This window comes from Nocardioides sp. Soil774 (assembly GCF_001428125.1).
Lineage (GTDB): Bacteria > Actinomycetota > Actinomycetes > Propionibacteriales > Nocardioidaceae > Nocardioides.
Map to the genome: position 1 here is coordinate 1 of NZ_LMSM01000011.1, position 111,642 is coordinate 111,642.

The window sequence follows — 111,642 nt, forward strand, 5'->3', positions numbered from 1 at the left end:
GGTGCACACGGCGGGGAGAAGTGTCACCACCAAGGACACCGAAAGTGTCACCGATGTCCTGGTACAGGTTCGTCACCGATGTCCTGCGACATAACACAACGGGCCTCGCCCGACGCCGCCACGCGGGCGGCGCCGGGCGGGGGGCAGCTAGGCGACGTGCTTGAGTGCCTTGACCTCTTCGCGGGCCGCGACGACGGCGGCCTGCTGGCGTACGACGACGTCGCGGAAGCCCGCGCTGAGGTCCATCTTCAGGGCGTCCTCGTACTCCGAGACCGCGTGGTCCTCCCCGGTCTCGACCGCCTTGAGCACGGCCTCGGCGTCGTCGCCGGTGAGGGCGTCCTTCAGCGAGATCCAGCCGCGGTGCACGGCCGCGGCGACTGAGCCGCTCTCGTCGACGTCATCGCCGTACTCGTGGCCGAGGTCGACGATCTCGCGCCAGAACCCTGCGCGCTGCTGGGACAGCCTCTGGAAGGCCGTGGCCCACTCGGGGTGCTCACCGTCGCGGAGCTTCTCGGCCGCGTCGGCGAACCCCCGCTCGCCGTCCTTCAGCGTCTCGACCAGTTCCTTGGCCGCCTTGGCGTCATCAGACATGCTGCGCTCCTTCGTGTGGTGTGTCGTCCCACCCTCGCTGACTCATCACCTCGACGGATCACCCGTGGGGATGCCCGCGCTGCGAGCGCCGGCTCAGGGAAGCGTCGCCGTGCGCGGCCACGTCCAGGCCGACCGGATGATGAAGCCGAGGAGGACGATTTCCACGAGGGCGCCGAGGCCGTAGAAGTACCACCACGACTCACCGGCGAGGTTGAACGCCGAGACAGGGACGTAGAGCAGTGCCACCACGAGGTTGAGCATGCGGCTGGCGCGAGCGGGCAGCGCGGCGGAGAGCAGGATCATCAGGCCGGGGACCCCGACGAGCGCGAGGGACACGACGACGAAGGTCTGGCTGATGTCGAACTCGAAGACGACGCCGGACAGGATGTCGTCGACGGCGCCCGGCTTGTAGAGGTGCAGGTAGTCGACGTAGATGTAGAAGAACATGAAGCTCGCCCAAGCGGCGGCCAGCTTCGCCCTGACGGGCAGGGGCGGGTCGTGCAGGGCTGGCGTGGTGCTGGTCGTGGGCTGCGTGGGCTGGGTCGTGGTGGTCATGGACACCACGGTGCCCGGATCTCCGCCCGGTGCCATCGGTCGGCCGGCACACCGTCGTCGGCCACCGGGAGGGTCCGTCCTCGGCCGTTCGGCCGATGCCACGCATCCGGGTGCCACACTGACGGGCATGGAGGTCTACCGCACCCCGGACGCCGCCTTCGACCACCTGCCCGACTTCGGCTGGGAGCCGGCGTACGCCGAGGTGGCCGACCCCGACGGCGGCGCCCTGCGGATGGCGTACGTCGACGCCGGACCGGCCGACGGGCCGGTGGCACTGCTGCTCCACGGCGAGCCGACGTGGTCGTTCCTCTACCGGCACGTGATCCGGGTCCTCGTCGACAGCGGCATCCGCTGCGTGGCGCCCGACCTGATCGGCTTCGGTCGCTCCGACAAGCCGGTCCACCGGGCCGACTACTCCTACGCCCGGCTGGTCGAGTGGACCCGCGAGCTGGTCCTCGATCACCTCGATCTCCGCGACATCACCCTCGTCGGTCAGGACTGGGGTGGATTGATCGGGCTCCGACTGGTCGCCGAGCACCAGGACCGCTTCGCCGGTGTCGTCGCGGCCAACACCGGCCTCCCGACGGGGGACTTCGACATGCCCGAGGTGTGGTGGCAGTTCCGCCGCGCTGTCGAGGCCGCCGATGTGCTCGACGTCGCCCGGCTGGTCGCCGCCGGCTGCGCGCGGCCGCTCGCCGACGACGTACGTGCGGCCTACGCGGCACCCTTCCCCGAGGAGCGCGCCAAGGCGGGCGCCCGGGCCATGCCCGGGCTGGTGCCCACCCGTCCCGACGACCCGGCCAGCGAGGCCAACCGCGCCGCGTGGGAGGTGCTGGCGGCCAGCGAGCTGCCGTTCCTGGTCGCCTTCAGCGACGGCGACCCGATCACCGGCGCGATGGCACCGGTCCTGCGCAAGCTCGTCCCCGGCACCCGGGGCCTCACCCACCCGACCATCCGGGGGGCCGGCCACTTCCTCCAGGAGGACGCGGGGGATGAGCTCGGACGGGTGATCGCGGACTTCATGGGCTGATTCCCGGTCCGCACGGTGTGACTCCTCACGCGGCCACGCCCTTGTCGCGGTCACCCCCGCGCGTACGTTCGGAGGTGGGGGACGCACGCGCGTCCCTCGATCCCGTTCGAGAGGAGTCACGATGAGCGACTACCAGGTCGTCAACCCGTCCACAGGCGAGGTCGAGAAGGAGTTCCCGACGGCCACCGACGCCGAGGTGCAGGACGCGCTGGCGCGCAGCCACGCGGCGTACGGCGAGTGGCGCACCACGAGCAAGGACGCGCGCTCGACGATCCTGCGACGCGTCGCCGACCTCTACGACGAGCGGGCCGACGAGCTCGCCGCGATCATCGCCCGCGAGATGGGCAAGCCGGTGCGCGAGGGCAAGGGCGAGCTGAAGCTGGTGTCCTCGATCTACCGCTACTACGCCGACCAGGGTGCTGCGCTGCTCGCGGACACGCCGCTCGACCCGGCCATGGGTGGCAGCGCGCTCGTGCGCAAGGAGGCGATCGGCCCGCTGCTCGGGATCATGCCGTGGAACTTCCCCTACTACCAGGTGGCCCGCTTCGCCGCGCCCAACCTGATGGTGGGCAACACGATCCTGCTCAAGCACGCTCCCCAGTGCCCCGAGTCGGCCCTGGCGATCGACGCGATCTTCGCCGACGCCGGCCTGCCCGCCGACGCCTACATCAACCTCTTCGCCACCAACGAGCAGTCGGCCGACATCATCGCCGACCCGCGCGTGGTCGGCGTCTCGGTGACCGGCTCGGAGCGGGCCGGATCCGCCGTCGCCGAGGTGGCGGGGCGTCACCTCAAGAAGGTCGTCCTCGAGCTGGGCGGCTCCGATCCCTTCATCCTGCTCGACGCCGACGACCTCGGCGCCGCGGTGAAGTCCGCGGTGCGAGGCCGCATGGGCAACGCCGGCCAGGCGTGCAACGGCGCGAAGCGGATGATCGTGGTCGACGAGCTCTACGACGCCTTCGTCGAGCAGTTCACCGCGGCGATGGCCGCGCTCACCCCGGGCGACCCCTTCGACCAGTCCAGCGGCTTCGGTCCGCTCTCCTCGGAGGCCGCGGCGGACAACCTGCTCGAGCAGGTCGAGGACGCGGTGGCCAAGGGTGCGACGCTCCGCACCGGCGGCAAGCGGCTCGACCGGCCGGGAGCCTTCGTCGGGGCGACCGTGCTGACCGACGTCACTCCCGACATGCGCGCCTACCGCGAGGAGCTCTTCGGCCCCGCGGCCGTGGTCTACCGCGTCGCGGACGCGGCGGAGGCCGTCGCGCTGGCCAACGACTCGTCCTTCGGCCTGGGCGGCGTCGTGTGGAGCTCCGACGTCGAGCAGGCCCAGCAGGTCGCCGACCAGCTCGACACCGGCATGGTGTGGATCAACAGCGCCCAGGGCTCTGCCGCCGACCTCCCCTTCGGCGGCACTAAGCGCTCGGGCGTCGGTCGCGAGCTCGGTCCCTACGGCATCGACGAGTTCGTCAACAAGAAGCTGATCTACACCCCCGCGGCCCGCTGAGGACCCGCCGTCAGCACTGACACCAGGGCGCGTCGTCCCCGGTGCGCCCTGGTGTCGGGACATGGCTGACTTCACCTGGCTCCCCGCCAACCGCGCCACGCTCGAGGACGTGGAGGCGAACTGACTCGGCACCTCACCGCCAGAGTGACGTCCGTCACCCTGGCCGCCTCCTGTGCGCGGGGGACCGCCGTGCCCGATTCGACACTCGCGCGCGTCCGTGTTCTCGTGGAGGCACCGCAGCCGCCCCTCGACGACGAGGCGCCTCCCATCGCGAGGTGAGTGCAGCCCGCGGTCCAGGCGCCGCCCGACGGTGCCGCGTCCGAGCGCCCCGGAGGCGTGCCCCCCAACCTTGTGAGGTCAGAAGCACGTGCGTGCCACCACCACACCCGCCCTGTTCAGCCGTCCCCGCAGCGCCGCCGCAGCGGCCGCAGCAGCAGCGCTGGCGCTGACCCTCCTGCCGGGCAGCGCGCCCGCGCAGGCCAGCTCCGGCCCGGTCGACGTACGCCTCAAGGTCGCGGACGCGGCTCCCGTCGAGGTTGCCACCGCCCCCCGGGTGTGGCCCGCCCAGCTGCTCGAGGCCTACGGCGTCGCTGCCGACGGCAACGACCTGGTCGACGTCGTGCGCGACGGCCACGAGGTCTCCGGCGACCGCAAGCGCCTGCGCGAGGGCGACGTCGTCAAGCTCACCGACGTGGTCAAGGAGCGGCGCACCAAGGAGGTGCGCGTGCGGCGCGGCACGGTCGAGGTCTTCACGACGAAGCTGAAGCCCGGCGTCCGCAAGGTCGTGCGCGAGGGTCGTCCCGGCGTCCGCAAGGTCGTCGCGGTCAAGACGCTGCACAACGGCGAGCCCGTGAAGTACCACGTCGTCAAGAAGAAGATGGTCCGCGACCCGCGGCCGCGCCGCGTGCTGGTCGGTCGCAAGGCGTACGCCGTCGCGGGCGCAGACGGGCTCAACTGGGGCGCGCTCGCCAACTGCGAGTCCGGCGGCAACCCGCGTGCGGTCAACCCGGCGGGCTACTACGGGCTCTACCAGTTCGACCTCGGCACGTGGCGCAGCGTGGGCGGCTCCGGCCTGCCCACCGCCGCTTCGGCGGGCGAGCAGACCTACCGCGCCAAGCTGCTCTACAAGCAGCGCGGCCGCTCCCCGTGGCCCGTGTGCGGCCGACTGCTCTGATACGGCTCCGCTGAGACGACTCCGCCAGGGACGGCTCAGAGCAGGCCGATCCCGCGCGCGTGGCGGCGTACGGCGTCGGTGTCGGCGGCCAGCACGAACGGCACGTCGGAGCCCCACGCGTCCGACACCGCCTCGACCCGGCCGTCGCCCGGGTCGAGGCGCACCTCGCGGATGTAGACCGCGAGGATCCGTCCGGCGTGCTCGCGGACGATGTCGGCGTAGATCTCCGGGTCGTGCTCCCCGGAGTCGCCGACGAGCACGAACGACAGGTCGGGGTGCAGCTCGAGGACCTCCCGGATGCGGTCGTGCTTCTGCTCGCGCCCGGCCCAGGTGCCGAGCAGGTCGCGCAGCAGGACGGGGCCGAGCGGGAAGTGGTGGTGGCGCAGGAAGGCCACGAGGAACGCGTGCAGGTTCCACGGGCTCGACGAGACGTAGAAGACCGGGTTCACCCCGGCCGCCAGGTCGCGGTAGAGCTCGGCCGCACCGGGGAACGGCGTACGGGTGAGCGAGGAGCCGGTGAAGGTCTGCACGAGCATCCGCCCCACGCGCTGCACCCCGGTCTGCAGGATGGTGTCGTCGACGTCGGAGACGATGCCGAAGCGGGCCCCTGGCGCGGGCACGCGGATCTCGACCGGTTCCGTCCGGGGGCGGGTGACGCCGCGGTAGTCCTCGCGCAGCTCGATGCTGCCCCTGGTCCACGGCGCGCTGAGGTCGCCCGGCGTCGTGGGGACCCGCACCAGGAAGTAGCCGTCGGCGTCGGTCTCGGTGTCCACGGATGCATCGCCGACGCTGACCGTCAGCGGCACCGAGCGCAGCTCGCGGGTCAGGAAGTGCCGGAGCGTACGCCGCACTGCCGCCCCGACGCCCTCGCCGTCGACGGCCTCGCTCGCGATCGGGTTGTCCAGGACGCGACCCCGTACGACGGCTCCCGCGGGGCCGCCGTGACCGAGGTAGGGCTCGATCCGGAAGTGCTCAGGGGTGCGCGACCGCTCGCGACGCACCCGTGCCTCGTCCCACGCGCGCTCCAGCGCGACGACCACCCGGCGAACCTCCACCGGGCCACCGTATGTGCACCGCCGCTACCGCGAGCCCGCCTCGCCCAGCCTGCGCGCGATCGGCTCGAGCAGGGCGACCAGCTCGTCGAGCTCCGCCGGCTCGAGCGCGGCGTACGGCGCCTCGGCGAGCGTGTCGGTCATCGCCTCGATGTCGCTCCTGACCTCCCGGCCTGCGTCGGTCAGGTGCCCGGTCGCGTCGACGATGCCTCGCTCGCGGAGTCGTGCCATCACCGCCGCGAGGTAGGGCTGCGGCAGGTGATGGATCCGGCCGAAGGTCTCGGCCGGGTGGATGCCCTGCCCGAGGGCGAACAGCACGTGGCACTCGGTCCGGTCGATCCCCGCTGCCATGAGCGCGACGACGTGTCCGTCCCCGCGGTGCTCGCGGAGCATGTTGGCCGCGTGCCACAGCCGCTCGACCGGGGCCTCGGGGACCGGGAGCGCCCGCAGGGCGGCGTACATGACGCGTCCTTCGAGCGACGCGCCCGACGCCGCGCGGGCGAGCAGGTCGGCGGCCCGCGCCAGGTCGGGTGTGGTGGCGAGGTCGGCGAGGATTCGGACGAGGGCGGCCCCGCACCCGCGCTGTCGGGCAGCGTGGGCCGCGTCGGGCGTGACGGTGGCCCACACCTGCGGGACGTGCCGGGCGACCTCTCCGGGGGCGAAGCTGTAGAAGGCCGCGTCGACGACCTCGGGAGGGACCGCGCCGAGTGGCGCGGCACGCCCGGCGAAGTAGCCGTCCCAGTAGGTCCGCAGGCCCAGCGCTGCCATCGCGTCGTTCGGCTCGTCGGCGAAGAAGCTGGCGAGCGAGATCGGCTCGGTGAGCTCGAACATCAGCCGGGCCACAGGGCCCTCGGTGTCGCTGGTCGTCATGGCCCCATCCTCGCCCGAGCGCTAGCTGGCGCCGGGGAACCCCTGCTGGCGCCACGCCTCGTAGGTCACCACGGCGGCCGAGTTCGACAGGTTGAGCGAGCGGCGCCCCGCCACCATCGGGATCCGCAGGCGGTCGGTGACCCGGTCGTGGCCCAGCACCTCGTCCGGCAAGCCGGTCGGCTCGGGGCCGAACAGCAGCACGTCACCTGCGTGGAACTCCACGTCGGTGTGCCAGCGCGTCGCGTGGGCGGTGAACGCGAAGACCCTCGAGGCGGCGAGCGCGGGGCTGCCGAGTGCCGTGCCGAGGTCGGAGTGCACCACCACCGATGCCAGGTCGTGGTAGTCCAGGCCGGCGCGCTTGAGATTCGGCTCGGACAGGTCGAAGCCGAGCGGCTCGACCAGGTGCAGGGTCGCCCCGGTCGCGGCCACCATCCGGATCGCGTTGCCCGTGTTGGGCGGGATGCGCGGCTCGAGGAACATCACGTGGAACACGGCGCCAACCTAGCTGCCGGCGACCCGGTGGACGGCCTCCCGGGGGAGTGGTCCACACTGGTCACCTGCCGCGCTCGCAAGGGCCGGCCCTGCGGACGTGGTGTAGTTGCAGCACGGCTCCCTTCCAGGGAGATGGTCGAGGTTCAAATCCTCGCGTCCGCTCCACTTCTTCCCTCGCGGCTGCGCACCATCCGCAGCACCTCCTCGGACCGCTCGGTGAGCGAGCCGACCACCACGGGGGCGGCCTCGGCGGCCGCGACCTCCCGGGCGCGCCCGATCCACTCCTCGTCGACCGTGTAGACGGGGAAGAGACGCGAGGAGAGGGCCAGGCCGGGGATCATCCCGCCGTCGTGCAGGGTCGGCAGCGCCTCGAGGTAGCGCGCGGCGTACGGCGCGAGGACGGCGTCCTGGCCGGGCCGCCAGAAGGCCGCGGAGACCGCGCGGGTGGTCTGGATCGGGACCTTGCGGCCGACCATCGCGGTCCACGCCTCCTCCTTGCCCTCGGCCGAGGGCGCGCTGGCCCGCACGCACAGCGCGCGGATCCAGGCGTCGGGGTCGGGGTCACGTTCCTGCAGGGCACGCACGGCGTCATCGTCCACCTCGCCGAGCTCGGCGCGGCGCTGGAGGACGTACCACTGGAGGTCGACGTCGTCGCCGGCCTCGGCCGCCACGGCGGCGAGGTCGTCCTCGCCGGTGGCGACCTGCGACAGCGTCCGCAGCGCCGCCTGCCGGACCACGCCTGCCTCGAGCAGCCCGCGCGCCGCCTCGGCGACCGCGGCCTCGAGAGCAGGCCGCTCGCTCGCGGGGGCCCACCGCTGGGCGGCGGTGAGGGCGAGCTCCAGGCACGGCTCGGCGACGGTCTCCACGGTCTCCACCCGCAGCACGTCGACGAGCGCGCCCACTGCCTCGGCGCCGGTCGCCTCGCCGTTGGCGAGCATGTCCCACACGGTCGCCATCGCCACGGCGCGCGCGAGGGTCGTGGGCAGCGCCGAGGGTCGGCCGACCAGCACCTCGCGCCCGGCGCCGTCCGGGCGGGTCGTGGCGAAGGTCGTGTCGTCGTGGTTGACGAGGTAGAGGTCGGCCTCGGGCAGGCCCTCGACCGGCGTGCGCTCGCCGTCGACTGCGACGTGGACCGCTCCCACCTCGGCCAGCGCCTCGCCCTCGCGGCGGTAGGCGGCCACGCCGACCACCTGCGGGTGCGGGGCGCCGTGGGCACCGACCGCCGTCAGCACGAGGCCGTCGTCCGTGCGCTCGATGCCGAGCCTGTCGACGCCCGCGGTCTCCAGCCAGGCCGTACGCCACGGCTGCAGGTCGCGGCCGCTGGCCTGCTCGAGGGCCCCGACGAGGTCGTCGAGGGTGGTGTTGCCCCAGGCGTGCTCGGCGAAGTAGGCGCTCATGCCCGCGCAGAAGGTGTCCTCGCCGACGAAGTGCATGAGCTGCTTCAGCGTCGCGGCGCCCTTGGGATAGGTGATCGAGTCGAAGATCGACTCGGCGTCGGCGACCGACGGCACGGGCTGGCGGATGGGGTGCGAGGCGGGGCCCTGGTCGGCGAGGTAGGCGCGGAGCTTGTCGCCCACCAGGTTGTTGGCCGCCGTGTCGCCGTAGGCCGTGGCGCGCTCGGCCGCCCACATGCAGGCGAACTCGGCGAAGGCCTCGTTGAGCCAGAGGTCGTCCCACCAGCGCATGGTCACGATGTTGCCGAACCACATGTGCGCCATCTCGTGCAGCAGCACGGTGGCGAAGACTTGCCACTCCGCCGTCGTCGGCTCGTGGCGGCGCAGGATGTCGTCGGTCCACGTCACGCAGCCGTAGTTCTCCATCGCGCCGCCGAACTCGGGGAGGAAGACCTGGTCATAGCTGCGCTGCGGGAACGCCATCCCGAAGCGCTCGCCGAAGAAGGCCAGGCCCTGCCCGGTCAGCTCGAAGAGCTGTGCCGCGTCACGCTGCAGCGCCGGCGCCAGCGTCTGGCGCGCGTAGAGGCCGAGGTCGAAGCCGTCGACCTCCTGCCGCAGCTCGACGAAGGGACCCGCCACCACGACAGGGTTGTAGGTCGACAGCGGCGGGGTGGGCTCGAACGTCCAGCGACGCCCCTCCTGGACGTCCTCGACCACGGGGTCGCCGGAGTTGCTCACCACTGTCCAGTCGGCGGGCGCGGTCACGGTGAAGGCGTGCGGCGCCTTGAGGTCGGGCTGGTCGAAGCAGGCCCACGCGTAGCGCGCCTCGTCGGGCTCGAAGGTGGTCCACAGGTAGACGTTGTCGTCGCCCGGGTCCACCGCGCGGTGCACACCACGGCCGTACGTCGTGTCGCTCTGGACGGACGCCACCACCAGCTCGTTGTCCTCAGCCAGCACGGGCAGGACGATCCGTCCCTCCTCGGCGGGCGGCAGGGCCTCCCCGTTGAGGGTCGCGGACTCCACCTCCGCGCAGCAGTCGACGAACGTCGACGCCCCGGCGGTGGCGGTGAAGCGAACCGTGCTCACGGCGCGGAAGGCGGGACCTTCGACCAGGCCGGTGAGGTCGACGTCAATGTCGTAGGAGGTCACCGACAGCAGGGCCGCACGCTCGACGGCCTCCTCCTGTCGCAGGCTGCGGACGGGCACGTGTGTGGTCCTCACTGGGGTCGGGTGCGGCGGACGACGCCCGAGACGAGCGACCTTCGCAGCCTAGGTGCTACTGCCCGATCCGCGTGCGCACCTCGTAGAGCTCGGGGAAGAACGTGAGGCTGAGCGCACGGCGCAGGAAGTCGACGCCGGACGACCCGCCGGTGCCGACCTTGTGGCCGATGACGCGCTGCACGACCTGGAGGTGACGGAAGCGCCACTGCTGGAAGGCGTCCTCGATGTCGACGAGCTCCTCGCACGTCTCGTAGACGCCCCAGTGCTCTCCGGGAGAGGCGTAGACCGAGGCGAAGACGTCGACGAGCTCGGGGTCGCTGGTGTGTGGCTGGGTCCAGTCGCGCTCGAGCAGCCGCTGGGGGACGGCGTACCCCTGACGCGCGAGGTGGGCGAGGAACTCGTCGTAGAGCGACGGCTCGTGCAGCAGCTCGTCGAGCGCCGCGCGGGCGCTCTCGTCGTGGGAGAAGACCTTCACCATGTCGACGTTCTTGTTGCCGAGGAGGAACTCCACCTCGCGGTACTGCGCGGACTGGAAGCCCGAGCTGGTCGCCAGGAACGGACGGATCTCGGCGTACTCGCTCGGCGTCAGCGTCGCGAGCACCGACCACTGGTCGGTGAGGGTGTGCTGGATGTGCTTGATGCGCGCCATCCGCTTGAGTGCGGGGGAGAGGTCGTCGGTGCGCAGCAGGGCGCGCGCCGAACGCAGCTCGTGGATCATCAGCTTGAGCCACAGCTCGCTGGTCTGGTGCTGCACGATGAAGAGCAGCTCGTCGTGCTGCGGCGGGTCGGACAGCGGCTGCTGCGCGGCGAGGAGCACGTCGAGGCGCAGGTAGTCGCCGTAGGACATCGAGCGGGAGAAGTCCTGCTGGATGCCCTCCTCGAGGTCACGCCTGTTGCCGGTCTGGTCCGGAGTCTCACCCATGGCTGCAACCTATCCGTCCGCCCGGTCGGTGGGCTCGTCTACCGTCGGGTCCATGGCCCCCTCCACCGACGGCCGCACCCGCGCCTGGGTGCCCGGCTGGCCGTGCGCGCCCGCGCAGGTGCTGCGCCCGCAGCGGCGGGGGGCGGGCGACCCGACGCAGCGGCACGAGGACTCGGGGCGCATCTGGCGCGCCATGCGTACGCCGCTGGGGCCGGCGACGCTGTGCGTCGAGCCGCGTCCCTCGGCGGGCGAGGTCCTCGGGCGCGCCTGGGGGCCCGGCGCGGAGTGGGCGCTGGACAGGATGCCGGCGCTGCTCGGCGCCGACGACGACCCGAGCGGCTTCGAGGCCCACCACCACCCCGAGGTCGCCGAGGGGTGGCGCACCCACCAGCACTGGCGCATCGGCGCGACCGGGCTGGTCATGGAGTCGTTGGTGCCGTCGATCCTGGAGCAGAAGGTGACCGGCAAGCAGGCGTTCGGGTCGTTCCGCGAGCTCGTGCGGCGCCACGGCGAGCCGGCGCCCGGGCCGGTCGCCGCGCTGCGGCTGATGGTGCAGCCCACGCCCGCCACGATCGCCGCGATCCCGTCGTGGGAGTGGCTGCGCCTCGGCGTGCAGCCCGCGCAGTCCAGGACCGTGGTCACCGCGTGCCGGCTCGCCGCCTCGCTGGAGCGGGTCACCGAGGTGTCCGCCGAGGAGGCCGACCGGCGGCTCCGCTCGGTCCGCGGGATCGGCGTGTGGACCAGCGCCGAGGTGCGGCAGCGCGCGCTGGGCGACCCCGACGCCGTCAGCTTCGGCGACTACCACCTCGCCAACTGGGTCGGGTGGGCGCTCGTGGGGCACGACATCAGCGACGACGAGATGGCCGAGCTGCTCGAGCCCTACCGTCCCCACCGCGGGCGGGCCGCGGCCATGGCGATGGCCGGCGGGCAGCAACGGCCGCGGCGAGGTCCGCGGATGAGCATCCCCACCCACCTGCCCACCCGCTGAGCGGGGCTCACATCGTCTCGGGCGTCTCGATCCCGAGCAGGTGCAGGCCCTCGGCCAGGACGTCGCGGGTCAGGCCCGTCAGGGCCAGGCGCGACGCGAGGACGGGCGGCTCGGCGGTGAGGATCGGGCACTGCTCGTAGAACACCGAGAACGTCTGCGCCAGCTCGAAGAGGTAGGTGCAGAGCCGGTGCGGCTCGAGCGCGTCGCCGACCTCGGCCAGCACGTCACCGAAGTCGAGGAGGGCCAGCGCGAGGGCACGCTCCTCGGGCTCGGTGATCGCGACGGCGGGGTCCGCGGCGTCGCCGGCGTCGCCCGCCTTGCGGAAGATCGACCGCGTGCGGGCGACGGCGTACTGCAGGTAGCGGCTGGTGTTGCCGTGCAGCGAGACCATCCGCTCGAGGTCGAAGACGTACTCGCTGTCGTGGGCGACGGAGAGGTCGGCGTACTTCACCGCGCCGATGCCCACCTGGGGCGCGAGGGCCGCGCGCTCCTCCTCCGACAGGCCCGGCCGGTCCTCGTCGATCGCGGCGCGTGCCGCGGCGACGGCCTCGTCGAGCAGCGCCATGAGCCGCAGGGGAGCACCCGAGCGGGTCTTGAGGATCTTGCGGTCGGCGCCGAGGACGTTGCCGATCACCACGTGCACGGGCTCGATGTCGTCCGGCAGCCAGCCGGCCCGGCGGGCGGTCGCCCACACCATCTGCAGGTGCAGCGACTGCGTGACGCCGATGACGTAGAGCATGCGGTCCGCACGGAGGTCGCGCACGCGACGACGTACGGTCGCGAGGTCGGTGGTGCCGTAGCCGTAGCCACCGTCGGACTTGCGGATGATCAGCGGGAGCGGCTTGCCCTCGCGCCCGGTGAACCCGTCGAGGAAGACGCAGAGCGCGCCGTCGCTGACGGTCGCGATGCCGGCCTCGGTGAGCTCGTCGCACACCCGCGCGAGGTCGTCGTTGTAGGTCGACTCGCCCGCGAGGTCGTCGTCGGTGAGGCTCACGCCGAGGCGGGAGTAGATGCCGTTGAAGTAGTGCTTGGACAGCTCGACCAGCTCGCCCCACAGTCGCAGCGTGTCGCCGTCGCCGCCCTGCAGCGCGACCACCCGCGCCCGGGCGCGCATCGCGAAGGCGGGGTCGGCGTCGAACTTCGCGCGCGCCGCCTGGTAGAAGGAGTTCGGGTCGGTCTCGACCAGCCTCGCCTCCTCGGAGCCCTCGCCGACGTCGAGGAGGTGCTCGATCAGCATGCCGAACGGCGTGCCCCAGTCGCCGATGTGGTTCTGCCGTACGACGGTGTGGCCGAGGTGCTCGAGCACCCGCGCCAGCGCGTCGCCCACCACCGTCGTGCGCAGGTGCCCGACGTGCATCTCCTTGGCCACGTTGGGCGCGGAGTAGTCGATGACCACGCGCTGCGGGGCCTGCTGCGCGACGCCGTGGCGCGGATCGGCGGCGGTGGCGCTCACCGCCGAGCCGAGCCAGCCGTCGGCCAGGGTCAGGTTGATGAAGCCGGGGCCGCTGATCTCCACCGACGCGCACACCCCGTCGTCGAGCAGCGCCTGCACCGACGGGGCCGCGACGATGCGCTGCGCGACCTCTCGCGGCGCCATCTGGAGCTGCTTGGCGAGGGGGAGGGCTGCGTTGGCCTGGAAGTCCGCGTGCTGGCTGGGGCGCAGCACCGGGTCGGCGTCGCGGAGCTCCGGCCCGAACGCCTCCTCGATCGCGGCGGAGACGACGGGGGCGAGCGCGGCAGCGGCGGACGGCATGGGGCGAAGGCTACGACGTCCTGGTGGACCGCCCGCAGTCAGAGCAGGGGACGCAGCGGGGCCAGGAAGCTCTCGGTGAACTTCCGGTTGAGGTCGCGGGCCTCCCACTCGTGGAGCGTGAGCTCGAGGCAGTTGCCCTCGTCGGTCAGGAAGACCCGCTCCATCACCGCGGCGAAGTCGGTGTCGATGACCTCGATGTTGATCTCGTAGTTGCCCTGGAGGCTGAGCCGGTCGATGTTGGCAGTGCCGATCGTGGCCCAGCTGCCGTCGATGGTCGCGGTCTTGGCGTGCACCATGGCGTCCTTGAAGCGCAGGATGCGCACACCGGCGGCGAGCAGCTGGCCGTAGTAGCCGCGCGAGATCCAGTCGGCGACGATGTGGTTGGACTTCAGCGGCAGCAGGATCCGTACGTCGACCCCGCGGCGCGCCGCGTCGGCCAGCGCGTCGACGAAGTCCTGGTCGGGCAGGAAGTAGGCCGTGGTGAGCCAGATGTTGTGGCTGGCGCGGTTGATCGCCTCGAGGTACATGCTGCGGATCGGGAAGTTCCACTGCCGCGGGATGTTGCGGTGGATCCGGATCTGCGGGTCCCAGTGCGACGCGGTCTCGACCAGCAGCGGGCGCTCGCTGCGGCGCAGGCGGTGGCGGCGGTGGAGGTTCCAGAAGTCGGCGAAGGCGCGCTTGAGGTCCCACACGCCGGGGCCGGTGATGCGCACGTGGGTGTCACGCCACTCGGTGGCGTAGGCCGAGCCGATGTTGTAGCCGCCGAGGAAGGCGACCTCCTCGTCGACGACGAGCAGCTTGCGGTGGTCGCGTCCGTAGTGGCGCAGGTCCCAGAAGCGCAGGCCCGCGGTCCAGATCGGGTAGCGCAGCACCTTGAGCGACGGCGGGAACCGCTTGAAGGCGGGGGAGACCACCGCGTTGGCGAAGCCGTCGTAGATGCAGTGGACGTCGACGCCCCGCTCGGCCGCGGCGGTGAGGGCGGTCTTGAACTTCCACCCGATCTCGTCGCCCTTCCAGATGTAGGTCTCGAAGAGGATCTGCTTCCTGGCGCCGTCGATCGCGGCCAGCATGTCGTCGTAGAGGTCGCGCCCGAAGGTGTACGTCGTGATCAGGCCGTCGCCGACCGGCACGGTCTCGGGGCCGGTGACTGGGAACGGCTTCGGCTTCTTGCCCCGCCGCCGGTAGGAGTCGACGAGCGACAGCGCGACCGCGAGTCCGATCTGCAGCCCGAGCAGCGCCAGCAGGCTGCGCCGCACGGTCGTCAGCAGTCGGGCGGCGGTCACGCGCACAATCTAGCCACGGGGTCCACCACCGCGGCGGCACGACCCGTCGCACCGCGCGTGCCGGTGCATCACGCGAGCCCGAGCGCGGCGTAGCGCGGCACCTCGCAGGGCTGGTCGGACAGGATGCGGAAGAGCGCGGCGCGCAGCATCGCCTGCCGCTCGGTGCCGGTGCGCCACCCGTCGAGGGCGTCCTGGTCGGTGCCCAGCCAGAGGACGGCGTCGAGCACGCAGACCGCCTCGGCCCACAGCGGCGAGCGCCACGAGGGCGAGAAGTCGATGACGAACGGCACCCCCGCCGCGTCGAGCAGGACGTTGCCGGACAGGTCGGCGTGCACGAGCTGCTCGCGCCCGAGGTCGGTGGCGTCGAGCCCGGCCACCAGCGTGCCCGCCAGGTCGGCGAGACCCGGCTCGGCGCGGTCGGCCGCAGCCCGCAGTGCGACCTCCGGGTCGTACGCCGCCCGCTCGGCCTCGGCCCACTGGTCGGTGCGCGCGTCCAGGCCCTCGGGCCGCTCGGGCACCGCGCTCGCCAGGTGGGCGTGGAGCAGGTGGGCGGTCGCCCGGAGGGTCGCGAGGTCGTGGCACTGCGTCGTACCCGGCTCGAAGCGGGTCGCGGCCCATCCGTCGACCGTCAGGCTGCCGTCGCGGGCCGGCACGGGCAGCGCGAGGCGCACGGACCGGGGGACCACCTCGTCGAGCCGCACCGCGAGCCGGGCCTGGACCTGTGCCAGCCACGCCTCGGACTCCCCGCAGCCGGACTTCAGCACCAGGTCGCCCGCTCGCCAGCTCGTGCCCTGCCCGCCCGGCAGCGGCTCCACCACGCCCTCCGCGGCGAAGAGGTCCAGCACGTGGTCCGGTGGCCGGCTCGGATCTGGCATGACGGCGAGCGTAGGGCGGGCGTCGGACGGGGCAAAGTCGCTGTCGGTGGCTCCCCGTAGGCTCGCCGCATGCGTCCAGTCACCGATCTCCAGCGCCGGGTGGCCCCCTTCAAGGTGGTCTCCGACTACGAGCCCTCCGGCGACCAGCCGGCGGCGATCAAGGAGATCGTCGAGCGGATCAACGGCGGCGAGCAGGACGTCGTGCTGCTCGGCGCGACCGGCACCGGCAAGACCGCGACGGTCGCCTGGGTGGCCGAGCAGGTGCAGCGTCCGGTGCTGGTGCTGCAGCCCAACAAGACGCTCGCGGCCCAGTTCGCCAACGAGCTGCGCCAGCTGTTCCCCGACAACGCCGTCGAATACTTCGTCTCCTACTACGACTACTACCAGCCCGAGGCCTACGTCCCCCAGACCGACACCTACATCGAGAAGGACTCCTCGATCAACGAGGAGGTCGAGCGGCTGCGCCACAGCGCGACCAACAGCCTGCTCACGCGTCGCGACACGATCGTGGTGTCCACGGTGTCCTGCATCTACGGCCTCGGCACCCCGCAGGAGTACGTCGACCGCATGCTGCGGCTCAAGGTCGGCGAGGAGCACGACCGCGACTCTGTGCTGCGGCGCCTCGTGGAGATCCAGTACACCCGCAACGACATGTCCTTCACCCGCGGCACCTTCCGGGTCCGCGGCGACACCCTCGAGATCTTCCCGGTCTACGAGGAGCTGGCCGTGCGCGTGGAGTTCTTCGGCGACGAGATCGAGCGGCTGATGACGCTGCACCCGATCAGCGGCGAGGTGATCTCGGAGGACACCGAGCTGCACGTCTTCCCCGCCACCCACTACGTCGCCGGGCCCGAGCGGATGGAGAAGGCGATCACGGGCATCGAGCTCGAGCTCGCCGACCAGCTCGCGGTCTTCGAGAAGCAGGGCAAGCTGCTCGAGGCGCAGCGGCTGCGCATGCGCACGACCTACGACGTCGAGATGATGCGCCAGGTCGGCTCGTGCTCCGGCATCGAGAACTACTCGATGCACATGGACGGCCGCAAGCCCGGCTCCGCGCCCAACACGCTCCTCGACTACTTCCCGGAGGACTTCGTCCTGGTGGTCGACGAGTCCCACGTCGCGGTGCCGCAGATCGGCGGCATGTACGAGGGAGACATGTCGCGCAAGCGCAACCTCGTCGACCACGGCTTCCGGCTGCCCAGCGCCATGGACAACCGCCCGCTGCGCTGGGAGGAGTTCCTCGACCGCATCGGCCAGACGATCTACCTCTCCGCCACCCCCGGCAACTACGAGCTCGACAAGGTCGGCGGCATCGAGGGCACGGTCCAGCAGATCATCCGTCCGACCGGACTCATCGACCCCGAGGTCGTGGTCAAGCCGACCAAGGGCCAGATCGACGACCTGATCCACGAGATCCGCACGCGCGCCGACAAGAACGAGCGGGTCCTGGTCACGACGCTGACCAAGAAGATGTCCGAGGACCTCACCGACTACCTCCTCGACGCCGGCATCCGCACCCGATACCTCCACTCCGAGGTCGACACCCTGCGCCGCATCGAGCTGCTGCGCGAGCTGCGGATGGGTGAGTACGACGTCCTCGTCGGCATCAACCTGCTGCGTGAGGGCCTCGACCTGCCCGAGGTCTCCCTCGTGGCGATCCTCGACGCCGACAAGGAGGGCTTCCTGCGCTCCGACAAGTCGCTCATCCAGACGATCGGCCGCGCCGCGCGCAACGTCTCCGGTCAGGTCCACATGTACGCCGACAAGATCACACCCTCGATGGAGAACGCGATCGGGGAGACCAACCGTCGCCGCGCGATCCAGGTGGCCTACAACACCGAGCGCGGGATCGACCCGCAGCCCCTGCGCAAGAAGATCGCCGACATCACCGAGATGCTCGCCCGCGAGGACGAGAACACCGAGGAGCTGCTGCGCACCTGGGCCGACGTGGGCCAGAAGGGCCGCGCGGGCGGGGTCAAGGCCGGCAAGTCGCCGACCCCCGCGCTGTCGAAGATCCACGCCGAGGCCCCCGACACCGCCGGCATCCCGAGCAGCGACCTCGCCGTCCTCATCCAGGAGCTCACCGACCAGATGAGGACCGCCGCAGCCGAGCTGCAGTTCGAGGTCGCCGCGCGCCTGCGCGACGAGATCTCGGACCTCAAGAAGGAGCTGCGCCAGATGATGGAAGCGACGAAGTGAGGAGGGTGCGCGCGAGCCGAGGAACGAGGCTCGTGGTGCACCCGACGAGCGAGGAGCAGCGAGCGAGCGGAGCGAGCGCGCCGGCGACCAAGTAAGGAGCGGCGCGCGCTAGCCCTCGTCCGGTGCCCTGGGCGGCAGCTCGGTGGCCCGTCGCTGGATGAGCCGGCGCTCGTGGCGCTCGACGCTGTCCTGCTTCTGCAGCAGCGTGCGCACCACGACGACCGCCTGCGCGAGCATCGGGAAGAGGGGCCAGAGGAAGCCGCCCGGCATGACGACGGCCCAGATCGTCCAGCACACGAGCGACACCGTGATGAGGCCGGTCACGGCCTCGCGGCGGTCCTTGGCCCAGCGGTCCACGGCCTGCTGGTGCACCGGCAGGGCTGACGACCCGTTCCCACGGCCGACGAGGGCGCCGGCGTGGGGGATGAGGTCCTCGAGGTGTGCGGGCAGCTCGCCGAGGGTCTTCGCCACGGCCACCGCGCCCGCGCGGACGTCGTACTCCTCGCGCGTCAGGCGCCCGTCGGCGAACGCCTCGCCGAGGACCTCCAGGGCCACGTCCCGGTCGCGGTCGGAGGCGCGCAGCCCGGACGCGGAGGCTGGGCGCGGGTCGTGCTCGAAGCGGTCCCAGGAGCTCGGCGCCATGGGCCCAGCATAGGCAGCGGCCCGGTCGCTACGGTTGCGCCATGAGCACCTCCATCGACCTCGGTCGCCCGGTCTCCGGCGACGTCATCGACCTGATCCTCGACGACCACCGTCGCTTCGAGGCGTTGCTGCGCGACCTGCGCGACAGCACCTCCGACCGTGACGCGGTCCGCCAGGCCCTGGCCGCCCTGCACGTCGCGCACGCCGAGGCCGAGGAGAAGCACGTCTACCCCAAGCTCCAGCGCAAGGACGCCATCAGCGACCACGAGGCCGAGCACGGCGAGGAGGAGCACGCGGAGGGCCACGAGGCGATGCTCGCGGTGCTCGAGCTGAAGGGCACCGACACCCAGGCCTTCGACGACGCCGTCGAGGAGCTCGCCAAGGTGCTCAACCACCACCTGACCGAGGAGGAGCTCACCATCCTCAACCCCGCCCGCGAGGAGGTCGGCGAGCAGGTGCGCGCCGAGCTCGGCGTCGCCTTCGCCACTGAGCGCAACGCGCAGCTCGACGCCGGCTGCGGGAGCATCGACAACGTCCGTCGCATCGTGGAGGCTGCGGAGAAGGACGGCCTCCTCGACGACGACGAGGACGACGACGAGGACTGACGCCGGGGACAGACGCCGGGGGAGGGCGAGGCGGGTGGACGTGACGCAGGCGCACGAGCTGTGCGCCACCTTCCCGGGTGCCTGGCCCGACAACCCGTGGGACCACGAGCACCCGGTGTTCAAGGTGGGCCCGCCCGAGCGGGGCAAGATCTTCGCCTTCCTCGCCTCCGACTCGATCGGGGTCAAGGCCGGTGCGACGCGGGAGGTCGCCGACGAGTGGCTCGAGCGCTACCCCGACGACGCCCGGGTCATGGCCTACATCGGCCGCTCGGGCTGGAACGACCTCGCGCTGGCCGGATCGATCCCCGACGACGAGCTCGTCGAGGCGGTCGAGGAGTCCTACCGCTTGGTGGTCTCGAGACTGCCGAGGAAGGACCGTCCCGCAGGCTGGGAGCGCTGAGGCACGGTCAGCGCCGCCGCATCATGGTCATGCCGACCATCCGGGACACGACCATCGCGATGTAGAAGACCCCGACCATCATCTCCAGCATCACGACCGAGCGCGCGTGCGAGCCCACCGCCACGATGTCGGAGAGGCCCACGCTGGTGAGCGTGGAGAACGACAGGTAGAGCAGCTCGAACCATGCCTGGTCGGAGCCCGCGGGGCTGGAGAAGGAGTCCGGCCACACCACCTGCACCGCCGACAACGCGTAGGCGAACGCCCACGCCACGACGGTGAAGGCCGCGGCCGTCGCGATGTACTCGTCGGTGGTGACCTCGTCGTCGTGGAACAGGTAGCGCAGCATCGCGTAGGAGACGTAGAGGTAGAACGGCACGTGCAGCAGGCCGGAGGCCAGCACGATGGGGTCGGTGTCGGGGAAGACCGCCTCGAGCAGCGTCAGCACCATCGCCGGCGCGCCCAGCCAGAGCACCACGCGGCTCACGAGCGGCGTACGGCGCACCGCGAGCACCGCGGACCCGACAGCCAGCATCCCGATGACGCCGAGGAAGGTCCGGCCCACCACGGAGGGCTCGAGGAACGGCCAGGCCAGCACCTGGATCAGCTGCGCGGCCAGCAGCATCGCGGACGGGTGCGCGACCAGCTGGTCGAGACGTCGTTTCACCTCATGCAGTCTAGGGACGGCGATGTGCGCGACGGCGACGCCCGGCTGGGCTAGGTTCACCGCGTGGACGCGCGCGGCAGGTGGCTGGTCGGTGGCCTGGCCGTCGCGCTCGTCGCGCTGCTGGTCGCCATCGCAGTGGTCATCACCTCCCGCGGCAGCGGTGACGACGAGCTCGCCGCGACCCAGCGCGAGGTCGCCCGGGCCGCCCGCACCGAGGCGGTCGCCTTCCTCACCGTGGACCACGAGGACATGGACCCGCTGGTCGACGCGGTGCTGGCGGGCGCCACCGGCGACTTCGCCGAGCAGTACGCCGCCCAGCGCGACACACTCGTCAGCGAGGCCGTCCGCACGGAGGCCACCTCCACCGGCGAGGTCGTGGCGCTCGGGGTCGGCGACCTCGACGAGGACTCCGCGACCGTCCTGGTCGCCGCCAACAGCACCGTGACCAACACCCGGACCGGTCCGGACGGACAGGTGCGCTACTACCGGTTGCGGCTCGACCTGGTGCGCGAGGACGGGCGCTGGCTCACCAGCGGCGTGAGGTTCGTCCGGTGAGCGGCCTGCGACGCGCGGTCCTCGTGCTGGCGGTGCTCGTCGCGGGCGCAGCGGTGGCGCTCGTGTGGGTGCTGCGCGACGCCGACGTGCCGGGCGCGGCGGAGGTCACCTCCGCGGAGGCCGCGTCGGCGACCGTGGCCTCGGCCTCGGTCAAGGAGACGGTGCGCGAGGTCGCCACCGACGCCGCGACCCGGGCCTACAGCTATGCGTGGGACACCCTCGACGAGGACAGGTCCCGGGCGCGTGCCCTGATGACCGAGCCCATGCAGCGGCGCTACGACCGCACGATGGCCGGCGTCGGCACCTCGAGCCGACGCGACCACACCGTGGTCCTGGCCGACGTCGTCGAGACGGGCCTGGTCAGCGCCACCTCCTCGCAGGCCCGGGTGCTGGTCTTCGTCAACCAGCACACGTCCTCCGACTCACTCTCCGAGCCCCGCCTCGACCTCGACCGCGTGCTCGTCACGCTGGAGCGCGTCGACGGCGGGTGGAGGCTCGCCGACCTCGACTCGCTCTGAGGCTTGCGAGCGCGACACCCGACCGAAAGGATCGTCCCGTGGACGACGTCACGACCGACCTCCTGATCATCGGCGCGGGGCCCACCGGCCTGTTCTCCGCCTACTACGCGGGCTTCCGCGGACTGAAGGTCGCGGTGGTCGACTCCCTGCCCGAGCTGGGCGGGCAGATCACCGCGATGTATCCCGAGAAGGCGATCCTCGACGTCGCCGGCTTCCCCAGCGTCAAGGGTCGCGACCTCGTCGCCGGGCTCGTGGAGCAGGCCGCGACGGCCGACCCGACGTACCTGCTGGACCGCACGGCCACCATGCTGGAGCACCGCGACCACGACGTCGTCGTCACTCTCGACGACGGCACGTCGGTGACCGCCGGCGCGGTCCTCATCACCTCGGGGATCGGCAAGTTCAGCCCCCGACCGCTGCCGGCCGGCGAGGGCTGGATGGGCCGCGGCATGGAGTTCTTCGTGCCCAGCTTCGCGCCGTACGCCGGCAAGGACGTGGTCGTCGTCGGCGGCGGGGACAGCGCCTTCGACTGGGCGCAGCACCTCGAGCCGGTCGCCGCCTCGGTGACGCTCGTGCACCGCCGTGACGCCTTCCGCGCCCACGAGCGCACCGTGGCCGCGGTGAGGTCGTCCAGCGTCGAGATCATCACCAACGCGCAGGTCACCGCGCTGCGCGGCGACGCCCACCTCGAGGAGGTGGAGATCAGCGTCGACGGGCAGGAGCCGCAGGTGCGGCCGGTGCAGGCGCTGGTCGCGGCGCTCGGCTTCGTCGCTGACCTCGGCGCGATCCAGCAGTGGGGCCTGGTGACGGAGAAGCGTCACGTGGTCGTCGACTCCGCGATGCGCACCAACCTGCCGCGGGTGTTCGCGGCGGGTGACATCACCGACTACGCCGGCAAGGTGCGGCTGATCGCGGTCGGGTTCGGTGAGGCCGCCACCGCGGTCAACAACGCCGCGGTCGTCATCGACCCGTCCGCGCACGTCTTCCCGGGCCACTCGAGCGAGGGGTGAGGCGTCGGGTGCCTACCGGCCAGTAGGCATAATGGGGGTTTCACCGAGCGACGCGAAAGGCGGACCACGTGCGCATCGCCATGCTGTCCTACCGCAGCAAGCCGCACTGCGGCGGTCAGGGCGTCTACATCCGCCACCTCAGTCGTGAGCTCGTACGCCTCGGGCACGAGGTGGAGGTCTTCTCCGGCCAGCCCTACCCCGACCTCGACGAGGGCGTGCGGCTGACCAAGGTGCCGAGCCTCGACCTCTACCGCGAGCCCGACCCGTTCCGCGTGCCGAGGCTGCGCGAGTTCCGCGACCGCATCGACGTCGAGGAGTTCCTCACGATGTGCACGGCCGGGTTCCCCGAGCCGAAGACCTTCAGCTCGCGCATCGCGCGGCTGATGGAGGAGCGCGCCGCCGACTTCGACGTCGCCCACGACAACCAGGTGCTCGGCACCGGGATCCTGGAGCTCGAGTCCTACGGCCTGCCCGTGGTCGCGACCATCCACCACCCGATCACGATGGACCGCGCGATCGACCTGCAGACCGCGCCGACGCGGCGCAAGAGGCTCACCCTGCGCCGGTGGTACGGCTTCCTGCGCATGCAGACCCGGGTCGCCAAGCGCTACCGCAAGGTGCTCACGCCCTCGGAGTCCTCGCGTCGCGACGTCGCCCGCGACTTCGGCGTCGACCCCGACCGCATCCAGACCATCCTGCTCGGCGTCGACGACGTGTTCGCCCCGCCGACCGCACCCCGGGTGCCGGGACGCATCCTGGCCATGGCCAGCGCCGACGCCCCGATGAAGGGGATCGCGACGTTGCTCGAGGCCTTCGCCAAGCTCGCCGTCGAGCGCGACGTCTCCCTGGTGCTGGTCACCCGCCCCGAGCCGGGCGGGCGCACCGAGCAGCTCATCGACCAGCTCGGCATCGCCGACAAGGTCGACTTCGTCAGCGGCGTCAGCGACGAGGAGCTCGTCGCCGTCATGGGCTCGGCCGAGGTGGCGTGCGTGCCGTCGCTCTACGAGGGCTTCTCGCTGCCCACGGCCGAGCTGATGGCCTGCGCCACCCCCCTCGTGGTGTCGCGGGCGGGAGCCATCCCGGAGGTCGTCGGCCCCGACGGCGAGTGCGCCGACCTGGTGACCCCGGGCGACGTCGGCGAGCTCGAGCAGGCGATCGCCGCGCTGCTCGACGACCCGGAGCGGCGTACGACGATGGGTGCGCGCGGTCGCGCCCGCGTCGAGGAGCTGTTCAGCTGGCGCGCCGTGGCCGAGGCCACCGCAGCCGCCTACGAGGAGACCATCGCAGACTTCCGTGCGGAGAAGAACGAGAGGGAGACCGGCCGTGCTGACCGTTGACTTCGACCGGCTCGGGCTGCGCCCCGGCGACCGCGTGCTCGACATGGGCTGCGGCGCGGGACGCCACGCCTTCGAGATGTACAAGCGCGGTGCCGACGTCATCGCCTTCGACCAGGACGCCGACGAGCTGGCGACCGTGCGCGAGTGGTTCGCCGCGATGCGTGAGGCCGGCGAGGTGCCCGAGGGCGCCGAGGCCGACGTGAAGGAGGGCGACGCGCTCGCCCTGCCCTTCGCCGACGGCGAGTTCGACCGCATCGTCGCCTCCGAGGTGCTGGAGCACATCCACGCCGACGTCGACGCGATCAAGGAGCTCGTCCGGGTGCTGCGCCCCGGCGGCACCCTCGCCGTCACCGTGCCGCGCTGGTTGCCCGAGGTGATCAACTGGAAGCTCTCCGACGACTACCACAACGCCGAGGGCGGACACGTCCGGATCTACACGGCCGAGGAGCTCGTCGACAAGGTCACCAAGGCGGGCCGCTCCAACGACGGCACGCCCGGCGACGCGATGGTGTTCACCGGCAAGGACTACGCCCACGGGCTGCACACGCCCTACTGGTGGATCAAGTGCGCGGTGGGCGTCACCCACGACGAGCACCCGCTCGCCAAGGCCTACCACAAGCTCCTCGTCTGGGAGATCGTGGAGAACCCGAGGGCGCTGCAGCTGGCCGGCAAGGTCCTCGACCCGTTGATCGGCAAGAGCATGGTGCTCTACTTCCGCAAGCCGGCATGACCGAGGTGCTCACTCGCGCCCAGGTCGAGCAGACCGCCGCCACGATCGCGGCCATGCAGGAGCCCTCGGGCGCGATCCCGTGGACGCCGGGGGAGCACACCGACGTGTGGAACCACCTCGAGTCGGCGATGGCGCTGATGGTCGGCGGCCAGCGCGAGGCCGCGCACCGCGCGTTCGACTGGGTCCGCTCGACCCAGCGCGCCGACGGCTCGTGGCCGATGAAGGTCGTCGCCGGGGAGGTCGAGGACCACTCCGGCGAGACCAACATGTCGGCCTACGTCGCCGTCGCCCTGTGGCACCACTGGCTCGTCGCGCGCGACGAGGCGTTCATGCGCCGCATGTGGCCGACCGTGCGCCGCGCGCTCGACTTCGTCGTCTCCCTCCAGCTCCCCTTCGGTGGCGTCGCCTGGTCGCAGGAGTGGCACGACGGCGCGCCCGCGAAGGTCAACGCCGACGCCCTGCTGGCCGGCTCCTCCAGCATCTACCACTCGCTGCGCGCGGGGGTGGCCCTCGCCGAGCTGCTGGACGAGCCGCAGGTCGAGTGGGAGCTCGCGGGCGGCCGGCTCGGCCACGCCCTGCGCGAGCACCGCGACCTGTTCCTGGACAAGTCGAGCTTCTCGATGGACTGGTACTACCCGGTCCTCGGCGGCGCCGTGCGCGGCGACGCAGCGCGCCGGCTCCTCGCCGAGCGGTGGGACACCTTCGTCGAGCCCGGCCTCGGCATCCGCTGCGTGTCCACCAACCCGTGGGTGACCGGCGCCGAGACGTGCGAGCTGGTGCTGGCCCTCGACGCGATCGGCGACCGCGAGCGCGCGGTGCAGCTGTTCGCCGACATGCAGCACCTGCGCACCGACGAGGGGTCCTACTGGACCGGCTACGTGTTCCCCGACGAGGTCAACTGGCCCGCCGAGCAGACCACCTACACCGCCGCGGCTGTCGTCCTCGCCGCCGACGCCCTGACCCACTCCACGCCGGGAGCCGACATCATGCGCGGCACGACGCTGGCACCGGACTTCGCGGAGATCGGCCTCGAGTGCGGCTGCCGGCCTGCCGACGGCTCAGCCGACGAGCGCGTCGCCGGCGTCACCCGACGTACGACGTAGCACCCGCATCGAGCCCACCACGTCGACCTCGGTGAAGGCGCCGCTGGCGAGCGCCGGGAGGTAGATGTCCTCGTAGGGCGGCCTGCCGCCGTCGGCGGGGTCGGGGAAGACGTCGTGGATCACCAGCACGCCGCCGGCCACCACCCAGTGCGGCCACCCGCGGAAGTCCGCTCGCGCGGGCTCGACCCCGTGGCCGCCGTCGATGAACAGCAGCGACAGCGGCGTACGCCACCAGCGGCTCACCGCCTCCGACCGGCCGACGACCGCGACGACCTGCTCCTCGAGGCCGGCGGCGGCGATGGTGCGCCGGAAGGTGGGCAGGGTGTCCATGAGCCCCAGGTCGGGGTCGACGAGGCTGTCGTCGTGGTGCTCCCAGCCGGCCTGGTTCTCCTCGGAGCCGCGGTGGTGGTCGACGGTGAGGACGGTGCCGCCGACCTCGCGGGCCGCGGCGCCGAGCCAGACCGCGGACTTGCCGCAGTAGGTGCCGACCTCCAGCGCCGGTCCGTGCGGCAGCCGCTCGCGCGCCCACCGGTGCAGGAGCTCACCCTCGTCCTCGGGCATGAAGCCCTTGGCCGCGCGGGCGTGGGCGAGCAGGTCGGCGGGCATGCCGGACGGGCTCACGCGCCGAGGTCCTCGGGCTCGGCACCGCTGTCGGCCTCGAGCCCGTGGCGCCAGGTGTTCCAGTGCCACGACAGGTAGCGGTCGACCGCGCGCACGGCGTTGGCGCTGCGCAGGGAGTGGAAGACGTCGAAGGCGTGCTGGGCGCCCGGCAGCTCGGCGTAGACGACCGAGCGCCGCGACGTGCGCCGCAGCTCGGCGACGAAGAGCCGCGCCTGCTCCACGGCGACGAGCGAGTCGAGCTCGCCGTGGATGACGAAGAAGTCCGGGGCGTCGGGGGTCACCCGCAGGATCGGTGAGGCGGCCTCGTAGACGTCGGGGGTCGCGGCCCACGTGGTCTGCATGACGCGGGGGCCGAGGAAGGCGTCACGCATGCCGATCGCGTTGGCGAGCCCGGTGGAGCCGGCGAAGTCGTAGACGCCGTAGAACGGCACGGCCGCGCGCACGCTGGTGTCGGCGTCCTCGAAGCCCGGCTGGAAGGTCGGGTCGCCCGGGGTGAGCGCGGCGAGGGCGGTGAGGTGCCCGCCGGCCGAGCCCCCGGTGATCGCGAGGTAGTCGGGGTCCCCGCCGTAGTCGGCGATGTTGTCCTTGACCCAGGCGATGGCGCGCTTGACGTCGACGATGTGCGCCGGCCAGGCGTCGCGGGGCGAGAGCCGGTAGTTGATGGCCACGCAGACCCACCCGCGGGCGGCCATGTGGTTCATCAGCGGACGCCCCTGGTGCTCCTTGGCGCCGACCGTCCACGCACCGCCGTGCACCTGGAGCAGCACCGGGGCGTGGGTGATCGCGTCGTCGCCGGCGGGGAGGTAGATGTCGAGGTGCCCGCGGCGCCCGGCCTCGCTGTAGGGCACGTCGCTGATCACGCGCACGGCCTCGTCGTGGAAGTCGAACGGGCGCGCCAGCCGGCGCCACGTCGTGGCGAGGTCGGCCGGGTCGGGCACCGCGTCGAGCTGCTCGACGTAGTCGACGCCGAGTCCCTCGACGAGCGCCTCCTCGAAGCCGTCGGCCGACTGGCGGCTCTGGCGCACCATGCGGGCCAGGCCCAGCGCGCTGGCGCCGGCCAGGGCCAGACCCGCCTTCGACGCGACACCCTTGCGGCGCCCGGGGGTCAGGTGGGTGGCCACGTCGATCGCGGTCAGCGCCAGCACCTGCGGCGCGGTCTCGTTGAAGAGGAAGCCGGCGAAGAAGGACCCCAGGCCCGAACGACGCCCGCGACCGGGACGTGCGGCGTTGGCGGTCAGGGCGGCGACGACGCTCTGGCGCAGCAGGAAGCTCACGCGACCAATCTACTGGCCGGTAGTCAGTCGGCGTGCAGCCGCTCACCGAAGAAGTCCAGCACCGCGTCGACCGCGCGCTGGGAGCGCTGCTCGGTGACGGTGGAGTGGCCCCTGCCCTCGAGCTCGACGCGGATGAACGCGTCGCCGACGAGGTCGGTGAGGCTGTCGAAGCGTGAGCCCACGAGCGGGTCGGACGCGTAGCGGATGCCGAGGATCTCGCAGCCGGCCTCAGCCCGGCGGCGTACGACGTCGGCGTCGGCGGGGGAGAGGTTGAGGTCCGCCGCGCGGCCGGGCAGCCCGACGAAGGGCGCGCTCGGCTGGCAGAGCACGGGCGCGACGGTCGACTCGTCGACCATCATCGCGAGGGCGAAGCCGCCCGTGAAGCACATGCCCAGCGCGCCCACGCCGGGGCCACCCAGCTCGGCGTGGAGCTCGCGCGCCAGCGAGCGGAGCCAGCCGGCGACCGGGGTGGTCACGCCGGTGGCGAGCTTGGTGAACTCCCGGCTCACGCAGACCCTGGGCATGGTGCGGGCCACGTCGAGGTTGCTGAACGGCCGCGCGACGGGCCCGAAGAGGTGCGGCAGCAGCACGGTGTGACCGGCTGCGACGAGCTCCTCGGCGAAGGCGATGACACCGGTGGTCAGCCCGGGCATCTCGTGGACGACGACCACGCCCGGACCCGTCCCCTTCCGCCACACCGGGTGCGTGGTCGGTCGGCCCCGCACGTCGGCGGTGTGCTCGGAGCGGGTCCAGGTCTCGAGGGCGTCCACGCGCGGAAGGCTTGCAGGGAACGGGCCGTCGAGGAAGAGGCTGTCCATCTCGTGCGCGGGAGGGTCTGTCTTCTTCCTGCTCGCGCGGTTAGGTTCTAGGCCACATTTCGTCCCACGACAGACAAGGTGATTCTCGGATGCACACCTCTCGTTCCCTCCGCGGGCTCGTCGTGGCCGGCTCGATGGCGCTCGCCGCCACGACGCTGTCCGCGACCGCCGCCGTCCCCGCGACCGTACTGGGTTCCTCGCCCCAGGTCTCCGCCTGCAAGGACGGTGCCGCCGGCTCGGCGGCCAACGCCCGTGTGCGCAAGGGCTCCAAGCAGGTCGAGCCCAAGCTGTTCGCGGGCAGCGGCGACCAGTACGCCAAGCTCGACAACGCCCCGACCCTCGCGGGCGGTTCGGTCACGGTCCCGACCTACTTCCACGTGGTGCTCCCCGCCGCCGAGGCCACCAACGGCACCGCCGCCGAGGACCGCCTCCGCAGCCTGGTCACCGCGCAGATGGACGTGCTCAACAACTCCTACGCCGGCGGCTCGCTGACCTCGGGCTCGGCCGCGACGCCGTTCAGCTACACCCTGTCGGGCGTCGACTTCTCCTACAACGACGCGTGGTACACCGTCGTCCCGGGCAACGTCGAGAAGGAGATGAAGGCCGCCACGCGTGTCGGCGGCAAGGAGACCCTCAACGTGTGGACCGCCAACATCGGCGACGGCCTGCTCGGCTGGGCGACCTTCCCCACCAAGAGGCTGAGCTCCGACGACGGCGTGGTCATCCTCGACGAGTCGATGCCGGGCGGCACGGCCGGCAAGTACTCCGAGGGCGACACGCTCACCCACGAGGTGGGTCACTGGCTGGCGCTCTACCACACCTTCCAGGGCGGCTGCCGGGGCCAGGGCGACCAGGTCGCCGACACCCCGGCCGAGGCGCAGGCCCAGTTCGACTGCCCCACCGGCGCCGACACCTGCACCGCCCCCGGCATGGACCCGATCCACAACTTCATGGACTACACGCAGGACTCCTGCATGTACCAGTTCACCGCCGGCCAGGCCGCTCGCATGAGCGACGCCTGGACGCAGTACCGCGCCGGCTGACCGCAGCGCACCTGCACCACACCCGGACGCCGGGTCGGGCCCCCGCCCGGCCCGGCGTCCGTGCGTCAGAACGCGTAGTCGAAGGCCTCGAGGTCGGCGGCGTACACCTCGGCGACCCTGTCGCGGGCCGCGGCCGAGTAGTAGTCGCGATAGCTGCCGTGCGGTGACTTGTTGCGGTGGGGGATGCGCGTCGGCTCGGACCCGAGGTGGCGCTCCACCTGCTGCAGGTCCTCGGCGAAGGTCTCGGTCCGCCCCACGAAGTCGACCTCGCGACCGGGCGCGCGGAGGTAGTCGACCTGCGGTCGGCCCACCCGTGGCAGCTCCTCGGTGCCGCGGAGCACGAACTCCTCGAAGCCGGTGTACGCCGCCGCCGCGCGCCACATGTCGTTGCCGCGCATCTTCTCCGCGTCCGCTCCCTGCGGGCGTCCGCTCGAGGGGCCCCACTCGCGGTCCCAGTCCTGGATCATCGACCACCACGACACCATCCGGGCCCACGGGTTGCGCACGAACGCGAAGGACCAGTAGTCGGCCACGTGCGGCTCGGCGCGCAGGATCCGCTCGTAGGGCGCGTGACGCCCGAGCGGCGGCCGCACCCCGGGCGCCTTGCTCCGCGCGTCGGGGCAGGCGCGCTCGAACGCCACACCGACCGAGACGCCGCCGGTCTTCGGCACGTGCACGAAGAGTGCGCGCCGGGCGTCGGAGATGAGCACGGGCGCGAGGCTAGCCCACGCGGCGGTGCGCGCCTGATCCGATGGGGGATGATCGGGGCGTGATGACGTTCTTCGACCGGGGCCCCGGGCGCGACTTCGTCCTCCTCGCGCTGCCGAAGACCGCCAGCACGACGCTCGAGCGGGCGCTCGCGCCCCACGCCACCGAGGTCGTCAGCTCACCCCCGGGCCGCAAGCACCTGCCCGCGCGCGCCTTCGTGCACACCGTCGCGCCCGAGCTCGCCCGTCAGGGCCGTGGGCGCGACACCTACGAGCTGGTCACGATGTTCCGGGAGCCGATCGAGTGGCTGGAGTCGTGGTGGCGCTACCGCTCCCGCGACGACAGCCGCCAGTCCACCGCGGACATGTCGTTCGAGGAGTTCGCCCTGCACTACCTCGCGGGCCACGACGACGCCCCGGTCCCGAAGGGTCGCCCGGCCAGGTTCGTCCAGGCGCGGGGAGTGGTGGCGGTGGACCGCATCTTCAGCGTCGACCGCCCGGACGTCTGGTCGGTGTGGTTCGCCGAGCGACTCGGCGCGCCGCTGGTCTTCGAGCGACGCAACGCCTCCGACGCGGCTCGCGGCGAGCTCTCCTTCGCGACCCGGGAGGCACTGGCCGCGCACTTCGTGCCGGAGTACGACGTGTGGCAGCGGCTCGCCGCCACGGGGGAGTGGGCCGACGCGCGCGGGACGGCCCTGGCGGCCCAGCCTCCGGTGGGCCAGCCGGATCAGTAGGTGTAGCCGAAGAGCTCGATGTCCTCGGCGTAGACCTCCTCGACCCTGCGACGCGTCTCGTCGGTGTAGTAGTCGTGGTAGGTGCCGTGGCGTGACTTGTTCTTGTGCGGCGGCGTGGTGGGCTCGAGCCCCAGGTGCACCTGCACGCGCTGCAGGTCCTCCACGAAGTTCTCGGTGCGGCCGATGAAGTCGACCTCCCGCCCGTGCTTGGGGGCGCGGAGGTAGGTGATCTGCGGGGTGCCCACGCGGGGGAGCTCCTCGGTGCCGCGCAGCACGAACTCCTCGAACCCGGAGTAGGCGGCCGCGGCGCGCCACATGTCGTTGCCGTCGCGCATCGAGCCGTGCTTGACGTCCTGCGGCTTGCCGCTGGCGGGGCCGTGACGCCGGTCCCACGCCGAGATCATGGAGTACCACGAGACCATCCGCGCCCACGGGTTGCGCACGAACCCGAAGGCCCAGTAGTCCACGACCTGCGGCTCGTGCTTGATGATCTTGCCCAGGGTGGCGTGCCGGCCGATCGGCGTACGCGCCTTGCGAGCGTCGGGGCAGGCCTCCTTCACCGTCTCCTCGACCGAGACACCACCGGTCTTGGGGACGTGGACGAAGAGCACCTGCCGGGAGTCGCTGATGAGCACGCGCCGAGGCTATCCCACGCACCACCCGCACCAGACCCGCGCCCGAGCCGGCCCACAGGGCCTCCAGGTGGTCCAGACCAGTGGCGCGGAATCCCGGTGTGAAACCGCAGGAACTCTCAAGAAGGGCTGTTATGCCCGTGGTTCAACAGATGAACGCCGTAGCGTCACCAGAGTCATCGTGGGGATGGCGTCAACCAGTCAGCGAGCCGTGGGGGTTCAGCATGTCGCAGGTCATCAATCGCCGCACCGTGGTGCGGGGCGCAGCGTGGAGCATCCCGGTCGTCGCGGTGGCGGCCAACGCGCCTGCTTTCGCAGCCTCGACCGACGCGCCCGTCATCTCGTCCATCTCGGTGACCTGCCGCACCACCGGCCAAGGCAACGGCAACTGCCAGGGCTACCGGCTCGCGCTCGCCTTCCAGGTTCAGGGAACCTACAGCTGGTCGATCAACATCACCGCCGCGCAGATCGTCACCGACACCGGCGTGACCCAGTCGATCAACAGCCCGGTGTTCCCCGTGACGATCAGCGCGCTGAACCCGACCATCCCGAACCTGTGGTTCTGCTCGGCGTCGAGCCCGAGCAAGATGGATCTTCGGATCACCTACACGGCGACCCGCACTGACGCTCAGGCGCCGCCGGCAAGCACGATCAGCTACCCGAGCGCGACGACCTTCGTCACGTTTGACGGCATCCCTGGTTGCTGACGGGGGCATTCTTCGGACCCCCTGGCTCAGCGCTCAGGCCTCGAGCGGCCAGCCCCGCTGGGCCCACGCGCCGGTGCCGCCTGCCACGTTGATCGCAGCGAGGCCCTGGGCGCGCAGGTGGTCGACCACCTGCCGGCTGCGACCGCCCGCCTGGCAGATCACGAAGATCGGCTGGTCCTTCGGCAGCTCGGCGACCCTGCCGGGCACGTCGTTCATCGGGATGTGCACGGCGCCGGGCACGCGCCCGCCGGCCACCTCGTCGGACTCGCGGACGTCGACGACGTAGGCCCCCTGGCTGTGGGCCGCGGCGAACTCGTCGAGGCCGACCTCGTCCTGGGGCCCGTTGGCAGCTGCCTCCTGCGCGGCCGCGACCTCCTGCCGTACGGCGTCCATGTCGAGCCCGCGCGCCTGCGCGATCACGTCCGACAGCGCCTGGGCCGGCAGCGCGCCGGCCTGGTTGAAGAGCAGGATCCCGTCGCGGAAGAGCATCAGGGTCGGGATCGAGGTGATCGCGGCCATCTGGGCCAGCTGCTGCTCGGCCTCGGTGTCGACCTTGCCGAAGACGATGTCGGGGTTGGCCTGCGACGCCTTCTCGAAGATCGGGGCGAACTGGCGGCACGGGCCGCACCAGGCAGCCCAGAAGTCGATCAGGACGATGCCGTCGCCGCTCACGGTCTGCTCGAAGTCGGCCAGGGTCAGCTCGCGGGTGCTCATGGCCCCACCATGCCACGGGCGCCGCGGCGACTCACGTCGGCGACGGCCCTGCTCACCAGCCGCGGGCGCGCCACTCCGGCAGCGAGGCCCGCTCGGCGCCGAGCGTCGAGTCGTTGCCGTGACCGGGGTAGAACCACGTCGCGTCGGGCAGGCGGTCGAACACCTTCGCCTCCAGGTCGTCCATCAACGAGGTGAAGTCGGCCGGGCTGGTGGTGCGTCCCGGCCCGCCGGGGAAGAGCGAGTCGCCGGTGAACAGGTGCGGGTGCTCGGAGACCGACGGGTCGTCGAGCAGGAGCGCGATCGAGCCGGGCGTGTGCCCCGTGAGTCGTACGACGCCGAGCTCGCACGTGCCCACGGCGACGGTGTCGCCGTCGCCGACCCGGCGGGCGACCGCCACGCCCGTCTGCTCCTCGATCGCGTCCGCGTCCGGCTCGCCCGCGACCACGCTCGCGCCGGGGTGGGCGGCGACGACCGCGGCGAGGGCGCGGTGGTGGTCCCAGTGCTGGTGCGTGGTGACCACGGCCGACAGCGTCCGGTCGCCGATCAGCTCCAGCAACCGCTCGGGCTCGGCGGCGGCGTCGACGAGCACGAGCTCGTCGGCCTCGCTGCAGTGCAGGAGGTAGCAGTTGTTGGACATGTCGGGATCCACCGCGACCTTGGTGACCGTCAGGCACCCGAGCCTCCGCACGTCAGGAGCGCCGCCGGGGGAGACCTCTCCGGTGTAGCTGTCGGGCTGCTGCTCGTTCACCATGACTCCACCTCCGGGAGATCGGTCGTGTCGGACGTGAGGCCCGCGCCCGTGCCGCGGCCGGTCAGCCACCAGCCCAGGTCGGCCGAGGTGCCGGAGACGGTCGGGCCGCCCTCCCCGTCGCCGTAGTGCCAGGTGCGGTCGAGGTCGGTGGGCCGCGCGCTGAAGGGCTGCGGGTAGGGACGCTTCGTCATCGAGTCGAGCAGGAGCACGCGGAACGCCTCGGGCCAGTCGCCCGCGGCGTAGCCCGCGCCGAGGTCGGCATGGTGGATCTCGACCTCGCGCACGCGCATGAGGGGCACGCTGACGAGCGCGAAGTCCGGGCCGCCCGGCGTGCGCTCGAACCGGCCGTCCCAGTCGTCCTCGTGCATCGCGGCCAGGGCCCGCTCGAAGTGGGCGGTCGCGCCCAGGAAGCGCTCGCGGAGGTCGGCCGGGTCGTCGGCGGCGAGCTCGGCGATGTCGGCGTCGCGGGCCTCGGGGGAGGCGTACATCGGCTGCGGCTGGTGCACGTGCGCCCCGTGCAGGACGCCGGCCAGGCCCTCGGCGTTGAGCGCGAGGTGCGCCACGACGTGGGCCCGGGTCCACCCCGGGAGGAGGGAGGGCTCGCCCCACTCGGGCCCGGCGAGGGCGTCGACGGTGCGGACCAGCGCCCGGTCGGCACCTGCGATGAGGTCGGCGGCGCGGGCCGCGGAGTCGGTCACGCGTCCCATCGTGCCACCTCGGCGGGGTCCACCCCCGTGGGTGGACGATGGGCCCGTTGTCGGTGGTGGGTCATAGTGTGGAGCGGTGCGTCGTCTTGACCGCGACGACCGACCGGGACGAACATGTGTTCGACTCCCCAGACCTCTCCAGACCTTCTCCCACACCTTCCTGCGACAGGACCGACGAGGACCACAGTGGCCGACCAGCTGATCATCCGGGGCGCGCGCGAGCACAACCTCAAGGACGTCTCGCTCGACCTGCCGCGCGACTCCCTCATCGTGTTCACCGGCCTGTCCGGGTCGGGCAAGTCCAGCCTCGCCTTCGACACCATCTTCGCCGAGGGCCAGCGTCGCTACGTCGAGTCGCTGTCGGCCTACGCGCGCCAGTTCCTCGGGCAGATGGACAAGCCCGACGTCGACTTCATCGAGGGCCTGAGCCCCGCGGTCAGCATCGACCAGAAGTCCACCTCGAAGAACCCGCGCTCGACCGTCGGAACGATCACCGAGGTCTACGACTACCTCCGCCTGCTCTACGCCCGCGCCGGGCGTGCGCACTGCCCCACCTGTGGTGCGCCGATCGAGCGCCAGACCCCGCAGCAGATCGTCGACCGGATCCTCGCGCTGGAGGAGGGGCGACGCTTCCAGGTGCTCGCGCCGGTCATCCGCGGTCGCAAGGGAGAATACGTCGAGCTCTTCCGCCAGCTGCAGCAGCAGGGCTTCAGCCGTGCGCGGGTCGACGGCGAGACCCACTCGCTCGACGAGCCGCCGACGCTCGACAAGAAGCTCAAGCACACGATCGAGGTCGTGGTCGACCGCCTCGCGGTCAAGGAGTCGTCCAAGCGTCGCCTCACCGACTCGGTCGAGACGGCGCTGGGCCTGGCCGGCGGGCTCGTGGTCTTCGACTTCGTCGACCTCGACGCCAAGGACCCGGGCCGGGAGATGAAGTTCTCCGAGAAGATGGCGTGCCCCAACGACCACACCATCGACACCGACGACCTCGAGCCCCGCTCGTTCTCCTTCAACTCCCCGTTCGGTGCCTGCACCGTGTGCTCGGGTCTCGGCACCAAGATGGAGGTCGACCCCGAGCTCGTCGTCCCCGACCCCGGCGCCACGCTGGGTGAGGGCGCGATCGCGCCGTGGAGCGGGGCCCACGTCGCCGACTACTTCCTCCGCCTGGTCAACGCGCTGGGCGAGGAGCTCGGCTTCGACCTCAACACCCCGTGGGACCAGCTGACCCCCAAGGCGCGCACCTCGCTGCTCGAGGGCCACAAGACCAAGGTCCACGTCGTCACGAAGAACCGTTACGGCCGCCAGCGTGCCTACTACGCCGCCTTCGAGGGCGTCCGCCCCTACGTCGAGCGGCGCCACCGCGAGGCCGAGTCCGACACCAGCCGCGAGCGCTTCGAGGGCTTCATGCGCGAGGTGCCGTGCCCGGCCTGCCAGGGCACGCGGCTCAAGCCGGTGTCGGTGTCGGTCACCCTGGGCGCCAAGGACGAGGGCGGCAAGAACATCGCCGAGGTGTGCGCGCTGCCGATCAACGAGGCCGCCCACTACCTGCGCACCGTCGACCTCTCCGTGCGCGAGCGCCAGATCGGCGAGCGCGTGCTCAAGGAGATCCAGGAGCGCCTGCAGTTCCTGCTCGACGTCGGCCTCGACTACCTCTCCCTCGACCGGCCCAGCGGGTCGCTGTCCGGTGGCGAGGCCCAGCGCATCCGCCTCGCGACCCAGATCGGCGCCGGCCTCGTCGGCGTCCTCTACGTCCTCGACGAGCCGTCCATCGGCCTGCACCAGCGCGACAACAAGCGCCTCATCGAGACCCTGCTGCGCCTCAAGGACCTCGGCAACACCCTCATCGTCGTCGAGCACGACGAGGACACCGTTCGGGTGGCCGACTGGGTCGTCGACATCGGCCCGGGCGCGGGCGAGCACGGTGGTCAGGTCGTCCACTCAGGCTCGGTCGAGGACCTGCTCACCCACCCCGACTCGATGACCGGCCAGTACCTCTCGGGCCGTCGCGAGATCCCCGTCCCCGCCGTGCGCCGCCCGCGCACCGTGGGCCGCGAGCTCGTCGTCCACGGCGCCCGCGAGCACAACCTGCAGAACGTCGACGTGAGCTTCCCCCTCGGCGTCTTCACCGCGGTCACCGGCGTGTCCGGGTCGGGCAAGTCGACCCTGGTCAACGACATCCTCTACACCTCGCTGGCCAAGCAGATCTACAACGCCCGCACGGTGCCCGGGCGCCACACGAAGATCAGCGGCCTCGAGCACGTCGACAAGGTGATCCACGTCGACCAGTCGCCGATCGGTCGCACGCCGCGGTCCAACCCGGCGACCTACACCGGCGTCTTCGACCACGTGCGCAAGCTCTTCGCCTCCACCCCGGAGGCCAAGATGCGGGGCTACCTCCAGGGCCGCTTCTCGTTCAACGTCAAGGGCGGCCGCTGCGAGGCGTGCTCCGGCGACGGCACGATCAAGATCGAGATGAACTTCCTGCCGGACGTCTACGTCCCCTGCGAGGTCTGCCACGGCGCGCGCTACAACCGCGAGACGCTCGAGGTCCACTACAAGGGCAAGACCATCGCCGAGGTCCTCGACATGCCCATCGAGGAGGCGGCCGACTTCTTCGCCGCCGTCCCCGCGATCGCGCGCCACATGAACACGCTGCAGGAGGTCGGCCTCGGCTACGTCCGTCTCGGGCAGCCCGCGACGACGCTGTCGGGCGGCGAGGCGCAGCGCGTCAAGCTCGCCAGCGAGCTGCAGAAGCGCTCCACGGGCCGCACGGTCTACGTCCTCGACGAGCCCACCACCGGCCTGCACTTCGAGGACATCCGCAAGCTCCTGCACGTGCTCTCCGGCCTGGTCGACAAGGGCAACACGGTCCTGGTGATCGAGCACAACCTCGACGTGATCAAGACCGCCGACTGGCTCATCGACATGGGTCCCGAGGGTGGGTCGCGCGGCGGCACCGTGGTCGCCGAGGGCACGCCCGAGGAGGTCGCCGCGGTCGAGGCCAGCCACACCGGGTTCTTCCTCAAGCCCATCCTGGAGGGGCGTGGGGCCAAGCAGCCCGGTCGGCCGCGTCGGGCGGCTGCGGCAGCGGAGCCCGCGAGCCGCCGGACCACGACCAAGAAGGCCGCTGCGAAGAAGGCCCCGGCCAAGAAGGCTGCGGCCAAGAGCGCTGCGGCCAAGAAGGCGCCTGCGCGCAAGACGTCGTAGTCACAGGGTGCTCACAGGTGGGCTGGCTAGGGTCGGCGCATGACCGCGATCAACAGACGTCGTGCCCTCTCCGGTTCCGCTGCCGTCGCCGTCGGCGTACCGATCCTCGCCGCCTGCGGCAACGGCTCGGCGTCGACCGGCTCGACCGGTGCGGACGGCTCGGGGAGCTCGCCGAGCGGGAGCGGTGGCGCCGCGGGCGAGACGCTGGCCACCGCCGCCGACGTGCCCGTCGGCGGGTGCTTCGTGGTGTCGGGGGCCAAGGTCGTGGTGACGCAGCCGAGCGCGGGTGACTTCAAGGCGTTCACCGCGGTGTGCACCCACCAGGGCTGCCTCGTGGAGACCAGCTCGGAGGGCGACATCCCCTGTCCGTGCCACGGCAGCAAGTTCTCCCTCGACGACGGGTCCCCGATCTCGGGCCCGGCGAGTGCGCCCCTCGCGGCGGTCGACATCACCGTCGACGGGGACACCATCACCCGGGCCTGACCGGGTGGCCCGCGCTGTCGGGGCTCGCCCGTAGGGTTGGCGGGTGGCCAGCCCGAGCTCCTATCGACCCGCTCCGGGGTCGATCCCCACCCGGCCCGGGGTCTACCGCTTCCGCGACGCCAAGGGCCGCGTGATCTACGTCGGCAAGGCCAAGAGCCTGCGGGCACGCCTGTCGTCGTACTTCCAGGACATCTCCAACCTCCACCCCCGCACCGCGTCGATGGTCACGACGGGTGCGAGCGTCGAGTGGACGGTCGTCGACACCGAGGTCGAGGCGCTGCAGCTGGAGTACAGCTGGATCAAGGAGTTCGACCCGCGGTTCAACGTGAAGTACCGCGACGACAAGTCCTACCCCTGGCTCGCGGTCACCGTGGGCGAGGAGTTCCCGCGCGTCATGGTCGGGCGCGGGGCCAAGCGCAAGGGCACCCGCTACTTCGGCCCCTACAGCCACGTCTGGGCGATCCGCGAGACCGTCGACCTGCTGCTGCGGGTCTTCCCGATGCGCTCGTGCAGCAACGGCGTCTTCAAGCGCTCGGCGCAGATCGGTCGCCCGTGCCTGCTCGGCTACATCGACAAGTGCTCCGCGCCGTGCGTGGGCTCGGTGACGCCGGAGCAGCACCGCGCGATCGTCGACGACTTCTGCGACTTCATGGCCGGCAGCACGACGGCGTTCACGAAGCGTCTCGAGCGTGAGATGTACGCCGCCTCCGAGGCGCTCGACTTCGAGAAGGCCGCGCGGCTGCGCGACGACCTCGGCGCGCTCAACCGGGCCCTGGAGAAGCAGGCGGTCGTGCTCGGTGACGGCACCGACGCCGACGTGATCGCGCTCGCCGAGGACCCGCTCGAGGTGGCCGTGCAGATCTTCTACGTGCGCGGGGGGCGCATCCGCGGCCAGCGCGGCTGGGTCGCCGACCGCACCGACGAGGGCGGCACTCCCGAGCTGGTGCAGGACTTCCTGCTCCAGCTCTACGGCGGGGTCGGCGTCGACGATGGTGCCGGCGACACGATCCCGCGCGAGGTGCTCGTCCCGGCGCTGCCGCCCGACCACGGCGTCATGGAGGAGCTGCTGAGCGAGCGGCGCGGCAGCAAGGTCGCGATCCGGGTGCCGCAGCGCGGCGACAAGCGCGACCTCCAGCAGACGGTCGCCACCAACGCGGCGCAGGCGCTCGCGCTCCACAAGACCAAGCGAGCCAGCGACCTCACCACCCGCAACCGTGCGCTCGAGGAGATCCAGCAGGCGCTGTCGCTCGACGAGGTGCCGCTGCGCATCGAGTGCTACGACGTCTCCAACCTCCAGGGCACCGAGGTCGTCGCGTCGATGGTCGTCTTCGAGGACGGGCTGTCACGCAAGTCCGAATACCGCCGCTTCGTGATCCGGGGCGTCGACGGCCAGAACGACGTCGCGTCCATGCACGAGGTGATCACCCGGCGCTTCAAGCGCTTGTTGGATGAGCAGGCGCGCGGTGAGCTTCAAGATGCTCCTCGGGCGGCGCCGGCGGGCTCGGATGCTTCGCAGGCTCAGCAGCCCGACCCGCAGGCGCCCCTCCTCGTCGACCCCGAGACCGGACGACCGCGCAAGTTCGCCTACGCGCCGTCCCTCGTCGTCGTCGACGGCGGCCCCCCGCAGGTCGCCGCTGCCCAGCAGGCGCTGGCCGAGCTCGGGATCAACGACATCCCGGTCTGCGGGCTGGCCAAGCGGCTCGAGGAGGTCTGGCTGCCGGCCGAGGAGGATCCGGTGATCATGGCCCGCACCAGCGAGGGCCTCTACCTGCTCCAGCGCATCCGCGACGAGGCACACCGCTTCGCCATCAACCACCACCGCAGCCGACGCTCGAAGTCGATGGTCGAGAGCCTCCTCGACGACGTCCCCGGTCTCGGCGAGGTGCGACGCAAGACCCTGCTCAAGCACTTCGGCTCGCTCAAGAAGCTGCGCGAGGCCGACGTCGATCAGATCGCGCTGGTGCCCGGCATCGGACCGCGCACGGCCGGCTCCATCAAGGACGCGGTCGCGAAGGCCGACGCGACCCGCAAGACTGCGGGCAGCGCACCGGCGGTCAACACCGCCACCGGCGAGCTCATCGAGGAGGACTAGGCATGGTCGAGGCGACACCCGGCGAGCTGGTCATCGTCACCGGCATGACCGGGGCGGGCCGGAGCACGGCCGCCAAGGAGCTGGAGGACCTCGGCTACTTCGTGGTCGACAACCTCCCGCCGACGCTCGTGCGCGACGTCGTCCGCCTCGTCGACGACAGCCGCGGCATCGACCAGCCGATCGCGGTGGTGGTCGACGTCAGGTCCGGCTCGTTCTTCGACTCGCTGCAGGCCAACCGCCACCAGCAGGTCACCGGGCGGCCGACGACGCTGCTCTTCCTTGAGGCCACCGACGACGTGCTGGTGCGCCGCCAGGAGGCGGCCCGCCGCCCGCACCCGCTCCAGGGCGGTGGTCGCCTGCTCCACGGTCTGCAGCGCGAGCGCGAGGCCATGGCCGACATCCGCGGCGACTCCGACGTGCTGCTCGACACCTCCAACTTCAACGTGCACCAGCTGCAGGACCGCATCACCGAGCTGTTCGGCACCGCCGCCACGACCCGGCTCAAGATGACGGTCATCAGCTTCGGCTTCAAGTACGGCATCCCCGTCGACGCCGACTGGGTGGCCGACATGCGCTTCCTGCCCAACCCTCACTGGGTCCCCGAGCTGCGGCCGCAGAACGGGCGCGACCCCGACGTGTCCGCCTACGTGCTCTCCCAGCCGGGTGCGGGGGAGTTCCTCGAGCAGTACCTCCCGGTCCTGGGCACCGTCGCCGAGGGATACCTCCGCGAGGGCAAGCGGTTCATGCAGGTCGCCGTCGGGTGCACGGGCGGCAAGCACCGCAGCGTGGCCATGACCGAGCAGATCGCGACCCGGATGCGTGCCGCGGGCTACGACGTGAGCACGGCCCACCGCGACCTCGGCAGGGAGTGACGTGGCGCGCGACACTGCGCAGGCCGCCGTCGCGCTGGGAGGTGGGCACGGCCTGTTCGCCACCCTGTCAGCCCTGCGACGCCTCCACGCCGACCTGACGATCGACGACCTCACCGCCGTGGTCACCGTCGCCGACAACGGAGGCTCCTCCGGCCGGCTGCGCGGTGAGTTCGGCGTGCTGCCGCCGGGCGACCTGCGGATGGCCCTCGCCGCCCTGTGCGGGGACGACGAGTGGGGCCGCACCTGGGCCGACGTGCTCCAGCACCGCTTCGCCGGCGAGGGCGAGATGAACGGCCACGTCGTGGGCAACCTGCTGATCGTCGGCCTCTGGGAGCTGATGGGCGAGCCCGTGCGTGCCCTCGACTGGGTCGGTCGTCTTCTCGGCGCGCACGGCCGGGTGCTGCCGATGGCAACGACGCCGATGGACATCACGGCTCGCGTGCGTGGCGCGGACCCCGCCGACCCGGGCGCGGTGAGCGTCGTACGCGGTCAGGTCGAGGTCGCGACCGCCGCGGGTCGCATCGAGTCGGTCGCACTCGTGCCCGAGGACCCGCAGGCCTGCGCCGAGGCGGTCGAGGCGGTCATGGCCGCGGAGTGGGTCGTGCTGGGGCCGGGGTCGTGGTTCAGCTCGGTGATCCCGCACCTGATGGTGCCCGGCCTGCGGACCGCGCTGGCCGAGACGAGCGGGCGACTGGTCGTGGTGCTCAACCTCGAGGCGCAGGCAGGGGAGACCACCGGCTTCGGGGCCGCGGAGCACCTCGCCGCCCTGTTCGAGCACGCCCCAGACCTGCGTGTGCACGCGGTGCTGGTGGACCCCACGGCCCTGGGTGACGACCACCTGGAGGTGGAGCGGCTCGTCGCCGCCCGCGGCGGCCGGCTGGTGGTCGCGGACGTCGCAGCCCCGGGCGAGCCCCGCCACGACCCGGACCTCCTCGCCGCCGCGTTCCGGCGCATCGTCGACGAGGGCTGACCCCGTCCGACCCGGTGGGCGGCAGGACTGCGAGGGTCGTTGACCAGCATGGCAGGATTCGGCCCATGGCTATGACGGCGCAGGTGAAGGCAGAGCTTGCCTCCACCCAGATCACCAAGACCTGCTGCCGCAAGGCCGAGGTCGCCTCGATGCTGCGCTTCGCAGGCGGTCTCCACATCGTCAGCGGACGCATCGTGGTGGAGGCCGAGCTCGACACCGGCGCCGCCGCCCGCCGGCTCCGCACCGACATCGCGGAGGTCTACGGACACCCCTCCGACGTCGTGATGGTGCAGGGCAACGGCATCCGCAAGGGCAGCCGCTACATCGTCCGCGTCACCAAGGACGGCGAGGCGCTCGCCCGCCAGACCGGCCTGCTCGACCAGCGGGGGAGGCCCGTGCGCGGCCTTCCGCCCGCTGTCGTCAGCGGTGGTGGCTGCGACGCCGTCGCCGCGTGGCGTGGGGCCTTCCTCGCGCACGGCTCGCTGACCGAGCCCGGTCGCTCGTCCTCGCTGGAGATCACCTGCCCCGGACCCGAGGCCGCGCTCGCGATCGTCGGCGTCGCCCGGCGCCTGGGCATCTCGGCCAAGGCGCGCGAGGTGCGCGGGGTCGACCGCGTCGTCATCCGTGACGGCGACGCCATCGGCGCGCTGCTCACCCGGCTCGGGGCCCACGAGTCGCTGATGGCGTGGGAGGAGCGGCGGATGCGTCGCGAGGTCCGGGCCACGGCCAACCGGCTGGCCAACTTCGACGACGCCAACCTGCGCCGATCCGCTCGGGCCGCGGTGGCCGCAGGCGCACGGGTCGAGCGCGCGCTGGAGATCCTCGCCGAGGAGATCCCCGACCACCTGCGCCAGGCCGGGCACCTGCGCCTGGAGCACAAGCAGGCCTCGCTGGAGGAGCTCGGGCAGCTCCACGACCCGGTGCTCACCAAGGACGCGATCGCCGGCCGGATCCGCCGGTTGCTCGCGATGGCCGACAAGCGCGCCGAGGAGCTGGGCATCCCCGACACCGAGGCCTCGCTCACCCCGGAGATGCTGGCCGAGGACGGCTGACCCCAGCCGGGTTGGATCGATCCAAAGTTACCTGTCCGTACCGCGGTCGACCGCGCTCCTGCGCGCCGACGCGACCCGATAGGGTCGGTGATGCTGGTCACCGAAGGCCAGTGCTGTCGACGGGGTCACCGAAGGCCCCGCTCTGGCCCCGTTCTAGGAGGCACTCACCATGACCGTCCGCGTAGGCATCAACGGCTTCGGCCGCATCGGCCGCAACTTCTTCCGCGCCGTCCGCGCCTCGGGCGCCGACATCGAGATCGTCGGCGTCAACGACCTCACCGACAACGCCTCGCTCGCCAACCTGCTCAAGTTCGACTCGATCCTGGGCCGGCTCGACGCCGACGTCTCCAGCGACGAGTCGTCGATCAAGGTGGGCGACCAGACCATCGCCGCGTTCGCCGAGCGTGACCCCGCCGCCCTCAAGTGGGGCGAGCTGGGCGTCGACGTCGTCGTCGAGTCCACCGGCTTCTTCACCGACGCCACCAAGGCCCGCGCCCACGTCGAGGCGGGCGCCAAGAAGGTCATCATCTCCGCGCCGGCCTCCAACGAGGACATCACGATCGTGATGGGTGTCAACCACGAGCTCTACGACCCCAGCGCGCACACGGTCATCTCCAACGCGTCGTGCACGACCAACTGCCTGGCGCCGATGGCCAAGGCCCTCAACGACGGCCTCGGCATCACCAAGGGCCTGATGACGACCATCCACGCCTACACCGCCGACCAGAACCTGCAGGACAACATCCACAAGGACCCGCGTCGCGCCCGCGCGGCCGCGCTCAACATGGTGCCGACCTCGACCGGTGCGGCCAAGGCCATCGGCCTGGTGCTGCCCGAGCTCAAGGGCAAGCTCGACGGCTACGCCATGCGCGTCCCGGTGCCGACCGGCTCGGCCACCGACCTCACCTTCGAGGCGGGTCGCGAGACGTCGGTCGACGAGGTCAACGAGATCGTCCGGGCGGCGGCCGACGGGCGCTACCTGAAGTACTCCACCGACCCGCTGGTCTCCACCGACATCGTGACCGACCCGGCGTCCTGCATCTTCGACGCCCCGCTCACCAAGGTGATCGGCAACCAGGTCAAGGTGCTCGGCTGGTACGACAACGAGTGGGGCTACTCCAACCGCCTCGCCGACCTGATCAACCACGTCGGCTCGACGCTCTGAGCTCGATGTCCGACCACACTGCAGGCATCGCGTCGCTCGGTGACCTGAAGGGCAAGCGCGTCCTGGTCCGCTCGGACCTCAACGTGCCCCTGGACGGCACCACCATCACCGACGACGGCCGGATCCGTGCGAGCGTGCCGACCATCAAGGAGCTCTCCGACGCGGGAGCCCGGGTGGTCGTCACCGCTCACCTGGGTCGTCCCAAGGGCGAGCCGGACCCGGCGTACTCGCTCGAGCCGGTCGTGGGTCGGCTCTCCGAGCTGCTCGGCCGCCCGGTGGCGTTCGCCACCGACACCGTCGGTGCGAGCGCGACCGAGACCGTGGCCGGTCTCCAGGACGGCGACGTCGCCGTCCTGGAGAACGTCCGGTTAAACGACGGTGAGACCAGCAAGGACGACGAGGTCCGCGGCGCGTTCGCCGACCAGCTCGCGCAGCTGGCCGATGCGTTCGTCTCCGACGGCTTCGGCGTCGTGCACCGCAAGCAGGCCAGCGTGTACGACGTCGCGCTGCGCCTGCCCTCGGCGATGGGCGGTCTGGTCGCGGCCGAGGTCGACGTCCTGCGCCGGCTCACCGAGCACCCGGAGCGCCCCTACGTCGTCGTGCTCGGCGGCTCCAAGGTCTCCGACAAGCTCGGCGTGATCGACAACCTCATCGACAAGGCCGACAAGCTGCTCATCGGCGGCGGCATGGTCTTCACCTTCCTCAAGGCCCAGGGCCACGAGGTCGGCAAGAGCCTGCTCGAGGCCGACCAGCTCGACACCTGCACCCGTTACCTCGCCGAGGCCGCGGACCGCGGGGTGGAGATCCTGCTGCCGACCGACATCGTGGTCGACACCGCGTTCCCCTCGGGCGACCGCGAGCCCGAGCCCCGCGTCGTGCCTGCCTCCGAGATCCCCTCCGACGCCCTCGGCCTCGACATCGGCCCGGAGTCGGCTGCCGCCTTCGCGGCCGCGCTCGCGGACGCGAGGACCGTCTTCTGGAACGGCCCGATGGGCGTGTTCGAGGTCGACGCCTTCGCCGACGGCACCCGAGCCGTCGCGCAGGCGCTGACCGAGGTGGACGGGCTCTCCGTCGTCGGCGGGGGTGACTCGGCCGCGGCCGTGCGCACGCTCGGCTTCGACGAGGCCGCCTTCGGCCACATCTCCACCGGCGGTGGCGCGTCGCTGGAGTTCCTGGAGGGCAAGGAGCTCCCGGGCATCGCCGTACTCGAGAGGGACTGAACATCGTGGCTGGCACGTCGAAGACCACCCGGACCCCGCTGATGGCGGGCAACTGGAAGATGAACCTCACCCACCAGGAAGCGGTGGTGCTGGTCCAGAAGCTCGCCTGGACGCTGTCGGACAAGCGGCACGACTTCGGCAAGGTCGAGGTCGTCGTGGTGCCGCCGTTCACCGACATCCGCTCGGTACAGACGCTGGTCGACGGCGACCGGCTGTCGATCCGCTACGGCGCGCAGGACGTGTCGGAGCACGACAGCGGCGCCTACACCGGCGAGATCTCGGCGGGGATGCTCGCCAAGCTCGGCTGCTCCTACGTCGTGGTCGGGCACTCCGAGCGGCGCACGCACCACCAGGAGAGCGACGCGCTGGTCAACGCCAAGGCGCACCAGGCGCTCGCGGCCGGGATGACCCCGATCGTGTGCGTCGGTGAGGGCCTCGACGTACGCCAGGCGGGCGAGCACGTGCCGTTCACGCTCGCCCAGGTCGACGGCTCGCTCGCGGGGTTCACCGCCGAGCAGGTCGCCGGCCTGGTGGTCGCCTACGAGCCCGTGTGGGCCATCGGCACGGGCGAGGTCGCGACGCCCGACGACGCCCAGGAGGTCTGCGGGGCCGTCCGGGACCGGGTGCGCGAGGTGCACGGTGACGCGGCCGCCGACGGCCTCCGGATCCTCTACGGAGGCTCGGTCAAGGCGTCCAACGTGGGCGGCATCATGGAGAAGGCCGACGTCGACGGATGCCTCGTGGGCGGGGCCAGCCTGCAGGTCGACGAGTTCGGTGGCATCTGCCGGTTCTACGACATGCCGGTGCTGTGAGGGCGCTCACCGGTTCGACGTGGTCGTGACGTAGGCTTCCGCTCGTGATTCTGCTCTTCACCATCCTGCTCGTCGTTGCGAGCGCGATCATGATCCTGCTGGTGCTCCTCCACAAGGGCCGCGGTGGCGGCCTCTCCGACATGTTCGGTGGCGGTGTGTCCAGCAGCCTGGGGGGATCGTCGGTGGCCGAGCGCAACCTCGACCGCTTCACGGTCGGCGTCGGTGTCATCTGGTTTGCGTGCATCATCGCCCTGGGCCTGCTCAAGGCCTACTCGGGCAACTGAACCCCCAAGATCTTTCGAAGGAGTCGTCGTGGCTGGTGCTGGAAATGCGATCCGCGGTAGCCGAATCGGTGCCGGCCCCATGGGAGAGGCGGAGCGCGGCGAGGCCGCACCCCGCCAGACCGTCACCTACTTCTGCAGCCACGACCACCGCTCGGTGGTGACGTTCTCGATCGAGGCGTCCGTGCCCGACTCGTGGGACTGCCCCAAGTGCGGCCTGCCCGCCAGCCTCGACAGCGAGAACCCCCCGCCGGCGCCGAAGATCGAGCCCTACAAGACGCACCTGGCCTACGTGAAGGAGCGTCGCAGCGAGACCGAGGCGGCCGACATCCTCGACGAGGCCGTCGCCCTGCTCCGCAGCCGACGCAAGGCCGGCGAGATCATCTTCTGACCCCGAGACGGCACTTCGTGCCCGTCCTGCTCGCCGAGGCGGCACTTCGTGCCTGTCTGTAGTGCCGAGGCGGCACTTCGTGCCCGTCACGCGGAACCTGTGGATGACGTACGCCGCCCGGCGTGCGATCCGGGCACGGTGGGCGGATGCATGTCATGCCTGCGTGGTGTCGCGACGTCGAGTGCGTCGGACCGGATGCGCCGATCCCGGGTGACCGACCGTTCTCGGCCGACGAGGCGACGAGAGCAGGCGTCGACGCCAGCCTCCGCCGTCGGCTCGTTGAACGCGGCCTGCTCCGCCCCGTGCTGCGAGGGGTCTTCGTGGTGTCTCACGTCCCCGACTCGCTGCGCCTGCGCGTGGCCGCCCTCGAGCTGGTCGTTCCCGAGCACGCCGTCGTGGTGGACCGGACAGCTGCTTGGCTGCACGGTGTGGATGCGCTGCCGCGGTCGGCGATCCACCGCATGCCGCCACTCGACGTCTACAGCCAGGGTGCGAGCCGCTTGCGACGGCCGGGCCTTGCGAGTGGCACGCGTGAGCTGACGGTCCGCGACGTCGAGCGGCTCGGTCCCCTCACCGTGACCACGCCCCTGCGCACCGCCTGCGACCTGGGACGTCGGTTGTGGCGCTTCGACGCACTCTCCGCGATCGATGGCTTCCTGAGGCTCGGGCTGGATCATGACCTGCTGCTGTCGGAATCCGAGCGCTTCAAGGGACACCGGGGGATGCGCCAGCTGCGCCAGCTCGCGCCGCTGGGCGACCCGGGGGCGGAGTCGCCGCCGGAGAGTGCCCTGCGGCTGCACTGGTACGACGCCGACCTGCCGCAGCCGGAGACGCAGATCTGGGTGCACGACGACGACGGCCGGCCGACGTACCGGCTCGACATGGGGCACCGCGAGGCGCGCTACGGCGCCGAGTACTTCGGCGAGGAGTTCCACCCCGGGGCCGGCACCGAGCACGACGAGGAACGACTCACCTGGTTGCGCACCCGACGGGACTGGGCGATGGACGTCTTCGTGAAGACCGACGTCTACGGATCCGAGCTGACGGCGAGCGATCGGTTGCGAGTCGGGTTCGACCGGGCGGTCGCGCGGCCGGCTGTGACGTACGTCGATCTCGCCCGTCCCTGACGGGCACGAAGTGCCCGCTCGGGAGGCGGGACGGGCACGAAGTGCCCTCTCACGTGACGTTCAGAGGGCGGAGGCGGCGGCCTCGTCGAGCCACCAGACCGTCTCGTCGCCGCGTACGCCACGCGCGGGGGTCTCGAAGACCGAGCCCTCGTCGGCGAGGGCGCGTGCGACGGCCTCGGCCTTGCCTTCGCCGCTGGCGATGAACCACACCGCGCGGCAGCGCTCCATGGCCTCGAAGGTGAGGGTGACCCGGTCGGGCGGCGGCTTGGGGGAGTCGTGGACGGCCACGGCGATGGCGTCGCGAGCCTCGAGGGCCGGGTGGCCCGGGAACAGCGACGCACAGTGCCCGTCGGGCCCGACGCCGAGCATCAGCACCTCGAAGAAGCCGGCGCCGTGCTCGCGCAGCGCCTCGCTGTAGGCGGCGGCCGCGTCCTCGGCGCTGGCGACCTCGTCGCTGGCGGGCACCTCGTGGACGTTGGCGGGGTCGACGCCGACATGGTCGAGGAGGGCCTCGCGGGCCTGGAGGGCGTTGCGGTCGGGGTCGCCGGCCGGCACGAACCGCTCGTCGCCCCACCAGAAGACCACGCGCGACCAGTCGAGCGAGGAGTCCGCGGCGCGGCGGGCGAGCTCGCGGTGCAGCGCCCCGGCGATGCTCCCACCGGTGAGCCCGACCTGCGGGACCTCCCCGCGGGCCTGGGCCGCCTCGAGGCGCTCGAGCAGCGCGGAGGCCACGTCGCCGACGAGGAGGTCGGCGTCGTCGTGGCGCCGGACCTCGACGCCGCTCACTTCGCGCTCCTGAGCTTGACCAGGCGGGCGGCGACCGAGGCGTAGACGTCGTCCTCGTCGAGGCGGCGCAGCTCCTCGGCGAGCAGCGCCGGGACCTCACGACGCTTCAGCGCGACAGGCCGGTCGGGGCGGTGGGGGGAGGTGAACGTCGCCAGCCGGCCGTCGGCGCGGCTGATGCGGATAGGCCCCTCCTTGGTCTCCATGGTGACCTCGGTGATGCCGGGACCCTCCGAGCTGGCCCGGGTGACCTGCACCTTGAGCCGGTCGGCGAGCCACGCCGCGAGCAGGTCGGCGCTCGGGCTGACCCGCTCGGCGACGACCTTGACGCCGGTGACCTTGAGCGGGTGCTGGTCGAGCGCGGCCGCGAGCAGGGCGCGCCACGGGGTGAGGCGGGTCCAGCTCAGGTCGGTGTTGCCGGGGGCGTAGGACTGGCACTGCGTCAGCATCGCGGTGGCCCGCCCGCGCGAGACCGACGCGGAGTCGGTGATCCGGCGCTGGGCGAGCGAGCCCAGGGGGTCGGACGCAGGGTCGGCCGGTGCAGCGGTCGGCCACCAGATGGCGACGGGGGAGTCGGGCAGGAGCAGCGGCAGCACCACGGACTCGGCGTGCTTGACGACCTCGCCCTTGAGCCGGATGAGGGCGGTCTCACCGCCCCAGCCGTCGCCGCTGCCGACCTGCGCGTTGACCTGGGCGTGGCCGCGGGCGTCGCCCAGGATCACGCCGAGCACGCGGGAGGGGTGCTCGCGCGACGCCCGTTTGGCGGCGAGCATCGCCTCGGCGGCGTCCTCCTCGGGCGCGACGATGACGAGCGTCATCACCATGCCCATCGCGGGGCTGCCGGCGCGGGTGCGCGCCCGGACGAACTCCGCGGCGATCTTGGCCGAATTGGTGTCGGTGAGCTCGATCATCTAGGGCCTCCTCCAGGAGCGGCCGTCGCGGGCCAGCATCGCATCGGCGGACTTCGGGCCCCACGTCCCGGAGTCGTAGGGGTCGGGCTTGCCCTTCTTGGCCCAGTGGTCGATCACCGGGTCGAGCAGCTTCCAGGAGAGCTCGACCTCCTCGTGGCGCGGGAACAGCGGCGGGTCGCCGAGGAGCACGTCGAGGATGAGCCGCTCGTAGGCCTCGGCGCTGGCCTCGGTGAACGAGCCGCCGTAGGCGAAGTCCATGTTGACGTCGCGGATCTCCATGGCCGTGCCGGGCACCTTCGACCCGAACCGCATGGTCAGCCCCTCGTCGGGCTGGACGCGGATCACGAGCGCGTTCTGCGACAGGTCCTCGGTGGCGGTCTGGGTGAACGGCAGGTGCGGCGCACGCTTGAACACCACCGCGACCTCGGTGACCCGCCGGCCCAGGCGCTTGCCGGTGCGGAGGTAGAACGGGACGCCGGCCCAGCGGCGCGTGTCGACGTGCACGGTGATCGCGGCGTAGGTCTCGGTGGTGGAGGTCTTCTTGATCCCCTCCTCCTCGAGGAAGCCGATCACCTTCTCGCCACCCGCCCAGCCGGGGGAGTACTGGCCGCGGGCGGTGGTCGTGTCGAGGCGCGGCGGGAGCTGCGCGGAGGCCAGGACCTTCTGCTTCTCGATGCGCAGGCTCTCGGCGTCGAAGGCGATCGGCTCCTCCATCGCCACCAGCGCCATGAGCTGGAGCAGGTGGTTCTGGATGACGTCGCGGGCCGCGCCGATGCCGTCGTAGTAGCCGGCACGGCCGCCGATGCCGATGTCCTCGGCCATGGTGATCTGCACGTGGTCGACGTAGTTGGAGTTCCAGATCGGCTCGAACATGTTGTTGGCGAACCGCATGGCCAGGATGTTCTGCACCGTCTCCTTGCCGAGGTAGTGGTCGATGCGGAAGATCGAGCCCGAGGGGAAGACGCCGGCGAGGATCTCGTTGAGCTCGCGTGCCGACTCCAGGTCGTGGCCGAACGGCTTCTCCACCACCACGCGCCGCCACTGCTGCTTGTCGTGGTCGGCCAGCCCGTGCTCCTTGAGCTGGCCCACGACCGTGCCGAAGAAGGAGGGCGGGATCGCGAGGTAGAAGGCCATGTTGCCGCCGGTGCCGCGCAGTGCGTCCAGCTCCTCGACCGTGCGGCGCAGCTGCTCGAAGGCGGCGTCGTCGTCGAAGTCGCCGGGGACGAAGCGGAAGCCCTCCGAGAGCTGGTTCCAGACCTCCTCGCGGAACGGCGTACGGGCGTGCTCCTTGACCGCGTCGTGCACGATCTGCGCGAAGTCCTGGTCGGCCCAGTCGCGCCGGGCGAAGCCGACGAGGCTGAAGCCGGGCGGCAGCAGGCCGCGGTTGGCCAGGTCGTAGATGGCCGGCATGATCTTCTTGCGCGACAGGTCACCCGTCACGCCGAAGAGCACCATCCCGCACGGGCCGGCGATGCGGGGCAGCCGTCGGTCCTGCGGGCTGCGGAGGGGGTTGGTGTGGCTCATCAGCCTCGGTTCTCCTGGTAGTAGCCGATCAGGGCCCGCGTCGACGGGTCCTGCCGCGCCAGCACGCCGGCGTCGCCCGACACCGCCGGGCCGAGCTCCTGGGCGAGCTGCTTGCCCAGCTCGACGCCCCACTGGTCGAAGCTGTCGATGCCCCACACCGCGCCCTCGACGAAGGTGATGTGCTCGTAGAGCGCCACCAGCTGCCCGAGCACCGACGGGGTCAGCGCCGGCGCCATGATCGAGGTCGTGGGGCGGTTGCCGGGGAACGTCCGCGCGGACACCAGGTCCTCGGCCACGCCCTCGGCGCGCACCTCCTCGGCCGTCTTCCCGAACGCCAGCGCCTTGGTCTGGGCGAAGAAGTTGGCCAGGAAGAGCTCGTGGACGTCGGTGTCGCCGTCCGAGAGGGCGTACGCCGGTCGCGCGAAGGCGATGAAGTCCGCCGGCACGAGCCGGGTGCCCTGGTGGATGAGCTGGTAGAAGGCGTGCTGCCCGTTGGTGCCGGGCTCGCCCCAGAAGACCTCGCCGGTGTCGTAGTCGACGGCCTCCCCGTCGAAGCGCACACCCTTGCCGTTGGACTCCATCGTGAGCTGCTGGAGGTAGGCCGGGAAGCGGTGCAGCAGCTGCGAGTAGGGCAGCACTGCGTGCGTGTGCGCGCCCAGGAAGTTGACGTACCAGACGTTGAGCAGGCCCATCCGCAGCGGCACGTTGGCGGCCGGGGGAGCGGTGCGGAAGTGCTCGTCCATGGCGTGGAAGCCGGACAGCATCTCGGCGAAGCGCTCGGGCCCGATCGCGACGACGAGCGACAGGCCGATGGCGGAGTCGAGGGAGTAGCGCCCGCCGACCCAGTCCCAGAAGCCGAACGCGTTGTCGGTGTCGATGCCGAAGTCGGCCACCTTGTCGAGTGCGGTGGACACCGCGACGAAGTGCTGGGCCACCGCGGCGTCGGCGTCGGTGCCCGCGGGCAGGCGGTCGAGCAGCCACGCCTTGCAGAGCCGGGCGTTGGTGAGCGTCTCCAGGGTGCCGAAGGTCTTGCTCGAGACGATGAACAGCGTCGTCTCCGGGTCGATCCCCGACAGCTTCTGCGCCGCGTCGGTGGGGTCGATGTTGCTGATGAAACGGCAGGAGAGCCCGTCCTGGCGGTAGGGCTCGAGCGCCTCGTAGGCCATGACGGGGCCGAGGTCGGAGCCGCCGATGCCGATGTTGACGACCGTCTCGATCCGCTTGCCGGTGACGCCGGTCCACTCGCCGGACCGGACGCGGTCGGCGAAGGCGTAGACCCGCTCCAGCACCTCGTGGACGTCGGCCACCACGTCCTCGCCGTCGACCTCGAGCGAGGCGTCGGACGGCAGCCGCAGCGCGGTGTGGAGCACCGCGCGGTCCTCGGTGACATTGACGTGCGAGCCCGCGAGCATGGTGTCGCGGCGGCCCGTGACGTCGACCTCGTCGGCGAGCGCGAGCAGTGCCGCCTCCACGTCGGTGTCGAACAGGTTCTTCGACAGGTCGACGTGGAGGTCGGCGGCGGTGAGCGACTGCTGCGCGACCCAGTCAGGGGTCAGCGTGCTGCGCAGGTCGGGCTCGTACGCCGAGGCGAGCTCGGCGAGCCGGCCCCACGCAGCTGTCGTGGCGGGGTCGACCGCCGGGGTGCTCATGCGCGGGCGGCCTCGAGGGAGGCCGACAGGGTGGTCTGCAGCTCGTCCCAGGCGACGACGAACTTGTCGACGCCCTCCTTGATGAGCACAGCGATCACGTCGTCGTAGTCGATCCCGGCCTCGGCCAGCGCCTGCATGTGGGCGGCGGCGTCGTCGTAGAACGGGCGGACCCGGTCACCACGCACCTCGCCGTGGTCGGCGACGGCCTCCATCGTCTTCTCCGGCATGGTGTTGACGGTGTCCTCGACGACCAGGTCGACGACGTACATCGTGTCGTCGTAGTCGGGGTTCTTGACGCCCGTCGAGGCCCACAGCGGCCGCTGCTTGCGGGCGCCCTTGGCCTCGAGCGCCTCCCAGCGCGGGCCGGAGAAGAACTCCTCGAACATCTGGAACGCCAGGCGCGCGTTGGCCACGCCGGCCTTGCCGCGGAGGTCGGCGTCGGTGGCGGGGCCCGACGTGGCGGCCTCGAGCCGCTTGTCGATCTCGGTGTCGACGCGGGAGACGAAGAACGAGGCGACGGAGTGGATGTCGGCCAGCTCGTGGCCGTTGTCGGCGGCCTGCTCGAGACCGGCGACGTAGGCCTCCATGACGTTGCGGTACTGGTCGAGGCCGAAGATCAGGGTGACGTTGACCGAGATGCCGGCGGCGATGGTCTCGGTGATCGCGGGCCAGCCCTCGGGGGTGCCGGGGATCTTGATCATCACGTTGGGCTCGCCCACGGTCTTGTGGAGCTCGGCGGCCTCGGCCACCGTCTGCTCCGTGTCGTGGGCCAGGCCGGGGGAGACCTCGATCGAGACGCGGCCGTCGACGCCGTCGGTGGCGTCGAAGACCGGGCGCATCACCTTGCACGCCTCGCGCACGTCGTCGGTCGTGATGACCAGGGTCGCGCGGTCGACGTCGGCCCCGGCCGCAGCGAGCTCGCGCACCTGGGCGTCGTAGCGCTCGCCGTCGGCCAGCGCGGCCTGGAAGATCGACGGGTTGGACGTCACGCCGACCACGTTGCTGGTCTCGACGAGCTCGGCGAGGTTGCCGGTCTCGAGCCGCTCGCGCGACAGGTCGTCGAGCCAGATGGACACCCCGGCGTCAGCCAGGGCCTGGAGACGGTCGTTCATCAGAGGATGCCTCTCGGTATGTGGGTGGTGGTCACGCGTTGACGACAGCGACGCTGTCGCGCGCGGCGTCGGCGACCGCGGTGGCGGTGATGCCGAGCTCGGTGTAGATCCGGGCGTAGTCGGCCGACGCGCCGTAGTGCTCGATCGACACGATCCGGCCGTGGTCGCCGACGATCTCGCGCCAGCCCTGCTTGACGCCGGCCTCGACGGAGACGCGGGCCTTGACGGTGGGCGGGAGGACGGTGTCGCGGTAGGCCTCGTCCTGCTCCTCGAACCACTCGAGGCAGGGCAGCGACACCACGCGCGCGTCGATGCCGTCGGCGGCGAGCAGGGTGCGTGCCTCCACGGCGAGCTGCACCTCCGACCCGGTGCCGATCAGGATCACGTCGGGGGTCGCCTTCTCGGAGTCGATGAGCACGTAGGCGCCGCGGGCCACGCCCTCGGTGGACGAGAAACCGTCCTCGCCACGGGGGAAGACCGGCACGTTCTGGCGCGTGAGTGCCATGGCCGCCGGTCGGTCGGTGTGGCCGAGGATGGTCTGCCAGGCGGCGACCGTCTCGTTGGCGTCCGCGGGTCGCACGACGTCGAGGCCGGGCATCGCGCGCAGCGCGGCCAGGTGCTCGATCGGCTGGTGCGTCGGGCCGTCCTCGCCGAGGCCGATGGAGTCGTGGGTCCAGACGTAGGTGACCGGGAGCTTGCTGAGCGCGGCCACGCGGACCGAGCCGCGCATGTAGTCGGAGAAGGTGAGGAAGGTGCCGCCGAACACGCGGGTGAGGCGGTCGGCCGCGATGCCGTTCATGATCGCGCCCATGCCGTGCTCGCGGATGCCGAAGTGCAGGACGCGACCGGCGTAGGGGTCGGTGCTCCACTCGCCCACCTCGGCGACCTCGGGGCCGACCGACGGGGCGCTGGTGATCGTGGTGTTGTTGGAGCCCGCGAGGTCGGCCGAGCCGCCCCAGAGCTCGGGGAGCACCGGAGCGAGCGCGTTGATGACCTTGCCGGAGGCGGAGCGGGTGGCGACGCCCTTGGCGTCGGCCTCGAAGGTCGGCAGCGACCCGGCGAGGTCGGCGGGCATCTCGCGGCGCTCGAGGCGCTGCAGCAGCGTGGCCGACTCCGGGTGGGCCTCGGCCCACGCGGCGTACAGCTCGTCCCACTCGGCGGCCCACGCGGCGCCGCGCTCACGCAGCTCGCGGGTGCGCTCGAGGACGCCGGGCGGCACCTCGAAGGTCTGCTCGGGGTCGAAACCGAGCACCTTCTTGGTGGCTGCGACCTCGTCGGCGCCGAGCGCGCTGCCGTGGGCGGCCTCGGTGCCCTGGGCGTGGGGCGCGGGCCAGGCGATGACGGTGTCGAGGACGATCAGCGACGGCTGGTCGGTGACGGCGCGCGCCTTGCGGATCGCGGCGTAGAGCGCGGGGACGTCCTCGACGTAGTCCGTGCCGCCGTTGGTCCAGTCGACGGTCTGCACGTGCCAGCCGTAGGCCTTGTAGCGCGCGGCGACGTCCTCGGTGAAGGCGATGTCGGTGTCGCCCTCGATGGAGATCCGGTTGCGGTCGTAGATGACGGTGAGGTTGCCGAGCTTCTGCGTGCCGGCGATCGAGCTGGCCTCCGAGCTGACGCCCTCCTGGAGGTCGCCGTCGGAGGCGATGACGTAGACGTCGTGGTCGAACACCCCCTCGCCCGGGGCGGCGTCGGCGTCGAGCATGCCGTGGACGCGGCGACCCGACAGGGCCATGCCGACGGCGTTGCCGACGCCCTGGCCGAGCGGGCCGGTCGTGACCTCGACACCCGCGGTGTGACCCAGCTCGGGGTGGCCGGGGGTCTTCGAGCCCCAGGTGCGCAGCGCCTTGAGGTCGTCGAGCTCGAGGCCGAAGCCACCGAGGAACAGCTGGGTGTAGAGGGTGATCGAGCTGTGGCCGCACGAGAGCACGAAGCGGTCGCGGGCCAGCCACTGCGGGTCGGCCGGGTTGTGGCGCATGACCTTCTGGAAGAGCAGGTAGGCCGCGGGCGCCAGGCTCATGGCCGTGCCCGGGTGGCCGTTGCCGACCTTCTGCACCGCGTCCATCGCCAGGACCCGCGCGGTGTCGACCGCGCGCCGGTCGATGTCGTCCCACTCCAGGGTGGCGGGCAGGGCGGACTTCTCGGTCAACGCAGTTCCTCTCGGATGGGGGCGGGAGTGCAGGATCACAGATCCGGCGATGGCCTCGACTGCGACCCTATCGCCGCGGCCGAGTAGACTCGACCCCGGCCGAGGGGCCGTCCGGATGCCGGTTCCAAGCACTGTCCATCCATGTCGGTGCCCAGAAGTCCGCGTCCCATCCCTCACCGTCCCCAGAGGTCCTCACCGTGTCCCATGCCGGTCCGCACGCTCCTTCCGCGCGGCCCTCGGAGGGCGGCGAGCCGGACGGCAGCGAGGACGCGAAGTCGTGGCGCGACGTGGTCGCGGCCTACGTCGGCCTGACCAAGCCGCGGGTCATCGAGCTGCTGCTGCTCACCACGGTGCCGGTGATGTTCTTCGCCGAGCGTGGCATCCCGTCGCTCGGCCTGGTCGCGGCGACGGTCGTCGGCGGTGCGCTGTCGGCCGGGTCCGCGTCGGCCTACAACTGCGTCTACGACCGCGACATCGACGAGCAGATGCGTCGTACGCGTCGACGCGCGCTGCCGCGCCACATGGTGTCGCCGGTCTCGGCCCTCGTCTTCGCGACCGTGCTCGCGGTCCTCTCGACCGTCGTGCTGGCGCTATGGGTCAACTGGCTCTCGGCCGCACTGTCGGTGCTGGCCAACGCCTTCTATGTCTTCGTCTACACGATGCTGCTCAAGCGCCGCACCACGCAGAACATCGTGTGGGGCGGGCTGGCCGGGTGCTTCCCGGCACTGATCGGGTGGACGGCGGTGACCGGCGAGCTGGCCTGGACGCCGGTCGTGCTCTTCCTCGTCGTCTTCTTCTGGACCCCGCCACACACGTGGGCCCTCGCACTGCGCTACCGCGAGGACTACCGCAACGTCGACGTGCCGATGCTCCCGGTGGTGAAGCCGGCCGCGGAGGTGGGACGCCAGGTCGTGCTCTACAGCTGGGTGATGGTCGCGACGTCGCTGCTGCTGTGGCCGGTGGCCGGCACCAGCCTCGTCTACCCCGTCGCCGCCGCCGTGCTCGGCGCCGTCTTCCTCGTCGAGGCGCACCGCATGTGGGCCCGGGCGAGGGGCTCCGAGGCGCTCAGCGACATCAACCCGATGCGCCTGTTCCACGCATCGAACCTCTACCTCTCCCTGCTCTTCGTCGCGGTCGCGCTCGACCCGTTGCTGGGCCGCTGACGCGGCCCGCGTCCGCGGTCAGGGGAGTCGGGTCGCCGACCGCTCCTGGGCCGCACCGTCGGCCTGCGCCTCGTGGGCGGCGGCGTGCGGCAGCACCGCGAGCGCGATCCGGGCGAGGCCGGCCGCGAGCAGGGCCGCGCCGAGCATGTGCAGCGCGACGAGCCCGACCGGCAGGTCCAGCCGGTACTGCACCCAGCCGAGCACGCCCTGCAGCACCTCGATGAGCAGCACCAGGGCGGTGACCGTGGCCAGCCAGCGGTGGGCGCCGCGCACCGCGACGACGAGCAGGGCGACGGTGAGCGCGACCAGCACGTAGACGGCGTACGCGTGCACGTGGGAGACGGTGGCGGGGTCGATCCCGTTGCGCGGGGAGTCGGTGTCGCCCGCGTGCGGGCCCGCGCCGGTGACGACGGTGCCGAGGTAGAGCACGACCCAGCCCGCGGCCAGGGTGGCCCACGCCAGCGCGCGGGGCAGCGGGGGAGCGGCGCCGCGCTCGGGGCTGCGCAGCTCGTCGATCAGGGCGACGCAGACCATGATGATCGCCATCGACAGCAGGAAGTGGCCCGCCACGATCCACGGGTTGAGGTCGGTCAGCACGGTGATGCCGCCGATCACCGCCTGCAGTGGGATGCCGAGCCCGATGACCACCGACAGCCGGGTGGCGCGGCGGTGCCGCGCGCCCAGGGCGGCCAGGAAGCACAGGATGGCCACGGCGGTCAGCACGAAGGTGAGCATGCGGTTGCTGAACTCGATGACGCCGTGGATGCCGAGCTCGCCGTGGGCGACGTACGACGCGTCGCTGCAGCGCGGCCAGGTCGGGCAGCCCAGCCCCGAGCCGGTCAGCCGCACGGCCGCGCCGGTGACGACGATGCCGATGTTGGCGAGCAGGTTGGCGATCGCGAGGGGCCAGAGCCAGCGGGCGAGCCGGTCGAGGAGCGGTTGCATCATTCCCACCTGAAGGTTCGTGCGGTGAGCACCGTGCCGAGGACCGCCCAGGCGGCGAGCACGAGCAGGGAGCGGCCGTCGATGGTGGCGTCGACGAGGGCGGTGCGCATGGCCTCGCCGAGCGCGGCCGAGGGCAGCCACTGGATGACCGACGACGCCGCGCCGTAGGTGCTGGTCGGCAGGACGACGCCGCCCCCGGCCATGAGCAGAAGGTAGACCAGGTTGGCCAGGGCGAGGGTCGCCTCGGCCCGCAGCGCACCCGCGACGAAGAGGCCCAGGGCGGCGAAGGCGGCCGTGCCCAGGGCGATCGCCAGCACCGCGCCGAGCACGGAGCTCGCCGGGGCCGCCCCGCTCGGGTCCCAGCCGAGGCCGAGCCCGACGCCGGCCAGGACGACGAGCTGGAGCGCGACCACGTTGAGCAGCGCCAGCACCTTGCCGAGCAGCAGGCCGTGGCGCGGCAGGGGGGATGAGCCGAGGAGCTTGATGACGCCGTAGCGGCGCTCGAAGCCGGTGGCGATGGCCACCGACGTGAAGGCGGTCGACATGACGGCGAGCGCGAGCACGCCGGGGGTGAGGATGTCGACGGGCCGGTGGCCCTGGAGGTCGATGCCGATCCGGTCGGCACCGGCCACGCCGCCGACGAGCACGATCACCGGGATCACGACCGCGAGGAGCAGCTGCTCGCCGTTGCGCAGCATCAGCCGCGACTCCATCCGGGCCTGGGCCCGCACCATCCGGCCCAGCGGCGCGCCACCCGGGTCGGGTGCGAAGGCGCGCGGGGCCGTGTCGGGGGCGGCGCCGAGGGGGGCGGGGGAGTCGGCGCTCACGACGCCAGCTCGCGTCCGGTGAGCTCGAGGAAGACGTCCTCGAGGGTGCGCTGGCCGAGGTTGAGCGTCTGGGGGAGCACGTCGTGCTCCTCGCACCAGCGCGAGACCAGGCCCAGCGTCGCGGAGTCGGCAGGGCCGTGGATCAGCATGCTCACCTCGTCGATCTGGCGCACCTCGGTCTCGGGGCCGAGGTCGGTGCGCAGCGACTCGGGCGCGCCCTCGGGGAAGGGCCGGTTGACCACCAGCCGGATGGTGGCCGAGCGGCCCCCGCGGGTGAGCTCGGCCGGCGTGCCGCTGGTGATGACGGTGCCGCGGTCGATGATGTGGATGTGGTCGGCGAGGCGCTCGGCCTCGTCCATGTGGTGGGTGGTGAGCACCACCGTCACGCCGTCGCGGCGCACCTCCTCGAGCAGCTCCCACGTGGTGCGCCGGGCCTGCGGGTCCATGCCCGCAGTGGGCTCGTCGACGAACACGAGCTCGGGCCGGCCCACCAGGGCGATGGCCAGGCCGAGGCGCTGCTTCTGCCCACCGGAGAGCCGGCGGTAGGGCGTACGACCGCAGTCGCCCAGGCCCAGGCGCTCGGCGAGGACGGCGGTGTCGAGGGGATGCGCGTGCAGCGACGCCATGTGCTCGAGCATCTCCATCGCCCGTACGCCGCTCCACGCGCCGCCGGCCTGCAGCATCACGCCGATGCGGGGCAGGAGCGCCGCCCGGTCGCGCTGCGGGTCGAGGCCGAGCACCCGCACGGTGCCCCGCTGGGGGACGCGGTAGCCCTCGCAGGTCTCCAGGGTGGTGGTCTTGCCCGCCCCGTTGGGTCCGAGGACGGCGGTGATCGTGCCACGGGCGACGGTCAGGGAGAGACCGTCCACGGCGACCTGGTCGCCGTAGGCCATCACCAGGCCGTCGATCTCGACGGCGGGGGAGGCGGTTGGCACGGCCCAATCCTAGGCGGCGCGATATCGGGAGGCGGCTGTCGGTCCCCGTCGCTAGCGTGACGTGCATGACACGAACTCCGGCGATCGAGGCCGAGGGCCTGGTCAAGCACTTCGGCGACACCGTGGCGGTGGACGGGGTGTCCTTCGTCGTGCCCGAGGGATCGGTCCTGGGCCTGCTCGGTCCCAACGGCGCCGGCAAGACCACGACGGTCCGGATGATGACGACCCTGACGAGACCCACCGCGGGCACCGCGCGGGTCGCGGGCCACGACGTGCTGCGCGACCCCGCCGCGGTCCGGCGCAGCATGGGGCTCACCGGCCAGGCCGCGACCGTCGACGAGCTGCTGACCGGCCGGGAGAACCTGCGACTCATCGGCAGCCTCTACGGCCTCGACAAGGCCTACATCCGGCGTGCGAGCGACGAGCTGCTCGAGCGCTTCTCCCTGTCGGACGCTGGTGACCGGATCGCCAAGACCTACTCCGGGGGCATGCGGCGCCGCCTCGACCTGGCGGTCAGCCTGATCGCCACGCCGCCGGTGCTGTTCCTCGACGAGCCGACGACCGGGCTCGACCCGCGCTCGCGGGTCGAGCTGTGGGAGGTGCTCCGCGAGCTGGTCGCCGACGGCACCACGCTGCTGCTCACCACGCAATACCTCGAGGAGGCCGACCAGCTCGCCGACAACATCGTGGTCATCGACCGCGGCACGGTCATCGCCGAGGGCACCCCGCTGCAGCTCAAGGACCAGTCCGGCGCCGCCGCGCTGGTCGTGACGGTCTCGCAGGCACCCGACCTCGAGGCCGCCCAGGCGCTGATGCGCCCGCACGTGCGCGAGGTGCACGTCGACGCGGGAGCGCGCCAGCTCACCGCGCCGGCCGAGGGCCTGGGCCACATGACCCGCATCGCGGGGCTGTTCGAGGAGAGCGGGATCGTGCTCGACGACATCGGCCTCAAGCGCCCGAGCCTCGACGACGTCTTCCTGCACCTCACCGGCCACCGCGCCGAGGCGCTGCCCGGCACGGACGCCGACGAGCCCGACCAGCCCGACCGCCAGCCCGACCACCAGCCCGACCACCAGAGCGCCGGGGACCCGGCAGGGGAGGTGTCGCGATGACCACGCTCGAGCGACCCGAGATCCGCCACACCGGCCTGCTCACCCAGTCGTGGGCGATCGCGAGGCGCAACTTCCTCCACATCAAGCGCATGCCCGAGATGCTGATGGACGTCACGATCCAGCCGGTCATGTTCGTGCTGCTCTTCGCCTACGTCTTCGGCTCCTCCATCGACGTGGCGACACCCGCGGGATACCGCGCGTTCCTGCTCGCGGGGATCATGGCGCAGACGGTGGCGTTCGCCTCGTTCATCGTCGCCGTCGGGCTGACCGCCGACCTCGACAAGGGGATCGTCGACCGCATGCGCTCGCTGCCGATCAACCCCGCCGCGGTGCTGGTCGGGCGCAGCATGTCGAGCCTGGCCCACTCCTCGATCGGCCTCGTGGTCATGTCGCTGACCGGCCTCGTCATCGGCTGGCGCATCCACACCAACCCGCTCGAGGCGGCCCTGGGCTACCTCCTGCTCCTGGGCTGGGGGTTCGCCATGATCTGGGTGGGCATCTGGGTCGGCTCCGCGATGCGCTCGGTCGAGGCCGTCAACGGCGTCATGTTCGCCACGATGTTCCCCATCACGTTCCTGGCCAACACCTTCGCGCCCACCGACCGGATGCCCACCTTCCTTCGCCTGGTCGCGGAGTGGAACCCGATCTCCTCGCTCACCCAGGCGGTGCGGGTGCTGTGGGGCAACGACCAGCCCCTGGCCGAGGGCGCCGCGTTCCCGATGCACCACCCGATCCCGTTCACCATCGGCTGGATCATCCTCATCACGGCCGTCGTCGCGCCGCTGGCGATCCGCACGTTCCGCCGCCGCACCGCCGACTGAGACGGGCGGCGCCGTGCACTTAGGGGACCCTTCCTTGAACCACGGCAGGCATTAACGTCACACTGTCGTTGTGGAATTGTCTGGAGTGAGCGGAACCGGTGTCGCCCGGGTCCCGTCGACCCCGGACGGCGACGCACCCACCCGCGACCGGGTGGCGCGCACCATCCTGGAGAACGGGCCCTCCACGGCCGCCGACCTGGCGGGCCGTCTCGACCTCACGCCCGCCGCCGTACGCCGCCACCTCGAGCACCTGCTCGCCGAGGGCGTCGTCGAGGCCCGCGAGCGCAAGGTCTACGGCGCCCGCGGTCGTGGACGCCCCGCGAAGGTGTTCGCGCTCACCGAGTCCGGTCGCGACAGCTTCGACCAGCAGTACGACGACCTGGCCGTGCAGGCGATGCGGTTCCTCGCCGAGACCCAGGGCGAGGAGGCCGTGGTGGCCTTCGCCCGCCGCCGGGTCGAGTTCGTCGGGCGCGACTACGCCTCGGTCATGGCCGTCGACCCGGACCTGACCCCCGCGGAGGCGCTCGCCCGGGTCTTCACCCAGAACGGCTACGCCGCCTCCGTGCGCGACCTGCCGGTGCTCGGCGAGCAGCTGTGCCAGCAGCACTGCCCGGTGTCCCACGTGGCCCACGAGTTCCCCCAGCTGTGCGAGGCCGAGACCGAGGCCATCGCCTCGGTGCTCGGCACCCACGTCCAGCGCCTCGCGACGATCGCCCATGGCGACGGCGTCTGCACGACCTGCATCCCCCAGACCCCGAAGAAGGAGAAGGCATGACCTCCATCGAAGAACTCAACCCCGAGCTCAAGGGCATCGGCAAGTACGAGTTCGGCTGGTCCGACTCCGACACCGCGGGCGCGACGGCCACGCGTGGGCTCAACGAGGACGTCGTGCGCGACATCTCCGGCAAGAAGTCCGAGCCGCAGTGGATGCTCGACCTGCGCCTGAAGGGCCTCAAGCTCTTCCACCGCAAGCCGATGCCGACGTGGGGCTCCGACCTCTCGACGATCGACTTCGACAACATCAAGTACTTCGTGCGCTCCTCGGAGAAGCAGGCCACCTCGTGGGAGGACCTGCCCGAGGACATCAAGAACACCTACGACAAGCTCGGCATCCCCGAGGCGGAGAAGCAGCGCCTCGTCGCCGGTGTCGCCGCGCAGTACGAGTCGGAGGTCGTCTACCACTCGATCCGCGAGGACCTCGAGGAGAAGGGCGTCATCTTCGTCGACACCGACACCGCGCTGAAGGAGCACGAGGAGCTCTTCCGGGAGTACTTCGGCACCGTCATCCCGGTTGGGGACAACAAGTTCGCCGCGCTCAACACCTCGGTGTGGTCCGGCGGCTCGTTCATCTACGTGCCCAAGGGCGTCCACGTCGACATCCCGCTCCAGGCCTACTTCCGGATCAACACCGAGAACATGGGCCAGTTCGAGCGGACGCTGATCATCGCCGACGAGGACTCCTACGTGCACTACGTCGAGGGCTGCACGGCGCCGATCTACTCCTCGGACTCGCTGCACTCCGCGGTCGTCGAGATCATCGTCAAGAAGGGCGCCCGCGTGCGCTACACGACGATCCAGAACTGGTCCAACAACGTCTACAACCTCGTCACCAAGCGCGCCACCTGCGATGCCGGCGCGACGATGGAGTGGGTCGACGGCAACATCGGCTCCAAGGTGACCATGAAGTACCCCGCGATCTACCTCATGGGCGAGCACGCCAAGGGCGAGACGCTGTCCATCGCCTTCGCCGGCGAGGGCCAGCACCAGGACGCCGGCGCCAAGATGGTGCACGCCGCGCCGCACACCTCGAGCTCGATCCTGAGCAAGTCGGTGGCGCGCGGCGGCGGGCGTACGTCGTACCGCGGGCTGATCCAGGTCAACGAGGGCGCCCACGGCTCGAAGTCCAACGTGCTGTGCGACGCGCTGCTGGTCGACCAGATCAGCCGCAGCGACACCTACCCCTACGTCGACATCCGCGAGGACGACGTGTCGATGGGCCACGAGGCGAGCGTCTCGAAGGTCTCCGACGACCAGCTCTTCTACCTCATGTCGCGCGGCATGGAGCAGGACGAGGCCATGGCGATGATCGTGCGCGGCTTCGTCGAGCCGATCGCCAAGGAGCTGCCGATGGAGTACGCCCTCGAGCTCAACCGCCTCATCGAGCTGCAGATGGAAGGGGCCGTGGGCTGACGCCCGCTGCCACCGACCCGTCCGACGTACGTAGAAAGTAGAGCTTTGACCGTCACCACTGATTCCGTCCGCTCCGCCCTGGAGCAGGCCCCCGCGCTGGACCGGGTGGAGAGCCACCTCCACCCGGCCGGCTCCTTCGAGGTCTCCGACCACGAGGTCCCGACCGGTCGCGAGGAGATCTGGCGCTTCACGCCGCTCAAGCGGCTCAAGGGCCTGCACGCCGACGCTCCGCTCGACGGGCGCAACACCAAGGCCACGTGGAACGCGCCCGAGGGCGTCTCCGTCGGCGTCGTCACCGGCGACGAGGCCCGCGCCCTGCGCGGCGTGAGCGGCTGGGCGCCCAACACGCGCTTCACCGCCCGCGTGCTCGCCGAGGTGCCCGCGACGCTGCTCGTCGACGTGCCGGCCGACGTGGAGGCCTCCGAGCCGATCGTCGTCGAGGTCGACGGCACCGACGCCGACGTCACCAGCGGCGCCCACGTCGTGCTGCGCTTCGGCACCCACAGCAAGGCCGTCGTGGTGCTCAACCACACCGGCTCGGCCGCGGTCGCCGCGGTCGTCGAGGTGGTCGTCGCCGACGGCGCCGAGGCCAGCGTCGTCTCGATCCAGGACTGGGCCGACGACGCCGTGCACCTCTCGCACCACCAGGCCCGCGTGGGCCGCGACGCGACCTACAAGCACGCCGCGATCTCCTTCGGCGGCGACCTCGTGCGCATGGACGCCAACGTGACCTACGACGGTCCCGGCGGCTCCGCGGAGCTGCTCGGCCTCTACTTCGCCGACGCCGGCCAGCACATCGAGCACCGGATCTTCGCCGACCACACCGCGCCCCGCACGAAGTCGCACGCGGTCTACAAGGGCGCGCTGCAGGGCGAGAAGGCGCACACGGTGTGGGTCGGCAACGTGCTGATCCGCAAGGTGGCCGAGGGCATCGAGACCTACGAGGAGAACCGCAACCTGGTGCTCACCGACGGCTGCCACGCCGACTCGATCCCCAACCTCGAGATCGAGACCGGCGAGATCGTGGGTGCCGGCCACGCCTCGGCGACCGCCCGCTTCGACGACAACCAGCTGTTCTACCTGCAGTCGCGCGGGGTGTCGGAGAAGGAGGCCCAGCGCCTCGTCGTGCACGGCTTCTTCAACGACCTGATCCGCAAGGTGGGTGTGCCCTCGATCGAGGAGCGCCTCCTGGCGACCGTCGAGGCCGAGCTGGCCAAGAACGTGCTGAAGGAGCTCTTCTGATGGCCTTCGAGCGCGCCTGCTCCCTCGAGGAGATCCCGACCGACAAGGCCCTCGCGGTCACCCTGGGCCGCTTCGACGTCGCGATCGCCCGCGACGGCGACGAGGTCTTCGCCGTCGAGGACGTCTGCAGCCACGCCGAGGTCGCCCTCAGCGAGGGCGAGGTCGAGACCACCGACGGCGGCTGCCAGATCGAGTGCTGGCTGCACGGGTCGATGTTCGACCTGCGCACCGGCAAGCCCACGAACTTCCCCGCGACCGAGCCGGTCGCCACCTTCCCCATCGACGTACGAGGCACGGACGTCTACGTCGACACCGAGACCACCCTGAACGGAGTCACCCCCGCATGAGCAAGCTCGTCATCACCGACCTCCACGTGACCGTCGACACCGAGGACGGCCCCAAGGAGATCCTCAAGGGCGTCACCCTCACGATCAACGAGGGCGAGACCCACGCGATCATGGGCCCCAACGGCTCGGGCAAGTCGACGCTGGCCTACTCCATCGCCGGTCACCCGAAGTACACGATCACCGGCGGCTCGGTGACGCTCGACGGCCAGGACGTGCTGTCGCTCTCGGTCGACGAGCGCGCCCGCGCCGGCCTGTTCCTCGCGATGCAGTACCCCGTCGAGGTGCCCGGCGTCTCGGTGTCGAACTTCCTGCGCACCGCCAAGACCGCCATCGACGGTGAGGCCCCCAAGCTCCGCACCTGGGTCAAGGACGTCAACGCCGCGCTCGAGCAGCTCAACCTCGACCCGTCGTTCGGCACCCGCAGCGTCAACGAGGGCTTCTCCGGTGGCGAGAAGAAGCGCCACGAGATCGCGCAGCTCGAGCTGCTCGACCCCCAGGTCGCCGTGCTCGACGAGACCGACTCCGGCCTCGACATCGACGCGCTGAAGGTCGTCTCCGAGGGCGTCAACCGGTTCCGCGCCCGCGAGGGCAAGGGTGTCCTGCTGATCACCCACTACACCCGCATCCTGCGCTACATCGAGCCCGACTTCGTGCACGTCTTCGTCGACGGCAAGGTCGCCGAGTCCGGTGGCAAGGAGCTCGCCGACGAGCTCGAGGCCAGCGGCTACGACAAGTACCTCACCAAGGCCAACGCCTGAGCCACCGCGCCGCAACGAGAGAGGAGACCACCGTGGAGGGACTGCTTCCCGATCTGGAAGTCATCCGCAAGGACTTCCCGATCCTCGAGCGCACGCTCGCGGGCGGAGTGCCGCTGGTCTACCTCGACAGCGCCAACACCTCGCAGAAGCCGCAGGTCGTCATCGACTCGATGGTCGACCACCTCGAGCGCCACAACGCCAACATCGCCCGGGCGATGCACCAGCTGGGTGCTGAGTCCACCGAGGCGTTCGAGGCCGCGCGCGACCAGGTGGCGGCGTTCCTCAACGCCCCCTCGCGCAACGAGGTCGTCTTCACCAAGAACGCCACCGAGGCGCTCAACCTCCTCGCCCGCACGATCGAGCTCGGCCCCGGCGACAACGTCGTCATCACCGAGATGGAGCACCACTCCAACATCGTGTCGTGGCAGCTGGCGTGCGAGCGCTCGGGCGCTGAGCTGCGCTGGTTCGGCCTGACCGACGAGGGCGAGCTCGACATGAGCAACGCCGACCAGCTGGTCGACGAGCACACCAAGGTCGTCGCCTTCACCTGGGTGTCCAACATGCTCGGCACGATCAACCCGGTCGCCGACCTGGCGGCGCTCGCCCGGGCGCACGGCGCCCTGTCGGTGGTCGACGCCTCCCAGGCCGCGCCGCAGCTCACCGTCGACGTGCAGGCCGTGGACTGCGACTTCCTGGTCTTCACCGGGCACAAGGTCTGCGGCCCGACCGGCATCGGCGTGCTGTGGGGTCGCGAGCAGCTGCTCAACGAGCTGCCGCCCTTCCACGGCGGCGGCGAGATGATCGAGACCGTCACCATGGCGCGCTCGACCTACGCCAAGGCGCCGCACCGCTTCGAGGCCGGCACCCCGCCGATCGTCGAGGCCGTCGGGCTCGGCTGCGCCGTCGACTACCTCCGCCACATCGGCCTGGAGGCGATCCACCGCCACGAGCAGGCGATCACGGCGTACGCCCTCGAGGGGCTGCAGACGGTCCCCGGCGTGCGCGTGATGGGACCGCTCGAGGCGACCCGGCGCGGTGGTGCCATCTCCTTCGAGCTCGACGGCGTGCACCCGCACGACATCGCGCAGGTGCTCGACTCACGCGGCGTCGCCGTGCGCGCGGGGCACCACTGCGCCAAGCCGGCGCACGCCCGCTTCGGCGTGCAGAGCTCGACGCGGATGTCGTCCTACCTCTACACCACGCCTGCGGAGATCGACGCCCTGGTCGAGGGCCTCCACCACACCCGCAGCTACTTCAAGGTGGGCTGATGAGCACCGATCTCGACGCGCTGTACCAGGAGATCATCCTGGACCACTACAAGCACCCGCACCACAAAGGATTGAGGGGCGACCCGTCCTCTGCCGGCACTGCCGAGGTGCACCACGTCAACCCGACCTGCGGCGACGAGGTGACCCTCCGGGTCCACCTCGACGACGGCGTCGTCCGCGACGTGTCCTACGACTCCGTCGGCTGCTCGATATCCCAGGCCTCGGCATCGGTCCTGACCGACCTGGTGATCGGCAAGCCACTCGACGAGGCGATGACCATCCACCAGACCTTCCTCGAGCTCATGCAGGGCAAGGGGCAGGTCGAGCCCGACGAGGACGTCCTGGAGGACGCCATCGCGTTCGCCGGCGTCGCCAAGTTCCCCGCGCGCGTGAAGTGCGCCCTGCTCTCCTGGATGGCGTGGAAGGACGCGACCGCCCAGGCCCAGGCTGACAACGAAGGAAGTGCATCATGAGCGAGTCCCAGTCGATCGACCACGGCGACCTCCCCGACGTGCCCGAGGCCGGCGGCACCGCCGCGGCCGGCGGGACCTCCACGGTGACCGTCGAGGACGTCACCGAGGCGATGAAGGACGTCGTCGACCCCGAGCTCGGCATCAACGTGGTCGACCTCGGCCTGGTCTACGGCGTGCACCTCGACGAGGGCAGCAACGCCGTGCTCGACATGACCCTCACCTCGGCCGCGTGCCCGCTGACCGACGTGATCATGGACCAGACCGAGCAGGCGCTCGAGGGCCTGGTCAACGACGTCGCGATCAACTGGGTCTGGATGCCGCCGTGGGGCCCGGACAAGATCACCGACGACGGTCGCGAGCAGCTGCGGGCCCTGGGGTTCAACGTCTGATAACCCGTGGCGGCGGGGGACCGGTGCGGCGCACACTCCATGCGTGCTCAACCCCCACCCCACCCGCTACGCCGAGCTCAACGGCGTGCTCCACGACCTCGTCACCGGCGCTCAGGCGGCGCTGGGCGACGACCTCGTCGGGGCCTACCTCCAGGGCAGCTTCGCCCTCGGCGCGGGTGACCTGCACAGCGACTGCGACTTCCTCGTCGTCGTCAGGCGACGCCCCGACGCGCGACAGGAGGCTGCCCTCCGGGCCCTGCACCGCGACCTGCCGCACCGGCCGGGCTCGTGGAACAGGCACCTCGAGGGGTCGTACGCCGTCGTCGGCGACCTGCGCTCGACAGCGGGCCTGGGCCGACTGTGGCTCTACGTCGACCACGGCGCGGACGCGATGGAGTGGTCCGAGCACTGCAACCAGCCGTGGACCCGCTGGATCCTGCGCGAGCACGGCATCACGCTGGTCGGGCCGTGCCCGTCGGAGCTCATGGACCCGGTGCCCGACGACGTCCTGCGCACCCACGCCCGCGGCACGCTGGCCACGCTGAGCCGCGACGTGGAGGCCTGGTGCCCGCCGGGCGTCGCCTGGTGCCAGCGCTACCTCGTCGTGCAGGCGTGCCGGAGCCTCTACACGGTGCGCACCGGGCAGGTGGCCAGCAAGCGCGACGCTCTGCGGTGGGCGATGATGCACGGCGACCCGCGGTGGCGTCCTCTGCTGCAGCAGGTGCAGGCCGACCGCGACCTCGGCTTCGACGGGGGCGCCGCCCCGCGCGTGGGTTCGATGGACGCGGCGCGCGAGTTCGCGGCGTACGTCGCTGCCGTGGCCTGACGCGAGCCGGGCCGGGGGCCGTTCGGTCAGGGTATTTCGCCTCGTGACCATGACCGGCGCGCGGCGCACACTGGGCCCATGGTGACCCAGACGCTCCCCGTGCACCCGTCTGCCGACGAGATGCTGCAGGCCATCGGGCACGCCGTCATCGCCACCGACACGCGCGGGACGGTGCTCTACTGGAACGACGCCGCCGAGCAGCTCTACGGCTGGCCCGCCGCAGATGCCGTCGGCCGTGACATCACCGAGGTGACGGTCCCGGAGCTGTCCCAGCAGGCCGCGGCGGAGATCATGGCTGCGCTGCGGGAGGGCCGCACGTGGGCCGGCGGGTTCCCGGTCCGACGTCGCGGCGGAGAGGTGCTGCACGCGCTGGTCACCGACAGCGGCGTCTACCGCGACGGCGAGCTGATCGGCATCGTCGGCGCCTCGCTCAACCTCGGCGACGCCGTCCGGCACCTGATGGAGCGCTCCAGCGACGCCGCGGTCCTGGTCGACGAGCGCCACGTCGTCAGCTACGCCAGCCCGGCGGTGACGAACCTGTTCGGGTGGCCGGTGGACGCGGTCGTCGGGACCTCGCTGACGGACCTCATCCACCCCGAGGACCAGGACGCGTTCGCCGAGCTGCTGACCGCCGACCCGACCGTGGACGAGAGGGTCGGCGAGCTCCGCGTGCGCACCGACGGCACCTGGTCCTGGGTCGAGGTGGCGGTCACGGACCTCTACACCCAGCCGGGGTCGCGCAGCGTGGTCTGCAACATCCGGCGCAGCGAGCGCCTCGCACGCATCGAGGAGCGCGAGCGGCTGATCGAGGCGGTCCACTCCGAGGTGCTGCAGGACCTGTTCGTGGCCGAGCTCGAGCTCGACCGCGCCCTGACCCGGGCGGCCCCTTCGAGCGCGGCACGGATCGACGCCGCTCGCGACGCCCTGGGGCGAGCCATGGAGACGCTCCGCGAGGTCGTCAAGCCGTAGCGCCCGGGGCTCGGCCTGTGGTCGATGGCTAGGCTCCGGTCATGGAGCATCCGGAGGTCGACCCGTCCGACGTCGAGTTCGACCACGAGGAGCTGCGCGTCTTCTGGGACCTGGCCCGCTACCACGCCAAGCTCAACGCCGCCCCGACCTACTTCGGGCCCACCACCCTCGAGTCGGTCCCGCCGCCCGCGTGGGCGTGGGGCGAGACGCCGGAGGAGTCCGACGCCTTCGTCGTGTCGGTCCTCGCGGACGAGGCGGGGCGCACGTCCGCGCCCGTCTCGGACTACGACGGAGTGCTGCCCGAGGTCGGTGTGCTCTCCATCCTGTGCGACGGCGCCGGCACGCCGCGCGCGCTGGTGGAGGTGAGCGGCGTGAGGGTCGAGGCCGACGAGGTCGTCGAGTCGTTCACGGTCGTCTACCAGCCCTGACCCGCGCTGCGGGCGGCGTGTGGGAGAGTCCTCGCATGGCCGAGCGGATGACCTACCTCCTCGTCGACGGGGAGAACATCGACGCCACCCTGGGCACCTCGATCCTCGGCCGGCGACCCCGACCCGAGGAGCGACCCCGCTGGGACCGGCTCCTGGAGTGGGCCGAGCGGGCCTTCGACCAGGACGTCACCGGCCTGTTCTTCCTCGCCGCCAGCACCGAGCTGCCGATCAGCTTCGTGCAGGCGCTGCTCGCGATCGGCTTCAAGCCCGTCCCGCTGAGCGGCGAGGGCAAGATCGTCGACATCGCCATCCAGCGCACGGCCGAGGCGCTCGTCGAGCGCGAGGCGGACGTCGTGCTGGTGAGCCACGACGGCGACTTCGTCGAGCAGGTGTCGCGGCTCGCCGACGGGACGCGCCAGGTCGGCGTCATCGGCTTCACCGAGTTCGTCAACTCGCAGTTCCGCAACCTGCCCGGCCTGCGCATCTTCGACCTGGAGTACGACCTCGGCGCCTTCAACACCCCGCTGCCGCGTGTGCGGGTCATCCCGATCGACGAGTTCGACCCGCTCGACTTCCTCTGAGGACCTCCCGACCATGCCCCGTCGACTCGTCAGCTTCCACCTGTGCTCGCTCGACGGGGCGGTGGACGACCCGACCCGGGGCTTCCCGGTCGACGCGCCCGGCCCGCCGGCGTACGACGAGCGGATGGTCGCGCAGGAGGCGCGGCTGATCGCCCGGCAGGACTGCATGCTGCTCGGACGCGGGATGTACGACGAGTGGTCCCGGTTCTGGCCCACCGTGCGCGACGAGCCGTTCGCCGACTTCGCCAACGGCGTCAAGAAGTACGTCGTCACCTCCCGTCCGCTCGACCGCGAGTGGGGCGACGTCGAGGCGGTGGGCGGACCGCTCGCCGACCTCGTCGCCGACCTCAAGGAACGGCCCGGCGACGGCGACATCGGGCTCCACGGGAGCATCACCCTGACCCAGGCACTGCTCGCCGAGGGGCTGGTCGACGAGATGCAGCTCGCGGTCGCGCCGGTGCTCGACCCGGTCGGCCGGCGCCTCTCGGACGGGCTGCCCGACCTGGTCCGCCTCGAGCTCGTCGAGACCCTCTCGACGCCCGGCGGCGCGCTCTGGCTCACGTACCGGCGACCCGCAGGCTAGGTTCGGCCGGGTGTCCCTCGTCCTGGTCCCGCCCGCGCGCTGGGAGCGCTGGGTCGCCAACTTCGTGACCCGCCACGGCGAGGCGCCGCTGGAGGTGGTCGACGGCGCGCTGCGGGCGGAGGCCGCTGACGGATCGCACTTCGTCGCGCACCTGCCCTTCGCGACGGCGTACGCCGGCCCGGCGGAGCCGGGTGCCTTCGCTGCGGCTGCCGCGGCTCCCGCCGAGTGGGGCGTGCTGCTCGTGCGCAAGGGGGGCTTCGCGGTCGCGCGCCTGCGCGGCGGCGAGCTGGTCGAGCACAAGATCGGCCAGCGCCACGTGCAGGGACGCACCAAGGCCGGTGGGCAGAGCCAGCAGCGTTTCGCCCGGCGCCGCGACAACCAGGCGCGCCAGGCCTACGACGCGGCCGCCGACCACGCCGCGCGCATCCTCGCGCCCGGCGTCGTCGTCACGGGAGGCGACCGGGGCGCCGTGGACGCCGTGCTGGCCGACCCGCGGCTGCAGCGGCTGACCGTGGTCGAGCCGTGGCTCGCCGTCCCGGACCCACGCCGTGCGGTGCTCGACCAGGCGGTGCTCGACGCCGGGGCGCTGCGGGTCGAGGTCGTCAACGCGTGACCTCCGGCCCTGCCGGGCACTCACCGAAGTCCCTCGCCGCGCCGGGCGCGGCGGTCGTACGGTGACCGGGTGACCAACCCGATCGAGGTCCAGGGCCTCGTCAAGTCGTTCGGCTCCGTGCGCGCCCTCGACGGTCTCGACCTCGAGGTCAGCCGGGGCGAGATCCACGGCTTCCTCGGGCCCAACGGGTCGGGCAAGTCCACCACGATCCGGGTGCTGCTCGGGCTGCTGCGCGCCAACGGCGGGTCGGTGCGCCTGCTCGGCGGCGACCCGTGGGCCCAGGCCGCCGACCTGCACCGCCGCCTGGCCTACGTGCCGGGCGAGCTCGCGCTGTGGCCCAACCTGACCGGCGGTCAGGTGATCGACCTGCTGGGCCGTCTGCGCGGCGGGATCGACGAGCGCCGTCGTGCCGACCTGATCGACATGTTCGAGCTCGACCCGAGCAAGAAGGGGCGCACCTACTCCAAGGGCAACCGGCAGAAGGTCGCGCTCGTCGCAGCGCTCGCCAGCGACGTCGAGCTCCTGCTGCTCGACGAGCCGACCACGGGCCTCGACCCGCTCATGGAGGCGGTGTTCCGTCGGTGCGTCGACGAGTTCCGCGACAGCGGGCGCTCCGTGCTGCTCTCGAGCCACATCCTGGCCGAGGTCGAGGAGCTCTGCGACCGGGTCAGCATCATCCGCGCCGGACGCCGGGTGGAGACCGGGTCGCTGGCCGACCTGCGCCACCTCACCCGCACGACCGTGCGCTCGGAGACCGTGCGACCGCCCACCGCGCTGACCGGGATGGCCGGCGTGCACGACCTCGCCATCGACGGCAACCGGGCCGCCTTCGAGGTCGACACCGCCGAGCTCGACCCGGTGCTCGGGGTGCTGCGCGAGGCGGGCATCCGCACCCTGGGCGCCACACCGCCCACGCTGGAGGAGCTCTTCCTGCGCCACTACGGCGACACGCTGCCGGACCGGCCCGGGGCCGAGTCGTGACCGGGACGTGGACGCTGGTCCGGCACTTCCTGCGCCGCGACCGATGGATGCTGCTGTGGTGGTCGCTCGGCATCGCGCTGCTCTACTGGTCGCAGGCGGTGAGCGTCGAGGCGGTGTACGCCAGCCAGGCCGAGCTCGATCGCGCCGCCGCCCTGATGGGCTCCAACGCCGCGTTCGTCGCGATGGCCGGGCCGGCCCGTGCGCTCAACACCGTCGGGGGACAGGTGACCTGGCAGGCGACCGCCTTCGGCGCGGTCGCCATCGGGCTGATGTCGATGTTCCTCGTCGTGCGGCACACCCGGGCCGAGGAGGAGAGCGGCCGCGACGAGCTGCTGCGCGCGTCGGCCATCGGGCGCCGGGCGACGACGGCCGCGACCGTGGTCGTCGTCGCGCTGGCCAACCTCCTCGTCGGCCTCCTCGTCACGCTGAGCCTGGTGAGCTTCCCCCTGGCCGTCGGCGACTCTGCCGCGCTCGGGATCGGCCTCGCGGCGACGGGCCTGGTGTTCGCGGGCACCGCGTTGCTGGCCGCGCAGCTCACCAGTGGCGCGCGGGCGGCGTACGGCCTCACGGGCGTGGTGATCGGCACGGCCTACGTGCTGCGCGCCATCGGCGACGTGGGCACGCCCGTGCTGACCTGGCTCTCGCCGATCGGGTGGTACCAGGGGATGCACGCCTTCTCGGGGGTGCGGTGGTGGCCCCTGCTCCTCCTGGTCGCGCTGGCCGCGGTCGCGGTCGCCGCGGCGCTCGCCGTCTTCGCGCGGCGCGACCACGGCTCCGGCGTCGTGGCCGACCGCCCCGGCCCCGCGCGGGCCGGCGCGCTGCTCGGCACCCCGCTCGGCCTGGCCTGGCGTCTGCAGCGCGGAGCGGTGTGGGGATGGGCGGCCGGGCTCTTCCTCACCGGGCTGTCCTACGGCTCGCTCGGCACCGACGTCGGCGACCTGCTCGGCGACAGCGCGATGTCGCAGGAGATGTTCGTGCCCAGCGGCATGTCGCTCGTGGACGGCTTCTACGCCACCGCGATCCTGATGCTCGCGCTGATGTCGTCGGGCTTCGCGATCAGCAGCGCCCTGCGCCCGCGCCACGACGAGCTGGACGGTCGCGTGGAGGTGCTCCTGGCGACCGGCCTCTCCCGGACCCGCTGGCTGCTGACGCAGGTGGTGCTCACGACCCTCGCCTCGACCGCCGTGCTGCTCCTGGGCGGCCTCGGGCTCGGTGTCGGCTACTGGCTCACCGCCGACGACGGGGGAGCCGTCGGTCGCTACCTCCTGGCGACGCTGCCGCACGTCGCGCCGGTGCTGGTGCTCGCCGGCCTCACCACGCTGGCCTACGGCGTACGAGCCCGCTGGGCCGGGCTGGCCTGGCTCGGGCTCGTGCTGGCTCTCGTGGTCATGCTGTTCGGCACGGTCTTCCGGATGCCGGAGTGGCTGCAGGACCTCTCGCCGTTCCACCACCTCGCCCTGGTGCCCGCCGAGGACTTCCGCTGGGCGCCCCTGCTCGCGCTGGCCGCGGTCGCCGTTGCCCTGACGGCCGCCGGGATCGTCGGCTTCACGCGTCGCGACGTCGAGGTGCGCTAGGTTCGCGCGCATGGACGCCTCCGGGTGGCAGCCCGAGCCCGGGTGGCAGCGCCTCCCGGGCGCGGGTCCGGCCACGGCCGGGGTCTGGTCGGCCACGATCGGCGGTCGCGACGTCGTGGTGAAGCGGCTCGAGCGACCTGAGCCCCACGACGCACCGGGCGTGCTGGTCGCGGCCGACGTGAACTACTGGCGCCGCGCGGCCGACGTCGCCCTCAGCGGGGTCGTCGCCGACGCGCCCGGCATGCGCGAGGCGCCGGTGGTGCGGGTCGAGGAGGACGCGGACGGCGTCACGCTCGTGCACGAGCGCGTCGCCCACCAGGAGGCGCCGGGCCTGTGGCTCGCGGCGTGCCTGGGGCGCTTCGCCGCCGTCGACCTGGGGGAGCACCGGTGGCTGGCGCGCGACCAGCTGCGCAGCCGGCTCGCCCTGGTGGAGCGCCGTGGCGGCTGGCGCACGCTCGCCCGGACGCCGATGGCCGACGTCGCCGACCACCTCTGGACCCAGCGCACCGTGTGGCTCGACCGCTGCGACGCGCTCGCCCAGGTGGCGCAGCACGGCGACCCGTCGGCCGCCAACATCCCGGGTCGTACGCCGACCGGGGACGACGCGATCGCCATCGACTGGGCGCACCTGGGCCGCGGACCGGTCGGCGCCGACCTGGGCTACCTCTCCCTCGCGACGCGGGAGGACGTCGGGCCGCTCGTCGAGGCCTACGTCGCCGCCCTGCCGCCCGGCCTCGCCACGGCCGACGAGGTGGCGACCGGCGCGCGGGTCATGGCCGTCTACACCGCGCTGACCCGCCTCGACTGGGCGCTCGCCCGGGTCGCCGACGGCGATGGCGCGCTGGCGGGCAAGTTCCGCCACCCCAGCGTGGCGCCGTACATCCGCGCGATGCAGCGCCAGGTCGACCAGATCGAGGCCCTGCTGGCCTGAGGCGGTCGTGCTCGGGGCGTGGGCTCAGAGCTGGCTGGCGGAGAAGGTGTCGCAGGCTTGGAGGGTGCCCTGCTCGTAGCCGGTCGTGAACCAGCGCATCCGCTCCTCCGACGAGCCGTGGGTCCAGCCCTCGGGGTCGACGCCCTGGCCGGACTTCTGCTGGATGCGGTCGTCACCGACGGCCTTGGCCGAGTCGAGCGCCTCCTGGATGTCGGCCTGGTCGAGCCCGGCGAGCAGCTTGTCGCCGTCGCTGGCGTCCTTGGTCCACATGCCGGCGTAGCAGTCGGCCTGCAGCTCAAGGCGTACGGCGTCGGAGTTCGCGCCCTGCTGCGTGCGGACCTTGCCCATGGTGCCGAGCAGGTTCTGGATGTGGTGGCCGTACTCGTGACCGATCACGTAGGCCTCGACGAAGTCGCCGCCCTGGCCGCCCAGCTGGCCCTCGAGGACGTCCTTGAAGAACGTGGTGTCGAGGTAGATGCGCTGGTCGGGCGGGCAGTAGAACGGGCCGACCTGCGAGGTGGCCTGGCCGCAGCCGGTCTCGACCGCGCCGCTGAAGGTGCGCAGGGTGGCGGGTGAGAAGGCGGTGCCGCTCTGCTCGGGCAGGGTCTTCGACCAGTAGTCGACCAGCGAGTTCTCGATGGCCACGCGGGCGCAGTCGGCGTCGTTGTTGGCGTCGGCGCCGGTCTTGCAGTTGGCGTAGCGCTCGCTGTCGTCCATGCGGCTGGTGTCGGTGCCGGCGGAGCCGCCGCCACCAGGGGTCGGCAGGCCGCCACCGCCGCCGCCCACGCACTGGGTCAGCACGATGAACAGGATGATGATGATCACGCCGCCGATGCCGCCGCCGGCCTTGGTGCCGCCGGGGAGCGGGATCCGCATCGGGCCTCCGGTCGCGCCTCCGCGGCCGCCGTCACCGACTCGGGACGTGTCGAGCCTGGCCTTCGGGTTGAAGCGCATGGGGGTGCCTTTCAGCGGGTCATGAGGGCGGGTTGGTGCCTGTTGGGCACAGTAGCGCCTGAGTCGCCGATGGGGCTCCCGGAGCCACCCCTTCGTAGGATGTCGGGCGATGATCACCGCCCAGAAGCTCGAGGTCAGGGCCGGCGCACGGCTCCTCATGGAGGACGTCACCTTCCGCATCGCCGCGGGCGACAAGGTGGGCCTCGTGGGGCGCAACGGTGCCGGCAAGACGACCCTCACCCGCATCCTCGCCGGCGAGGGCACCCCGGCCGACGGCCAGGTGCTCCGCACCGGCGAGATCGGCTACCTCCCGCAGGACCCCCGCGTCGGCGACCCTGAGGTCATCGCGCGCGACCGGATCCTGTCCGCGCGTGGCCTCGACGACGTCGTACGCCGCCTGCGCGAGGCCGAGGTCGACATGGCCGACCCCGACCCCAAGGTCCACGAGCGCGGGATGAAGCGCTGGTCGCGTGCCGATGCCGAGCTGCACGCCGGCGGTGGCTACGCCGCGGAGTCCGAGGCCGCGCAGATGGCCGCGGCCCTCGGCATCGAGGAGCGCATCCTCGCCCAGCCGATCGGCACGCTGTCGGGTGGCCAGCGGCGGCGCGTCGAGCTGGCCCGCATCCTGTTCTCCGGCGCCGAGATCATGCTGCTCGACGAGCCGACCAACCACCTCGACGCCGACTCCATCGTCTGGCTGCGCGACTTCCTCAAGGCCCACCGCGGCGGGTTCGTCGTGATCAGCCACGACAACGCGCTGCTCGAGGCGACGGTCAACAAGGTCTTCCACCTCGACGCCAACCGCGCCGTCATCGACGTCTACAACATGGGCTGGCACAACTACCTGACCCAGCGCGAGGACGACGAGAAGCGCCGCAAGCGCGAGCGCCAGAACGCCGAGAACAAGGCCAAGGTCCTCACCGACCAGGCCAACAAGATGCGCGCCAAGGCCACCAAGGCGCAGGCCGCGCAGTCGATGCTCAAGCGCGCCGAGAAGATGATGGCCGGCATCGAGGGCGAGCGGGCGGCCGACAAGGTGGCGCGGATCGCCTTCCCCGAGCCCGCACCCTGCGGCAAGACGCCGCTGATGGGCTCGGAGCTGTCGAAGTCCTACGGCTCGCTCGAGGTCTTCACCGCCGTCGACCTCGCGATCGACCGGGGGAGCCGCGTGGTGATCCTCGGGCTCAACGGCGCCGGCAAGACGACGATGCTGCGCATCCTGGCCGGCGTCGACCAGCCCGACACCGGCGAGGTCGTGCCCGGCTACGGCCTGAAGATGGGCTACTACGCCCAGGAGCACGAGACGCTCGACGTCAACCGCACGGTGCTGGAGAACATGCACAGCGCGGCACCGGAGCTCACCGACACCCAGGCGCGCTCGGTGCTCGGGTCGTTCCTCTTCTCCGGCGACGACGCCCACAAGCCCGCCGGCGTGCTGTCGGGTGGGGAGAAGACCCGCCTCGCGCTGGCGATCCTGGTCGTCTCCAGCGCCAACGTGCTGCTGCTCGACGAGCCCACCAACAACCTCGACCCGGCCTCGCGCGAGGAGGTGCTGCACGCCATCCGCAGCTACACCGGCGCGATCATCCTCGTCACCCACGACGAGGGTGCCGTGCGCGCGCTCGACCCCGACCGGGTGCTGCTGCTGCCCGACGGCGACGAGGACCTGTGGAACGAGGACTACGCCGACCTGGTCTCGCTCGCCTGAGCCGCTCCCGCCGCACGTTACTGATCAGTAGTAACCTCGGGCCATGACTCCCGCAGAGCTTGCCGCCGTCGGTCTCCGCCTCGCTGTCGACGGCCCCGTCGCGACGATCACCCTCGACCGTCCCGACGTGCGCAACGCGCAGACCCCGGCCATGTGGCTCGCCCTCGCCGAGATCGGTGCGGGCCTGCCCGACGACGTACGCGTGGTCGTGGTGACGGGCGAGGGTGACACCTTCTCGGCCGGCCTCGACCGGGCGATGCTCGACCCCGCCAACGCCGGCGAGGGCAGCGTCCTCGGCCTGCTGGCCCTCAGCGACGACGACGCCTCGGCGCGCATCGAGGAGTTCCAGCGCGGCTTCACCTGGCTGCGCGACCCGCGCTTCGTCTCGATCGCCCGGGTGCGCGGCTACGCCATCGGTGCCGGCTTCCAGCTCGCGCTGTCGTGCGACCTGCGGGTCGTGGCCGACGACGCGAAGTTCTCCATGAAGGAGTCGGCCCTGGGACTGGTGCCCGACCTCACCGGCACCAAGCCGCTGGTCGAGCACGTCGGCTACGCACGCGCGCTGGAGATCTGCGCGACCGCGCGCGTGGTGGGTGCCGACGAGGCCGTACGCATCGGGCTGGCGACCGCTGCGGTGCCTGCCGCCGACCTCGACGCCGCCGTCGCCGACCTGGCCGCCGCGTTGACCGCGCCGATGCCGGGCGTGGTGCCGGAGACCAAGGCGCTGCTGCAGGGCGCGGCCGACCGCGACCTCGACGAGCAACGCCGGCTCGAGCGGGAGGCGCAGGTGCGCCGCTTCCGCGCGGTGGCGGCCGCCCTGGCCGGCTGAGCGTCGTACCCCTCAGGAACACTGGACGCGGTGCGGGTGTTGAGCCTGCGCTGACGTGGTGCGAGGGAAGGAGCTCGGATGTCGATGGGTCCAGGAGGCGGAGGTCCGCCGTGGCGGCACCTGCGCAGTGACCGCAGCGTGGTCGACACCAAGATCGAGCGCCGCACGCTTCGCCGGGTGCTGGGCTTCGCGCGACCTCACCGCAGGCTGATCGCGGGCTTCCTGGGCGTGACGGTGGTCGACGCGGCCCTGGTGGTGCTGCCTCCACTGCTGCTCAAGATGATCATCGACGACGGCGTCAGCTCCGGCGACACCTCGCTCGTGGTGTGGCTCGCCGTCCTCGTCGCGGTCGTCGCCGTCGTCGACTCCGGCTTCGGCCTGATCACCGGGTGGCTCTCCAGCCGCATCGGCGAGGGCCTGATCTACGACCTCCGCACCCAGGTCTTCGCGCACGTGCAGCGCCAGTCGCTGGCCTTCTTCACCCGCACCCAGACCGGTGCGCTCGTGAGCCGGCTCAACAACGACGTGATCGGCGCGCAGCGCGCCTTCACCTCGACCTTGCAGGGCACGGTCTCCAACATCATCTCCGCCGTCGTGGTGGGCGTGACCATGCTCTTCCTGAGCTGGCCGGTGACGCTGCTGTGCCTGGCGCTCTTCCCGATCCTGCTCATCGCCTCGCGGGTGGTGGGCAACAAGCTCGCCGACCTGTCGCGCCAGCAGATGGACGGCAACGCCGACCTCGGCAACGCGATGACGGAGCGCTTCAACGTCGGCGGCGCGATGCTGCTCAAGCTGTTCGGTCGTCGCGAGTCCGAGGACGTCGCCTATGCCCGCAAGGCCGCCGTGGTGCGCGACCTGGGCATCCGCATCTCGCTGCTGACCCGCATCTTCTTCGCCGCCATGACCTTGGTGCCCTCGCTCGCGACCGCGCTGGTCTACGGCATCGGCGGCTGGCTGGCCATCCGCGGCGACCTCTCGGTCGGCACGATCGTCGCCCTCGGCGTGCTGCTCACCCGCCTCCTCGGTCCGCTGCAGGGCCTCTCCAACGTGCGCATCGACGTGATGACCGCGCTGGTGAGCTTCGACCGCGTCTTCGAGGTGCTCGACCTGCCCTCCCTGATCCAGGAGAGGCCCGACGCCGTCGAGCTGGCGCCCACGGCGTCGCGGCTGGAGTTCGACCACGTCGCGTTCACCTACCCACGCGCCGACCAGATCTCGCTCGCCTCGCTCGAGACCGTCGCGCGCACCGAGTCCCGCGACACCGGCCAGGTGCTCCACGACGTCACCTTCACCGCCGAGCCGGGCCAGATGGTCGCGCTCGTGGGCCCGTCGGGGGCCGGCAAGACGACGGTCACCCACCTCGTGGCGCGGCTCTACGACGTCGAGTCCGGCGCGGTGCGCGTCGGTGGGCACGACGTGCGCGACGTGACGCTGCAGTCGCTCGAGGACGTCGTCGGCTACGTCACGCAGGACGCCCACATGTTCCACGACACCATCCGCGCCAACCTGCTCTACGCCCGCCCCGAAGCGCTCGAGGCCGACGTCTGGGCGGCGCTCGAGGCGGCGCAGATCGCCGGTCTCGTGCGCTCGCTCCCCGACGGCCTCGACACGGTCGTCGGCGACCGGGGATACCGGCTCAGCGGTGGGGAGCGCCAGCGCCTCGCGATCGCGCGGCTGCTGCTCAAGGCTCCCGCGATCGTGGTGCTCGACGAGGCCACCGCCCACCTCGACAGCGAGTCCGAGGCTGCGGTCCAGGCCGCGCTCGACGCCGCGCTCGAGGGACGTACGTCGCTGGTCATCGCGCACCGGCTCTCGACCGTCCGCGAGGCCGACCTGATCCTCGTCCTCGATGACGGCCGGGTCGTGCAGCAGGGCACGCACGCCGAGCTGCTCGCCGCCGGGGGTCTCTACGCCACCCTCCACGCGACCCAGTTCCGCGAGGCCGCGACGGCCCCGGCGCTCGGCTAGGTGCGGGGCTAGGTTGGCCCGATGGACCTCCAGCTCACCGACCGCGTCTTCATCGTCACCGGCGGCGCGCGCGGGCTCGGCCGGGCCACGGCCGACGTCCTGGTCGCCGAGGGCGCCCGGGTGGTGATCTCCGGGCGCAGCCAGGAGTCGCTCGACGAGGCGACCGCTGTCCTCGACGACGCGGCTGGGCGCCGGGCCGCCGTCGGGGTCGTGGCCGACAACGCCGACCGTGACGCGCCCGGCCGGCTGCTGGCCGCGGCGCAGGAGGCGTGGGGCCGCGTCGACGGAGCACTCATCAGCGTGGGCGGTCCGCCCAAGGGGCCGGTCAGCGCCATCAGCGACGACCAGTGGACCGCGGCGTTCGAGTCGGTCTTCCTCGGAGCCGTGCGCCTGGCCCGTGAGATCGGCGCAGCGCTGCCGTCGGGCGGCTCGATGGGCCTGGTCCTGTCGTCCAGCGTGCGCGCGCCGCTCCCGCAGATGGCGATCTCCAACGGCCTGCGCCCCGGGCTGGCCATGGTCGCCAAGACGTTGGCCGACGAGCTCGGTCCGGGGGGCGTGCGCGTCAACGGGCTGCTGCCCGGCCGCATCGCCACCGAGCGCGTCGCCGAGCTCGACGCGACGACCGGTGACCCGGAGGCCGCCCGGCGGGCCGCGGAGGCGACGATCCCGCTCGGCCGCTACGGCGAGCCGGAGGAGTTCGGGGCGGTCGCGGCGTTCGTGCTCTCGCCCGCCGCGTCATTCCTGACGGGCGTGATGCTCCCGGTCGACGGTGGGCTGCTGCGCGCCCTGTGAGGGCTCGTCGTCGTCCTCGGCCCCGGAGTCCAGCCGTTCGCGCCACGTCTTGCGGCGCGGCTTGGGCGCGGCCGCCGGGCTGGTGCGAACCGGCGCGCGCTCAGGTGCGCGCTCGGGTGCGCGGCCGCCCCGCAGCTCGTCGTAGATGAGGTAGAAGAAGCCGAAGACCGCCAGTGCCCCGAAGAACCACCACTGCAGGCCGTAGAAGAAGTGCGGTCCCTCGTCGAGCTCGGGCAGCTCCACCGGCTGGAGGGAGGTGGCCGGCTCGGGCGACTCGGTGCGGAGGTCGACCCACCCGCCGAGCACCTCGCGGTCGAGCGCCTCGGCGATCGCGCCGCTGTTGACCGCGCGGGTCGAGCTGCCGGAGACCTCGGTGCTGTCGCCCTCGGCGTCCTGGCGCACCCAGCCGGTCACCTCGACCTCGCCGGAGGGGGGAGCGGGTACGTCGGCGGTGGTCGCGCCACGGTTGTCGGTGGCGTACCACCCGCGGTCCACCAGCAGCGCGGAGCCGTCGGCGAGCTCGAGCGGCACGACGACGTCGACGCCGGCTTCTCCGTCGCGAGTGCGGTAGCGCACGATGACGGTGTCCTCGACGTCGTAGGTGCCCGTGGCCTCCACGATGCGCCACTCGTCGTCAGCGGCGACGTCGCGGCCGGGCGCCAGCACCTCGGTTACGGGAGCGGCGCCGGCCTTCTCGTTGCGCTCGATGATCGAGTTGCTCTCCCTGCGGTCGTCGAGGCGGTGGAACTGCCACTCGCCGAGGCGCCAGGCGACCCAGGCGAGGAAGACGACCACGAGTGCGAAGACGATCCAGCGGCGTGAGACCAGGAACCGCAGCTTGTGCACGGGCCGAGGTTATCCGGCGCGTCCTGAGTCGTTGGGGGCCACCTCGTTAGAGTGGTGGCTGTGACGACACCTCTGGCAGACCGCTTCGGCCGCGTGGCCACGGACCTGCGCGTGTCCCTGACCGACCGGTGCAACCTGCGCTGCAACTACTGCATGCCGGCCGAGGGCCTCGACTGGCTGCCCACCGACCAGACGCTGACCGACGACGAGGTCGTGCGCCTGATCACGATCGGCGTCGAGAAGCTCGGCGTCCGAGAGGTGCGCTTCACCGGGGGCGAGCCGCTGCTGCGCCGCGGACTGGTCGACATCGTCGCCCGCACCCACGCCCTCGGCGTGGAGACCTCGCTGACGACGAACGCGCTCGGCCTGACCCGCACCGCGCAGGCGCTGGCCGACGCCGGTCTCGACCGGATCAACGCGAGCATCGACACGGTCCGCCCGGAGACCTTCCACACGATCACGCGGCGCGACCGGCTCAAGGACGTCGTCGAGGGCCTCGAGGCGGCCAAGGCGGCCGGGCTCGGTCCGATCAAGCTCAACGCCGTGCTGCTGCGAGGCACCAACGACGACCAGGCCGCCGAGCTGCTGCGCTGGGCGGTCGACCACGGCTACGAGCTGCGCTTCATCGAGCAGATGCCGCTCGACGCCCAGCACGACTGGAGCCGCACCGAGATGGTGACGGCCGACGAGATCTTCGCGCAGCTCACCGCCGAGTTCACCCTCACCCCGCACGGCGAGCCGCGCGGCAGCGCACCGGCCGAGCTCTTCGACGTCGACGGGGGACCGGCCACCGTCGGCATCATCGCCTCGGTCACCCGCCCGTTCTGCGGCGACTGCGACCGCGTGCGGCTCACCGCCGACGGCCAGGTCCGCAACTGCCTCTTCGCCCGCGAGGAGTCCGACCTCCGTACGGCGCTGCGCTCCGGCGCCACCGACCAGGAGATCGCCGAGCGCTGGGTCATCGCGATGCTCGGCAAGCGCGCGGGCCACGGCATCGACGACGTGACCTTCCTGCAGCCCGACCGGCCCATGTCGGCGATCGGCGGGTAGGCACCCTGCGCGCCTACTCGTTCGGCTTCGTGGGCGCGCTCCTGCTCGTCGCCATCGGCTTCGTCGTGGCCGCGCTGGGTGCCGACCCTGCTGCTCGTGGCGCGTACGTCGGCATGGCCGTCCTGGTCGGCTCGGCTGCGCTGGCTGCGACCGGGCTGCTCCTCGCCATCGAGCGACGGCGCCGACGCGGCTGAGCGGTGTCGGGGGTCGACGTGCGAGCCTCGGGGCCACTCCTTCCGCAGGCCGCAGGTCCTTGACCGGACCTTCGGCGACCCTGCCCTCGCGGTCGGCAGCGACTGTCGGTGGCGACGACTATAATCGATCACATGATCGAGATGCTGGCAGGACCTCCAGAGGCTGAGGCAGACGCCCTCAGCCCGGCCGGCCTGCTCGCCTCGATCCGGGCCTCGCGCGAGATCGAGAACAAGGAGGCCGCCCGACAGCTCGACCTCGCCGCCCGTTGGGCGGACCTGCACCCGCCCGAGTCGATCCACTCCGCGGCCGCGTTCACCGTGCCCGGTTCCGAGCACGAGGAGCCGATCGCAGGCGACGGCTGCCCGCTGGTCGCGGAGTTCTGCATCGCCGAGGTCGGCACCGTGCTGGGCATCTCGACGGTGGCGGCGAAGAAGCTCATCGGCCACGCCCTCGAGCTGCGTCACCGGCTGCCGCGGTTGTGGGCGCAGGTGCAGTCGGGGCGGGTGCCGGCCTGGCGGGCCCGATTGGTCGCGGAAACCACCATCCACTCCACTCCCGCCCTGACCTCCGACGCAGCCCGCTTCGTCGACGCCCAGGTTGCCGCCGTCGCCGGGAGGATCGGGACCGCGCAGCTCGACCGGCTCGTCGCGGAGACCATCAAGCGGTTCGACCTCGCGGAGGCTGATCCCTCCGCGGATCCCGAGGAGGGCTACCTCCACGTCGACCCCCGCCACGTCACGATCCACGACGAGGACGTGCACTTCGCCGGCACCGTCCGGATCGAGGCCGAGCTCGGCCTCGCCGAGGCCCTCGACCTCGAGAACGCCGTCGCGCACGGTGCCGCGACCCAGAAGGCCTTGGGCTCGACAGAGTCCCTCGACGCCCGCCGGGCCAGTGCGCTCGGCGATCTCGCCCGGACCCAGACCGCGCTCGACCTGTTCTCCCAGGGACCTACGGGCGCCACGGCACAGGACGGCCTTCCCGCGGCTCGCGAGGTCGTGCTCCATGCCCACCTCGACGCGAGCGTCCGGGACGGGCAGACCGTCTTCGGTCCCACCGGTCGTCTCGAGGAGCGCCAGCGGCTCCTGCTCCTCGACCAGCTGCAGTCGTGGTGCGCCGACTCCCGCACCCGGATCACGATCAAGCCGGTCATCGACCTCAACTCCGACCTGTCCACCTCGGCGTACGCCGTGCCCGACAGCATCCGGGAGTTCGTGATTCTCCGAGACGGCACGTGCGTGTTCCCCTGGTGCGGCCGCAGCGCGCGGGCCTGCGACGTCGACCACGTCGTCGAGTTCGACCATGAAGCAGAGATCGAAGGCCGAGCACAGCCCGGCCCGACCACGACGTCCAACCTCGCCGCCCTCTGTCGCTTCCACCACCGCCTCAAGACCCACTCCGCCTGGCGCTACGACATGGTCGAGCCCGGGGTCTTCGAGTGGACCTCCCCCCACGGGCACCGCTACCGCCGCGACCGCACCGGCACCACCGCGCTCGATCCACCCGGCCGACCATGACCCCGCACCCCGCCAGCCGTGAGCTGACGGGGCACCAGGGGTGCGCGGTGTCCGTCGCGACGGCCGGAGGCCCGTGCAGGGCACGCCGGGCCTGTACGTGGCCGCACCGACGTCGTGCCTGACGTCCGCAGTCTCCCGCGTCCGCTGGAGGGCGGCCCGCCCTGGGCCCGGCGCGCTGCCTCGAGCGTACGCTCCGCGCGTGCCCCGGATGACCGTGAAGCTCGTCCTGCTCGACGAGACCGACCGCGTGCTCCTCATCCAGGCCGCCGACCCGGCGAGCGGTGCGACGCACTGGTACCCGGTCGGGGTCGGCGTCGAGCCCGGGGAGTCCCTGCAGGAGGCCGCCGTCCGCGAGGCGCACGAGGAGGTCGGGCTGCGCTCGCTGCCGCCCGGCGTGCCCGTCTGGACGCGTGAGCACACCTACCGCTTCGACGGCCGCACCGTCGAGGTCCACGAGGACTGGCTCCTGCACCGGGTGCCGCACTTCGAGCCGGAGCCTGCGGCGCTGAGCGCGTACGAGACGCGCACGGTCCGCGGCTTCCGCTGGTGGACCGCCGACGAGCTTGCGGCGAGCGACGAATCCGTCTTCCCGCCCGACCTGGGGGAGAGGCTGGCCGCGTTGCTGCGTGACGGAGCGCCTGAGGAGCCCGTCGACATCAGCGGCGCCCGACGCTGACCCGGGGGCTCAGCCCTGGTGCGCCACCACGTCGCGCAGGAAGCCCCGGGCGCCGAGGAAGTCCGACAGCGACTCCCGGTGCTCCTCGCACGCGAGCCACGTCTTGCGCCTCTCGGGGGTGTGGATCTTCGGGTTGTTCCACTGCAGCTCCCAGACGGCGTCGGCCTGGCAGCCCTTCGCCGAGCAGATGGCGTGGTCGGGCTCCATGGTCGTCCTTCCCGGGGCGCAGGCAGCAGGGGACACAAGTAGAGGTGCCGGACAGCCACGGGGGGAAGCTGTCCGGCACCTCAAGAGCGAGCACAGACGGGGGATGCTGCGCTCGCGAGGGAGATCATTCCACGGCGTTGGGTGAAAACCAAACCTTTCGCCCATGCGTGTCGAACGAGCTGATCCTCAGCCGTCGAGGTCGCGACCCGTGAGTTCCGGGGCGGCGGGGCCGCCGGGCAGCATGAATCCGTCGTCACGCTGGTCGACGGCGTTGGCGATGACCACGGCGAAGAGCGGCAGGAAGACCGCGCCGGCGATCAGGAGCCACATGACGATGCCCGATCCCACGACCACCGCGGCCAGGAAGCAGACGAGGCGGATCGACATCGACCACGCGTAGCGACGCTTGCGCGACCGCATGTCGTCGGCGGCGCTGCTGCGTGCGGTGGTGATGCGCACCGCGTCGGGCTCGGCCATGCTTGCGAGTCTACGTCGCTAGAGTCGCAAACCCACGGGCTGCCGAGCGGCCCGCGTCACACCCCGCACCACTCCCAGGAGGCACCCATGACCAACCGCACCTACCGCGTCACCGAGATCGTCGGCACCTCGCCCGACGGCATCGACCAGGCGGTCCGCAACGGCATCGAGCGCGCCGGCAAGACCCTGCGCCACATCGACTGGTTCGAGGTCACCCAGATCCGCGGCCAGGCCAAGGACGGCGTCGTGGAGCACTTCCAGGTCGGCATGAAGGTCGGCTTCCGTCTCGAGGACGAGTGAGTTCGCGCCTACCACCCGGTAATCACTAGCGTCGTGACGGTGAGCGACATTCCCGCAGCCAGCGCCCCCCGTTCCGTCCTGGTCACCGGCGGCAACCGCGGCATCGGCCGCGCCATCGCCGAGGCCTTCCTGGCCCAGGGCGACAAGGTCGCGGTCACCACGCGCAACGGCGGTGCGCCCGAGGGCGCACTCGACGTGCGCTGCGACATCACCGACGCCGAGGCGGTGGAGCGCGCGTTCCAGGAGGTCGAGGCGGCCCACGGACCGGTCGAGGTGCTGGTCGCCAACGCCGGCATCACCAAGGACACCCTGCTGCTCCGCATGAGCGAGGACGACTGGTCCTCGGTCATCGACACCAACCTCACCGGCACGTTCCGGCTCGCCAAGCGCGCCTCGAAGGGGATGCTGCGTCTGCGCCGCGGCCGCATCATCCTCATCTCCTCGGTCGTCGGCATGCTCGGCTCGGCCGGCCAGGTCAACTACGCGGCGTCCAAGGCGGGCCTCGTCGGCATCGCGCGCTCGCTCGCCCGCGAGCTCGGCAGCCGTTCGATCACCACCAACGTCGTGGCCCCCGGCTTCGTCGAGACCGACATGACCGACGTGCTCACCGACGACCAGAAGTCCGCGATCAGGACGCAGGTGCCGCTGGGGCGCTACGCCTCCCCGGCCGAGGTCGCCTCGGCCGTCACCTGGCTCGCGTCCGACGGCGCCGCCTACGTCACAGGGGCCGTCATCCCGGTCGACGGCGGCCTCGGCATGGGCCACTGACCACACCCCACTCGAAGGGACACACGCACATGGGAATCCTCGACGGCAAGCGCATCCTCGTCGCCGGCGTCACGATGGACAGCTCGATCGGCTTCGCCACCGCACGCGTCGCCCAGGAGCAGGGCGCGACGGTGCTGATCTCCAACTTCGGCCGCGCCCTCGGCATCACCAGGCGCATCGCCAAGCGGCTGCCGCAGGAGGCCCCGGTGCTCGAGCTCGACGTGACCGACGAGGACCACCTCGCCGGCCTCGCCGACCAGGTGCGCGAGCACGTCGACGGCCTGGACGGCGTCGTGCACTCCATCGCCTACGGCAACCCGGAGACGCTGCTCGGCGGCAAGTTCATGACCGGCCCGTGGGAGGACGTCGCCCAGGCCGTGCAGGTCTCGGCGTACTCCCTCAAGTCGCTCGCCGTGGCCACGCGTCCGCTCATGTCGCGCGGCGGGTCGATCGTCGGCCTGACCTTCGACGCGACCATCGCGTGGCCGGCGTACGACTGGATGGGCGTGGCGAAGGCGGCGCTGGAGAACACGAGCAGGTACGTCGCGCGCGACCTCGGTCCGGAGGGCATCCGCTGCAACCTGGTCTCGGCGGGCCCGCTCAAGACGCTCGCGGCGAAGGCCATCCCCGGGTTCGAGGACCTCGAGTCGGCGTGGAAGGACCGTGCGCCCCTCGGCTGGGACGAGACCGACCACACGCCCACCGCCCAGGCCGTGTGCGCGCTGCTCAGCGACTTCTTCCCGGCCACGACCGGCGAGATCGTGCACGTCGACGGTGGCTTCCACGCGATGGGCCTGTAGGCCCGTCCGGGTCGTTCGGTAGTTTCCACCGGTGACCTCACTCGTCGAGCTGCGCATCCTCGAAGGCCCCAACCTCTACTTCCCGCGTGCAGCGGTGAAGCTGACGTTGGACGTCTCGACGATCTCCGAGGCGAGCGACGAGGCGGTGCTGCGGTTCGCGCGCCGGATCGGTCTGCGGACGACGCGGCCGGGGGCGCCGGGCTCCGGCTTCCGGCAGCGCTTCGCCCTGCGCGCGGTCGAGCGGCTCGTGCGCGCGATCGCCAACGAGGCGGGCACCCGCCGACTCGCGGTGCGGGTGCGCCCGACCTCCGACCCGCAGGTCCTGGTCGTCGCCTTCCCGTGGCGCAACCGTGAGCGCGCCCGCGCGCTGGGCGAGGCCGTGGCGCACGCGCTCGACGCGCTGCCCACCCCCGCCGTCGAGCAGGCCGTGAGCGCCGCGGCCGCCGAGGTCGCTGCCGCGCCCCGGGGCGCGCGGCCGACGACCCTCGTCCCGAAGATCCCCGTCGTCGCGGTGACCGGCACCAACGGCAAGACGACCACCAGCCGGATGATCGCGCACATCGCCCGCACGAGCGGACTGGTCGTCGGCTGGTCCAACACCGACGGCATCTACCGCGACGGCGTGCTGGTGGAGGCGGGGGACTACTCCGGACCCTCCGGCGCAGCCCGCGCGATGGGTCTGGACGGCGTCCAGCTCGCCGTGACCGAGACCGCCCGCGGCGGCATCCTGCTCAAGGGCATCGGCATCACCCGCAACGACGTCTCCGTGGTGACCAACGTGACCGCCGACCACCTCGGGCTCCAGGGCATCGACACCGTCGACCAGCTCGCCGAGGTGAAGTCGGTCGTGCCGCGGATCACCCGCAAGGACGGCTGGGCCGTGCTCAACGGCGACGACCCCCGCGTGCTCGCCATGCAGGCGGTCATCTCCGCCCAGCCGTGGATCTTCAGCCGCGACCCCGACTCACCCGCCGTCCGCGAGGTGCTCGGGCACGGCGGCGGACGCGCCACGACCGTCATCGACGGCTGGATCACCGTCCTGGCACCGGGGTCCGACCCCGACCCGCTGGTCGAGCTCGCCGACGTCCCGATGACCCTCGCCGGGCTGTCGCGCTTCAACATCGAGAACGCCCTGGCCGCGGCGTCCGCCGCCCTCGCCATCGGCCTGCCCCGCGAGGCCGTGGTCGACGGGCTCACGTCGTTCCGCCCCGACGCCGAGCACAACCCGGGCCGGATGAACTTCTTCTCGATGCCGTCCCAGGACGGCGACAGCGTCTCGGTCGTCATGGACCTCGCCCACAACGAGGCCGGCCTCGAGGCGCTGCTCGAGATCATGGATGGCGTACGCCGCCCCGGCGCGCGCCTGCTGCTCGGCCTCGGCGCCGTCGGCGACCGCACCGACGAGCTGATCGACGCCCTCGGCGAGATCGGCGCCAAGGGCAGCGACGTGGTCGCGATCGGTCACAAGGAGTGGTACCTCCGCGGTCGCACCATGGACGAGATCGACGTGCTGCTGCGCGCCGGGGCGGCACGCGTCGGCGTCACCGACATCGACACCTACGAGACAGAGGTCGCGTGCCTCGCCGCGGTGGTGGAGCGCGCCCGTCCCGGCGACGTCGTCGGACTGATGTGCCACGCCGAGCGGCAAGAGGCCTACGACTGGATCGCCGCCCACGGTGGCGTGCCCGACTCGCCCGAGGTGCTCGCGCAGAAGGTGCGGGCCGCCCGGGGGTGAGGACGGACGGTCGCTCCTGCCCCTAGGGTCCGACCATGACTCACGGGGGCGAGGTCCACAGCCGATCCATCGAGCACCCGTGGCTGCTGTCGTTGCTGGCCGCGCTCGTCGCGGCGCTGCTGGCGGCCTTCGTCCTCCCGGTCGAGGGCGAGAGCCTGGGCTACGCCTCTGGCAGCCACTTCGGCACGCTGCTGCTGCCGTGGCTCGCCGGCGCCCTGGCGATCCGGCACCGGTCGTGGCCCTCGTGGCTCGCGGTCTGTGGTCTCGTCGTCGTGTTCATGCTGGTGCTGCTCCTCGTGGCCGGCGTCAGCCGGGCCGTGGTCGACGCGCGCGAGCGGGACGTCTCGGCACCCGGCGCCGCACCGAACGGCTCGCCACGGACGTCGCCGGGTGAGTCGCAGGCCACCACCGACCAGGCCCTCTCCGTCGAGACCCCGCGTCGCGTGGGCGAGTGGCGCCGGCTCGACGGCGCGGAGCAGCAACGCGTACGCCGGCAGGCGCTCGCCTCCCTGGAGGTCTATCCCGACGACTGGGTGGTCGGCGAGCCCGCCGTCGCGTCGTACTCGCACCCCACCGGCCAGGCCGTCCTCGTCGCGATCGCCACAGGAGGAGGACTGGCCGAGGAGTTCGCGGCCGACGAGCGACAGGGCGCCGTCAACTTCGTCGGGGGTGCCCTCCCGGAGCGCAACCCGAAGAGCGTCGACCCGGGTCCGCTCGGCGGCGGGGCGGCCTGCGTCGACGACGTCGACGTCCTGGACGGCGGTCTGATGTGCGGCTGGGTGGGTGACGGGACCGCCGGCCAGCTTCTCCTGCAGGTGCCGGGGATGACCATCGAGGAGGCCCTGCCGGTCCTCCACCTCTTCCACGAGGAGGCGCTCGCCGACGTCGGCTGAGACCTCGACCCGGGTCAGACGTCGCCCGGGTCGACCTGCTCGCCGGGCGCTCCGATGTCGAGGTCTCCCTCGACGATCATCGCCGAGAGCCCGGCCGCCGAGTGCGTCTCGTGCGACTCGCCCGGCTCCCACACGGCGGCCTGACCGGGGTAGATCACCTGCGCGACGCCGTCGGCGCCGCTGACCTCGGCCTCGCCGTCGAGGACGACCAGCAGCTGGCGTCCCGACGCCGGATGGCGTCCGATCGACCCCCCGGGAGCGAGGCTCACCGCGACGAGGTGCGCGTCGGCGCTGATGCCGAACGCGCCGACCGAGAAGTGCCGGCTGCCGTGGGCCTCGATGCGGCGGCGGGGCAGGGCGCCCAGGTCGAGGATCCTCACCCGGCCTCCGTGGGGGTCGGCGTGTAGTCGGGGTCGGCCGACGGCGCGTCCGGGTTGGCCACCGACCCTGCCTGGGCCGTGTCCGACCAGTTCTCCAGCTCGGCCATCACCTCGGCGTGCTTGTCGACGCACACGACCACGAGGTCGCCGCGGTTGGCGCGGCTCATCGCGTGGCGTACGGCCTCGATCTCCTCCACGACGAGCTCGGCCTGCTTGCAGCGCGCACCCTCGTCCATGGCGGTGCGCACGCCGTCGAGCACCAGGGAGGCGGTATCGCCGCGCTGGCGACCGCGCAGCGCGACGTCCTCGCGCACGATCACGACGTCGAAGTGCTGGGCGGCGATGTGGCCGAGCTCGCGCATGTCCTCGTCGCGACGGTCGCCGGCGGTCGCGATGATGCCGATCCGCGAGGGACGTGCGAGGTCGTGCGAGGACGCCAGCGAGTCGCCGACCCGGTCCACGAAGTCGCCGAGCATCTTCATGCCGGGCGCGTTGTGGCAGTAGTCGACGATCACGTTGACGCCGTTGACGTCGACCTCGTTGAGGCGGCCGGGGGAGAGGTAGTAGTTGGTCGAGAAGGTGCGCAGGCCCTGCCGGATGTCGTGCAGGGGAGCACCGGCCGCGAAGGCGGCTGCGGCTGCGGCGAGCGCGTTCTGCACGTTCATCCGCGCCCGGCCGTTGAAGGTCGCCGGCAGCAGGTGGGTCCACGCCAGCTGCATCTCGCGGCGGCCGTGCTGGACGACGATCATCTCGCCGCGCTCGGTGGGGTTGATCACGATCGCCTTGCCGCCACGACGGCAGTGCGCGTCGATCATGTCGCGCACCTCGCTGCCCGGCTCCTCCATCGAGAACCACACGACCTGGCCCGAGCACTTGCGGCGCATCTCGCGGACCAGCGGGTCGTCGGCGTTGAGCACCGCGTGGCCGTCGCGCGGCACCGCCTCGACGATCACGGCCTTGACGTCCGCGAGCTGCTCGACGGTGTCGATGCCGCGCAGGCCGAGGTGGTCGGGCTGCACGTTGAGCACCACCGCGACGTCGTTGCGCTCGTAGCCCAGGCCCTCGCGCAGGATGCCGCCGCGGGCGACCTCGAAGACGGCGAAGTCGACGCGCGGGTTCTGCAGCACCATGCGCGCCGAGCGCGGGCCCGAGGCGTCGGCACGGATGACCAGCCGCTCGTCGATGACGACGCCGTCGGTGGACGTCATGCCCACCTTGCGGCCCAGGCCCTTGAAGATGTGGGCGATCATCCGGCTGGTCGTGGTCTTGCCGTTGGTGCCGGTCACCGCCACGATCGGGATGCGCGAGGTCGCGCCCGGCGGGAACAGCATGTCGACGACCGGCTTGGCGATGAACTGCGGCTCGCCGATGGTCGGGTGGGTGTGCATCCGGAAGCCGGGCGCGGCGTTGACCTCGCAGATCGCGCCGCCTGCCTCGCGGACCGGCTCGGTGATGTCGGGGCAGATGAAGTCGATGCCCGCGATGTCGAGGCCGACCATGCGGGCGGCCTCCTCGGCGATCTCGACGTTCTCCGGGTGCGCCTCGAAGGTGCGGTCGATGGAGATGCCGCCGGTGGACATGTTGCCGGTCAGCGCGAGCTTGACCATCTCGCCCTCGGCCGGCACGGAGTCGAGGGTGTGGCCCTGGTCGGCGAGCACCTCGACGGCCGCCTCGTCGACCTTGATGCGGGTGAGCACCTTCTCGTGCCCGACGCCGCGGCGCGGGTCGGCGTTCGTGAGGTCGACCAGCTGCTCGACCGTCGACGTGCCGTCGCCGGTGACCGAGGCGGGCACGCGCTCGGCGATGGCGACCATCCGCCCGTCGATGATCAGGCAGCGGTAGTCCTTGCCGGTCACGAACGACTCGACGATGACGTTGCCGCGGCGCGACTGGCCCTCCGCGACGGGGAAGGCGGCGCGTACGTCGGACTCGTCCTGCAGGTCGAGGCAGACGCCGCGGCCGTGGTTGCCGTCGAGCGGCTTGAGGACCACGGGATAGCCGATGCGCCGCGCGGCGGCGACGGCCTGGTCCTCGGTGCGCACCGACTCCTGCTTGGGCACCGGGAGGCCGGCGGCGCCGAGCAGCTTGGTGGTGAGGTCCTTGTCGGAGGCGATGTCGACCGCGATCGAGGAGGTCTCCGACGTCATGGTCGCGCGGATGCGCTTGGCGTGGACGCCCTGCCCGAGCTGGACGAGGGAGTACTGGTTGAGCCGGATCCACGGGATGTCGCGGGAGACGGCCTCGTCGACGATGGCCTGGGTGGAGGGGCCGAATGCGGTGCGCTCGGCGCGACGGATGAAGTCGTCGCGCTCGGTCTCCCAGTCGAACTCGGGGTCACCCTCGACGAGGTGGTTGACGAGCCGCACCGCGAGACGGCCCGCGGTGAGGCCGACGTTCTCGTCGATGTAGCCGTAGATGATGTTGTAGTGGCCGGGCTGGCCCTTGACCTGACGGGTCTTGCCGCGCCGGATGTCGTGCCCGACGAGCTGCTGGAGCGCGAGCGCGACGTGCTCGGCCACGTGCCCGAGCCAGGTCCCCTCCTTGAGGCGCTCGACGAAGCCGCCACGACGCCCGCGCGAGCACGAGTGCTCCCGCAGGCCCGGCAGCATCGAGACGAGGTCGTCGGAGAAGCCCGGGAGGGTGTTGGTGGGGAACTGCTCCAGCGAGCCCAGGTCGACCACGAGGTGGATCGACTTGTCGTAGGACCAGACGTTGGCACCGCGGTAGACGCGGGTCTCGACGATCTGCAGGTCCGGCGTGGGCCGTTCGCTCATCAGTGGTCTCCCTGGGTCGGGTCGGGGGTCTGGGGTGAGCGCGAGCGCCGCAGCTTGAGCCGGCGCCTGATCGCCTCGGGCGTCGCGTCGGCGGCAGCGATGTCGCGCGCGAGCTGGCGCAGGTCGCGGCTGGCCTCGGCCAGCTCGTCGGCGTCCTCCGGGTCGACGACCGGCTCCTGGGGCACGAGCGCACGCGTCGTGAGGTTGAAGACCGAGCCCTGCGGCAGCACGTGGAAGACCACGCCGCTCGCCAGCAGGGGCGAGGAGCGGGTGGCCTCGTAGGCGTTGGACACCATCCGCGCGCCGTCGAAGACGGTGACCGCGCCCTTGCCGAGCACGCGCATCACCAGGTCGCCGTCGACGTCCTCGACGAGGCCGCAGGTGTCCTCGTCGACGCCGATCCCCAGCAGCTGCGGGCTCTGCGCGACGATCATGAGCAGCCGGCCGTAGCGGTTGCGCTGGTCGAAGTGCTGGTCGATCACGGTGGCGTCGACCAGGCCGAGCCCGGCCGCGACCTGGGTCATGCGCTGCTTGGGGGTGGCGCCGCCGACGCCGAAGGCGACCATGTGCGACGACTGGATGCTGGCGCCGGCCGACGTGCCGGCCACGACCGCGCCGCGGGCGTGGGCGCGCAGGATCGCGTCGCCGACGGGTGTCCCGCACACGATGGAGGAGAGCTTGAGCTGGTTGCCGCCGGTCATGAAGACGCCGGTCGCGCCGTCGATGGCCTTCACCAGCGCCGCGTCGTGCGACTGCTCGCGCGACTCCGGACGTACGGCGTCGACGCGAGCGGCGCCGAACTTGGTGAAGAGCGCGTCATAGACGTCGACCACCTCACGACCGAGCGAGGAGGCCGTCGGGATGACCGCGATCCGGGCGTCCTTGCCGCCACTGAGCGCGACGAAGTGCTTGAGGATGGTCGGCTTGCGCACCTTGTCCTCGGCACCACCGATGATCATGAGTGGTCCGTTGGGCATGACAGGCAGGCTAGCGGCTGGAAGGGTGGAGACATGCAGGAGCCAAGGAGTGAGGCGCCGCGACGGCTGGTGGTGATGCGCCACGCGAAGGCCGTGGCCACCGCCCCGACCGACCACGAGCGCGCCCTGGCCGACCGCGGGCACGCCGACGCCACGTCGGTCGGCAGGTGGTTGCGCGACGAGGGGATCGAGCCCGACGCCGCCCTCGTCTCCGACGCGATGCGGACGCGCCAGACGTGGGAGCAGCTCGCGCTCGCGGCCGCGTGGGACGTCGCCGCCGAGCTCTCCGCAGCCCTCTACGCCGCGGGACCCGACTCCGCCCTCGACCTGATCCGCGAGGTCGACCCGGACGTGCGCACGCTGGTCGTCGTGGGGCACAACCCGACGATGGCCTACCTCGCCGAGCTGATCGACGACGGCGACGGCGACGTCGAGGCCACCACCAACCTGCTGACACGCGGGCTGCCCACCTCGGGGCTCGCGCTCTTCGGCCTCGAGGTGGAGTGGCGCGACCTCGGCCCCGGCGCCGGGCGCCTGCACGCCTTCCGCACCGGGGAGGCATGACCGGACCCGACCCGGGCACCGTGGCGCGGCTGCGCGCCGCCGGGTGCGTGTGGGCCGAGGACGAGGCCGCACTGCTGCACGCCGAGGCCGGCGACCCCGACCAGCTCGAGTCGCTGCTCGCGCGCCGGGTCGTGGGGGAGCCCCTCGAGCTGGTGCTCGGCTGGGCGGAGTTCCTCGGGCGCAGGCTCGCGGTGGCACCGGGCGTGTTCGTGCCGAGGCGCCGCACCGAGCTGCTGGCCCGTACGGCGCTCGCGCTGGTGCGGGCCGCGAGCCCGGACGGGACGCCGGTCGTCGTCGAGATGTGCTGCGGGGTCGCGCCGGTCGCGGCCTCGCTGGAGGCGGCGCGTGCCGAGGTGCACGCCGCCGACGTGAGCGAGGTGGCGCTCGAGTGCGCTCGGGTGAACGCGCCGACTGCCGACCTGCACCTCGGTGACCTCTACGACGCCCTGCCGATGCACCTGCGCGGGCGCGTCGACGTGCTGGTCGCCAACGCGCCCTACGTGCCCAGCGCGCGCATCGCCTCGATGCCCCCCGAGGCGCGCGAGCACGAGCCGCGGGAGGCGCTCGACGGCGGCGCCGACGGGGTGGACCTCCACCGGCGGCTGGCGGCGTACGCCGACGGGTGGCTGCGTCCCGGCGGGACGCTGCTGGTGGAGACCAGCCCCGCGCAGGCGGCGCTCACGACGGCCGCGATGGCGGCGGCCGGGCTGGTGACCGACGTCGTCGTCGACGACGGGATCGGCGGCTGCGTCGCAGTCGGGGAGCGGCCGCTCAGCCCTCGAGGGGCGGAGCCGGGGTGACGATCCCGACCGCCGCGTCGGCCTCCTCGATCTGCTCGCGGGAGATGCCGAGCAGGTAGAGGATCGCGTCGAGGTAGGGCACGTTGACGGCCGTGTCGGCGGCGTCGCGCACCATCGGCTTGGCGTTGTAGGCGATGCCGAGGCCCGCTGCGTTGATCATGTCGAGGTCGTTGGCCCCGTCGCCGATCGCGATCACGGCGTCGAGCGGCACGCCCACCTCCGCGGCGAACTCGCGCAGCGCCGCGGCCTTGGCCGCACGGTCCACGACGTCGCCGACGATGCGGCCGGTGAGCACCCCGTCGACGATCTCGAGCTCGTTGGCGCGCGCGAAGTGGATGCCGAGGTCGGCCGCGAGCCGGTCGGTGATGTGCGTGAAGCCGCCGCTCACGATCGCGAAGCGATAGCCCAGGCGCCGCAGCGTGCGCACCATCGTGCGGGCCCCCGGGGCCAGGACGACGGAGTCGTAGACCTCGTCGAGCGCCGAGGCCGGCACGCCCTCGAGGAGGGCAACCCGCTCACGCAGCGACTGCTCGAAGTCGAGCTCGCCACGCATCGCCGCCTCGGTCACGCGAGCGACCTCGGCCTCCTGCCCGGCGTGTGCGGCGATCATCTCGATCACCTCGCCCTGGATGAGCGTGGAGTCGACGTCCATCACGATCAGCCGGATGCCGCGGCGGTGCAGCGAGTCGCGCTGCACCGCGAGGTCGATGCCCTGCTTGACCGCCTCCGCGGCGAGCAGGGGACGCAGCGTGTCGGCGGGTGCGCCGGAGACGTGCATCTCGATCGCGGTGACGGGGTAGCGCGCCATCCGCTCGATCTTGTCGATGTTGGCGCCCGAGTCGGCGATGCGCCCCGCGATGGCCGACATCGCCGAGGCGCGCAGCGGGTTGCCGATGAGGGTGATGTGGGCGCGGTCGCCCGCGCGGCTGCGGTTGTCGCCCGCACCCCGCTCGACCTCGACGCTCATGTCGAGCTCTCCGGCGGTGCGCACGATGACGTCGCGCAGCTTCTTCCAGTCGCGCGGCGCGGTGACGAGGATGCCGAGCACGAGGCGGCGGCGCAGCACGATCTGCTCGATGTCGACGACCTCGACCCCGGCTGCGGCCAGCGCGGCGAAGATCGCGGAGGTGACGCCGGGACGGTCCTTGCCCGTGAGCGTGACCAGGAGGGTCTTCGGCGCGTCTTCCATGGTGGGGGAAGGCTAGTCCTGCGCACGTGCCGCCGCGGGACGGGTCCGCGCTGCGGTCGCTAGTGCGGCCACACCTCGGGCGAGCACGCGGCGACGATCGCGCGTCGCGCCGCGCGGCCGAGGGGCTGGAGCAGGCCGCGCCTGCGCTCCACCTCGTACGACGACAGCGCACCGCCGTCGTCGTCGAGTGCCAGGTCGACGATGGCCCACGCCTGCAACCCGCGGGCTGCGAGGTCGACGCACCGCGGCGGCGTGCCGAGCGGCGCGTCGAGGCCGGGGCGGTGGTGCAGGTTCATCAGGGCGTCCGCGGCCTCGGGGCGCCACCTCGCCACGTCGAGGTCGGCCAGGTCCGCAGCGGTCCCCAGCAGGGTCTCGCGCAGCGACCGGTCGGCCTCACCGACGTCGGGCAGCTGCCGCGGGGCGGCGTCGAAGGGACGCCACTGCACCGTCTCGCCCTGCTCCTGCGGCACCAGCGCGAGGCTGCCGGCCACGACGGCCTGGCCGGCCTCGAGCGCGGCGGTGTTGAGGTCGAGGGGTCCGCCGAGGCCGAGCGGGTCGCCGTCGACGGGCAGCGCCAGTCCGGCGTACGTCGCCCCGCGGGCGCGTGCCAGCGACAGCAGGTCCAGCGCGGAGCCGCCCTCGAGGAGGTGGACGTCGTCGGCGAGCGCGTCGAGCACGTGGTCGGTCTGCTCGTGACCGCGCAGCCACGCGGTGAGCCACCACGCCAGGGTGGCCGAGTGGGGGAGGGCCAGGGCGTGGCCGGAGGGTGCGGACATCGGGGCGAGGCTACTCGTCGCCAGCACACCGTCGTGTCCGCGCCGGAGGGCCGCCCGCCGCTGGATAGGGTGACGACGTGGTCGCCGTCATCGAGTTCGCTGGGGTCACGGTGCGCCGTGGCACCACGTTGCTGCTCGACGACGTGACCTGGGAGGTCGAGGAGGACGAGCGCTGGGTCGTGCTCGGCCCCAACGGTGCCGGCAAGACCACGCTGCTCCAGGTCGCTGCCGCCCAGCTGCACCCGACCTCCGGCGTCGCGGGCATCCTCGACGAGGTGCTCGGCACCACCGACGTCTTCGATCTGCGCCCGCGCATCGGCCTGACCAGTGCCGCGCTCGCCGACCGCATCCCGCGCCACGAGCTCGTCAAGGACGTCGTGGTCTCGGCCTCCTACGGCGTGGTCGGTCGCTGGCGCGAGCACTATGCCGAGCTCGACCACGACCGAGCCGCCTCCCTGCTGGCCGAGGTGGGCGCCGCCCACCTCGTCGACCGCACCTTCGGCACCCTGAGCGAGGGCGAGCGCAAGCGCGTGCAGATCGCCCGTGCCCTCATGACCGACCCCGAGCTGCTGCTGCTCGACGAGCCCGCCGCCGGGCTCGACCTCGGGGGTCGCGAGGACCTGGTCGCCACGCTGTCCGAGATCGCGCTCGACCCCGACTCGCCCGCCACCGTGCTGGTCTCCCACCACGTCGAGGAGATCCCGCCCGGGTTCACCCACGCGCTGCTGCTGCGCGAGGGCCGTGTGGTCGACGCGGGCCCCGTCGAGGACGTGGTGACGGCGCAGACGCTGTCGGAGACCTTCGGCATGCCGTTGTTGCTCAGCCGCGCCGACGACCGCTACGCCGCGCGGCGCCGTCCGGCTCAGCGCGTGACCAGTCAGTGAGTGGATAGGGTCGGGACATGGACTGGATCCGCGACCATCTCTGGGAGAGCTGGCTGGCGCTGTCGATCGCCCTGGGCGTGGCCGAGATGTTCAGCCTGGACCTCATCCTCGCGATGCTCGCGGCCGGTGCGGTGATCGGCATGCTCGCCGCGCTCATCGGGCTGCCGGTGGTCGTGCAGGTCCTGGCCGCGCTGGCCGCGTCGGTCGCCGCGCTCGCGCTCGTGCGCCCGGCGTTCGTCAAGCGCCTGCACAGCGGTCCCGAGCTCTCGCTGGGCCACGGCAAGCTCGTCGGCACCCGGTGCCTGGTCACCGAGGAGATCACCGGCCTCGCCGCGGGCCGCATCAAGGCGGGCGGCGAGACCTGGACCGCCCTTCCCTACGACGAGAACCTGCGGATCGCGCCCGGGGAGACCGTCGAGATCCTGCAGATCAAGGGTGCGACGGCCTACGTCCACCCGGTGGCCACGCTCGAGTCCTGAGCCCACCGCCACCGCCACTGTCAACGCCACACACCAATCGGGGGAGACCGAATGTCGACAGCCTTGCTGGTCCTGTTCCTGCTCATCGTCCTGTTCGTCGTCGTCCTGCTCTCCAAGACGGTCAAGATCGTGCCCCAGGCGCGCGCCGCGATCGTCGAGCGGTTCGGCAAGTACAAGACGACGCTCCCGGCGGGCCTCAACATCCTCGTGCCGTTCATCGACAAGATGCGCTACCTCATCGACCTGCGCGAGCAGGTCGTCAGCTTCCCGCCGCAGCCGGTCATCACCGAGGACAACCTCGTCGTCTCGATCGACACCGTCATCTACTTCCAGGTCACCGACCCGGTCGCCGCGACCTACGAGATCGCCAACTACATCCAGGCCATCGAGCAGCTCACCATGACCACCCTGCGCAACATCGTCGGTGGCATGGACCTCGAGGAGACGCTCACCAGCCGTGACTCCATCAACTCCGGCCTGCGCGGCGTCCTCGACGAGGCCACCGGCAAGTGGGGCATCCGCGTCAACCGCGTCGAGCTCAAGGGCATCGACCCGCCGCCGTCGATCAAGGACTCGATGGAGAAGCAGATGCGTGCCGACCGCGAGAAGCGCGCCGTCATCCTCACCGCCGAGGGCCAGCGCCAGGCCGCGATCCTGACGGCCGAGGGCTCCAAGCAGTCGCAGATCCTCAATGCCGAGGGTGACCGCGAGTCGCAGATCCTGCGCGCCCAGGCCGACCGTGAGGCCTCGATCCTGCGCGCCCAGGGTGAGGGCCAGGCCATCCAGACGGTGTTCCAGGCCATCCACGACGGTCAGCCCGACCAGTCCCTGCTGGCCTACCAGTACCTCCAGATGATGCCCAAGATCGCCGAGGGATCCGCCAACAAGGTGTGGGTCATCCCCTCGGAGATCACCAAGGCGATGGAGGGCCTCGGCTCCTCGATCCACGAGATCGCCGGGATCCCGCGAGAGGCCACACCGCGCACGCGCGTCGACATGGGTCCCTCCGAGCCGCAGCTGCCCCGCAAGTCCGGCGACGCCGAGCTGAGCGCGACCAGCAAGGCCGTCGAGGACGCCATCGCCGCGGCGGAGTCCGCGGCCCGTCCGACCTCCCAGACGGCGGCGCCGCACGACGCTCCCGCCGAGGGTGAGCCCCCGCAGGAGTGAGTCCGGTCGAGATGCTCCTGGTCGCCCTCGCAGGAGTGGCGGCCGGCACGATCAACACCGTGGTGGGGTCGGGAACGCTGATCACGTTCCCGACCCTCCTGGCGTTCGGTGTGCCGCCGGTGACCGCCAACGTGAGCAACACCGTGGGCTTGGTGCCCGGCAGCCTGTCGGGCGTCGTGGGCTACCGCCGCGAGCTCGCCGGCCAGCGCGGTCGTGTCCTGCGCCTGGGCGCGGCCTCCCTGTCGGGCGGCGTCGTCGGCGCGCTGCTCCTGCTCGTGCTGCCGTCGGCGGCGTTCGACGCCATCGTGCCCGTGCTCATCGCGCTGGGGGTGCTGCTGGTCGTCCTCGGCCCCCGCATCCAGCGCGCGGTCGCCGCGCGCGCCGAGTCCCGCGGCGGCATCCCCGACCACGGGGTGTGGTGGGTGTGGCCCGCCGTCGCCGCGGCCGGCGTCTACGGCGGCTACTTCGGCGCTGCGCAGGGCGTGCTGCTGATGGCGATCCTCGGCATCGGTGTCGCGGACTCGATGCAGCGCCACACCGCGACCAAGAACGTGCTGGCCCTCGTCGTCAACGCCGTCGCGGCGGTGGTCTTCATCGCGGTCGCCGACGTCGACTGGCGGGTCGCCGGCCTGATCGCCCTCGGCTCGGTCGTCGGCGGCCAGCTCGGCGCCACGGTGGGGCGGCGCCTGCCGCCGCCGCTGCTACGAGCCGTCATCGCCCTCGTCGGGGTCGTCGCGCTCGTCGCCCTGCTCGCCTGAGGCCGGCGCCCACGCGTCGAGCCACGTCCCGATCACGTCGTACGCCGCTGCGCGCACCTCGGGGCGCGAGAGCACCACGTCGTGGATGGCGCCCTCGACGGCGACCGAGGTGACGTGTCGTCCGACCGACGACGCCCAGCGCCGGATCTGTTCGACGTCGAGCACGATGTCGTGGGTGGCCGCGCTCTCCTCGGTCTGCTCACCGAAGTGCGAGCGCGCCGAGGACAGCACCAGCGTCGGACAGGCGATGTCGAGGCCCGCGTGCAGCTGCGCGTGCCCGCGACGCACCGCGCGCAGCCAGCCGACGTAGATCGGCCTCGAGTGCAGCGGCTTCCAGTCGAGGTCGTAGTCCCACTCGCCGCCGTGCTCACGGTGGAGCGAGCGTCCGTAGACGTCGTCGACGCGGCGGGGGATCGCCTGCATGGGTCGTCGGGTGCCGATCCGCTCGATCGCCACGCGCGCCGCCGCGCTGCGCAGCCAGGCCGCCCCCTGCATGTCGAACCACGGCGAGTTGAGCACGAGCGCGGTGAGCTCGTCGGGGCGTCGCTCGTGCGCCCACAGCGGGAGGGTGAGCCCACCGGTGGAGTGGCCCGACCCGACCACCTCGCGGTGCCCGTCGCGCTGGGTGATGCGCCACCAGGCCAGGTCGATCTCCGCGAAGTACTCGCTGAGGTCCGAGACGTAGTGGGGCGTCTGGTGCTCGCGCAGCGAGCGACCGTACTTGCGCAGGTCGAGGGCGTAGAACGTGTAGCCGCGGTCGGCCCACCAGCGGGCGTACTCGGTGTGGAAGAAGTAGTCGGCGAAGCCGTGGACGTGCAGCACCGCGCGGCCGTTGGGACGAGCCGGCGGCAGGGTGACGAGGGTGGCGACGACGGGGCCCTCGGAGTCGGGCGGGAGGGAGAAGGTCTCCACCCCGTACTCGGGCCCGAGGACGTCGCCCTGCAGACCGGTGAGGGGTGGTTCGAGGAGCATGCGGGGAGCCTAGCGAGAGGCCTCCACGGATTCGCCGGTTCCACGGCGCGCGAGGTTGTCCAAGCCCTACCCTTCGGACGTGTCGGGAGCGTTCGGAGCGGTGATCCGCGGGTGCGGGGCCTACGTCCGCCAGCGCGTCGCTGCCTGGCGCACCGGCTCGCGCGGCAGCCAGGCGTTCCTGCTCCTCGTGCTCCTCGCGCTCGTGGGCGTCGCGGTGGGCATCGGCGCGCTCGCCGAGGTCGTGGTGCCTGTCTCCCTGTGGTTCCTCTTCCTGATGGTCGGCACGATGCTGCTGCGCTTCGTGCCGCTGCTGCTCCTGGTCGCGGTGCTGTCCGGCGTCGCCCTGTGGACCTCGGTCGAGTCCAGCTTCGCCACCGCCAGCCGGACCTCGGCGCTGGTGATCTTCGCGGTCGCGATCGCGCTCGCGGTCTACCAGTCGAGCCGGCAGCGCTCCGGCCTGCCGATGGCGCTCAGCGAGGCGGTGCTGACCCAGCTGCGGGACCGCCTCCAGCGCCAGGGCGTGGTGCCGCCGCTGCCGGAGGGCTGGCGCTCGCAGTCGGCCACGATCACCGCCAACGGCCCCAGCTATGCCGGCGACTTCCTCGTCGCCGACCTGCGCGAGGGCCGGTGGCTGGAGATGGCGCTCGTCGACGTGTGCGGCAAGGGCACCTCGGTCGGACCGCAGGCGCTGCAGTTCGCCGGTGCCCTCGGCGGGCTCATCGGCGCGCTGCCCCCCGCCGAGCTGATGGCGGCCGCCAACGGCTTCCTGCTGCGCCAGGAGTCCGAGGAGTCCCTCGCCACCGCGGTGCACCTCAAGATCGACCTGGTCACCGGTGACTACACGATCACCAGCGCCGGCCACCCGCCCGCGCTGCACTGGCACCTCGGGCAGCGTGGCTGGTCGGTCGACAACGCGCGCGGCATGGCGCTCGGGGTGATCCCGGAGGCCGACTTCGAGCCCAGCAGGGGGCGCCTGCGCCCGGGCGAGGCGCTGATGTTCTACACCGACGGCGTCATCGAGACGGCCGGTCGCGACCTCGACGACGGCATCGACTGGCTGCGCCAGGTCGCCCTGCAGGCCGTCGACGCCCGCGGTTTCACCGGCATGCCGCGGCGGGTGCTCAAGAAGGTGCCCCGCGGCGACGACGACCGCGCGCTGCTGGTGCTCGAGCGCCAGCCGCTCACCTCGCCCGAGCGCGACACCGAGCGGGCGCGCAGCCTCGGCGCCTGAGCCTCACGCCTCCCGCGAGTAGAGGTCGCGGATGACGTCCTCGATGTCGGGCTCCTGGATCGACAGGTCCGCCACGTCGTACGCCGACGCCACCGCCGCGACGATGGGCGCCGCGCTCGCGTCGGTCGGGAACGACAGCCACTGCCGCGGGCCCTCCACCCGGCGGACGTCTGCCCCCGGCACGTCGATCGGCGGCGCCTCGTCGACGAGGTCCACGACCAGCGTGCGGGTCGAGCCGCCCTGCGCGTGCAGCCCGGCGAGCGTGCCGTCGTAGACGCTGGTGCCGTGGTCGATGACGATGACCCGCTCGCACAGAGCCTCGATGTCCTGCAGGTCGTGGGTGGTGAGCACCAGGGTGGTGCCGCGCTCGGTGTTGAGCGAGCGCAGGAACTCGCGCAGCCGGCCCTTGCTGATGACGTCGAGACCGATGGTGGGCTCGTCGAGGTAGAGAACCTCGGGGTCGTGCAGCAGCGCCGCCGTGATGTCGCCGCGCATCCGCTGGCCCAGGCTGAGCTGGCGCACCGGGGTGTCGAGCTGCGCGCCGAGGTCGAGGATCTCCACGAAGCGGTCGAGGTTCTCCCGGTAGCGCGACGGCGGGATCCGATACATCTTCTGCAGCAGCTCGAAGGAGTCGATCAGCGGCAGGTCCCACCACAGGGTGGAGCGCTGGCCGAAGACCACGCCGATGCGTCGCGCCAGCTCGACCCGGTCGCGGCTCGGGTCCAGGCCCGCCACCCTCAGCTCGCCGCCGGTCGGCACCAGGATGCCGGTGAGCATCTTGATCGTCGTGGACTTCCCGGCGCCGTTGGGGCCGATGTAGCCCACCATCTCGCCGCGCTGCACCGCGAAGGTGAGGTCGTGGACGGCGCGCACCTGCTCGCGCACCCGGCGGCGGCGCCCCTCGACCCTGCGGCGTACGTCGAAGGTGCGCTCGAGGTCGTGCACCTCGATCAGCGGCTGGTGCGTCTGCTGCGACATGCGTCAGCTCCCGGTGGAGGTGTAGTGGCGGACGCCGGAGCGCCACACGAGCAGGGCGGCGGCCACGGTGAGCACCGCGGCGAGCGGCGAGGCGAGCTGGAACGCGTCCGGGGTGCCGAAGGGGTCGTCGCGGCCGAGGAGGTAGAGGCAGGGGTACCAGTTCGCGAAGGCGACCGGGACCACGAAGGTCAGCCCGACCATGATCTCGCGGGGGAAGATGCGCAGCGGGTACTGGGTGATGGTCGCGCCGCCGTAGGTGAAGGCGTTGGCGAGCTGGTCGGTGTCCTGGGTCCAGAACTGCAGGCAGGCGAAGCCGACGAACAAGCCGAAGAAGATCATCGCGCCGCTGACCAGCATCGACACCGCCACCAGCACCCGCAGCGGGGTCCAGTCGACACCGGTGCAGGCCCAGCCGAACACGACCGAGGCCTGGGTCAGGCGCCCCAGGCGCCGGAGCGTGAACTGGTCGGCGCACACCTGCACCAGCAGCGGGACCGGCTTCGTCATCATCTGGTCGAGCCGGCCGGTGCGGACGTAGGTGCCGATCCGCTCGACGCTCCCGATGACGGTGTCGGCGAGCCCGAGGGCGAGCGAGGAGCTGCCGTAGAGCAGGGCCACCTCGCGCAGGGTGAAGCCCCCGAGGTCCTGCAGGTGGGTGAACATGATCCACAGGCCCACGAAGTCGAGGCCGGTGATCAGGCCGTTGCCCACGGCGAGCATCACGAACGAGGTGGGGTACTGCCAGGCGGCGCGGATCCAGAGCCACGCGATCTGGCCGTAGGTGCGCAGGTGTCGTGCGGCGGAGTCAGCCACCCTGGACCACCACCTTGCGCGTCGCCAGGCGCAGCACGCCCTGGCACGCGGCCAGGAGCACTACGGCCCAGAGCACCTGGAAGCCCAGCGCGAGCGCAAGGTCCGTGCCGGCGTGCTTGCCCAGCCAGATGTCGGCCGGCACCTGGACGTACGACGCCCACGGCAGCGCCCGGGCGAGCGTGCCGAGCCAACCGGGGAAGAGCACCAGCGGCAGCAACAGTCCGCTGAAGAAGATGGCGAACGCTCCCGTCATCACCTTGACCCCCGACTGGTCGAGCAGCCAGAAGGCCGTGCTCGCCACGAGGAAGCGGATCCCGAAGCTGACCACGACGGCGAGGACGAGCGAGACCGCGAACGCAGCGGCGTCCGTGGCCGACCCCGGCAGCGCGATGTCGAAGGCCAGCACCCCGACGAGCACGGGACCCACCCCGCGGGTCAGGAGCTGGTACGCCGCTCGCCCCAGGTCCGCTGCGAGGTACCACCCGAGGATGCCCACCGGCCGGTAGAGGTCGATGGCGATGTCGCCGGTGCGGATCCGCTCGGCCAGGTCGTCGGTGGCGCCGCCGCCCCACAGCGCGATCGTCATGAGGAGTGCCTGCCCGAGCCACACGTAGGTCACCGCGTCCTGCGCGTCGTAGCCGCCGGCGGTGGGGTTGGCCCTCCAGAGCGCCAGGTAGGCGAAGGAGTAGATGACCCCGAACACCGAGTTGGTGAAGATCCCCGCCAGCGTCGCCGCCCGGTAGGTCGAGTAGCGACGGAACGCACGGGTCGCGACAGCGACGTGCAGCATCCGACCCACCCCCCTGAGAAAAGGCTGTGCGAAACGATCCCCGGCCCACCCACGAAGGGGCCGGGAATGGTCTCACACCAGAGGGGTCCGGCGCACGCCCCCGCGCGCCGTCGAGGTCTTGGCTACTGCCGCACGAGGTTGACGACGCCGATGGTGCGGCCCTGCTGGTCCTGGGTGATCGCCACACCGGCGTGCCGGGCACGCGGGCTGAGCAGGATCTTGCGGTGCGGGGGGGAGTCGAGCCACAGCTCGACCATGACGCCCGGGGTGAGCCCCTCGCCGCGCACGAGCGTCTCGCCGGCCCACGAGGCTCGGCAGTGCCGCACGACCTCGCGCTGGTCGCGGTGCTCGAGCACCCCGGTGCGCGCGATGCGGCTGCCCCACTGCTCGGCCATGGTGTCGGTGCAGGCGTCGAACTTCCGGATCTTGCGCAGTCCGTGGCTGGCCCGGGCGGCGTTGATCTCCACCATCAACGCGTCCTCCAGCCCTGCGCTTCCGAGCCGGCCGGCGTCCTGGACGGTGTCCTGCACTGCGCCCGCGACCGCGACGACGGGCACCGGCCAGGTGCTCGCGCCGGCCGAGGAGGGGAGCCCGCACATCGCTGCGGCAACGATGCCGAACGCCACGAGACGGGTGAGGGGGCGGATGCGCACGAGGTCCTCCAGGGAAGACCCGGCACCCCGAGGTTGACCGAATCTTGACGAAATCTTCGAATTCGACCTGAGGATAACCCCTCGGGGTGTCCGGGCGCGGCGATTCGCCGGAACTGCTCGTGCGCGAGCGGTGGGTGCTGGAGGTCAGTACTGGAGGTCAGTACTGGAGGTCAGTGCTGGTAGGTGCCGTGCAGGATCGCGCGGCCCAGCGTCTTGAACGCGAGGTTGAACGACACGACCGCGGGGGAGGCGTCGCCGTCGACGCCGAGGGTGGCGTCCTTCACCGCGTGCACGACGAAGAAGTAGCGGTGCGGCTGGTCGCCCTCAGGCGGGGCGGCCCCCATGAAGCCGGACTCGCCGCCGTCGTTGCGCACGTGGAAGGCCTTGCCCGGCAGGTCACCGGAGGCGGCGCCGGTGTCGAGCGAGGTGACGTCGGCCGGGACGTCGACCAGCACCCAGTGCCAGAAGCCGCTCGGGGTCGGCGCGTCGGGGTCGAAGCAGGTCACGACGTAGGACTGGGTGCCCTCGGGGGCGCCCGACCAGCTCAGCTGCGGCGAGGTGTTGCCGAGGGCGGCGACCTGGTCGTCCTTGAGTGGCGCGCCGTCGGTGACGTCGTCGCTGGTGACCGTGAAGGACGCGGTCGCCGGCAGGAGGTCGTACGGGTTCGGGCTGACGGGTCGTTCGATGCCTGTGCTCATCCCTCGAACCTAGCCACGGCCACAAGGCGCTGACCAGAGACAATGAGCCATGCCCGACCACGGTTCCTCGGACGCCCATCCCTACCTCGCGGGGCTGGTGCTGACCGGTCGTCGGGTGGTGGTCGTCGGCGGAGGCCACGTGGCGCAGCGGCGGGTGCCGACCTTCCTCGCCGCCGGCGCCCGGGTCACCGTGGTGAGCCCGGAGGTGACGCCGGCGATCGAGGGACTCGCCGGCGAGCTCACGCTCGTGCTGCGCGAGTTCGACGAGCCCGACGTCGACGGTGCGTGGTACGTCGTCGCCGCCACCGACGACCCCGACGTCAACGCCCGCGTCGCGGCGGCGGCCGAGGCCCGCCACACCTTCTGCGTGCGCGCCGACGACGCCCGGGGCGGCACCGCCTGGACGCCCGCCGTCGGGCACCACGGCAGCGTCACGGTCGGCGTGCTCGGTAACCGGGAGCCGCGCAAGTCCGCGGCGCTGCGCGACGACATCGTCACCGCGCTGCGCGACGGGCACCTCACCGCCTCCGACGCGCACGACCGCAGCCCCGGCGTCGTGCTGGTGGGCGGCGGCCCCGGCGAGCCCGAGCTGGTCACCGTCGCCGCGCGGCACGCGCTGGCCTCGGCGGACGTGGTGGTCGCCGACCGGCTCGCTCCGCGCGAGCTCCTCGACGAGCTCGGCCCGCACGTCGAGCTCATCGACGTCGCCAAGCTGCCGCGCGGGCGCTCGGCGTCGCAGGAGCTGATCAACGAGGTCATCGTCGACCGGGCGCTCGCCGGCAAGCGGGTCGTGCGGTTCAAGGGCGGCGACAGCTTCGTCTTCGGTCGCGGCTACGAGGAGATCCAGGCCTGCGCGGCGGCGGGGGTGCCCGTCACCGTCGTGCCGGGACTGACCTCGGCCATCGCCGTGCCCGCCCGGGTCGGCATCCCGGTCACCCATCGCGGTGTCGCGCACGACTTCACCGTGATCTCCGGTCACCTGCCCCCCGGCCACCCCGAGTCGCTCGTCGACTGGGCGTCGGTCGCCGGGCTGCGCGGCACCGTGGTGCTGCTGATGGCGGTGGACAACGCGCCGGCCATCGCCGAGGTGCTGGTCGACGGCGGCCGACCCGGCACCACGCCCGTCGCCGTCATCGTCGACGGCACCATGCCGACCGAGCGCACCGTGCTGACCACGCTGGCCGACCTGGCCGACGACCTGAGGACCCACGAGGTGGTGCCGCCCGCGATCATCGTGGTCGGCGACGTGGTCGCAGTGGCGCGTCCGGCACACTACGCACATCATGGGCGTGCCTGAACCGGTCGAGATCGTCGAGATCACCGACCCCGACGACCCGCGGCTGGCCGACTACCGCGACCTGCGCGACGTCGAGCTGCGCAAGAGCCTCGAGGCCGAGCACGGGCTGTTCCTCGCCGAGGGCGAGAAGGTGGTGCGCCGCGCGGTCGAGGCGGGCTACGAGGCGCGGTCGTTCCTGATGGCGCCGCGCTGGGTCGACGGCCTCGGCGACGTCCTCTCCCGCGGCCCGGGTCCCTGCTACGTCATGCCCGAGCGGACGATCGAGCAGGTCACCGGCTTCCACGTGCACCGCGGCGCGCTCGCGTCCCTCCACCGGCGGCCGCTGCCCACGGTCGACGAGGTGCTCGCCGGCGCACGCTCGGTGCTGGTGCTCGAGGACCTGGTCGACCACACCAACGTCGGTGCGATCTTCCGCTCCGGCGCCGCGCTCGGCTTCGACGCCGTCCTGCTCGCACCCCGCTGCGCCGACCCGCTCTACCGCCGCTCGATCAAGGTCGGCATGGGCGCGGTGTTCACCACCCCGTGGACCCGCCTGCCCGACTGGTACGACGCCCTGCCGCAGCTCTCGTCCCGCGGGTTCACCACGGTGGCGCTCACCCTGTCGCCCGACTCGGTGCCGATCGAGGACGCCGTCGCCGGGGTCGACCGGCTCGCCCTCGTGCTGGGGTCGGAGGGGCACGGTCTCTCGGCGAGGTGGGAGACCTCCGCCGACCGACGAGCGATCATCGCGATGCGCGCCGGCATCGACTCGCTCAACGTCGCCGCCGCCACTGCGGTGGCGTGCTACGCCGCCGCCCGCCGCTGACCGCTCAGGCGTCCCTCAGCCGGTGGCGCAGCCGGCGCGCGACCACGACGACCAGCGCCACGGCGAGCAGCGCGTAGACGACGTTGCCCACGCTGCCGACGTAGCCCTCCACGCGGTGCCACTGCGCGCCCAGCTCGTAGCCGGCGAGCACCAGGGCCGCGTTCCAGACCAGGCTGCCGGCGGTGGTGTAGAGGCAGAACGTCGCCAGCGGCATCCGGTCCACCCCCGCGGGGATGGAGACCAGGCTGCGCACGCCCGGCACGAGCCGGCCGAAGAACACCGCCGTGCGACCGTTGCGGCCGAACCACGCCACCGCACGGCGTACGTCGTCGGCGTGCACCAGCGGGATCCGGTCGGCGAGCGCGCAGGTGCGCTCGAGGCCCCACGCGGCGCCGAGCCAGTAGAGGACCAGCGCGCCCACCAGGGAGCCCGCGGTCGCCCACGCGATGGCGGCCCAGACGCCGTAGTGGCCCTGGCTCGCCGTGTAGCCGGCGAGCGGCAGCACGAGCTCGCTCGGCACCGGTGGGAAGACCGTCTCCAGGGCGGTCGCGAGGCCGACGCCGGGCGCGCCGACGGTGCGCATGACCAGGACGACCCAGTCGAGCACTGCGTCCACGGATCCGGCCGCTCAGCCGCGCTGCCGCAGGGCCTCGTGCAGCACGATCGAGCCCGCGACGGCGGCGTTGAGCGATGAGGCGGTGCCGGTCATCGCGATGCTGACGATGTCGTCGCACGCCGCCCGCCAGCCCGAGGAGATGCCGTGGGTCTCGTTGCCCACGACCACCACCAGCCGCCCCGACAGGTCGACCTCGCCGAGCGGGCTGCCCTCCTCGTCGGTGCCCACGATCCGGTAGCCGTGGGCGTGCGCGTGCTCGACCACCGGACCGTGTCCCGGCACCCGCAGCACCGTGAGGGCGAAGAGCGAGCCGGTGCTCGCGCGCACCGACTGCGGGTCGTAGGGATCGGCCGCGTGGCCGGTCACCACGAGCGCGGAGGCGCCGAACGCGTCCGCCGAGC

The 111,642-nt window shown here is 71.9% G+C and carries 116 protein-coding genes and 1 tRNA gene (1 of these 117 only partly in view); 71 read left to right on the forward strand and 46 right to left on the reverse strand.

The features are described 5' to 3' along the window. Positions 1-147: 147 nt before the first annotated feature. Both ASG76_RS16965 and ASG76_RS16970 read right to left on the reverse strand, forming a co-directional pair. Complete coding sequence (locus ASG76_RS16965) at positions 148-591, reverse strand: ferritin-like domain-containing protein (RefSeq protein WP_056606206.1); 444 nt, start codon at positions 589-591, stop codon at positions 148-150. A 93-nt stretch (positions 592-684) separates the two neighbouring features. Then, positions 685-1,146 (reverse strand): DUF6326 family protein, encoded by a 462-nt coding sequence (locus ASG76_RS16970; RefSeq protein WP_056606651.1) that lies wholly within the window; start codon positions 1,144-1,146, stop codon positions 685-687. Between the two features lie 127 nt (positions 1,147-1,273). Here ASG76_RS16970 and ASG76_RS16975 point away from each other — a divergent pair, with 127 nt between their 5' ends. The 3 genes from ASG76_RS16975 (at position 1,274) to ASG76_RS19680 (ending at position 4,851) form a co-directional block, all read left to right on the forward strand. Further along, a complete protein-coding gene (locus ASG76_RS16975; RefSeq protein WP_056606209.1) occupies positions 1,274-2,176 on the forward strand; it encodes a haloalkane dehalogenase in 903 nt (300 codons plus the stop codon). Between the two features lie 121 nt (positions 2,177-2,297). After that, entirely contained in the window at positions 2,298-3,677 is a 1,380-nt protein-coding gene (locus ASG76_RS16980; protein ID WP_056606214.1) for an NAD-dependent succinate-semialdehyde dehydrogenase, read from the forward strand. A gap of 367 nt (positions 3,678-4,044) precedes the next feature. After that, positions 4,045-4,851: a resuscitation-promoting factor gene (locus ASG76_RS19680; RefSeq protein ID WP_056606218.1), complete on the forward strand. Its 807-nt coding sequence runs from the start codon at positions 4,045-4,047 to the stop codon at positions 4,849-4,851. 35 nt (positions 4,852-4,886) lie between these two features. Here the strand turns inward: ASG76_RS19680 and ASG76_RS16990 are convergent, their stop codons facing one another. From ASG76_RS16990 to ASG76_RS17000, 3 genes are read right to left on the reverse strand one after another with little or no spacing between them, the layout of a single operon-like run. Next, the gene (locus tag ASG76_RS16990) at positions 4,887-5,906 is read right to left on the reverse strand and encodes an App1 family protein (RefSeq protein ID WP_157559179.1); all 1,020 of its coding nucleotides are present in this window, start codon (positions 5,904-5,906) and stop codon (positions 4,887-4,889) included. A gap of 24 nt (positions 5,907-5,930) precedes the next feature. Further along, on the reverse strand, positions 5,931-6,773 hold the full coding sequence (locus ASG76_RS16995) for an SCO6745 family protein (protein ID WP_157559180.1): 843 nt from the start codon (positions 6,771-6,773) through the stop codon (positions 5,931-5,933). A 21-nt stretch (positions 6,774-6,794) separates the two neighbouring features. Next, the gene (locus ASG76_RS17000; protein WP_200948231.1) at positions 6,795-7,265 is read right to left on the reverse strand and encodes a tRNA (cytidine(34)-2'-O)-methyltransferase; all 471 of its coding nucleotides are present in this window, start codon (positions 7,263-7,265) and stop codon (positions 6,795-6,797) included. A gap of 91 nt (positions 7,266-7,356) precedes the next feature. On the opposite strand from ASG76_RS17000, the gene ASG76_RS17005 reads away from it, so the two are divergent. Next, positions 7,357-7,430 (forward strand) — tRNA-Gly (locus ASG76_RS17005). Here ASG76_RS17005 and pepN read toward each other — a convergent pair. Both pepN and kynA read right to left on the reverse strand, forming a co-directional pair. Then, positions 7,409-9,865, reverse strand: a complete 2,457-nt coding sequence (gene pepN, locus ASG76_RS18890) for an aminopeptidase N (RefSeq protein WP_082587641.1) — start codon at positions 9,863-9,865, stop codon at positions 7,409-7,411. The two genes, ASG76_RS17005 and pepN, sit on opposite strands and share 22 nt — an antisense overlap. 70 nt (positions 9,866-9,935) lie before the next feature. Beyond that, complete coding sequence (kynA, locus tag ASG76_RS17025) at positions 9,936-10,802, reverse strand: tryptophan 2,3-dioxygenase (protein WP_056606234.1); 867 nt, start codon at positions 10,800-10,802, stop codon at positions 9,936-9,938. 52 nt (positions 10,803-10,854) lie between these two features. On the opposite strand from kynA, the gene ASG76_RS17030 reads away from it, so the two are divergent. Then, positions 10,855-11,790, forward strand: a complete 936-nt coding sequence (locus ASG76_RS17030; protein WP_056606238.1) for a DNA-3-methyladenine glycosylase family protein — start codon at positions 10,855-10,857, stop codon at positions 11,788-11,790. A 7-nt stretch (positions 11,791-11,797) separates the two neighbouring features. Here ASG76_RS17030 and argS read toward each other — a convergent pair whose 3' ends face one another. The 3 genes from argS to ASG76_RS17045 form a co-directional block, all read right to left on the reverse strand. Beyond that, a complete protein-coding gene (gene argS / locus ASG76_RS17035) occupies positions 11,798-13,543 on the reverse strand; it encodes an arginine--tRNA ligase (protein ID WP_056606240.1) in 1,746 nt (581 codons plus the stop codon). Positions 13,544-13,581: 38 nt separating this feature from the next. Next, positions 13,582-14,826 (reverse strand): phospholipase D-like domain-containing protein, encoded by a 1,245-nt coding sequence (locus ASG76_RS17040; protein ID WP_056606660.1) that lies wholly within the window; start codon positions 14,824-14,826, stop codon positions 13,582-13,584. Positions 14,827-14,894: 68 nt separating this feature from the next. Then, entirely contained in the window at positions 14,895-15,701 is an 807-nt protein-coding gene (locus tag ASG76_RS17045) for a hypothetical protein (protein ID WP_056606244.1), read from the reverse strand. Between the two features lie 69 nt (positions 15,702-15,770). Here ASG76_RS17045 and uvrB point away from each other — a divergent pair, with 69 nt between their 5' ends. After that, positions 15,771-17,900, forward strand: a complete 2,130-nt coding sequence (gene uvrB / locus ASG76_RS17050; protein WP_056606247.1) for an excinuclease ABC subunit UvrB — start codon at positions 15,771-15,773, stop codon at positions 17,898-17,900. Positions 17,901-18,008: 108 nt separating this feature from the next. Here the strand turns inward: uvrB and ASG76_RS17055 are convergent, their stop codons facing one another. Then, entirely contained in the window at positions 18,009-18,542 is a 534-nt protein-coding gene (locus tag ASG76_RS17055; protein WP_056606249.1) for a DUF1707 domain-containing protein, read from the reverse strand. A gap of 41 nt (positions 18,543-18,583) precedes the next feature. On the opposite strand from ASG76_RS17055, the gene ASG76_RS17060 reads away from it, so the two are divergent. Together ASG76_RS17060 and ASG76_RS17065 are read left to right on the forward strand one after the other, a co-directional pair. Then, positions 18,584-19,147: a hemerythrin domain-containing protein gene (locus ASG76_RS17060; protein ID WP_056606251.1), complete on the forward strand. Its 564-nt coding sequence runs from the start codon at positions 18,584-18,586 to the stop codon at positions 19,145-19,147. 40 nt (positions 19,148-19,187) lie between these two features. Beyond that, positions 19,188-19,547, forward strand: a complete 360-nt coding sequence (locus ASG76_RS17065) for an MmcQ/YjbR family DNA-binding protein (protein ID WP_235529705.1) — start codon at positions 19,188-19,190, stop codon at positions 19,545-19,547. A 7-nt stretch (positions 19,548-19,554) separates the two neighbouring features. Here the strand turns inward: ASG76_RS17065 and ASG76_RS17070 are convergent, their stop codons facing one another. Then, the gene (locus tag ASG76_RS17070; protein WP_235529707.1) at positions 19,555-20,211 is read right to left on the reverse strand and encodes a potassium channel family protein; all 657 of its coding nucleotides are present in this window, start codon (positions 20,209-20,211) and stop codon (positions 19,555-19,557) included. Between the two features lie 63 nt (positions 20,212-20,274). Here ASG76_RS17070 and ASG76_RS17075 point away from each other — a divergent pair, with 63 nt between their 5' ends. The 6 genes from ASG76_RS17075 to ASG76_RS17100 all read left to right on the forward strand — a co-directional run bounded on the left by ASG76_RS17075 (position 20,275) and on the right by ASG76_RS17100 (position 25,464). Next, positions 20,275-20,766, forward strand: coding sequence for a hypothetical protein (locus ASG76_RS17075; RefSeq protein ID WP_056606262.1), 492 nt, complete (start codon positions 20,275-20,277; stop codon positions 20,764-20,766). Further along, entirely contained in the window at positions 20,763-21,284 is a 522-nt protein-coding gene (locus ASG76_RS17080; protein WP_056606265.1) for a hypothetical protein, read from the forward strand. Before ASG76_RS17075 ends, ASG76_RS17080 begins: the two co-directional genes overlap by 4 nt. 38 nt (positions 21,285-21,322) lie before the next feature. Continuing rightward, positions 21,323-22,294 (forward strand): NAD(P)/FAD-dependent oxidoreductase, encoded by a 972-nt coding sequence (locus tag ASG76_RS17085; protein ID WP_056606268.1) that lies wholly within the window; start codon positions 21,323-21,325, stop codon positions 22,292-22,294. A gap of 68 nt (positions 22,295-22,362) precedes the next feature. Beyond that, a complete protein-coding gene (locus tag ASG76_RS17090) occupies positions 22,363-23,631 on the forward strand; it encodes a glycosyltransferase family 4 protein (RefSeq protein WP_056606272.1) in 1,269 nt (422 codons plus the stop codon). Beyond that, the gene (locus ASG76_RS17095) at positions 23,618-24,361 is read left to right on the forward strand and encodes a class I SAM-dependent methyltransferase (protein WP_056606663.1); all 744 of its coding nucleotides are present in this window, start codon (positions 23,618-23,620) and stop codon (positions 24,359-24,361) included. Before ASG76_RS17090 ends, ASG76_RS17095 begins: the two co-directional genes overlap by 14 nt. After that, complete coding sequence (locus ASG76_RS17100) at positions 24,358-25,464, forward strand: prenyltransferase (RefSeq protein WP_056606275.1); 1,107 nt, start codon at positions 24,358-24,360, stop codon at positions 25,462-25,464. The genes ASG76_RS17095 and ASG76_RS17100 overlap by 4 nt, the downstream gene beginning before the upstream one ends. On the opposite strand, the gene ASG76_RS17105 is transcribed toward ASG76_RS17100, so the two are convergent. From ASG76_RS17105 to ASG76_RS17115, 3 genes are read right to left on the reverse strand one after another with little or no spacing between them, the layout of a single operon-like run. Continuing rightward, on the reverse strand, positions 25,420-26,085 hold the full coding sequence (locus ASG76_RS17105) for a class I SAM-dependent methyltransferase (RefSeq protein WP_235529709.1): 666 nt from the start codon (positions 26,083-26,085) through the stop codon (positions 25,420-25,422). The two genes, ASG76_RS17100 and ASG76_RS17105, sit on opposite strands and share 45 nt — an antisense overlap. Next, positions 26,082-27,359: an alpha/beta hydrolase gene (locus tag ASG76_RS17110; protein ID WP_056606280.1), complete on the reverse strand. Its 1,278-nt coding sequence runs from the start codon at positions 27,357-27,359 to the stop codon at positions 26,082-26,084. Before ASG76_RS17110 ends, ASG76_RS17105 begins: the two co-directional genes overlap by 4 nt. Positions 27,360-27,382: 23 nt before the next feature. After that, complete coding sequence (locus ASG76_RS17115; RefSeq protein WP_235529711.1) at positions 27,383-28,129, reverse strand: dienelactone hydrolase family protein; 747 nt, start codon at positions 28,127-28,129, stop codon at positions 27,383-27,385. A 137-nt stretch (positions 28,130-28,266) separates the two neighbouring features. Between ASG76_RS17115 and ASG76_RS17120 the strand changes: the two genes are divergently transcribed. Next, positions 28,267-29,220 carry a zinc metalloprotease gene (locus tag ASG76_RS17120; RefSeq protein ID WP_056606286.1) on the forward strand — a complete coding sequence of 318 codons (954 nt, stop codon included), beginning with the start codon at positions 28,267-28,269 and terminating at the stop codon, positions 29,218-29,220. A 65-nt stretch (positions 29,221-29,285) separates the two neighbouring features. Here ASG76_RS17120 and ASG76_RS17125 read toward each other — a convergent pair whose 3' ends face one another. After that, complete coding sequence (locus ASG76_RS17125; RefSeq protein ID WP_056606289.1) at positions 29,286-29,930, reverse strand: sulfotransferase family 2 domain-containing protein; 645 nt, start codon at positions 29,928-29,930, stop codon at positions 29,286-29,288. 59 nt (positions 29,931-29,989) lie between these two features. Here ASG76_RS17125 and ASG76_RS17130 point away from each other — a divergent pair, with 59 nt between their 5' ends. After that, on the forward strand, positions 29,990-30,661 hold the full coding sequence (locus ASG76_RS17130; protein WP_056606292.1) for a hypothetical protein: 672 nt from the start codon (positions 29,990-29,992) through the stop codon (positions 30,659-30,661). Here the strand turns inward: ASG76_RS17130 and ASG76_RS17135 are convergent. After that, positions 30,655-31,296, reverse strand: coding sequence for a sulfotransferase family 2 domain-containing protein (locus ASG76_RS17135; protein ID WP_056606295.1), 642 nt, complete (start codon positions 31,294-31,296; stop codon positions 30,655-30,657). The two genes, ASG76_RS17130 and ASG76_RS17135, sit on opposite strands and share 7 nt — an antisense overlap. 221 nt (positions 31,297-31,517) lie before the next feature. Here ASG76_RS17135 and ASG76_RS17140 point away from each other — a divergent pair, with 221 nt between their 5' ends. Further along, positions 31,518-32,000 (forward strand): hypothetical protein, encoded by a 483-nt coding sequence (locus tag ASG76_RS17140; RefSeq protein WP_056606298.1) that lies wholly within the window; start codon positions 31,518-31,520, stop codon positions 31,998-32,000. A 33-nt stretch (positions 32,001-32,033) separates the two neighbouring features. Here the strand turns inward: ASG76_RS17140 and trxA are convergent, their stop codons facing one another. Genes trxA through ASG76_RS17155 form a run of 3 tightly spaced genes read right to left on the reverse strand, consistent with a single transcriptional unit; the run spans position 32,034 to position 34,163 of the window. Further along, a complete protein-coding gene (gene trxA, locus ASG76_RS19820) occupies positions 32,034-32,714 on the reverse strand; it encodes a thioredoxin (protein ID WP_082587643.1) in 681 nt (226 codons plus the stop codon). 52 nt (positions 32,715-32,766) lie between these two features. Then, positions 32,767-33,465 carry an MBL fold metallo-hydrolase gene (locus ASG76_RS17150; RefSeq protein ID WP_056606301.1) on the reverse strand — a complete coding sequence of 233 codons (699 nt, stop codon included), beginning with the start codon at positions 33,463-33,465 and terminating at the stop codon, positions 32,767-32,769. Next, the gene (locus tag ASG76_RS17155) at positions 33,459-34,163 is read right to left on the reverse strand and encodes a maleylpyruvate isomerase family mycothiol-dependent enzyme (RefSeq protein ID WP_162254133.1); all 705 of its coding nucleotides are present in this window, start codon (positions 34,161-34,163) and stop codon (positions 33,459-33,461) included. The genes ASG76_RS17150 and ASG76_RS17155 overlap by 7 nt, the downstream gene beginning before the upstream one ends. Before the next feature lie 195 nt (positions 34,164-34,358). Here ASG76_RS17155 and uvrA point away from each other — a divergent pair, with 195 nt between their 5' ends. From uvrA to ASG76_RS17215, 12 genes are all read left to right on the forward strand, one after another. After that, positions 34,359-37,379 carry an excinuclease ABC subunit UvrA gene (uvrA, locus tag ASG76_RS17160; protein ID WP_056606307.1) on the forward strand — a complete coding sequence of 1,007 codons (3,021 nt, stop codon included), beginning with the start codon at positions 34,359-34,361 and terminating at the stop codon, positions 37,377-37,379. Between the two features lie 39 nt (positions 37,380-37,418). Beyond that, a complete protein-coding gene (locus ASG76_RS17165) occupies positions 37,419-37,862 on the forward strand; it encodes a Rieske (2Fe-2S) protein (RefSeq protein WP_056606311.1) in 444 nt (147 codons plus the stop codon). A 43-nt stretch (positions 37,863-37,905) separates the two neighbouring features. Continuing rightward, the gene (uvrC, locus tag ASG76_RS17170) at positions 37,906-39,954 is read left to right on the forward strand and encodes an excinuclease ABC subunit UvrC (protein WP_056606314.1); all 2,049 of its coding nucleotides are present in this window, start codon (positions 37,906-37,908) and stop codon (positions 39,952-39,954) included. A gap of 2 nt (positions 39,955-39,956) precedes the next feature. Then, positions 39,957-40,826, forward strand: a complete 870-nt coding sequence (gene rapZ / locus ASG76_RS17175) for an RNase adapter RapZ (RefSeq protein ID WP_056606317.1) — start codon at positions 39,957-39,959, stop codon at positions 40,824-40,826. Between the two features lies 1 nt (position 40,827). After that, positions 40,828-41,796, forward strand: coding sequence for a gluconeogenesis factor YvcK family protein (locus tag ASG76_RS17180; protein WP_056606320.1), 969 nt, complete (start codon positions 40,828-40,830; stop codon positions 41,794-41,796). A 65-nt stretch (positions 41,797-41,861) separates the two neighbouring features. Next, positions 41,862-42,848 (forward strand): DNA-binding protein WhiA, encoded by a 987-nt coding sequence (gene whiA, locus ASG76_RS17185; RefSeq protein ID WP_056606323.1) that lies wholly within the window; start codon positions 41,862-41,864, stop codon positions 42,846-42,848. A 169-nt stretch (positions 42,849-43,017) separates the two neighbouring features. Next, positions 43,018-44,013: a type I glyceraldehyde-3-phosphate dehydrogenase gene (gene gap / locus ASG76_RS17190; protein ID WP_056606325.1), complete on the forward strand. Its 996-nt coding sequence runs from the start codon at positions 43,018-43,020 to the stop codon at positions 44,011-44,013. Between the two features lie 5 nt (positions 44,014-44,018). After that, positions 44,019-45,233, forward strand: coding sequence for a phosphoglycerate kinase (locus ASG76_RS17195; protein ID WP_056606328.1), 1,215 nt, complete (start codon positions 44,019-44,021; stop codon positions 45,231-45,233). Positions 45,234-45,274: 41 nt separating this feature from the next. Further along, on the forward strand, positions 45,275-46,045 hold the full coding sequence (gene tpiA / locus ASG76_RS17200; protein ID WP_056606669.1) for a triose-phosphate isomerase: 771 nt from the start codon (positions 45,275-45,277) through the stop codon (positions 46,043-46,045). A 44-nt stretch (positions 46,046-46,089) separates the two neighbouring features. Further along, entirely contained in the window at positions 46,090-46,329 is a 240-nt protein-coding gene (secG, locus tag ASG76_RS17205; protein ID WP_056606331.1) for a preprotein translocase subunit SecG, read from the forward strand. Between the two features lie 28 nt (positions 46,330-46,357). Continuing rightward, complete coding sequence (locus tag ASG76_RS17210; protein WP_082587645.1) at positions 46,358-46,717, forward strand: RNA polymerase-binding protein RbpA; 360 nt, start codon at positions 46,358-46,360, stop codon at positions 46,715-46,717. A 323-nt stretch (positions 46,718-47,040) separates the two neighbouring features. Continuing rightward, the gene (locus ASG76_RS17215; protein ID WP_157559181.1) at positions 47,041-47,844 is read left to right on the forward strand and encodes a hypothetical protein; all 804 of its coding nucleotides are present in this window, start codon (positions 47,041-47,043) and stop codon (positions 47,842-47,844) included. A gap of 60 nt (positions 47,845-47,904) precedes the next feature. On the opposite strand, the gene pgl is transcribed toward ASG76_RS17215, so the two are convergent. From pgl to tkt, 6 genes are read right to left on the reverse strand one after another with little or no spacing between them, the layout of a single operon-like run. Further along, positions 47,905-48,630, reverse strand: a complete 726-nt coding sequence (gene pgl / locus ASG76_RS17220) for a 6-phosphogluconolactonase (RefSeq protein WP_056606340.1) — start codon at positions 48,628-48,630, stop codon at positions 47,905-47,907. After that, positions 48,627-49,538, reverse strand: coding sequence for a glucose-6-phosphate dehydrogenase assembly protein OpcA (locus ASG76_RS17225; RefSeq protein WP_056606343.1), 912 nt, complete (start codon positions 49,536-49,538; stop codon positions 48,627-48,629). The genes pgl and ASG76_RS17225 overlap by 4 nt, the downstream gene beginning before the upstream one ends. Next, on the reverse strand, positions 49,539-51,062 hold the full coding sequence (gene zwf / locus ASG76_RS17230; protein WP_056606346.1) for a glucose-6-phosphate dehydrogenase: 1,524 nt from the start codon (positions 51,060-51,062) through the stop codon (positions 49,539-49,541). Further along, positions 51,062-52,711, reverse strand: coding sequence for a glucose-6-phosphate isomerase (gene pgi, locus ASG76_RS17235; RefSeq protein ID WP_056606352.1), 1,650 nt, complete (start codon positions 52,709-52,711; stop codon positions 51,062-51,064). The genes zwf and pgi overlap by 1 nt, the downstream gene beginning before the upstream one ends. Beyond that, positions 52,708-53,823 (reverse strand): transaldolase, encoded by a 1,116-nt coding sequence (gene tal / locus ASG76_RS17240; protein ID WP_056606355.1) that lies wholly within the window; start codon positions 53,821-53,823, stop codon positions 52,708-52,710. The genes pgi and tal overlap by 4 nt, the downstream gene beginning before the upstream one ends. A 31-nt stretch (positions 53,824-53,854) precedes the next feature. Continuing rightward, positions 53,855-55,951: a transketolase gene (gene tkt, locus ASG76_RS17245; protein WP_235529725.1), complete on the reverse strand. Its 2,097-nt coding sequence runs from the start codon at positions 55,949-55,951 to the stop codon at positions 53,855-53,857. A 215-nt stretch (positions 55,952-56,166) separates the two neighbouring features. On the opposite strand from tkt, the gene ASG76_RS17250 reads away from it, so the two are divergent. Next, a complete protein-coding gene (locus ASG76_RS17250; RefSeq protein ID WP_082587646.1) occupies positions 56,167-57,132 on the forward strand; it encodes a heme o synthase in 966 nt (321 codons plus the stop codon). A gap of 18 nt (positions 57,133-57,150) precedes the next feature. Here the strand turns inward: ASG76_RS17250 and ASG76_RS17255 are convergent, their stop codons facing one another. From ASG76_RS17255 to ASG76_RS17265, 3 genes are read right to left on the reverse strand one after another with little or no spacing between them, the layout of a single operon-like run. After that, positions 57,151-58,077: a COX15/CtaA family protein gene (locus tag ASG76_RS17255; RefSeq protein ID WP_082587647.1), complete on the reverse strand. Its 927-nt coding sequence runs from the start codon at positions 58,075-58,077 to the stop codon at positions 57,151-57,153. After that, the gene (locus tag ASG76_RS17260) at positions 58,077-58,904 is read right to left on the reverse strand and encodes an ABC transporter permease (protein WP_056606360.1); all 828 of its coding nucleotides are present in this window, start codon (positions 58,902-58,904) and stop codon (positions 58,077-58,079) included. Before ASG76_RS17260 ends, ASG76_RS17255 begins: the two co-directional genes overlap by 1 nt. Beyond that, positions 58,901-59,839: an ABC transporter ATP-binding protein gene (locus ASG76_RS17265; protein ID WP_235529712.1), complete on the reverse strand. Its 939-nt coding sequence runs from the start codon at positions 59,837-59,839 to the stop codon at positions 58,901-58,903. The genes ASG76_RS17260 and ASG76_RS17265 overlap by 4 nt, the downstream gene beginning before the upstream one ends. Before the next feature lie 65 nt (positions 59,840-59,904). Here ASG76_RS17265 and ASG76_RS17270 point away from each other — a divergent pair, with 65 nt between their 5' ends. The 19 genes from ASG76_RS17270 to ASG76_RS17360 all read left to right on the forward strand — a co-directional run bounded on the left by ASG76_RS17270 (position 59,905) and on the right by ASG76_RS17360 (position 75,925). After that, complete coding sequence (locus ASG76_RS17270; RefSeq protein ID WP_056606361.1) at positions 59,905-60,951, forward strand: ATP-binding cassette domain-containing protein; 1,047 nt, start codon at positions 59,905-59,907, stop codon at positions 60,949-60,951. Beyond that, the gene (locus tag ASG76_RS17275) at positions 60,948-61,772 is read left to right on the forward strand and encodes an ABC transporter permease (RefSeq protein ID WP_056606362.1); all 825 of its coding nucleotides are present in this window, start codon (positions 60,948-60,950) and stop codon (positions 61,770-61,772) included. The genes ASG76_RS17270 and ASG76_RS17275 overlap by 4 nt, the downstream gene beginning before the upstream one ends. A gap of 85 nt (positions 61,773-61,857) precedes the next feature. Continuing rightward, on the forward strand, positions 61,858-62,547 hold the full coding sequence (locus ASG76_RS17280; protein ID WP_056606370.1) for a helix-turn-helix transcriptional regulator: 690 nt from the start codon (positions 61,858-61,860) through the stop codon (positions 62,545-62,547). Further along, the gene (gene sufB, locus ASG76_RS17285; protein WP_056606373.1) at positions 62,544-63,962 is read left to right on the forward strand and encodes a Fe-S cluster assembly protein SufB; all 1,419 of its coding nucleotides are present in this window, start codon (positions 62,544-62,546) and stop codon (positions 63,960-63,962) included. Before ASG76_RS17280 ends, sufB begins: the two co-directional genes overlap by 4 nt. Before the next feature lie 45 nt (positions 63,963-64,007). Further along, positions 64,008-65,204 carry a Fe-S cluster assembly protein SufD gene (gene sufD, locus ASG76_RS17290; protein WP_056606376.1) on the forward strand — a complete coding sequence of 399 codons (1,197 nt, stop codon included), beginning with the start codon at positions 64,008-64,010 and terminating at the stop codon, positions 65,202-65,204. Beyond that, entirely contained in the window at positions 65,204-65,551 is a 348-nt protein-coding gene (locus ASG76_RS17295) for a non-heme iron oxygenase ferredoxin subunit (RefSeq protein WP_157559182.1), read from the forward strand. Before sufD ends, ASG76_RS17295 begins: the two co-directional genes overlap by 1 nt. Further along, positions 65,548-66,309, forward strand: coding sequence for a Fe-S cluster assembly ATPase SufC (gene sufC, locus ASG76_RS17300; protein WP_056606379.1), 762 nt, complete (start codon positions 65,548-65,550; stop codon positions 66,307-66,309). The genes ASG76_RS17295 and sufC overlap by 4 nt, the downstream gene beginning before the upstream one ends. Positions 66,310-66,341: 32 nt before the next feature. Further along, positions 66,342-67,577: an aminotransferase class V-fold PLP-dependent enzyme gene (locus ASG76_RS17305; protein ID WP_056606382.1), complete on the forward strand. Its 1,236-nt coding sequence runs from the start codon at positions 66,342-66,344 to the stop codon at positions 67,575-67,577. Further along, positions 67,577-68,050, forward strand: coding sequence for a Fe-S cluster assembly sulfur transfer protein SufU (gene sufU, locus ASG76_RS17310; RefSeq protein WP_056606385.1), 474 nt, complete (start codon positions 67,577-67,579; stop codon positions 68,048-68,050). Before ASG76_RS17305 ends, sufU begins: the two co-directional genes overlap by 1 nt. Next, positions 68,047-68,439, forward strand: a complete 393-nt coding sequence (locus ASG76_RS17315) for a metal-sulfur cluster assembly factor (protein ID WP_056606388.1) — start codon at positions 68,047-68,049, stop codon at positions 68,437-68,439. Before sufU ends, ASG76_RS17315 begins: the two co-directional genes overlap by 4 nt. Before the next feature lie 43 nt (positions 68,440-68,482). After that, on the forward strand, positions 68,483-69,265 hold the full coding sequence (locus ASG76_RS17320) for an aminoglycoside adenylyltransferase domain-containing protein (protein WP_056606390.1): 783 nt from the start codon (positions 68,483-68,485) through the stop codon (positions 69,263-69,265). Positions 69,266-69,343: 78 nt separating this feature from the next. After that, positions 69,344-70,234 carry a PAS domain-containing protein gene (locus tag ASG76_RS17325; protein ID WP_056606393.1) on the forward strand — a complete coding sequence of 297 codons (891 nt, stop codon included), beginning with the start codon at positions 69,344-69,346 and terminating at the stop codon, positions 70,232-70,234. Positions 70,235-70,275: 41 nt separating this feature from the next. Beyond that, on the forward strand, positions 70,276-70,662 hold the full coding sequence (locus ASG76_RS17330; protein ID WP_056606396.1) for a hypothetical protein: 387 nt from the start codon (positions 70,276-70,278) through the stop codon (positions 70,660-70,662). A gap of 35 nt (positions 70,663-70,697) precedes the next feature. Continuing rightward, entirely contained in the window at positions 70,698-71,243 is a 546-nt protein-coding gene (locus ASG76_RS17335) for an NYN domain-containing protein (protein WP_056606400.1), read from the forward strand. A 13-nt stretch (positions 71,244-71,256) separates the two neighbouring features. Beyond that, positions 71,257-71,826 (forward strand): dihydrofolate reductase family protein, encoded by a 570-nt coding sequence (locus tag ASG76_RS17340; protein WP_056606403.1) that lies wholly within the window; start codon positions 71,257-71,259, stop codon positions 71,824-71,826. Positions 71,827-71,836: 10 nt separating this feature from the next. Further along, positions 71,837-72,439 carry an acVLRF1 family peptidyl-tRNA hydrolase gene (locus tag ASG76_RS17345; RefSeq protein WP_056606406.1) on the forward strand — a complete coding sequence of 201 codons (603 nt, stop codon included), beginning with the start codon at positions 71,837-71,839 and terminating at the stop codon, positions 72,437-72,439. Positions 72,440-72,508: 69 nt separating this feature from the next. Continuing rightward, complete coding sequence (locus tag ASG76_RS17350; protein WP_056606409.1) at positions 72,509-73,420, forward strand: ATP-binding cassette domain-containing protein; 912 nt, start codon at positions 72,509-72,511, stop codon at positions 73,418-73,420. Next, the gene (locus tag ASG76_RS17355) at positions 73,417-74,994 is read left to right on the forward strand and encodes an ABC transporter permease (RefSeq protein ID WP_056606412.1); all 1,578 of its coding nucleotides are present in this window, start codon (positions 73,417-73,419) and stop codon (positions 74,992-74,994) included. The genes ASG76_RS17350 and ASG76_RS17355 overlap by 4 nt, the downstream gene beginning before the upstream one ends. A 10-nt stretch (positions 74,995-75,004) precedes the next feature. Beyond that, positions 75,005-75,925 (forward strand): phosphotransferase, encoded by a 921-nt coding sequence (locus ASG76_RS17360; protein ID WP_056606415.1) that lies wholly within the window; start codon positions 75,005-75,007, stop codon positions 75,923-75,925. A gap of 24 nt (positions 75,926-75,949) precedes the next feature. Here the strand turns inward: ASG76_RS17360 and ASG76_RS17365 are convergent, their stop codons facing one another. Continuing rightward, the gene (locus ASG76_RS17365) at positions 75,950-76,879 is read right to left on the reverse strand and encodes a neutral zinc metallopeptidase (RefSeq protein ID WP_056606418.1); all 930 of its coding nucleotides are present in this window, start codon (positions 76,877-76,879) and stop codon (positions 75,950-75,952) included. 109 nt (positions 76,880-76,988) lie between these two features. Between ASG76_RS17365 and ASG76_RS17370 the strand changes: the two genes are divergently transcribed. From ASG76_RS17370 to ASG76_RS17385, 4 genes are all read left to right on the forward strand, one after another. Beyond that, positions 76,989-78,587, forward strand: coding sequence for an ABC-F family ATP-binding cassette domain-containing protein (locus ASG76_RS17370; protein WP_056606421.1), 1,599 nt, complete (start codon positions 76,989-76,991; stop codon positions 78,585-78,587). A 43-nt stretch (positions 78,588-78,630) separates the two neighbouring features. Next, complete coding sequence (locus ASG76_RS17375) at positions 78,631-79,416, forward strand: enoyl-CoA hydratase/isomerase family protein (protein ID WP_056606424.1); 786 nt, start codon at positions 78,631-78,633, stop codon at positions 79,414-79,416. A gap of 138 nt (positions 79,417-79,554) precedes the next feature. Next, positions 79,555-81,384 carry an ABC transporter ATP-binding protein gene (locus ASG76_RS17380; RefSeq protein ID WP_235529714.1) on the forward strand — a complete coding sequence of 610 codons (1,830 nt, stop codon included), beginning with the start codon at positions 79,555-79,557 and terminating at the stop codon, positions 81,382-81,384. A 21-nt stretch (positions 81,385-81,405) separates the two neighbouring features. Then, positions 81,406-82,176, forward strand: coding sequence for an SDR family oxidoreductase (locus tag ASG76_RS17385; RefSeq protein WP_056606427.1), 771 nt, complete (start codon positions 81,406-81,408; stop codon positions 82,174-82,176). Here ASG76_RS17385 and ASG76_RS17390 read toward each other — a convergent pair. Beyond that, positions 82,120-83,022: an SURF1 family protein gene (locus ASG76_RS17390; protein WP_056606430.1), complete on the reverse strand. Its 903-nt coding sequence runs from the start codon at positions 83,020-83,022 to the stop codon at positions 82,120-82,122. The genes ASG76_RS17385 and ASG76_RS17390 overlap by 57 nt on opposite strands. Before the next feature lie 60 nt (positions 83,023-83,082). On the opposite strand from ASG76_RS17390, the gene moaA reads away from it, so the two are divergent. The 4 genes from moaA (at position 83,083) to ASG76_RS17405 (ending at position 86,460) form a co-directional block, all read left to right on the forward strand. Continuing rightward, on the forward strand, positions 83,083-84,072 hold the full coding sequence (gene moaA, locus ASG76_RS17395) for a GTP 3',8-cyclase MoaA (RefSeq protein ID WP_056606433.1): 990 nt from the start codon (positions 83,083-83,085) through the stop codon (positions 84,070-84,072). A gap of 29 nt (positions 84,073-84,101) precedes the next feature. Further along, the gene (locus ASG76_RS19200; protein WP_157559183.1) at positions 84,102-84,266 is read left to right on the forward strand and encodes a hypothetical protein; all 165 of its coding nucleotides are present in this window, start codon (positions 84,102-84,104) and stop codon (positions 84,264-84,266) included. A 132-nt stretch (positions 84,267-84,398) separates the two neighbouring features. Further along, positions 84,399-85,784 carry an HNH endonuclease signature motif containing protein gene (locus tag ASG76_RS17400; protein WP_056606436.1) on the forward strand — a complete coding sequence of 462 codons (1,386 nt, stop codon included), beginning with the start codon at positions 84,399-84,401 and terminating at the stop codon, positions 85,782-85,784. Between the two features lie 208 nt (positions 85,785-85,992). Then, complete coding sequence (locus ASG76_RS17405) at positions 85,993-86,460, forward strand: NUDIX hydrolase (protein ID WP_056606439.1); 468 nt, start codon at positions 85,993-85,995, stop codon at positions 86,458-86,460. A 9-nt stretch (positions 86,461-86,469) separates the two neighbouring features. Here ASG76_RS17405 and ASG76_RS17410 read toward each other — a convergent pair whose 3' ends face one another. Further along, positions 86,470-86,667 (reverse strand): hypothetical protein, encoded by a 198-nt coding sequence (locus tag ASG76_RS17410; protein ID WP_056606442.1) that lies wholly within the window; start codon positions 86,665-86,667, stop codon positions 86,470-86,472. 186 nt (positions 86,668-86,853) lie between these two features. Then, positions 86,854-87,144, reverse strand: a complete 291-nt coding sequence (locus ASG76_RS17415; RefSeq protein ID WP_056606445.1) for a DUF3099 domain-containing protein — start codon at positions 87,142-87,144, stop codon at positions 86,854-86,856. A gap of 87 nt (positions 87,145-87,231) precedes the next feature. Between ASG76_RS17415 and ASG76_RS17420 the strand changes: the two genes are divergently transcribed. From ASG76_RS17420 to ASG76_RS17440, 5 genes are read left to right on the forward strand one after another with little or no spacing between them, the layout of a single operon-like run. Next, positions 87,232-87,444, forward strand: a complete 213-nt coding sequence (locus tag ASG76_RS17420; protein ID WP_056606449.1) for a dodecin — start codon at positions 87,232-87,234, stop codon at positions 87,442-87,444. 48 nt (positions 87,445-87,492) lie between these two features. Then, positions 87,493-88,212 (forward strand): 3-oxoacyl-[acyl-carrier-protein] reductase, encoded by a 720-nt coding sequence (gene fabG / locus ASG76_RS17425; protein WP_056606685.1) that lies wholly within the window; start codon positions 87,493-87,495, stop codon positions 88,210-88,212. Between the two features lie 29 nt (positions 88,213-88,241). Continuing rightward, positions 88,242-89,012, forward strand: coding sequence for an enoyl-ACP reductase FabI (gene fabI, locus ASG76_RS17430; RefSeq protein ID WP_056606452.1), 771 nt, complete (start codon positions 88,242-88,244; stop codon positions 89,010-89,012). Between the two features lie 31 nt (positions 89,013-89,043). Beyond that, complete coding sequence (locus ASG76_RS17435; RefSeq protein WP_235529715.1) at positions 89,044-90,747, forward strand: Mur ligase family protein; 1,704 nt, start codon at positions 89,044-89,046, stop codon at positions 90,745-90,747. Between the two features lie 35 nt (positions 90,748-90,782). After that, positions 90,783-91,640, forward strand: a complete 858-nt coding sequence (locus tag ASG76_RS17440) for a hypothetical protein (protein WP_056606455.1) — start codon at positions 90,783-90,785, stop codon at positions 91,638-91,640. A gap of 14 nt (positions 91,641-91,654) precedes the next feature. Here the strand turns inward: ASG76_RS17440 and ASG76_RS17445 are convergent, their stop codons facing one another. From ASG76_RS17445 to ASG76_RS17455, 3 genes are read right to left on the reverse strand one after another with little or no spacing between them, the layout of a single operon-like run. After that, on the reverse strand, positions 91,655-92,020 hold the full coding sequence (locus ASG76_RS17445; RefSeq protein ID WP_056606458.1) for a cupin domain-containing protein: 366 nt from the start codon (positions 92,018-92,020) through the stop codon (positions 91,655-91,657). Further along, complete coding sequence (gene cphA, locus ASG76_RS17450; RefSeq protein ID WP_056606460.1) at positions 92,017-94,794, reverse strand: cyanophycin synthetase; 2,778 nt, start codon at positions 94,792-94,794, stop codon at positions 92,017-92,019. The genes ASG76_RS17445 and cphA overlap by 4 nt, the downstream gene beginning before the upstream one ends. Next, positions 94,794-95,771: a cyanophycinase gene (locus ASG76_RS17455; protein WP_056606463.1), complete on the reverse strand. Its 978-nt coding sequence runs from the start codon at positions 95,769-95,771 to the stop codon at positions 94,794-94,796. The genes cphA and ASG76_RS17455 overlap by 1 nt, the downstream gene beginning before the upstream one ends. Positions 95,772-95,804: 33 nt before the next feature. Between ASG76_RS17455 and ASG76_RS17460 the strand changes: the two genes are divergently transcribed. Then, complete coding sequence (locus ASG76_RS17460) at positions 95,805-96,335, forward strand: SixA phosphatase family protein (protein ID WP_056606466.1); 531 nt, start codon at positions 95,805-95,807, stop codon at positions 96,333-96,335. Then, the gene (locus ASG76_RS17465; RefSeq protein ID WP_056606468.1) at positions 96,332-97,135 is read left to right on the forward strand and encodes a putative protein N(5)-glutamine methyltransferase; all 804 of its coding nucleotides are present in this window, start codon (positions 96,332-96,334) and stop codon (positions 97,133-97,135) included. The genes ASG76_RS17460 and ASG76_RS17465 overlap by 4 nt, the downstream gene beginning before the upstream one ends. Here the strand turns inward: ASG76_RS17465 and serB are convergent. Together serB and ASG76_RS17475 are read right to left on the reverse strand one after the other, a co-directional pair. Then, positions 97,107-98,324 (reverse strand): phosphoserine phosphatase SerB, encoded by a 1,218-nt coding sequence (gene serB, locus ASG76_RS17470; protein ID WP_056606472.1) that lies wholly within the window; start codon positions 98,322-98,324, stop codon positions 97,107-97,109. The two genes, ASG76_RS17465 and serB, sit on opposite strands and share 29 nt — an antisense overlap. Positions 98,325-98,383: 59 nt before the next feature. Next, entirely contained in the window at positions 98,384-99,100 is a 717-nt protein-coding gene (locus tag ASG76_RS17475; protein WP_056606475.1) for a hypothetical protein, read from the reverse strand. 77 nt (positions 99,101-99,177) lie between these two features. Here ASG76_RS17475 and ASG76_RS17480 point away from each other — a divergent pair, with 77 nt between their 5' ends. From ASG76_RS17480 to ASG76_RS17495, 4 genes are read left to right on the forward strand one after another with little or no spacing between them, the layout of a single operon-like run. Continuing rightward, complete coding sequence (locus tag ASG76_RS17480) at positions 99,178-99,984, forward strand: ABC transporter ATP-binding protein (RefSeq protein WP_056606478.1); 807 nt, start codon at positions 99,178-99,180, stop codon at positions 99,982-99,984. A 17-nt stretch (positions 99,985-100,001) separates the two neighbouring features. Then, positions 100,002-100,463: an NfeD family protein gene (locus ASG76_RS17485; protein ID WP_056606481.1), complete on the forward strand. Its 462-nt coding sequence runs from the start codon at positions 100,002-100,004 to the stop codon at positions 100,461-100,463. A gap of 51 nt (positions 100,464-100,514) precedes the next feature. Then, positions 100,515-101,630: an SPFH domain-containing protein gene (locus ASG76_RS17490; RefSeq protein ID WP_056606485.1), complete on the forward strand. Its 1,116-nt coding sequence runs from the start codon at positions 100,515-100,517 to the stop codon at positions 101,628-101,630. Further along, positions 101,627-102,388, forward strand: a complete 762-nt coding sequence (locus ASG76_RS17495; protein WP_056606488.1) for a sulfite exporter TauE/SafE family protein — start codon at positions 101,627-101,629, stop codon at positions 102,386-102,388. The genes ASG76_RS17490 and ASG76_RS17495 overlap by 4 nt, the downstream gene beginning before the upstream one ends. Here ASG76_RS17495 and ASG76_RS17500 read toward each other — a convergent pair. Beyond that, a complete protein-coding gene (locus ASG76_RS17500) occupies positions 102,332-103,360 on the reverse strand; it encodes an alpha/beta hydrolase (protein WP_082587648.1) in 1,029 nt (342 codons plus the stop codon). The two genes, ASG76_RS17495 and ASG76_RS17500, sit on opposite strands and share 57 nt — an antisense overlap. A gap of 79 nt (positions 103,361-103,439) precedes the next feature. Here ASG76_RS17500 and ASG76_RS17505 point away from each other — a divergent pair, with 79 nt between their 5' ends. Beyond that, the gene (locus tag ASG76_RS17505) at positions 103,440-104,591 is read left to right on the forward strand and encodes a PP2C family protein-serine/threonine phosphatase (RefSeq protein ID WP_157559186.1); all 1,152 of its coding nucleotides are present in this window, start codon (positions 103,440-103,442) and stop codon (positions 104,589-104,591) included. Between the two features lie 3 nt (positions 104,592-104,594). Here the strand turns inward: ASG76_RS17505 and ASG76_RS17510 are convergent, their stop codons facing one another. The 5 genes from ASG76_RS17510 to ASG76_RS17530 form a co-directional block, all read right to left on the reverse strand. Continuing rightward, entirely contained in the window at positions 104,595-105,569 is a 975-nt protein-coding gene (locus ASG76_RS17510) for an ATP-binding cassette domain-containing protein (RefSeq protein ID WP_056606494.1), read from the reverse strand. 3 nt (positions 105,570-105,572) lie between these two features. Further along, positions 105,573-106,382: an ABC transporter permease gene (locus ASG76_RS17515; protein WP_056606497.1), complete on the reverse strand. Its 810-nt coding sequence runs from the start codon at positions 106,380-106,382 to the stop codon at positions 105,573-105,575. Then, positions 106,375-107,172, reverse strand: coding sequence for an ABC transporter permease (locus ASG76_RS17520; protein WP_056606500.1), 798 nt, complete (start codon positions 107,170-107,172; stop codon positions 106,375-106,377). Before ASG76_RS17520 ends, ASG76_RS17515 begins: the two co-directional genes overlap by 8 nt. Positions 107,173-107,294: 122 nt before the next feature. Further along, on the reverse strand, positions 107,295-107,825 hold the full coding sequence (locus ASG76_RS17525; RefSeq protein ID WP_056606503.1) for a CAP domain-containing protein: 531 nt from the start codon (positions 107,823-107,825) through the stop codon (positions 107,295-107,297). A gap of 170 nt (positions 107,826-107,995) precedes the next feature. Further along, positions 107,996-108,523, reverse strand: a complete 528-nt coding sequence (locus ASG76_RS17530; RefSeq protein WP_056606506.1) for a YbhB/YbcL family Raf kinase inhibitor-like protein — start codon at positions 108,521-108,523, stop codon at positions 107,996-107,998. A 49-nt stretch (positions 108,524-108,572) separates the two neighbouring features. On the opposite strand from ASG76_RS17530, the gene cobA reads away from it, so the two are divergent. Beyond that, positions 108,573-109,820, forward strand: a complete 1,248-nt coding sequence (cobA, locus tag ASG76_RS17535; protein ID WP_056606511.1) for a uroporphyrinogen-III C-methyltransferase — start codon at positions 108,573-108,575, stop codon at positions 109,818-109,820. Next, on the forward strand, positions 109,807-110,625 hold the full coding sequence (locus tag ASG76_RS17540) for a TrmH family RNA methyltransferase (protein WP_056606514.1): 819 nt from the start codon (positions 109,807-109,809) through the stop codon (positions 110,623-110,625). The genes cobA and ASG76_RS17540 overlap by 14 nt, the downstream gene beginning before the upstream one ends. A gap of 4 nt (positions 110,626-110,629) precedes the next feature. On the opposite strand, the gene ASG76_RS17545 is transcribed toward ASG76_RS17540, so the two are convergent. Both ASG76_RS17545 and ASG76_RS17550 read right to left on the reverse strand, forming a co-directional pair. Further along, positions 110,630-111,241: a DedA family protein gene (locus ASG76_RS17545; protein WP_235529716.1), complete on the reverse strand. Its 612-nt coding sequence runs from the start codon at positions 111,239-111,241 to the stop codon at positions 110,630-110,632. Positions 111,242-111,253: 12 nt separating this feature from the next. Continuing rightward, on the reverse strand, positions 111,254-111,642 hold the end of the coding sequence (locus tag ASG76_RS17550) for a TrmH family RNA methyltransferase (protein WP_056606517.1). 403 nt of this gene lie beyond the right edge of the window; 389 of the gene's 792 nt are visible here — the last part of the coding sequence; the start codon falls outside the window, past its right edge; it ends in the stop codon at positions 111,254-111,256.

Bases quoted from the DNA above. Each gene is read 5' to 3' on its own strand.
- ASG76_RS16965 (WP_056606206.1), bottom strand. From the start codon at position 591: ATGTCTGATGACGCCAAGGCGGCCAAGGAACTGGTCGAGACGCTGAAG.
- ASG76_RS16970 (WP_056606651.1), bottom strand. From the start codon at position 1,146: ATGACCACCACGACCCAGCCCACGCAGCCCACGACCAGCACCACGCCA.
- ASG76_RS16975 (WP_056606209.1), top strand. From the start codon at position 1,274: ATGGAGGTCTACCGCACCCCGGACGCCGCCTTCGACCACCTGCCCGAC.
- ASG76_RS16980 (WP_056606214.1), top strand. From the start codon at position 2,298: ATGAGCGACTACCAGGTCGTCAACCCGTCCACAGGCGAGGTCGAGAAG.
- ASG76_RS16995 (WP_157559180.1), bottom strand. From the start codon at position 6,773: ATGACGACCAGCGACACCGAGGGCCCTGTGGCCCGGCTGATGTTCGAG.
- kynA (WP_056606234.1), bottom strand. From the start codon at position 10,802: ATGGGTGAGACTCCGGACCAGACCGGCAACAGGCGTGACCTCGAGGAG.
- ASG76_RS17030 (WP_056606238.1), top strand. From the start codon at position 10,855: ATGGCCCCCTCCACCGACGGCCGCACCCGCGCCTGGGTGCCCGGCTGG.
- argS (WP_056606240.1), bottom strand. From the start codon at position 13,543: ATGCCGTCCGCCGCTGCCGCGCTCGCCCCCGTCGTCTCCGCCGCGATC.
- ASG76_RS17045 (WP_056606244.1), bottom strand. From the start codon at position 15,701: ATGCCAGATCCGAGCCGGCCACCGGACCACGTGCTGGACCTCTTCGCC.
- uvrB (WP_056606247.1), top strand. From the start codon at position 15,771: ATGCGTCCAGTCACCGATCTCCAGCGCCGGGTGGCCCCCTTCAAGGTG.
- ASG76_RS17055 (WP_056606249.1), bottom strand. From the start codon at position 18,542: ATGGCGCCGAGCTCCTGGGACCGCTTCGAGCACGACCCGCGCCCAGCC.
- ASG76_RS17060 (WP_056606251.1), top strand. From the start codon at position 18,584: ATGAGCACCTCCATCGACCTCGGTCGCCCGGTCTCCGGCGACGTCATC.
- ASG76_RS17100 (WP_056606275.1), top strand. From the start codon at position 24,358: ATGACCGAGGTGCTCACTCGCGCCCAGGTCGAGCAGACCGCCGCCACG.
- ASG76_RS17120 (WP_056606286.1), top strand. From the start codon at position 28,267: ATGCACACCTCTCGTTCCCTCCGCGGGCTCGTCGTGGCCGGCTCGATG.
- ASG76_RS17140 (WP_056606298.1), top strand. From the start codon at position 31,518: ATGTCGCAGGTCATCAATCGCCGCACCGTGGTGCGGGGCGCAGCGTGG.
- trxA (WP_082587643.1), bottom strand. From the start codon at position 32,714: ATGAGCACCCGCGAGCTGACCCTGGCCGACTTCGAGCAGACCGTGAGC.
- ASG76_RS17150 (WP_056606301.1), bottom strand. From the start codon at position 33,465: ATGGTGAACGAGCAGCAGCCCGACAGCTACACCGGAGAGGTCTCCCCC.
- ASG76_RS17165 (WP_056606311.1), top strand. From the start codon at position 37,419: ATGACCGCGATCAACAGACGTCGTGCCCTCTCCGGTTCCGCTGCCGTC.
- rapZ (WP_056606317.1), top strand. From the start codon at position 39,957: ATGGTCGAGGCGACACCCGGCGAGCTGGTCATCGTCACCGGCATGACC.
- whiA (WP_056606323.1), top strand. From the start codon at position 41,862: ATGGCTATGACGGCGCAGGTGAAGGCAGAGCTTGCCTCCACCCAGATC.
- gap (WP_056606325.1), top strand. From the start codon at position 43,018: ATGACCGTCCGCGTAGGCATCAACGGCTTCGGCCGCATCGGCCGCAAC.
- ASG76_RS17195 (WP_056606328.1), top strand. From the start codon at position 44,019: ATGTCCGACCACACTGCAGGCATCGCGTCGCTCGGTGACCTGAAGGGC.
- tpiA (WP_056606669.1), top strand. From the start codon at position 45,275: ATGGCGGGCAACTGGAAGATGAACCTCACCCACCAGGAAGCGGTGGTG.
- ASG76_RS17225 (WP_056606343.1), bottom strand. From the start codon at position 49,538: ATGATCGAGCTCACCGACACCAATTCGGCCAAGATCGCCGCGGAGTTC.
- zwf (WP_056606346.1), bottom strand. From the start codon at position 51,062: ATGAGCCACACCAACCCCCTCCGCAGCCCGCAGGACCGACGGCTGCCC.
- pgi (WP_056606352.1), bottom strand. From the start codon at position 52,711: ATGAGCACCCCGGCGGTCGACCCCGCCACGACAGCTGCGTGGGGCCGG.
- tal (WP_056606355.1), bottom strand. From the start codon at position 53,823: ATGAACGACCGTCTCCAGGCCCTGGCTGACGCCGGGGTGTCCATCTGG.
- ASG76_RS17255 (WP_082587647.1), bottom strand. From the start codon at position 58,077: ATGCAACCGCTCCTCGACCGGCTCGCCCGCTGGCTCTGGCCCCTCGCG.
- ASG76_RS17270 (WP_056606361.1), top strand. From the start codon at position 59,905: ATGACACGAACTCCGGCGATCGAGGCCGAGGGCCTGGTCAAGCACTTC.
- ASG76_RS17275 (WP_056606362.1), top strand. From the start codon at position 60,948: ATGACCACGCTCGAGCGACCCGAGATCCGCCACACCGGCCTGCTCACC.
- sufB (WP_056606373.1), top strand. From the start codon at position 62,544: ATGACCTCCATCGAAGAACTCAACCCCGAGCTCAAGGGCATCGGCAAG.
- ASG76_RS17295 (WP_157559182.1), top strand. From the start codon at position 65,204: ATGGCCTTCGAGCGCGCCTGCTCCCTCGAGGAGATCCCGACCGACAAG.
- sufC (WP_056606379.1), top strand. From the start codon at position 65,548: ATGAGCAAGCTCGTCATCACCGACCTCCACGTGACCGTCGACACCGAG.
- sufU (WP_056606385.1), top strand. From the start codon at position 67,577: ATGAGCACCGATCTCGACGCGCTGTACCAGGAGATCATCCTGGACCAC.
- ASG76_RS17315 (WP_056606388.1), top strand. From the start codon at position 68,047: ATGAGCGAGTCCCAGTCGATCGACCACGGCGACCTCCCCGACGTGCCC.
- ASG76_RS17325 (WP_056606393.1), top strand. From the start codon at position 69,344: ATGGTGACCCAGACGCTCCCCGTGCACCCGTCTGCCGACGAGATGCTG.
- ASG76_RS17330 (WP_056606396.1), top strand. From the start codon at position 70,276: ATGGAGCATCCGGAGGTCGACCCGTCCGACGTCGAGTTCGACCACGAG.
- ASG76_RS17335 (WP_056606400.1), top strand. From the start codon at position 70,698: ATGGCCGAGCGGATGACCTACCTCCTCGTCGACGGGGAGAACATCGAC.
- ASG76_RS17340 (WP_056606403.1), top strand. From the start codon at position 71,257: ATGCCCCGTCGACTCGTCAGCTTCCACCTGTGCTCGCTCGACGGGGCG.
- ASG76_RS17360 (WP_056606415.1), top strand. From the start codon at position 75,005: ATGGACGCCTCCGGGTGGCAGCCCGAGCCCGGGTGGCAGCGCCTCCCG.
- ASG76_RS17365 (WP_056606418.1), bottom strand. From the start codon at position 76,879: ATGCGCTTCAACCCGAAGGCCAGGCTCGACACGTCCCGAGTCGGTGAC.
- ASG76_RS17370 (WP_056606421.1), top strand. From the start codon at position 76,989: ATGATCACCGCCCAGAAGCTCGAGGTCAGGGCCGGCGCACGGCTCCTC.
- ASG76_RS17375 (WP_056606424.1), top strand. From the start codon at position 78,631: ATGACTCCCGCAGAGCTTGCCGCCGTCGGTCTCCGCCTCGCTGTCGAC.
- ASG76_RS17385 (WP_056606427.1), top strand. From the start codon at position 81,406: ATGGACCTCCAGCTCACCGACCGCGTCTTCATCGTCACCGGCGGCGCG.
- ASG76_RS17400 (WP_056606436.1), top strand. From the start codon at position 84,399: ATGATCGAGATGCTGGCAGGACCTCCAGAGGCTGAGGCAGACGCCCTC.
- ASG76_RS17405 (WP_056606439.1), top strand. From the start codon at position 85,993: ATGACCGTGAAGCTCGTCCTGCTCGACGAGACCGACCGCGTGCTCCTC.
- ASG76_RS17410 (WP_056606442.1), bottom strand. From the start codon at position 86,667: ATGGAGCCCGACCACGCCATCTGCTCGGCGAAGGGCTGCCAGGCCGAC.
- ASG76_RS17415 (WP_056606445.1), bottom strand. From the start codon at position 87,144: ATGGCCGAGCCCGACGCGGTGCGCATCACCACCGCACGCAGCAGCGCC.
- ASG76_RS17420 (WP_056606449.1), top strand. From the start codon at position 87,232: ATGACCAACCGCACCTACCGCGTCACCGAGATCGTCGGCACCTCGCCC.
- fabI (WP_056606452.1), top strand. From the start codon at position 88,242: ATGGGAATCCTCGACGGCAAGCGCATCCTCGTCGCCGGCGTCACGATG.
- ASG76_RS17440 (WP_056606455.1), top strand. From the start codon at position 90,783: ATGACTCACGGGGGCGAGGTCCACAGCCGATCCATCGAGCACCCGTGG.
- cphA (WP_056606460.1), bottom strand. From the start codon at position 94,794: ATGAGCGAACGGCCCACGCCGGACCTGCAGATCGTCGAGACCCGCGTC.
- ASG76_RS17455 (WP_056606463.1), bottom strand. From the start codon at position 95,771: ATGCCCAACGGACCACTCATGATCATCGGTGGTGCCGAGGACAAGGTG.
- ASG76_RS17460 (WP_056606466.1), top strand. From the start codon at position 95,805: ATGCAGGAGCCAAGGAGTGAGGCGCCGCGACGGCTGGTGGTGATGCGC.
- ASG76_RS17465 (WP_056606468.1), top strand. From the start codon at position 96,332: ATGACCGGACCCGACCCGGGCACCGTGGCGCGGCTGCGCGCCGCCGGG.
- serB (WP_056606472.1), bottom strand. From the start codon at position 98,324: ATGGAAGACGCGCCGAAGACCCTCCTGGTCACGCTCACGGGCAAGGAC.
- ASG76_RS17475 (WP_056606475.1), bottom strand. From the start codon at position 99,100: ATGTCCGCACCCTCCGGCCACGCCCTGGCCCTCCCCCACTCGGCCACC.
- ASG76_RS17485 (WP_056606481.1), top strand. From the start codon at position 100,002: ATGGACTGGATCCGCGACCATCTCTGGGAGAGCTGGCTGGCGCTGTCG.
- ASG76_RS17490 (WP_056606485.1), top strand. From the start codon at position 100,515: ATGTCGACAGCCTTGCTGGTCCTGTTCCTGCTCATCGTCCTGTTCGTC.
- ASG76_RS17500 (WP_082587648.1), bottom strand. From the start codon at position 103,360: ATGCTCCTCGAACCACCCCTCACCGGTCTGCAGGGCGACGTCCTCGGG.
- ASG76_RS17510 (WP_056606494.1), bottom strand. From the start codon at position 105,569: ATGTCGCAGCAGACGCACCAGCCGCTGATCGAGGTGCACGACCTCGAG.
- ASG76_RS17520 (WP_056606500.1), bottom strand. From the start codon at position 107,172: ATGCTGCACGTCGCTGTCGCGACCCGTGCGTTCCGTCGCTACTCGACC.
- ASG76_RS17530 (WP_056606506.1), bottom strand. From the start codon at position 108,523: ATGAGCACAGGCATCGAACGACCCGTCAGCCCGAACCCGTACGACCTC.
- cobA (WP_056606511.1), top strand. From the start codon at position 108,573: ATGCCCGACCACGGTTCCTCGGACGCCCATCCCTACCTCGCGGGGCTG.
- ASG76_RS17540 (WP_056606514.1), top strand. From the start codon at position 109,807: ATGGGCGTGCCTGAACCGGTCGAGATCGTCGAGATCACCGACCCCGAC.